The sequence below is a fragment of the Picrophilus oshimae DSM 9789 genome, assembly GCF_900176435.1.
Classification (GTDB): Archaea; Thermoplasmatota; Thermoplasmata; order Thermoplasmatales; family Thermoplasmataceae; genus Picrophilus; species Picrophilus oshimae.
Genome location: NZ_FWYE01000001.1, coordinates 173015 through 288357, shown reverse-complemented (window position 1 = coordinate 288357; position 115343 = coordinate 173015). Strand labels below are relative to the sequence as shown.

The window sequence follows — 115343 nt, the reverse complement described above, 5'->3', positions numbered from 1 at the left end:
TTTATAAGACCCTCGCTGTATGGTATTCCCGTGGCCTTTGAAAAGCCAAGCGCCTGGGCCCTTCCAGAGTCCGGAACAGGAACAACGACATCGGCATCAACAGGCGATTCAACGGCAAGCCTCATGCCCATCCTGACCCTGGCCTGAAAGACCTCTATATTGTCTATTATGCTGTCAGGTCTGGCAAAGTAAACGTATTCAAACATGCAGTGTGAGACGTCACCATCTAATTTAAAAATGGTTTTGTAAGAATTGTTAAAAACCTCTATAACCTCACCGGGTTCAACATTTTTTATTGTCTCTCCAGATAATGCATCAATGGCACAGGTCTCTGATGCTATTATATAACCATTAAATGTTCTGCCAAGGACCAGGGGCCTAAAACCAAACTTATCCCTTATGGCATAAAGCCTGTCATTTATCATTAATACTGCAGCATATGCGCCCTTTAAACGCTCCATGCCCCTTTTAATACCCTCATTGATTCCATATCTTGATATCTCCTTGACAAATTCTATTAACATTACCTCTGTATCACTGGAGCTTGTGAAGATGTATCCATCATGCTTTAATTCCTCCCTTAGTTCATGCTCATTTGTTATCTCACCATTATGTGTTATGCCTATGTATCCAAGGGAGCATGATATAACAAAAGGACCTGCATTTTCTATGCCCTTTGATCCCGAGGTTGAATACCTGTTATGGCCTATACCAACAATTCCAGGCATTGGATCGGCATTTTTAAAAACCTCACTGACAAGACCCATGCCCTTTTTAACGTGGATCTTTCCATCGTATGTTATTATTCCAGAGCTCTCCTGGCCGCGATGCTGCAATGACCTGAGACCGGCTATAATACTTGAATATACGCCGTCGCCGGAAAAGCCGATGACGGCACAATCCTCATTTACTTTTTGCCCAGTTGTAATGTCTGATTCTTGGGGCTGGGAATCCACAGTATGAGCACCTCTTTTCCCTTACATGGTATGAGTTATGCCCGCACCTCCTGCATCTTATGTGTACCTTTTTATTGTTCATTTTTCCCATTGATGGTGTTCCTGTCGTCATTTTTAATCACTCCTTGAAGGTGAAACAAATATTATATTATCTCCTCTTACAAGCATCTTCTCAAAAACACCCTTGTTCTCGCCATTTATCGTCTCTGAAACGTTTGAAAGAACAACATTCATGTATATATCATAGCCCTCAAGTGTTCCAGAGTACGTTCTGTTTCCCTTTACATCGACCATGATATTTTTCTCCAGTGAATTCTTCAACACGTCCATGGGTTTTGAAACATAAGCTGTTTTATTAGCCATAATATCCAGGCTCTCATTATAAGATTATATATAACCTTTACTGAGAGTATTGACATTTTACAGATCATTTTAAATGAGGCTGACCGGCCTGGATCCATGGTTAATTATCTTTTTATTTCCATGGATAAATAATTACGTGGTCAAATACAAATCAGAAATTGACAGGTTATTGCCGCAAATAATTTAATTACAATAATTTTTCTTTTTATTATTAATTTTCCAATAAACATTTACGAACATCTGTTCGAAAAATATTTATCCAATCCGGTCATAATTATCCATGGACGTCCTAATTGTAATAGATATGCTAAACGATTTTATCCACGGTGCACTTAAAACAGATGAGGCATTGAAAACCGTTGGGCCAGCATCAAGGGTTGTAGAGATCTTTCATAATAAAAATCTTCCTGTGATATACGCATGTGATTCACATAATAAATACGATTTTGAGATGAAATTATGGGGAGAGCATGCCATGAAGAATAGCTGGGGATCAAAAATAATAGATGAATTAAAGTTAAATCCAGGTGATTTTATAATAGAAAAGCATTTTTACAGTGCCTTCCATGATACAAACCTTGATGCAATATTAAATTATTTAAATGCGGGGCGCCTCTTTTTAATAGGCCTTGATGCAGATATATGCGTGAGGCACACAACAGCAGATGCATTCTACCTTGGTTATGAAACGATAATTATTAAAGATGCTGTTGCAGCAAGGATAGATAAAAACTGGGAGGATTACTACAAAAGGGTTTACGGCTCTAAAATAATAACATTGAATGACCTTGAGGAATCAATAAAAAACTAGAAGTCCCGGCTTCCGGATTCGAACCAGAGACCTACGGATATCTGCGTTTGCAGAGACATCTCTACAGTCCGTCGCTCTACCAACTGAGCTAAGCCGGGACAAATACCAGATTTAAACATAGAATATAAATTTTAACATTCTTAAAATAAGGAAAGATTAATAAATAATATGTTATATATAAATATGGATTTCTCGGATGTTGCATCATACTTCTCAAGGATGGAGGAAACAACAAAACGTTTGGAATTAACATCAATACTTGCTGAGCTTTTTAAAAGATCAGGTGATGATTTAAAAAAGCTTGTCTATCTTGTACAGGGCAAGCTAATGCCGGATTACTTGGGCATAGAGCTTGGGCTTTCAGACAAATTGATAATAAAATCGCTTTCAAAGGCGTCGGGCAGATCAGAAGAGGATATAAACAGGATCTTCTCGAGGCTTGGCGATCTTGGCTCCACAGCAGAGGAAATAAGCTCATCTGGAATTCAAAGGCCACTTCTAAAGGAAAGTTTAACAGTCGATTATGTTTACAACCAGCTTATTAAGATCTCAGGTTATACAGGTCACGGAAGCATAAAGACAAAGATGGATGCATACATAGATCTTTTAATAAACTCGGGACCCATGGAGATAAAATACATAACAAGGATAATAACTGGAAAATTAAGGCTTGGCGTTGCAGATTCAACAATACTTGATGGCTTAATAGAGGCATTTTCAGAGAAAAAATACGCAGATGATATAGAAACAGCGTATAATTTTCACCCGGATCTTGGCTACATTGCAGAGAACCTAATGATGGGAAATATAAATGAACTTTTAAATGCCGGTCCGGTTCCATTAATACCATTTAAGGTCATGCTGGCAGAGAGGCTTCAATCAATTTCTGATATAAGAAATAAGATGGGGCACAATGCATCATATGAATATAAATACGATGGCCTCAGGACACAGCTGCACTTCCTTAAAGGCGGGATAAAGATATTTTCCAGGGGTCTTGAGGAAACGACATCAAGCTTTCCTGACATTGTTCAAAATTTTAAGTCATATTATTCATTTGATTCGTGTATAATAGATGGTGAATCAGTGCCATACAATCCGGAAACAGGTGAATTATATCCATTTCAAATGGTTTCAAAGCGTCGTGGGAGAAAATATGAACTAACAGAAAAAACCAGGGAGGTGCCAATTGTCATGTTTATATTTGATATATTATATTTAAACGGTAAATCCCTTGTTAATCTGCCATATCCTGAAAGGAGATCAATACTGGAGAAGAATTTTAAGGAAAACGAGTACTTTAAGCTTGCAAAAAGAATAGTTTCAGATGATGAACACGATATAATGAAATTCTTTGAAAGATCAATAGAGGAGGGCTGTGAGGGTATAGTTGCAAAGAGTAACGGCATAGATTCAATATACAGGGCAGGTGCCAGGGGCTGGTTATGGATAAAGTTTAAGAGGGACTACCAGAGTGAGCTTTCTGACTCCCTGGATCTGGTTGTTGTTGGTGCATTCGACGGCCATGGACGTAGAAAGGGAACATTTGGGGCTCTTTTGCTGGCATGCTATAACAGCAAAGATGACACATTTGAAACGGTATGCAAGCTTGGCTCGGGCTTTACAGACGAAATGCTATCTGAAATGCCAAGGCTCCTTGGGGACAAAATCGTTGAAAAGAAGCCTGCAAGGGTGAACTCATCAATGGAACCGGATCACTGGATATATCCATCACTTGTTCTTGAGATACGCGGTGCTGAAATAACAGTTAGCCCTGTTCATACCTGTGCAATGAACATCATAGAAAAGGGCTCTGGCCTTGCATTAAGGTTTCCAAGGTTAATAAAGCCAAGGGATGATAAAAAGCCAGAGGATGCAACAACAACAAATGAGATTATAGAAATGTATAAGGCACAGAAAAAGGTTATTGAGAAGAGTTAAATTTACTCTTCATCATCATATTTTCTAAAATTCCTGTTTCTGTAATTGTTATTTTTCCTGTAATTATTGTTTCTGTAATTGTACTGGTTTTCGTACTCCTTCTCACTCATGTCAAGATCTTCATTTGCCTCTATTTCATCATCTGTCTGAGAAAGGGAACCGTATTTTCCAACGTTTAATCTCATGTGACCTCTTAGTAATGAAACGTAACCGTTGTCTATTCTCAATGCCACAGCATCCTTTACATTATCTGCCTGTTCATTCCAGAGCGTTAATGTAATCTTTCCTGTGTCATCTGCTATAACAACCTCTGTTACCGCCTTGTCCTCTCCAAATCTTGTCTTAATCTCCTTTGGCTCACTCACTGACACTACCTTCCCAACAACGTTTACACGCCTTGAAGAAGGGTTTAGATCCTTTATCTTGGTTATTTCTTCCATTCTCTTACTTCCTTTAAAAGCAAGTAGATATTTTTATTTAGTATTTAAAGGTATCTGGTATGAATTCTTAACTTCAAAATTGGTATTGTTAAAACAATCATCGATGTCAATGATATAAATATAAACGGTATATAAAATGAATGATAAATTGAATATAAAAAACCTATAATGATTGGCGATATTGTTCCGCCAACCTGGGAGCTGAAGTTTATTATTCCGCTTGATGATGCTATGTTTTTATCACCGCCACTGAAATCAGAGGCCATTCCCATGGATGGTCCTGCATAGATGCCGTACATAATTCCGGTGAAAAATGATAGCAAAAATATGTATTTTTTTAGATAATTCAAAAACATTATAATAAAATCCATAATAATAACTGGTATTATCGATAAAATTGATTTATTGATACCGAGTCTTGACGATATAATACCGCCTATGGGTGATGTTATTAGGCCCCCTGAGGCGGGAATCCATGCATATATGTATGCATTTTTATAATTTACAATACCAGTGTATACTATAAACGTTGTAAAGATTGCTGCAAAGCCAATATATGAAAAACCTGCTGAAAATCTTATCAATGCAACGTATACTATATTTCTATCTATCCTGCCCGGCGGTCTTTTAAAATCTTTATAATTCATAAAAAGTATGTTTAATATTAATGCAATGATTAACAGGATCATTATAAAATAGAAGGAAAAATCAAAGCTTATATCAAAGGTTCTTAATACAAGGTATTCACCCAGTGAGGCGCCTATAAAGAATCCCGTCTGATATATTCCCACGCTTTCCGCTCTTTTCTTTAATTCACTTGCTGCCTGAACAATTGCGGTATCAGACACATAAACCATGGCCGATGCGGCCCCAATAAATACCTGTATCAAAAAATAGCATAAATACGATCTAAAAAAGTAAAATCCGGTGAATAATAAAACCATTGCAAAAAATGATAATCTTGCGGATAATGAAATTCCAATTCTGTCTGCAATTATGCCTGATGGTATCTGCATAAATGTATATCCTATCCAGTATGCCGTTACAAGAAGCGATCCAAGGTATACATTTATATTAAGATTTGATATAATAAATGGTAGAAGAACAGGCACAAAGAAGCGGAGCGTGGAATTCATTATAAATGAAACAAGTGCAGTTCCTATGATATTAATCTTCATACAGGGCTGCCGCCATGCTTGAATAAACACCAATATCGCTTCCAAACCTTGATGGTAGTATTTTCATATCGTTTATTGAGAACTTTCTGAATTTTTTATATAGTAATGGATAAAACTCATTGTACCTGTATGTAAAGACACCGCCTATAACCGCCATTTCAAATGCAAAGGTGTTTGCAAGGAATGCAAGCAGATACCCAAGATGCTCCATGGATTTTCTTACAGCGTATTTCTCACCGTATATTTTTGCCATGTCGTTTAAACCGCTGCCGCTGCATATGTAATCATAGTTTAGCCCTGATTTAATGGATAATTTATTATAGCCTATCTCAAGGCTTTTATCATTTATGTAAGGTCTTCCATTTATTATAAAACCTGCCCCAAAACCGGTGCCAAAGGTCATAAATGTCATGTTCCTTGAATTAATGCCATTACCCCATCTCCACTCTGCTATTGTTGAAGATAATGCATCATGCATGATGTTTACAGGTACATTAAACCTTTTTTCAAGTATACTCTTTAAATTAACATGCCAGAATCCAGGCAGGTGTGGTGGTTCAAGTATGATTCCATTTTTATAATCAAGCGGGCCTCCTATGCTGACGCCGATTCTATCTATATTATAATTTAAAATCCAGGAATCTATTATATCTGAGGCCGCGTTTATTTCATCCTTGTAACTATTGGCATAGCTCCTGAACTTATTTACAGAAATAATCTTTATATTATCATTGTATTCCACAAGTACAAGTGATGTGTTTGTTCCACCTATGTCAAATCCTATAAAATACATTGATAAAAAATGCCAATGATTATTATAAGCTTTTTACATTAATAAAAGTATTTAAATAATTCGTGTATTTATTTCCATGGATATAAATTCTTACATAGAAGATGATATAAACATGCTTAAATCGATTGATATTAAAGCAATAACAAGAATTGCAGATTTAATAATAAAAACCATTGAAAACAATGGCAAAATAATATCATTTGGAAACGGCGGCTCATCTGCAGATGCCGATCATTTAACAGCGGAGCTCAATGGGCATTTTTTAAGATCACGGTCGGCCCTACCTGCAATATCCCTGTCCAATGGATCAGTAATAACGGCCATATCAAATGATTACGGCTATGAAAATGTATTTTCAAGGCAGATCGAGGCCTTATGCAACGAAAATGACTGTGTAATAGGAATAACAACGTCAGGAAGATCAATAAATGTAATAAATGCATTGAAAAAGGCCAGGGATAAAAATGCAATCACAATTGCAATGACAGGTTCAAACCATGAGCTTTTAAAAAACATATGCAATGAAGTAATATATGTAAATTCAGACAAAACGCCAAACATCCAGGATATTCATACAGCGATTATACATATTATATCATATATTATAGATGAGCATTTTTATTAATTTATAATCTTTTTATTGACTTGTATACATTATCCGCCCAGGGTATTACCTCCCTGAAAAACGATGGTCCATGATGTGCAAAGAAGTCGAGCTTGCCCGGGGTTATGAAAACGTTTCCATTTCTGACTGCACTTATATTATGCCAGTCCCTGTCATTTATAATTTTTTCCATATCCTTTTCATTGAAATCACGGTACATCTTATGTTCATATATTATAACGTCTGGATCCATGGTTTTAACAAATTCAAAATCGGGATAAAGCCATTCAGCATCGTATTTCATGTATATGGTTTCAAAGCCAAGAAAATAAAGTGCATCCGTAATATAGCTCATGGAGCCAAAGGTTACCGGGCCCCCAAGATCCATTTCAAAGTATGTTTTTATCTTTCCATCATTTATTTTTATATTTTTACTTAATGAGGAAACGAGATCCCTTGCCTCCTTTTTTCTGTTAACAACTATGCCTATCCTGTTGATCATATCAAGTATGCCAAACATTGAAGATGGTAGTTCAAACATATAGGTTTTGAACTTATCATTTAATTTATTGTAAAGTATTTCCTGGTAACCGCCAATTGTTAATATAATATCTGGTTTCAATTCCTCAAGGACATCAATTCTTGTCGTTGAATAACTTGCAAGCTTCCTCTTGTTTTTTGCACCCTCTGGTCTTGCACAGAATGCGGAATCAGCTATGATGTTATCGCCAAGGCCAAGGTCGAAAAGCGTTTCGGTAACAGCAGGGCTGAATGAAACAATTCTTTTTAAATCATCATTTAAAATTATCTCGGAGCCGTTTTCCATCTTTAATTTTCTCATTAAAAAATGATGTTATCCTTGTTTAAAAAGTATTCTTAAACCTTTCAACGAAGTATGGCAGGGAAAACTCGTACCTCTTGCTGTTGCCAAAGTGCCCGCCATTGAACTCCAGGTAGCAGTGTTCTATGTTATTCTTTAAAAGCTTGCTGTGCATTGTTCTAAGCCCTATGAATAAATTGTACTCATCCTTTAGGCCAACGTCCATGTATATTGAAAGCCTTCTAAGCTCATTTAGATATTTTTCTATATTCTTTGCCGGATCGTAATAAATCCATCTGTTCCAGACATCGTTTTTAAAAGATCCGTTCTCATTATCAAATGGAAGATCAAAACCATGATCATTGTAAGAATAAAATGCGGACATGCCTATTATGTTTAATGTTCTTATTTCATCATCGCTTATATCAGATTTGCCTGATGTTTCAGATATAAAATCATCTATTGATTTATCCCTTAGATATTTATAGGCAACCGGTATATCTGGTATGTAAACGTACTCAAAGCAGCTATCACCAAAATGATCTGCAAAACCGTTTATTATATCACTGTGCCTAACGGCAAGGTTGTATGCACCGAAGCCGCCGGAGGATTTCCCGAATAAAACGGTCTTATCTGTATGAAACATTTCAGATACCTCTGGTATTATCTCATTGATTATGAAATCCTCGTAGTTACCAACCTCAGGAGAATTCATGTACTGGTTAACATGAAATCTTGTTGAGAAATCTGGATTTATAATTACCGAATTCTCAATTTTCCCATTTTTGTAAAGCTTTGTTATTATCTCTGAAAACCTGTTGTTTAATTTAGGCGTTCCGTTAAGGCCTGCAAGCTCTATAAAAAGTATTCCATGATCAACATGATCCGGGTAAAAAACCAGTATATCCCTCTCATCGCTATCATTTAATTTATTACCTTTTAATGCCCTGCTTTTTATTCTTATCATTTTTTTATTTAACATTTTAATGGTAAATTGCAAAATTGGATATACAATTTATCATTAAATACCCATTATTTCTATTATTTTATCTATTTCTTCCGGATATTTTATTCCATCCATGAATTCCCTGTTTGTGGTATTTATAATGAAATCATATCCGTACTTTTTATATTCGGCATCTCCAAGCAGTAGAAATCTTGTTGAATCCCTGTAATCCCTGAAACCCTCAATAAAAACAATGTCGCCATCGTTTATGATATTTTTTATATCATATCTTTTTCTTTCCATCCTGTATGTTCTTGTTGGAGTCAGTCCATAGGTTATGTATGCGCCTGCACTTTCCATCCTCCATGTATCTTTGCCATTAAAATCCAATGATATGTTGTCATGTATATTTTTTATATATACTATTTTATATTTGTCTGAAAATCTTGAGATTAAATCATATATCAACGTTGTTTTTCCGGAGCCAGAAGATCCAAAAAATGAGTAAACCTTCATGGAGAAAAATAGCATCATTAAATAAAAATTTAGAGACTTTTGTAATAATTATAAATTTTAAATTAAAATTTTTTAGAGGCATATAAATTTAAACAATTAATACTATTTATTAAATATTAATTATTAAATAAAAAATGATGCTTATATATAAAACATTAATTATATGCCAATGCTTGCCCATGCTATAAAGGTCGAAAAACATGATATAAAGACGCTTAAGAGAATAGAGAGATCAGGCATTGTAAACAGGGATCTGGTTTATGATCACGATGAAGATTACATCTATGTTCCAGTTATAAAAAATATAGATGGTTCAATAAGTCATGATTTCAAGGAGAAGAACAGCATAAAAACCATGTTAAAAAATGAGATGGAACGAAATGGAATAAAGAATTATCCTGAAAAATGGGTGAGAATAGGCTCATCAATAATAATAAAAAATACCAGGCATGAGAAAATTATTGGAAGCATACTTGCAGAAATACTTAATGTTTCCTCAGTTTACATGGAAACAGGCAGGATCCATGGCGATCTTAGAAAACCATCGTTAAAGTTGATATATGGCAGTGGTGGTGAGACATTACATCTTGAAAATGGCGTTAAATATCTATTAGATCCTGAGAAGGTGATGTTCTCACCTGGAAATATAAATGAAAGATCAAATATATACGAAGACCTGAATGGCAAGGTTTTTATGGATATGTTTGCCGGCATAGGATATTTTTCCATTCCAGCATTAAAATATAAAAGGCCTTCAGGCGCAATACTATGCGATATAAATCCTGAGGCCATAAAATTTTTAAAGAGAAATATTGAAATTAACAATATAAAAACCAGAGTAGAGATATTCAACTGCGATTCCAGGTTAATATCATCGAAAATAAAGGCAGATTATATAATGATGGGTAATTTTAAATCAATAGAATTTCTTCCGCATGCGCTATCTCATATAAAAAACAATGGTAAAATATCAATGCATTACCTAACAGATAAGAATTATATTAAAAATTCGTATGAACCAATAATTAAAAAGGCAAGAAGTTATGGATATAATCTCACTTTGTATGATTATCACAGGGTAAAATCTGTATCCCCATTTTTTTATCACGTTAACGCAAGGTTTAATATATCAAAGATATAAAAAGTCTGCATGATACTACTCCAATAAAAAAAATTAATATACCATATTTTATATAGTTAATATATATGAATACGTACCTTATCATAAGGAAGATAATACAGGATATATCATTAGTTCTGTTCGTCCTGGTGGTTCTTTACGTGCTATTCAGGGCCATTGGTAACCCTGCATTAATACTTCTGCATGGATTAAAGCATCCATCACCAGGTGAGTTAAAAATTATTGAGGCGGAGTTAGGTCCACTGGCCGGTCCTATCAATTTCCATGATTTTTTGATATATCTTGGCGATATGTTAACATTTCACTTTGGCAAATCTGTTTACAGCCAGGAATCAGTTGCACTTGAGGTTGAATCTGCACTTCCATACACATTATTACTGTTCGGTATAGCAGCAGTTATATCATTTATCATAGGCATACCTGCCGGCATAGCAACATCCTTCTTAAGGGGCAAAAAATCAGAGACGGGCCTAATAACAACAGCAACGATCCTTAACTCAATACCGTTCTTTGTTCTTGCAATACTGGTCTTTGTTTACTTTGCAGGTTATTATCACATCTTTCCATTAAGGGCGGTTTTCCCGATAACAGATATAACGCATCCAACACTTGCAGGTCTTAGCAATGCCTTTTATCATCTTGTTATGCCTATTACCGTGCTTGCGGTAATAGAGATCATGGGCCATTTATTAACGACAAGGGCTGCCATGGTTTCTGTTCTTGGAGAGGATTTCATAACAACGGCCCGCGCCAAGGGCGTCAAGGAAGGAGATATAATGTTCCATCATGCTGCAAGAAATGCCATGGTACCAATATCAACCAGAATGGCCCTTGAATTTGCGTTTCTTATGAGCGGTGCAGTCATAGTTGAGGTTATATTTACGCTGCCTGGGATGGGCACATTGCTCTATGATGCGGCAATAAAGGATAATATAACCGTGGCCCAGGGAGCATTATTTGTTATAACATTAGTTGTTATACTTGCCTACTCTCTTGTTGATTTTATACATGCATGGATAGATCCAAGAATAAAGGTGTAATTATGGCCGAGGAAAGTTACAGAAAAAAGAGGTTAAAGTTCAGGATTGCGCAGTTTAAAAAACAGTGGAATATTTTTTATAAATCTGTATACGGCAGGGTTGGATTTTATATACTTGTTGGATTCATAGTTATAACTGTACTATCTCCATTGATAATACAGCATAGCGACCCTGTTACATACATAGCTCCTCCTGAGGATTTTTATGTTGCGTCAAATCAGTTAACATCGCATCTCTCTTTTAATCCGGAGGTATCAGGCTCATTGATGAAATTAACAGCAACATCATCAACACCAGAGGGCAGCTATCTGGTTTTTGGTGCTGGCCATACCGGAACATCGTATGCTCTATACGGCCTCTCGGTTAACAATGGCAGGGAATACAAACTTTTTAACATCTCATCGGCGCCGCTGGGCCTAAGGGCATTCACCGTTGGGGATTATAATAAATATGCAATAGCCGGTGTTCTATCATTAAATACATATTTACTTGTTTATACAAACAATGATGTTTACATAGCAAAGATAAACTGGTCAGGATCAAGCTACGGCTCAGGAACACCAAGCGCATCGGTTTCAACAATACACGAAAAGAATATAATATACTCAACAACAAGCGCAATGTCATATCACGAGAGCTATTCAGGAATTCCAAATTTCAATGAAATATGCAATCCTGCATATATATTTACAGTAAACAATAATGGAACATATCATTTAAATGAGTACACGCTAACAGGTTCAATGGTATGGTCAAAACCAATTAATAACCTAAATAATCCACATTTCATATACTATGGCTCACTTCTTGGCAATTCAAATGCATACAATGATGGTGGTATTATAATATCATCAGGTAACAGAATCATGTTTTACAGTGTTAACGGCACGGAAATCTATAATAAAACAGTTCCTGTTAATGTTTCAGGAATGTACATCCCTTTAGCCTACAATGAAGGCCTTAATAAATATAATTCATTATTCTTCTATGGCAATAACAGCGTTTACTCATTAAATCTTGTGAATTTCACATTAGGCAGTGTATTTAAGGGCAATTCTAAAATCACGGGAGTTTCATCAACGGCCGGAGAATCAGGATTTCCATCGACCTTTGTGGTCACAACATCAAAGAACATATATCTTCTATCAGGTCCTGGAAGAATTCAAAGAACCGTGGCATCACCATTTTATATAAGTGGAATAGTTCCTGATTATGGTTCAAGCACATTTCTATTATATGATAACTCAACCGGTGACTTTGTTTACATGGAGTATTTATCAAGCAAGGATCCATTTGGCTGGGGCCTTGATCTAAAGGAAAAGATATCCAATCCTGAGTTCCTGCTTAATTCAAAGACAGCAGGTGAATCAATAGCCTTTGTATCATCATCGAATTTCTATTTATATTCAACTGCAGGTAAGGATATAAATCCATTACCGCCAACATTTCATACTTTATCAGGCAATTCATTCCCGCTGGGAACAAACTCAGAGGGCAATGATGTCTGGTCATTATTCATCGGAAGCTTTCCAATAGATCTTGAGGTTGGCTTCGTTGTTGGCATAGCAATATTAATAATAGCCGCAATAATATCAATGTTTATAGGCTATTTCTCAGGAATGGTGAGTGCGGTCATAGAAACAATAACACTTGCAATATACCTTATACCAGGGCTGCCATTTCTTATAGTAATGGCAAAGATTCTTGGCCCAAGCATTCCAAACATTATATTAATACTTACATTCCTTGGATGGGAATTTGCAACTTTTACATTGATAGGTGTTGTCCGTGGTATAAAATCAAGGACGTTTGTTGATGCAGCAAAGGTTTCAGGTGCAAGCACAATGCAGATATTAAGAAGGCATATGTTTCCCAACATGGGTCCGCTGCTCGTTTATATAACAGCAATAAACATCGGCGGTGCTGTTGGCTCAGTTTCAACACTGGAGATCCTTGGACTTGCACCTTTAACGGTTCCAACATGGGGTGGAATGCTAAGCGGTTTCTACTCAGATTTCTTTGATCTTGCCATAGCGCCATGGTGGTTTATACCACCAATAGTTGCAATTACGCTTTTTATAATGGCATTTATATTTATAGCCAGGGGTCTTGATGAGGTTGTTAATCCCAGGGTCGGTGGTAGAAGATGATCGAAATAGAAAAAGAAAAGCAAAATGGGGAATCAATACTAAGCATTAAAAACTTCTCTGTTAATTTTGATACCTATGACGGCACGGTTCATGCACTTGATGATATAAACATAGAGCTTGTTGAGGGTGAGAGCCTTGGCATACTTGGTGAATCCGGCTCAGGTAAGAGCACCCTGGCAACTGCCATAATGGGCTTATTACCATCAAATGCACATGTTAGTGGTAGCATATCATTTAGGGGCAATGAGTACATAAATTCTACAACTGTAAACCCACCAAGGAAAAAACTATCAAGATCGCAGATAAAAATGCTTAGTATAAACCTAAGAAACATGCGCTGGAAGAATATATCAATGGTCTTCCAGGGCGCAATGAACTCTTTCAATCCTGTTTATACAATAGAAAAGCAGATCAAGGAGGTTTACAAAATACATACAGATCTTAGCGATGATGAGATAGATAAAAGAGTTGTTGAGACAATAAAATATGCAGGTTTAAATCCTGCTGTTCTGAAGGCATATCCACATGAATTATCAGGTGGAATGAAGCAGCGTGCGGTTATAGCCATGGCACTTGCATTGAACCCAGATATAGTGATAGCCGATGAGCCAACAACAGGTCTTGACGTTATAACACAGGCAGAAATTATAAGCCAGTTAAAAAAACTAAAGAGCGAGGGAAAAATAAAAAATTTAATAATAATATCACATGATATTGGTGTTATATCCCAGCTTGCAGACCACGTTGCCGTTCTTTATGCAGGAAAAATAATGGAGTACGGTACCGCACGTGATATATACATAAATTCGAGGAATCCATATTCAATAGAGCTTTTGAGGAGCTACCCAAGCATTAAAAATGCAAGGAAAACGGTTCATGGAATACCCGGAAGCCTTCCGGATCCAATCAATGTTCCGAAGGGCTGCCGCTTCTATGAACGCTGCCCATACAGCAGTGATGTGTGCGGTCAATCAGAGCCACCCATTGTAACAATTGATGATGTGCATTACAGCAGGTGTTTCTTTGCAAACGAATTGAAAAAGCACGAATCAAATATAAATGAAGATTATGAAAACAATATTAAATTCGGGGAAGACGTATTAAATGTAAATGACCTTGTTACATACTTCTCATTGAAAAAATCATTATCAGGCAAGCTGTTCTCAAGAAATGATCTATTTGTCAGGGCGGTTGATCATGTCTCTATAAATATAAGACAGGGCGAAATTCTTGGAATAGTTGGTGAATCCGGCTCAGGGAAAACAACGTTTGCAAGGACAATAATAGATTTAATAAAACCAACAGCCGGTGATATAGTATATATCTTCGATAATAAAAAGATAGATATAACAAAGATTGAAAATAAAGATGATTATTCATTATTTAGAAGAAGTACCCAGATGATCTTCCAGGACCCATACGATTCATTAAATCCAAAGATGACCGTTTTTGATATTATATCAGAACCAATAATAGCGCACAGGATAACAAAGGATCCAGATGAAATGGTCAAAATGGTGAAAAATATATTGAAAACGGTATCACTGACGCCACCGGAAAATTACCTTGAAAGGTATCCTCATGAACTATCAGGCGGTGAAAGGCAGAGGGTTGCAACGGCACGCGCACTGGTTCTTGGCGGGGTTAAATTCCTTGTTGCAGATGAGCCAACATCAATGCTGGATGTCTCGTTAAGGGCAGGATTCATGAATCTTTTAAAGGAGATAAGGAACAAAACAAATCTGTCAGTGCTTTACATTTCACACGACATTGCATCTGTTTATTATCTATCGGATTACATAATGGTTATGTACCTTGGTGTTGCCGTTGAATATGGAAAGGCCAGTGATATAATAAACAATCCGGAGCATCCATACACAAGGGCACTTATAAGGGCAGTTCCTGTACCAACACCAGACTGGAATCCAGGAAACATCGGCATCATGGGTGAGATAGGCAATGCAATCAATGTTCCGAAGGGCTGCCGCTTCTATGAAAGATGTTTGTACCGTGAGGTGAAATGCAAATATGAAAAACCAGAATACCAGAGGATAGGCGATCACTGGTATCTGTGCCATTTCTCGCCGGAGGAGCTTGATTCAAAGATTAACTGGAGCCAGAGAGATCTAAAAATGATAATATCACCAATGATAAGATGAACGAAATAAACAAAACAAGGCTGAAATACGCTGCAATACCTCTATTTATATTATTATTTTTAATCCTTATACCGCTGCCATTTTACTTTTTTTATCATTTTGAATACTTCAGTTACATGCCCGTAATCCTTTTTATAGCGGGCATAACAGTAATCTTTGGCGGCGCCTGGTCAAGCTTTGGTGCAAAATCATATATAAAGGACGTTTTTAGAACAGGTCTGCCATTTAATGAAGGTGATCTTAACTATATTTATAAACAGCAATTAATAATGACACTTATATATATAGGTATTGGACTAATATATATAATTTTTGCATTTCTAATTAGTTTTTTATAATTACTATAGTAGATTCCTTTTAAATTTATATGAAAAGTATATATGTATTAGAAAAAGATTTAAATATTGTTTTTTTAATTAACATATAATGTCAGAAAGTGACTATCGAAAAAAGTTTAAAAAGTATATGTTAATAGCAGCGGTTCTGATAGTCTCCCTGATATTTGTTGCAGAGGGTTTTGGAGCAGCAATTCCAGGGCAGACATCAGCGCCAGCCGTGGCAAAGAATGCAGGTCCAGCACCATATACATATCCGACCACAACAATGCAGGAACCTGGATATACAAATGGTACATATAAGATAGGAGAGATTGGAAACATAAACTATATAAACATCTGGGACGCAAGCACGGTTTGTGATTTCATGCTTCTTGATGAGATATATGATTCGGCCACAAACTTCCTGCCAAATGAATCAATATCACCATGGCTTGCAACATCATGGTCAGAATCAAAGGCACCTGCAAACATGACGGCATTCTCACCATTTACACTTCAGAATGAGCCTGTTAAATACATATGGACTGTCCATATAAGACCTGGTGTACAGTGGCAGGACTGGACACCACAGAATGCAAATGACACATACTGCTTCTCAAACCACACATACTATTATAATCCAGAAACAGGTCAGAAGGTATATCATAACTACACATTATTCAAATCGATGAAAATGAAGACATACTATGTTCAGGCTGCAGACTTTATACTTTCATGGGAAATATTAAATGAATCACAGGATTACTCCGGAGAGTACTATGATGTTGTAAATATAATACCTGTTAATAACCTAACAGTTGAATTCTTAATGTCTGGACAGAGCAGTATATTTGTACTCGATACACTTGAAACACCGATATTGCCATATCATATATGGGTAAAGCATGATTATGCATCAACACCAGGTCTCTGGAACTACACACCGAATCTTCCCGCTTCGGAATCATATAATGCCTGGAATCTTGGATGGAATCCGACAACCGGCTATGCACCGGGACTTGTTGGATCCGGGCCATTCATGATGTATGCCGGATATGGAATGCCACACGGTGTCTGGCTTCCAAGTGATTACTGGCAATTATATGTAAATCCACATTACTTTGTACAGTACAACTCATCATTAAAGCAGTACACACCTAAGATATACTCAATAAAGGATATCTACTTTGCATCATATTCTCCGGCTGTATCTGCAATGGCGAAGGGTGAGATCTATTCAATAATGTTACCACCACCACCAACGTTTTTGCCAACGTTAAAGACAATACCAAATACATATATATATGAAAAGCCAGGTACCGGTTACGGCTACATGCAGATAAACTCGTACAAGGCTGATGCACCTTATAATATAACACAGTTCAGGCAGGCATTAAACTATGCAGTAAACAAACAGTACATAGCAAGCGTTATAGATGAGGGTTACGCAACACCCGGAGCATCAATTGTGCCAACATCAGATGCACTTTACCATGATTCAAATGTGCCAACATATCCATATAACCCAACACTGGCATATAACATGATATCAAAGATACCTGGATTTAGCAAGGATAGCGCAGGTAACTGGCTTTATCATGGAAAGCCTGTAACGGCAACAATACAGATAACCGTTGCAAGTGAGGATCCACTTGGTGTTGAAGGCGCAGAGGTCATAGCAAAATCATGGGATTCAATAGGAATACCGACAACCGTCAAGCAGGAATCATTCACAACGCTGGTATCAAACCTTGTTGGTTTAACACCAAGCACGCCGAATACATTTAATGTTATATCACTTGGTATATCAGGAATAGTTTCAAATCCTGTTGGCTTCTTTGAGGATACATACGATACAACTGGCATAGGAACCGGTTTCTATTTGGGTCCGTTTACATCAATGTATTACAATGGATCATTGAGAAACACAACTTACATGACAAACCTGATGAATAACCTTGTAACAAAAATGCTTTCAACTGTTAGTGTGGCCCAGTCAGTAAAAATAGGCGATACAATACAGTTCATAGGTGCAAACGAATCAACATTGATAAACCTTGGATACGGCGTTGATTTAATACCAATAAACAATGCAACATACACAGGCATAGTTAAGGATACACTTGGTATAGGTGGCTTCTGGTACTGGAACTTCTTCTCACTGCATAAGAGGGTTGTTGTTCCGGTCGTAAAGGTTCCAAAGAAGGTTGAGCAGCAGCTTGAGGTCTCTGTATTTAATACACACAGAATATTCTTGAATGGCCAGTATGGAAACATAACGATACAGGTAAGAAACCAGTTTGGCCAGCCAGTATCAGGCGCAAATGTTGTTATAGGATACAACCCGCAGGGTGCATTATTAAATATAACATCGTACAGTGGAACAACAAACTCACTTGGACAGTACAGGTTTGAATTCAAGGTTCTTCCACAGAATGATCTTATATACACAAATGACTATTTATCAACCATAAACGTATCTGCATCGGCAACAATGTCCAATGCTGTAAGCGGTATAGGTTACACTGATATAGATGTGCTGCCATATGCAATAGCATACAAGACATCGAATTTACCCGAGTTAATAAATGGCACTGGCTACAGGATGTTTAATATAACAATAGTAAATCCAATGACGGATAAACCGGTATCGGGATATGCATACACTGTACAGGTCCTAAATGCCTCAATAATGGCAAAGGCCTACGGCAATGAAATAGTAAAGAACGTGACATCTATATGGCCATACGGTGTAATAGTCGGCCTTAACAGCACAGGTGCGCCAATAATGTCAACGAATCTAACAGAGATATCAGGAGTGACAAACAGCACCGGAAACATAACATTGATGCTTAAGGTAAATCCAGACTTTAACTTCAAATTAAACGGAGAATACTCTGAAGAATACATATTCATAGGAGATTACGCCGCAGGAGCACCATTATCAGGCGAGGCACCTTACGATGTTCTCGGAGAGGTAACATCGTCATTTAATCCAAGCGGCTTTGGTGTTGTCCAGCCATTCGAGATGCCAGTAATGGTAACAAACCAGACAAATCATTACAACATAAAGGTAAATGTAATGAACCAGGTTACTTCGTACAACGGAGTTTCAACAATAATGGTAACAGTAATGAACGGCTCAAAGCCTGTACCAGGATACAAGGTAACATTAACGGCACAGAATGCACTTGGTGCAAACCGTGGATACTTCATAGGTGGACTCGGCAACGGATTCAATCCAAACCAGTACTTCGGATCAACATCAATGCCTGAGATAACATTAACAACGAATGCCAGCGGAGTTGCAATGGCAAATCTATCTACCGGATTATACAAGCCGGTTATGGTAAATGGCTCCGTGGCCTCATTTGAGGGCATGTCATACACGTCAAAGTATATAATACCATTCGATGAATTCGAAATAGGTGTCTGGGGAGCAAACTATGTAAATCAGACATACGTATGGGCAGATGAATTCCATTACAATTCAACGTTACATCCACTGAACCACCCGGTGGTAAATGCATACATACAGGGCTCAACAATATACAACGGTGTTCAGATCTTACCGGCAAACAACACATACACAATGTTCGTAAATTCAACATATGACTCAATGGCAGGTCCATATGCATCCGATGTACCATTCAATGTTAGCGTTAACATAGGAAAAGTATCGATAACATCGGCCAGCACAGGATCATCTGGATCATACTCATTAACATACAATGCGCCAAACGTTTCAATAGTAACAGAGGTAACATTAACAATAACGTACAAAAATGGAACGGATCCAACAACAGTAGAGCACTTCTATCTGGTTCCATCCTACGTTGTAACGCATACAGTAACAAAGAAGGTAACAGTTACACAGAAGGTTACAAAGGATGTTACACCAGTAATAGACTATGCAATAATGGGCATACTGGCAGTTATAGCAGTGATCTTCATAGCATTATTTGCAGTGGAACGCGGTAAAAAGGGTAAATAAATTTTATAAATTTTGATTTTTTAACTTTTTAAGAAAAAATTTAATAATCTTTTATGATTTAGGTATTGCAAGCGATTTTTGTTTTATAAAAATCACAGGAAGTGTTAGTATGGAGGTATTAAAAACAGGTACAACAACGGTTGGTATTACAGCCGGGGATTACGTTATCATGGGAACTGACAGCAGGGCAACAATGGAAAATTTCATATCAAATAAAAACGCTCAGAAGCTTTATCAGATAGATAATTACGCTGCAATGACCATAGCAGGCCTTGTCGGTGATGCACAGGTACTGGTAAGGTATATGAAGGCAGAAATGGAACTGTATCGCGTTCAGAGAAAGGTCAGCATGCCAATTGATGCGGCTGCAACGTTGCTATCAAACATGCTAAACCAGACAAAGTTCTATCCTTACATGGTTCAGCTCCTTGTTGGGGGCTATGATACAAAGCCACATATATTCTCGATAGACGCAGCCGGTGGCTCAGTTGAGGACATATATGCAAGCACCGGATCAGGATCTCCATTTGTCTACGGTGTCCTTGAGGCAGAATACCAGAAAAACATGTCATTAGATGATGGCATAAACCTTGTGATAAAGGCAATAAGTGCCGCAAAGCAGCGTGATTCCGCCTCTGGAAACATGCTTCAGCTTGGCGTTGTAGATCCAAAAAAGGGCTTTTATTATCTATCCGAGGATGAGATACTCTCAAGGTTAAAGAAATTAAAGCTTCAATTATAAAATTTTTAGAAATTTTTTAGGGTGCAGAAATGTCTTTTCGTGATTACTTATCTGAAGCCAAGGCTATATTTGACAGGCTTTATCCGGATAACAAGATCAGCGAGGTCGATTACGAGGGGCCAACAATAGTTGTATACACAAAGGATGAGGAGCTGTTCTCAAAGAGGGATGATATAGCAAGGCAGATAGCGCAGGAACTTAGAAGGAGGATAGCTGTAAGACCGGATCCAAGCATAATGCTTGACGAGGATACTGCGGAAAAGCTTATAAAGGAAATAATACCTGACGAGGCCGGATTAAAGGATATATATTTTGAGCCCGACACTGGCGAGGCCGTAATAGAACTTGATGAACCATCAATAGTTACAAGAAACCAGGAGGTCATGGTCAACATAAAATCAAGGACAAAGTGGTCTCCAAGGATTGTAAGGGCACCTCCAATGTACTCAAGAACGGTAAAGGAGATGCGCGAATTTTTAAGGAGCGTCAAAAAGGAAAGGAAGGAATTCCTTCACAATCTTGGAATAAAATTAACAACCCCGGTTATGCCAGGCGAGACATGGATAAGGATAACAGCACTTGGCGGCCACCGTGAGGTTGGCAGGAGTGCAACGTTAATATCAACAAACAATTCAAAGATACTTGTTGACTGCGGAATGATAAACGTCAATGATCCTGATCATCCATGGGAGGAGGCGCCATATCTTTACGTTCCTGAAATACAGCCGTTTTCTTCACTTGATGCCGTAATTTTAACGCATGCCCACCTTGATCATTCAGGCCTTGTTCCGCTTCTCTATAAATATGGCTATGATGGGCCATTATACACAACAGCGCCAACAAGGGATCTTGCTGCTTTGCTTCAAAATGACTACATAAAGGTTGCGCATTCAGAGGGTCATAAAATATCATACGAATCAAAGCATATAAGGGAAATGTTAAAGCATACAATAGCATTAAAATACAATGAAACAACGGATATAACACCGGATGTCAGACTTACATTATACAATGCCGGGCATATACTTGGATCCGCCTCAGTACATTTGCACATAGGCGATGGTCTTTACAACATTGTTTTGAGCGGCGATCAAAAGTTTGAAAAGACATGGCTTTTCAATCCTGCCGTTAACAGATTTCCAAGGGTCGAAACCTTTATGATAGAGTCCACGTATGCCGGCAGGGATGATTACACATATACAAGGTCAAGGGCCGGGGAGATACTCACAGATGTAATAAACAGAACTTTTGAGAGGGGCGGCTCTGTTTTAATTCCTGTATTTGCAGTCGGCAGGAGCCAGGAGGTCATGCTTGTAATCGAGGATGCGGTAAAAAGGAACATAATACCAAGGACAAACGTTTACCTTGAGGGCATGATCATGGAGGCAACCGCAATACATGCCGCATATCCAGAGTATTTAAACAAGGATCTAAGGGAGCAGATAATGGTAAAAAGGGACAATCCATTTTTAAGCGATATATTTAAGCAGGTTGAAACAAAGAAGCAGCGTGAGGAGATAATGGATTCAAGCGAGTCAAAGATCATACTTGCAACAGCCGGCATGATGAACGGTGGACCCGTTTTAGATTACTTTAAATCAATGGCGCCTTTAAGGGAACACAGCCTTGTTTTTGTTGGATACCAGGCGGATGGCACACTTGGAAGGTACATACAGTCCGGTGCAAAAAATGTAACATTGACGGATAATGGAAAGCCTGTTAAAATAGATATAAACATGTCAGTAGAAACTGCAGAGGGTTTTTCAGGCCATTCAAACAAGGCACAGCTTTTGAACTACATAGCAACGATGCAGCCAAAGCCACAGAGAATACTTGTTAACCACGGCGATGGTGATAAATGCTATGAATTCTCAAGGCTTATAAGATCAAAATTTGGAATAGATGCAATATCATTGAAAAATCTTGAAACGGTAAGAGTTTATTAGATAATATTATATATTAAAATTTTATTAATGCAGCATGAACAAAAAGTTCATATCAATTATACTTGTATCATTGTTTTTAATAGGCATGCTCGCATCAGCATCAAATGCAATGCCATATAAAAATGGATATAATTATACCAAGGAATCATATGGTGCATTAAATGTATCCTACAATGGTTCTATAATAATAGATAAGATCGTTGCCCATGGCAGCTCAGGGCCTTTTGTGTCATCAGGGAACCTATCAATAATAAAGAGCGGCAGAATACTATCATTTGAAACATTTGGTAATTCATCGTCAATAATAATATACTTTAACAAAGATGTAAACGTTACATACTCACAATCATTAAATTCAACTGTTAATATCCTTGGCATCTCTGTTTACGAGCACGAATCAATTTATTTAATAGAATACAAATCACTTTACTTTACAATGTATATAAATGGAAACAAGACATCACTATCAAACAATACATTATACATATCAGAGCCCACTGGTGTTAAGGTCAGGAATGTAAAATTGTACTCAATAGACGTTGATCTTATCGAGGGCGAGAAACCGGTCCAGAACTTTTTAAATGGCTATTTCGAGCACAGGCATGCCTATTTAAAAATACAGTACTCCAACGGGAATGTTTCAGGCAGATACATAAAGATGTATTATAAAAACGGCGTTTTCTACAACCTTACAAATAATATAACAGGAAATGTAATATTTAATAAGATGTACTCAAAATCATTGATATCAAATGTAAGTGTATCACCAAATATAATAACGCGCGGCGATATAATGTTATATACAAACCTAACAGGTTTGTACATGTTTCATAACAATCCAACACTGGAGACAAACATATTAATAAAGGATTCAGAGCTTAAGATATACCTTCCATCCACGGCAAGGATATATAATTATACAATGCCAATGCCGGTAGGTGTGAATATATCAGCGATGAACCAGTCCATGGAATTCAGTTTATTATTAAACGCAAAATTGCAGCCCGCAGACCATATAATATATGTTAACAACAATAACAATGTAACCGTCTTCTTTATCTATGGAAACTACACAGTTAAAAACAATGTTATAACTGTAATGTCCAGCAACACATCATTTATAAAATTTGTATCACCGCCAGGATACATAAAGGGCAATGTAATGTCACATCTTTTAAGCAGCGGAAGGCTTGCCGTTCAGGATATAATAGATAACGTAAACTCATCTATATACACATCACCGGTTTATTACAACTCATCTGTAAATTTATCATTTTATAAGCATTCATCAAATGCCCTTTACTTTAAAATATCATCAAGGCTTCATAAAGGAACAATAGTATCATTCTTTGTATCCTCAAGCGTCCTTAAATCGAATAAATTCTATGTTTACTTTGATGGAAGCCTGGCATCCAATGTATCGCTTTCAAAGATAGCAAATGAAACTGGAAGTGCCTATTATGCATACACAGAGACATCATCAGGTGCATACATTTATCTATACATACCACACTTCTCGAACCATACAATAGAAATAACAAGTGAAAAACCGGTTACCAGCATTGCAAGGCCAATACCATTAACAGATTATGGAATCATAGCAGCCGTTATAATAATAATTGTTGCAATAGTTGCCGTTGTTTTATATAAAAGGAAATAATTTTTAAAATATTTTTTTAAATTGGGAATGAACCGTCTGGAGATACCTTTTTCCAGTCGCTTAAAAATTTTGATAGCCCCTCATCTGTTTTGGGATGCATTGCAAGCTTTTTTATTACATCATAAGGCATTGTTATCACATCAGCACCGATGATCATGGATCTCAGGACATGCACTGGATTTCTAACGGAGGCTACTAATATCTTTGTCTTAAATGAATAATTATTATATATTGTTCTTATCTGGTTTATGATCTCCATACCATCCTCGCCTATATCGTCAAGCCTGCCAACGAATGGTGATACATATTCCGCACCGTTTCTGGCCGCAAGGGTTGCCTGTATTGCATTGAAAACAAGTGTGCAGTTTACAGGTATGTGCTTCTCCGAGAGTGTCTTCATTGCCCTGAGGCCGGCAAGCGTCATTGGTATCTTTATAACGGCGTTTGGACCAAGGTTGTGTATCTTTGTTGCCTGGTCAATCATTCCCTGGTAATCTGTTGCCACCACCTCTATGCTTACGGGTCCATCCACGGTTTTTAATATATCCTTAACGATATCAGAAAAACCACGGCCCTCCTTTTGCTCCCTTGAAATAAGTGTTGGGTTCGTTGTTACGCCATCTATGAGCCCGTATTCTATTGCATCCTTTATTTCATCTATATTTGCAGTATCAAGAAATATCTTCATCTTTTATCACCATTTACCATGTTCATTGCCGTATTAAAAAGATCCTTATATCCTATGTGGAAGTAATCAAAGAGCTCCATACCCTTTCCGCTCTTTCCAAAGGTATCATTCATGCCAAAGCGCTTAAGCCTTGCGTACTGATTCTCGGCGATGATCTCTGCAACCCGGCTTCCAAGGCCATTGTAAATTGAATGCTCCTCTGCTGTAATTATTCTTCCTGTTTCCCTGGCGGCCTTTATTATAACATCGCGGTCTATTGGTTTTATCGATGACATGTTTATGACCCTTGCAGATATGTTATTCTCCTTAAGAAGATCTGCTGCCCTTAATGCAAATGATACCATGATGCCATATGCAATTATTGTTATATCATTACCATCATTTAATGTCGATGCCTTACCCTCAATGAATTCATAATCATTGCTGTATATAACCGGAAACTTCTCCCTTGTTAATCTGACATAATGTGGTGAATCTCCATAATCGGCAAGGTAGTCTATAACCTTCCTCGTCTCAACAGAATCTGCAGGCACTATAACATGCATGTTTGGCAGTCCGGACATTATTCCAACATCCTCAAGCATCTGGTGTGTTGGGCCATCCTCACCAACCGATATTCCTGAATGTGTAACAACAAAGTTCACCGGTGCATTGTTATAGCATATTGACTGCCTGAGCTGCTCGTATGTTCTTGAAAGGAAGACAGCAAAGGTTGATGCAAAGACCTTTTTGCCTGAGAGTGCAAGACCGGCCGCAGTGGTTACCATTGACTGCTCTGATATGCCCATATTAAAGAAACGATCCGGAAAGCTCTTCCAGAAAATCTCGGTTTTTGTGGATGATGAAAGATCGGCATCGAGAACAACTATGTTCCTGTTTTTCGATCCAAGCCTTGCAAGCTCATCGCCGTATGCCTCCCTTAAACTTTCAAGAATCTCGGCCTGCAATTTACATCGCCTCTATATCATCGATGGCCCTTTTAAATTCATCATCGTTCTTTGGCGGTGCACCATGGTACTTTGGATTGTTTTCCATGTAGCTGACGCCCCTGCCCTTTACTGTATGTGCAACAATAAAGCTTGGGGCATCATTATTCTGCTTTGCATCCTCTATTGCGGCCTCAATCTCATTGAAATCATGGCCATCTATATCATAGACGTGCCAGCCAAATGATCTTACCTTCTTGCCTATATCATTCAATGGCATGATATCCTCTGTGAAACCATCCAGCTGTATTCTATTTCTGTCAAGTATTGCTATCAAATTATTCAATCCAAACTTGTATGCTGCCATTACTGATTCCCAGGTGCTGCCCTCCTCCATCTCACCATCGCCAAGTATTGCATAAACATGGTTTTTTATCCTGTCCATCTTTGATGCAATGGCAAAGCCGACGGCAACACCAAGGCCCTGGCCAAGTGAGCCTGTGGATGTCTCAACACCTGGTATGCCACGGTGAACGTGACCTTCAAGATCGGAATTGATACTTCTAAAACCAGATAATAATGATTCATCGAAGAAACCCCTCATTGCCAGGATTCCATAAAGCGCCGGTGATGCATGGCCCTTGCTCATGACAAGAATGTCCCTATCCTTTTTATATGGATTCCTTGGGTCTATATTCATCTCCTTAAAGTAAAGCACGGTTAAAACATCTGCTATGCTGAGTGATCCACCAGGATGACCGCTTTTTGCGGTGTAAACCATTTCAATGATCTTCTTTCTTAGCTCCTTTGAAACCGCCTTTAAATCACCAATAGCATATTCTTCCATTGTGTTATGCATTAATAATATATTTAAAAAGGTTTTTATACATATATAGTGAAAATAAAAATATATATTATCGCTTAAAAACATTTTTTTATATTAAACTATTAACTCCTTATGGTAAAAATAGGCAGGAATGTATTTATTGCGGATACGGCTGTTATAATTGGCGATGTTACCATAGGCGACAACGTAACAATAATGGATTCATGTGTAATACGTGGCGATCAGAACAGTATAATCATAGGCGATAATACAAATATACAGGATAACGCAACAGTTCATACATCATTAAGGGACAAAACCATAATTGGCAGGAATGTTTCTATAGGCCACAATGCAATAGTGCATGGAAGCACTGTTGATGATCTTGTTCTTGTGGGTATGGGTGCAATACTCATGAACGGCTCGCATATAAGATCGGGCTCAGTTATAGCAGCTGGTGCCGTTGTAACCGAGGGTTTTGAATCGCCTGAGAATGCACTGGTGGCAGGCCTTCCGGCAAGGGTAATAAAAACGGATGAAAAGTACAGAAAGATGGCAGAGGAAAATTCAAGGGAATATTTAATATTAAATAAAAGGCATTTAAACCATGAATTTGACGTTGTCAAGGGAAAAACATGCAGGGATTAAAATCGGCAATATCTTTTTTCACAATCATACCTGTTAAAGCTGATCTTAATAAAAATATTGTATTCTTTTTCACAATTACAGGTGCAATAACAGGTCTGATGGCGGCATCCATATTCTATCTAACAAGCTTTATAAACCAGTTGCTTGCATCCGTTGCCTCGGTCTCATTCCTTATAATAATATACGGATTCAATCATGCTGATGCTGTTCTGGACCTTGGCGATACATTCATGGTTCACGATCCCGAGAAAAAGAAGATAATTATAAAGGATGTTTATCATGGAACAGGTTCTGTTGTTACATTTTTTATAATTTATATCATAACAATATCCCTGTTATCATCTTTTAACAGTATCCAGGGCTCAATTGCATTGATATTATCCGAGACGATCTCAAGGTTTTCCATGTTAATGTCAATGTACAAAAGTAATTCATTCTCCGGTGGAATCTCTGAAATTTTTATATCATATTTTGATAAACCGTTTAAAATAACATTTTTCAATTTTCTTGTTATTATTTTAATATTTTTAATATTCTATAAATATATAATATTTACCATGTTTTCATTAATATCAATTGTTATATCATATTATTTTAAAAGTCATGAACAAAAAATCTTTAATGGCATCAATGGAGATATAATTGGCTTTACAGGAGAACTCTCAAGGCTGATATCACTTTTACTAATTTTAATATCGTTTAAATTAATATAAAATTAAGATCTCTCTTCCGTTATTTTTATTAAAACCATCCTGTCGTATTCTATGTTAAAATGTATCTTCTTTGACTTTATGCAGGCTGCAACCTCCTCTGTAACATCCTCGATCTCATCTGATGGCGTTCCATGGAATATCGTTATCTCATTTTTATTCTGTGGTATTATCATCTTAAATTTTGCATTCTCCCTTCTGTATCCAAATGGTCTTCTGTCCTTTAGTATTTCCTCCATGTTTAGCTCGAGCATAACATCATCGAACTGCTTTTCCTCCTGGTTAACCTTGGTCTTTTCCTCGACGGCGTAGTACATGTCCGGAAAGTATTTCTCCAGATCCTTCCAGTGGAATGATTCATTAAAAACTATATGGCCGCTCCAGTTCTTCACAATTCTATATATTTATTTACTACATTAATCTTTTTTAAATTTAAAGAAAAACAGGAACATTATAAAAGTTCAGAAATAATTATATCCGATATAACAATTGTGAATAAAATGGCAAGCAGAATTAAGGTTGTTAATGACGTTGGAGAACTTGTTACAATATTCCATGCGGCTGATACTGATGTAAAGAGAAAATTATTGCTTGATCTTTCAACTGGCTGGATAACCATGCAGCAGATAGAGGAAAAATACGGTGCCGATGGTAAAAAAGCACTTTTATATCTTGACAAGATAAAGTTAATAGAAACGCAGTGGACCACTGGCAGCAGCGGCCCGGAGAAGGCGTATCATACATACTATTCAAGCGTCCAGATTAATTTAATAGGCTCAATGTCCGATCTCTCTGATATTATATATGCGACCACCATGAGCTATGATGAATTAACAAACTATGAAAACAGGATCATCTCAATGATGGAGAACAACAGCATCTTTATCGGTGATGTTATAGACAGGCTTGGCATTTCACAGACGTTTCTAAAGGGCATTATAAACAGATCTTCAATATTGCAAATAAAGGGATATAAAATAGAAAAGGTGGCTGACATTTAAATGATAACCGTACTTAGGATAGGACACAGGCCATTCCGTGATAAAAGGATAACAACGCACGTGGCGCTTGTTGCCAGGGCCTTTGGCGCATCGTCTATTTATATAGATACCAGGGACGATGAGCTTGAAAACACTGTAAAAAAGGTTGTTGACAACTTCGGTGGCTCCTTCGAAGTAAAAACCGGCATAGAATGGAAAAGCTTCATGAAAAAATTCCATGGCACAAAGGTGAATCTAACAATGTATGGTGAGCCCATCGAAAAGAGGATCGATGAGATAAAATCAGGGGATGACATACTTGTTTTGGTGGGTGCCGAGAAGGTTCCAATAGATGCATATCTCATTGCCGATTATAATATATCGGTAACAAACCAGCCACACAGCGAGGTTGCTGCCCTGGCAATCTTCCTTGACCGGTATTTTGATGGTAAGGAGCTGGAAAAATCATATGAGGGCAAAATAAATGTTGTACCTATGAATCATGGGAAGCTTGTCAAGTACATACCGGATGAGGATCAGTGTCTAATGATATTAAAATCAGAGAATGCTGACGATTTAATAATAAGGCATGTTGAAACTGTTTACAAGGTTGCGATGCGCATGGCAGATTGTATACCATGTGATAGAAGGCTTGTGGCTGCCGGTGCCCTTCTTCACGACATAGGCAGGACAAAAACAAATAATATAGATCATGCAATAGCAGGCGCAGAGATATTAAAGAAAAAGAATATTGATGATAGAATAGTAAGAATCGTCGAGAGGCATACCGGTGCAGGAATAACAAGTGAGGAGGCCCAGAAGCTTGGATTGCCGGTTAAGGACTATGTCCCGGAAACCATTGAGGAAAAGATCGTTGCACATGCCGATAACCTTGTATCAATGGATAGAATAATAAATTTAAAACAGCTCATGGATAAATACGAAAATAAAAATCTTCACGATGCAGCATTAAGAATAAAAAAACTTCATGAGGAACTATCAAAAATGTGCGGCAGGGATCTCGATGATATTACAAAAGACCTTTAAATCTTTCATATTCGGTTATTACCTCCATGCCCACTGACCATATCGTAAGCTCCTCGTTGAATATTGAATATGATTTATATTTTTTATAGACATCAGTTATGTAATCGCCCTCAGAGAATCCGCCTATGAGAAAGCAAACATCATCTGAAATAATATTGTTCAATCTATTCTTTTCGCCATGCGGTGATAGAACTATAACGTTATTGAATCTTGATAGCAGGCTTAAAAGATCCATGTCATACATATCTAAAAGTGTGTTTCCATTGTATACAATCCTGTTCTTTCTAAACAGATCCTCAATGAGCCCCTGGAATCTATTATATGATTTTGGAAGCCTTACCTCAGGATTTATCTCTATGACCTTATTTCTCTTTGTATGTATAAATATTCTTAGATTACCTGACTTGTTCAGGATTGATTCCAGTGCAACCTCAAGGAATATGTATATTATATCAGGCCTGCCAAACCTGTTTGATTTTCCAGGGTAGTACCTTTCAATAATGCTGTGCATGTAATTTGAATCCAGAAGCATATAATTTATATCCTTCTTATTTTTATTTGCCATCCTTCTAAGCACTGGGTCATTCCTCATTTCATCTGGTATTGTTTCAAGCTCGGCATCACCTATAACGATATTGAGCATGCACTTCAATTATATCTTATATTATTAAATTTATGAGCTTCTTGATCTGTTTATTATTGATATCCTCCTGTCTATTGACGGATGATCAAGGTATATATCGCTTATTCTCCTGCTAAATATTTCAAGGTTTTCTATCTTATGAAGCGCACTTATTAAATAATCCGGATTAACATATTTTATGGCTGTAAGATCAGCGTTTATTTCGTTCCTTCTTTTTATATAATTCAATAAAAATGTTGTAAAAAACATGTATATTATTATTGATATAACAGGAAGCATGATACCGGCAAATGAATCCAGTGTTAGGCCATAGAGTGCTATATTTATTAAAAATAATATTACTGCAAAGTTTATTATTGATGTCTTTAAATTATGCCTTAGCTTTATATGTGCAAACTCATGAGCCATAACAGCTGTTACCTCATCAACATCAAGTATGTTCATTAAAAGCCTGGTTATAAAAACGTATGATTCCTTCCTGCTGACTGTAAAGGCATTTGCTATTCTATTCCTTGTATCAAGTATGTAAAGATCAGGAACATTTATATTCATTGCATTTGCAAGCTCCATGGCCCTGTAAAGAAACGGCTCGTAAAGCGGATCCGATCTTGATATTAGCATGCCTATTATCGGGCCATTTAATGAAACAATCCATGTTGTTATTACGAATGCGTTTACTATCAATATAAATGAATAGAATCTTATGAATGGAAATGGATACTCAAGAAAGATAAAGATCGTTAACAGAACAGATAAAGAGAGAACATAGCGCCATGAATTATCCTCCAGTATGTATCCCTGGATATCGATGTTTTTATGATACCTGGCATGTATTTTATACCTCATGTAAAAATATATTGAAAAATTTAATAGCGAGACAATTAACATTATTGAAAGCAAATAAAAGCTGAACCTGATCGATGAAATTACAATATATGATATTATTAAAAGCGCAAGCGAAATATATGATACCTCCCTGGACTCCCTTAAATAATTTTTTCTCTCAGATTTTTCCATATGACCATAAATAAACATAAGAGACTTTATAAGCCTAATGGTCAATAAATAAAAAAATTAATAAAGAGCCCTTGAGTATAGGCATAAAATGGTAAAGACGTTTGATGTTAACAGCCTTAGTGAGAGAAAACGCTTTGAATTAAAGCTTCAAATAGCACTTTTAAACAATGCATTAAAGATCCAGTCAATGTCGCCACATCCAGAAAAGTATGACGAATACATAAATGAGAGGCATACAATTATAAGGTCAATACTAAACACAACTGCGGATTTTATTGTTAAGGATGGTGATAATATACTTTATAAATCATTTAATGAAATCATGGATAAAAATCGTAAATAATTAAATGTTTCTATAATCGATAATAGAAAAATATATATCTGGCGCCTTAATTATGAATTACTTTTATCGAAGTGTTATCATGACCGACCTTCTGGAAGAATTTGAAAGTAAGCGAGAAAGCTTAAGAGCCGAGGTAGAAGAGCATATAAAGAGGCGCGATGCAGCAAACGAAGAGGCGCAGAAGTTTGCGAAGAAACGCGACGAATTGAATGCAAGGACGCACGAGCTCAGGGAAGAGGCAAAGAAAAAGATAGCCGAAAAGAACGATCTAATAGAGAAGATCAAGAAGCTGCGAGAGGAAAAGGAGGCACATTACAGGGAGCTCTCCAGGCTTAGGGAGGAATACAAAAAACTAAAGGCCAGCGCCGTGCAGAAAATAAACACAAAGGATATAAAATCAAAGGAACGTGAACTGCAGTACCTTGAAAAGAAGCAGCAGACAACGGAATTATCAAAGGAGGACGAAAACAAGATTATAACCGAGATCAGAAGGCTTACAAATGAAATAAAGAGAATGAAGGCAGAGCGCGATGACGAGCTTCTAAAAAACACCGATATAAAGGAGATTACACAGAAAATAAACGAGGAGAGAAAAGCCGGCGAGGATTACAAAAAGCAAATAGAGGAGATATCAAACAGGATATCCGAGCTGAGCGAGCAGATAACATCTGAGCTGCAGGTTCTTGACAACGTAAGAAAAGAGGCAGATGAAAACCACGAACAGTTCGTTAAATACAATCAGGAGGCAGAAAAAGAACATCAGGCATTTATAAAGGCCAAGAACGATCTAAGGGACCTTGAAAAGGCAATATCCGCCCTGAGAAATAAAAACAGGAGCACCAGAAAGAAGGAAAAGGAAAATGAACTCCAGCAGAAGGCATCCGAGCTCTTCGAAAGGTTCAAGAATGGTGAGCAGCTCACAACCGAGGATCTGCTCATACTTCAAAAAGCTGGTTTTCTTTGAATACAAAAGGAAATATATTAAAATTTATTTATTTTAGATATGAACTACATTAAGGCAGGACTTGCTTTAATATTCTCTGGCTTTCTGTTGTTTATAATCCTTGCCATTTTTGGTCTTGTAAAGCTTGGATTATTTCTCGTCTTCCCATTTGCAATAAGCACCAGCGTGCTTTCAATAATACCATTTTTGTTAATCTTTATAGGCTTTATAATGATCTTTTTTTATCCCTTTGTTAACGATTACAGATATAATGATTATAAATACTATGAATACCAGGATGAATATGACCATGAAGACAGCAAAAATGAATATAATAAAGACGATTATAAAGAAAGCAGCAAAAAATATTCTGGATTTCTATTGATAGGGCCTGTGCCAATAATATTCGGCAACGATAGGAGGCTTGTCTACATCTCAATAATCATAGCTGTATTAATAATAATCTTTTATTTTATACTCATACTTGCTCATCTGTTATAATCTTTGATGCAAGTGAAACATTATAAACCCTGGATTTTCCATGCAGATCAAGATCCGGTGATATGACGCTTTCAATGATTTCAGAATCCTCTCCTATTACGCAGTTCCTCATTATAACCGATTTTTTTATCACGGTATTGTCCATGATCCTGCTTGCATCCATTATTATTGAATCCTCTATGTGAACATTGTTGCCCAAAACAACACCGTTGTATATTGCAGAACCTTTTATAACGGTATTTTTGCCTATCTGCAGGTTTGTGCCTATATACGATGAATCAATAATATCATCTGACAGATCTGATGTGGTTTTTATTATATTTTTACCGGTGATGTTTTTCGAATCGTATTTAAAACCGTATTTGTTAACCATGATCTGGTTTCCCTTTATAAGATCATTTGGCCTTCCTGTATCAAGCCATGTACCGTTTCCAAGATACCCATAGATCGGCGTTCCATGGCGCATCAATCTTGGAAAGAGCTCCTTTGCAAAATCAAATGGGATTTTATCTATGTATTTTAATACCTCAGGTTCTATAACGTATATTCCAGCATTTACTATATTTGAAAATGCCTCACCTGCGGCCGGTTTTTCAAGGAATCTGGTTATTACATCATCCTTTAGGTCAACGATTCCAAACTGGCTTGGGTCATCGACCCTTGTAAGAACTATTGTGACGCTGGCATTCTTTTTTTTATGGAAATCTATTATACTCTTTATATCAAAATCGTATAATATATCACCGCTGCCAACAACTATTGTGTCATCAATAAAATTTGATATGAGCTTTACACTGCCTGCGGTGCCGGCCGGCTCCCTCTCAACTGAAAATAATACGTTCTGATCTGGTTTTTTTGCCTCTATTATACCGTTTATCAGTGATTCAAACTTGTAGCCAGTCGTTACTATTGCATCCTTTATACCTGCATCATAAAATGAATCCATTAAATAGCTAACACATGGTTTTCCAGCTATTGGCACAAGTGGCTTTGGTATTGAATATGTTATTGGTCTTAGCCTTGTGCCCTTGCCGCCAGCCATAACAACAGCCTTTAAACTCATGTTAGTAATAAGCAATACTTAATTATATTATTTTCCCCTGTTATAGAAAATAATATATAAATAAGTGACATGCGATATCATGAATGATTATTCAATATTCAAAGAGGTAAAGGACGATATAGACACGCTTAGAAGGCACATACTAATAATAAGGACACTTTTAATGGAGCAGCCACAGGGCATTATTAAGATGTCCCAGGAGACAGGCATACCGGAGCATAAGATAAGACACTCATTGCGCATTCTGGAACGCGAGGGTATTATCGAGGCCTCAAGGGAGGGTGCAATACTAACATCATCGTTTATGGAAAATAAACGCAAGGTTATTGAATCAGGAAAGAAGGCACTGGATGAATTCAATGATCTATACAAGGAGCTTAAGAACCTTCTTGAAAACCAATGATTTTTATGATATGGAAGAGGCATTTAGAATCAAAGGACTATATAATACGCGAGGCAAATCCAAGGGACGCAAGGCAGATAATTGACTGCATGCAGAGTGTTATGGATGAAAAGATTTACCTTGTTGGCGAGTACTATCTGCTGACGGAGCGAGGCGAGCAGGAGCGTTTAAAAAATCCAGATGAGCTGACACTTGTATGCGAAATAAACAATAAAATCGTCGGTGTTCTGACGCTTCAAAGGGGTTTTTATAAAAAGAACAGGCATACTGCAAATCTTGGCATAGCGATAATGTCAGGATACCGCGGCATTGGCATAGGTACAAGGATGATAAGGCAGGCACTGGAATGGGCCATGGATCACGGCATAGAAAAGGTAAACCTGGAGGTTTTTTCATCGAACAAAAATGCAATAAGCCTTTATAAGCACCTTGGCTTTGAAATCGAGGGTATAAGGAAAAACCAGTTCATAATAAATGGCTCATATGTGGATGACATACTGATGACAATTTACACCTCGGAGTCCATGAAAAACTGAAAATTTAAATAATTACTTTATGATTCAAGTTTGTAAATGAAGCTTTCAAAAATTGCATTAAAATACATTTATACGTTTTTATTCACAACAGCAGTTTTATTTATATTTATCAGGTCAAATTCAAACATTTACATTGAAAAAAGCTTTTCATTGAATTATAATTATTCCATAAAAAGCCTTGGTTTAAAATATCCTGTTCCAATACAGTACTTTTATTATCTAAAGGATATAATAACAGGCAACCTGGGCTATGTAAATAATCCATACTATAATGGAAGCTTTATCTCGGCAATACATGTGTTTCTTCCAAACACATTATTTATAATTATAACATCATTTATTGTTTCATTAATTCTTGGATATTATATCGGCATTAAAATATCCATGTCCGGGTTTAAATTTAATATATCCATGATCCTAATGCCCTTTTTTTATGTCTTAACAGGGCTTTCCATTCTTTTAATCTTTGGCTCGATCCTTGGCGTGCTGCCCGTCAAGGGTACGGTATCACCACTGGCCTTTGGGCCAAAAAATCACTGGGTCATTCCATACAATAATAATATAATAGTTACATATCCAACCGGATCAATAATAATAGATTCAATCATTCACCTCTCAGGACCGGTTTTTTTAAGCTCAATACTCTATTTTATTATGCCGTTTGTTACTATTGTAATTCCAACAATGGTTTATACTGCATCATATGTATCCATGGCAGTTTACAATGAAATAAAAAGGGATTATGGCATGTCGCTTATTATATATTCAAACAGTTATAAGGACATGATATCAAAGCTTAGAAACAATATAAGAAGTAAAATTATTTCAGGCATAAAAAGATCATTCCTGCTTGTTGTTATAGGCTCAATTATATCTGGAATAATCTTTTCATATCAGGGCATGTGGTCATTACTTTTTTATTCTTCAAGGTATAACTACAATGCGTTTTCAGTTTCATCAAGCGTGCTAATTTTCTTCATTATTATAATAATATTCTATTTTATAGTTGATGCATACGGTGGTGTTTATGAGATATAACCATGTATACATATTCTATTTTATATTAATTCTTTACATAACAGGCTTCATGATAGATTTAATTGATCCCAGGATAATCGGGGTTTCATCAGCGTCAAATTTAATACTTTTTGCGGGGCACAGCAGCGTTCCGGAGCCACCAAGATTGAGCTTCCAGATGTTGATGGGAACAGGTCCCCTTGGCATATACATATTTCCTGCACTGATAGGCTCATTAATAACCGATATACCAATGGCACTTCTATCAACAGCGATATCATTAATAATGCTCTATATATTTGTGCATCAGTATAAAAATAAAATAGTAAAGAACATTATTGACGCTGCATCAACCTCATTTCTATTTCTAAATATAATGATTGCTGTTCTAATAATATACTTTGCCGGCCCATCGACAATAAGCATTTCAACAGGTGTTGGATTATCAATATGGCCATTGTATTTAAGAAGGTACAAAACACCGGCATCATTAAGATACCTACTTGCCATGATCTTCTCTGGAATAGGAAATTCACTTGCAATAATAGCATTCATATTCTTTTCAGGCATTTACACATCGTATTTAAATAACGTCGGCAATATCATGTACATGGATTCATTATCGATAAGGTACGCCGCCCTTGGATACTGGTGGGTTATACTATTTCCGTTAATCTTTTATTCACTGTTTGTTATCTCAACAAATATTGTATCAAATCATATGGTGAATTTAAATGATCCTAGAGGCCAGTAATATAAAAATAAATAACAATGGCATGATAAAAAGTTGCGATGATTTTAGACTCTCCAGCGGCGATATTATAAAAATAAATGGAGATGACGATATAGCAAAGGCACTTGCATGCATATATGATGGCGAGGTTTCCGGCTCGTTCCTAATTGATGGTAAAAACCTGCTTGATATCTATAAAATAAGGAACCTAAGGAGAAGGCAGGAATTTTTAAACTCAATTGTAAATTATGGCCTGTTCTTTGTACCGGCCAATCCGGCAAAGGTAATGAACAGGAACAGCAGACTGATTGACGAGATATATTTAATGATAGGCAGAAGGGCAATTGTGAACATTTTAAATACAATAATAAGGAGGGAGATGTTCACATACAATGATATAGAAAATTTAATTAAATATTATAAAGAGAATAAAAGCTTTCTTGATTACTGGTGCATACTTTATGGCGTCTACGATTATATAAGAGATATAGAATCATATATAAATTCAGGTGATACAGAGTCAATATTTAAAATATTAATAATGAAGAAGCGCGGCATAGATGTGGGCGAGGCTGTAATATTAAGAAACATCTATAAATCAGATCTTGTAAAAAATAATTCAAGGAGGATAACAGGCATTGAAAGATTGAGATACAGCTTTTTATTCTATTTTAATAGAAGGATCTTCTATTATATACGTGATGAGATATCAAATGAATTGAAAGGCTATATAAGAAGATCAGGTTTAAATGTCGATTTAAATTCCATGGTTTACGAAAATTCCATTGAAAACCTAAGGTCATTAATGTTCAGCCTCTCCATAATAAAATCACCAAGCATAATCATTGTAAAGGACCATGATGAAATACTTGAAAAATATCTTGATATATATAAAAATATTGGTGTTTCCATAATAATTGTATCATGATACATAGTTGAAATATATTATGTAACCATTGCAGGCATCATTTAAGCTGTAATGCGGATTGTATATTATATTACTCCTGTAGCTCTTTGAAATAATGAATAAATTATATTGATATGACATATTTTTTATTAAAGGATAATTATTAATATTTTTCATGTAATCCCTGCTTATATTATATATCATTTTAATTTCTGTACTGTTTAGATTCATTGATTTTAGATGGTTTATTACCATGCCTGTAATGTCTTCCGTTGTATTGTAAATCGAAATATCATATAACGGCATGTAGCTATTATTTGAATATATATATGATGATGGAACGGGAATTATTGGGAACGAACCGCCCTTAATGATATCTGAAAGGTAACCACTTATGTATGTAAGTTCCGTATCAGGCTGTGAATAACCTGAAAATACTGGTATTACAATCTTTTTTCCATTGTAAAGATAAATGCCTGAAGCATATGTTATATTTTTATCCAATTTTACAATGTAAGACCAGTCGTTTTTAGATTCATTCAGGTATGATTTATCATGTGTAACCGTGTATAAATATATTGAGTATATCATGTTCCTTGCATAGTAGTTTGAAAATATATTCAATGGAAAATTATAGTATGAATACCTTGAAAGCAACGTTCCATTTACATTATCCGAAAATGAGATTATGTTAACAAAGCTTCCTGCAGATATGTTGTACATTGTGCCTGTATAATAGCTGGTCTCTATTATCTGCGTCTCGTTGCTTCTTATTGACTGATAAAGATCAGACTCGGAATCCTCGTAGACAATCCTTACAATGTATGGGGCATTCTCATTGATCTTGCTACCTATGTAATATGGATTTTTTATTAGGACAATCTTGTAATCCGGTATTGAATAGTATACCTCATAAGGGCCGTCTGAAAAGACGCTTTTTATTGTTTTATTATAATATTTTGAGTAGTTGCTAAATCCTGAAGGGGACCATGCAAAGGATGCGTTTATTGATTTTAACCATTGAGGATCAATTATAAAAGTTCCGGGAGATGAGAATATCATGAAGGCCCTTTCCGGGCTTATGGGCTGTTTGAAATGAAATGTCACCTCATCTGTTAAATTGTTTATTGTAATAGCACCAGTTATATTATAGAAATTATGGTCATTGTAATTTCCAAGAAGATAATCTGCCACGATCCATCCAGGTGAACCCGTTCTGTTTGATAATAAAATATCCCTTGCAATTGAGTACATAACATCCCACGGCGTCACCCTTGAGCCATTCTGGAACTGGGCATCCGGTCTTATTTTAAACGTGTAATTTGTGTAATTGCCAGAGATGCCATGGCCCGGAGCAGGCAGATACTCTGCAAGATCCGGTACATAGGTTCCATTTATATCTGAAACAAGAGTGCTGTACGTATTGTAAAGTATCTCCAGGTCAGCAGGTGATGATGCAAGCTGTGGGTCCAGGTTATTATATGGTGATACAGCACCATAGGTTATTGAATATCCCATGTAATTGCTTGATATAGAGCTGTTTCCAACAAAGAAGTCCAGGTAATAGCCTGTTTTTGTCTCATTCTTGTATCCGGATATCTTATAATAATATTTATAAACGTATTTTACCGCATGGCTTTTATTATAATTTATATATGAGCTGTTCATATATGTTATATTGTCATTGTTGAATGATACCATTGTATTATTAAGAATCTTAAATTTATCGCCATTAAAAAGGAAGATATTTCCAGATAATTTTCCTGAAAGATCTTTTATAACGGCAAGTGTGCCTGAATCGAATTTAATTTTATTATTCGTTGAGAAGTTTCCCGTTATGGTCCTGTTTGATATTCTTGTGGAACCTATAATATCCATTGATAGATTTCCATTTATCGTTGTGCCGTTGTATATATAAACTATGTCATTTTTTATATCAATGCCACCGGAATAGTAAAATGATCCATTACCGGCCATGCGGGCGCAGGTGTTATTTTTATAAACTGCCGTGCCATTTATGTAATATAACGAAGAAATGTTACTTGCATTGTTATAAACAAGGCCGTTTAGTCTTGTATTGACCGCATAAATTTTATAATAATTAACGCTCTTGATGATCTCTCCGGACGTTGTGGATAGATATGCGTTATAATAGCCATTTTTAAGATCAAGGTATAATGTATTGTTTAAAGGCGTGTAATAGCCCAATGATTCATTGTAAACGTATGTTAAATTGTATTTATTAAGGTAGGACCCATTTTTAAACAATGTTATTGATTGATAAATAACTGAATAGTTTTTATTAACAGGGTTTCCCGTGGTTGTGGCAGATAATTCGACATGATTGTTCCTGTTATATATAATTGAAAGTATGCCCTGTGCGCTTATATTTGATGTGTTTTTAAACGGTATGTAAACCGGAATCAAACTTTTATTACCATTATAAAATCCATTTGTGAAGTTTCCTGTATAATATATATAATACTCACCGGGATATTTATAGATATGCGATATTTTAAATACATCAGATCCTGAATAATAAATCGTGTTGTATGTACCATCACCCCAGAATACTGTTATATTTTTAAATGGCGAGCTCGTTTTTACCGTTATTGTGTATGGCAGGCCAATGGATGCATCCCTGGAATAGCTTGCACTGATATATGGCCTTGGAAATGCAGGGTGATCAAGTGATATTATACCAAAAGCTGAAATTATAACTATAATGACAACGATCATGGCATACCATTTGGCTGCTTTCGATCTGGGCCTTTCAGGGCCAACCTCCGGTTCTGGTATGTCATACATGGCATAGGATTGAAATTTATTTATTTAAATTTTCTAATTTTTTGTATCCAGAACATCTGATATATACTTTAATATCTCCCTTTCAAGTATTGTTCCAACAAATTTTTCGTTGCTGTCAACCACAGCCACTATTGGCGGGTCCTTATCCCTGAATATCCTTATAAGATCTGTTGCAGGCGCACTGCAGTGTACTCTTATAACTGGAACTATGCCCGCCTCATAAACCCTTAGTGTTTGCAATTTCCCCTCGCCCAGAGAGATCATATCGCTCAATGTTATCTGGCCAAGGACATAGTTATTATTATCTATCACAACAACGGCCCTGGCATTTAGATCCATGCACATCTTAAATGCAAAGCTTAATGGATTCCTTTTATTCACAGAGACTGTTTAAAGCGTTTTTGCTATATCGCATGCCTTCAGGTTTTTAAACTGCTGCTCAACAATGTTCCATACATACCTTGAGTTGTTTGATGGTATCACCGGATTTTCAATATTAAATAGCAATGGCACTGCAAGCGTTAGCAATGATATTGCAAACATTATTATAGAATATTGATACCTTGTTACTATGGAAATTGAAAGTGCAACAACAAGCAGTGCCGCGTCAACACCGCCGTTTACAGAGGTGCCAAGGCCATTTCTTAGGGCCTTTATTCCAATGAATCTTGAGAATATTATTCCTGCAATTGGTTTTATAAGAAGACCAAGCACAAATATGATTATCCCAAGGATTATCAATGACAGGCTTACTTTTACAAAGTAAAGGCCGAGACCTATGAAAAATAGTGGCTCGAAGAATCCATATGTTACGGTTGACACCTTTTCTGCTATTAATGGCCTGTCATTTATGAAATCCCTTAGAATTATACCAAGAAACAGTGCAACTATTGCAGAGTTAAATCCATAGTACTGGCCAACGAACCCAAGTATAAGTATAAATGATATGATTATCGCTATTATTGTTTCATGCGCCTTTGAACTTATATCCATTTTTTCCAAAAAACCCTTTAAAATGTACTTTCCAAATAGTATTATAAGCAATATTGATACAAAAAGCTCGGCTGCTATTATTAATATATGAATCAATGTTATCTTTTCCCTGTAAACATCTGACAGGAACGAGAACAAAACAACAGCACTTATCTCTATTGCAACAACCTGCCTGAATATTGAATTCCCGTCCTGCGTTCTATTTAATCCTGTATCGCTTAAAAGTCTTGTTAGCGGCCCTGCACTGGACATTCCAGTTACTATACCTGTAACCATTGATACAATAATATTATGAAATATGTAATAAACAATGAAAGATATTAAAGAAAACGGTATTATAAATTCCAGAATGCCTATAATAATATTCTTTACTTTTAAAAGCTCCTTTGTATTTATATCCTTAAATTCGAGTGAACCACCAGCAAAAAGCAGGAAGTTTATCCCAAGTGATATAAAGAGCGTTATGTTTGGCAGTATCTTTATAAGGCCAAGAACACCAGGGCCAATAACTATTCCAATGAAAACCGCGGCAACGTATGGCACAAGCTTAAATCTTTCGAAGAGTTCCTCACCCATTTTTGCAAGGAATAATAAGGCACCTATAAAGATCAATGCAAGCAGTGAATCAGAGATACCGTACATTTATTTTATATACTGTAATTCTATATAATCTTTAATTATTGTTTTCCGTTAAAATCATTTTATTTTTAATAATATGCCATCTCCAAGCTTTAATATATTATAATTAACGGATGCCTCAAAACCATTGAAAACTGGCATTCCGGATAAGATCATACCCGGATTAATATAGATATAAAATTCATCATAGAGTTTATTTAAAAAGAACTGTGATATAACATTGGCCCCGCCCTCAACAAGTATGCTTTTTATGCCGTGTTCATAAAGAACGTTCAATATATTTTTCATGTCAAGGTCATTTAATTTTATTACAATGACATTTTTTAATGAAACATCAACACCTGTTATGATGTATGTAGGTACACCACCATCAAAGACCTTATAATTATCATTTAATTTATAATTTCCGTCGAGTATTATCCTTGATCTGGCGTGTTTTAATTCCGGATTATCGACCATGACCGTTCCGGCACCTATTAAAACCGCATCCACGCTTTTTCTGAGGTCAATGGTTCTGTTCCAGTCATAATCATCGGATATTTTAATGGAGCCATTTATAGACGAGATCCTTCCGTTTAGAGACATGGCAACGTTGATTATTACATAAGGCCTCATAATGGTTAATTTAAATCTAATATAACAATTTTGGGATATTACTTATAATTAAGTTACTTATCTATAAGTAATAACTAAAATTTATATAATTATATTGTAAATCTGAAATAAATTATTATATTTTATATTTTAAATAAATACAGTACCATGATCATTTCAGGAAATATATACTTTAAAGGTTCCATGATAAAAGGGAACTTTGATACCAGCTCCATGGAATTAACTGAAAAAACCGGTATTAAAGGAACATTGATACCAATGCCTGTAAATGCACATACACATATCGGTGACTCATTTATAATGGACGAGCCTGCAGGCACGCTGCCTGAAATAGTTGGCCCTGGTGGCTTAAAGCACAGGGCGCTGGAATCTGCAGATGAATATAAAGTAAAGGAATACATGGAAAAATCAGAAAGGTACATGGAAAATACAGGAACACTGGCATTTTTTGATTTTCGTGAGAACGGTATAAATGGCATAAACCTATTAAAGAATACAAGAAGGAAATACATAGTACCATTGATATTTGGAAGGCCATATAAAAATGACGATCCTAATGACATTATTAAAATATCAGATGGTATTGGTTTAAGTTCTGTATCTGATATTGATTACGATGCCGCACTGAACATATCTGAACTGGCACACAAAAATAAAAAGATCATGGCATTGCACTTCAGCGAGAACACCCGGGAGGATATAAACATGGTTCTTGGTTTAAAACCGGATCTTCTTATACATGGCATAGAGGCCAGCGACGATGATCTGGATAAAATATCAGGCAGGAACATATATTTATCAATAACGCCAAGGTCAAACATCTTCTATGGAAAAAGGCCTGATTATTCAAAATTTTTAAGGCATAAAATAAAGCTTATGCTTGGCACTGATAATGTCTTTACATCAATACCTGACATTTTCATGGAGATGGATTTCTTATACAGATACCAGAGATTTAATGGATACATATCACCAGAGGATATACTAAGGATGGTTATAGACAATCCAAGGGAATTCATGCTTAAAAAAGGAATAAAAATAGCTGAAAAATACATATTTTTTAGGAATGAGCTGTTGAATCCATATCAGATAGTGACAAAGAGGCACTACCATGAGGCAATATTACTTAATAATGAGTAGATACCAATATATTAAATAATATAATGCAATAATCCATCATGATCCAGGAAGCTGTTAAATCCCTTAGATCAGGGATGCCAGTCCTAATCTTTGATTCAGACGACAGGGAAGGAGAAACCGATATGGTCTATGCATCGCAGTTTATCAGGCCGGAATCTATAAGATCGATGAGAAAGGATGGCGGTGGTTTAATATGCACAACAATAAAAATGGAGGATGCCTTATTAACAAGGCTTCCTTACATTGAGGATCTGTATAAAACACTTGATATACCAAATATAACAAATGCGGACGATTTAAAATATGATAAAAACAGCACGTTCTCAATAACGGTAAATTCCAGGGAGACATTTACAGGAATACCTGATATAGACCGTGCAAAAACGGTCAAAGACATATCATTTTACATTGATAACCTTAGAAGAAAAAAGATGGACTATAATGATTTTGGAAGGATCTTCAGATCACCAGGGCATATACATTTATTAATAGCCAGTGATGGCTACTTCAAAAAAAGAAGGGGCCATACAGAATTAAGCACATACCTTGTTGAAATATCCGGTCTGATACCATCGGCAACAATCGTTGAGATGTTATCAGATACCGGAAGATCAATGACAATGGAGGAGGCCATGGCATATGCAAGGAATCACAATTATACCTTTATCACAGGCGATGAAATAATTTCACACTGGAGTGGTTCCAATTGAAGGTTATTGGTATTGTTGATACAACATTTGCAAGATATGATATGGCCTCTGCAGCCATGGATGAACTTGAGAAAACCGGTACGGGTTTTATTTTCCAGAGATACACGGTTCCAGGAATAAAGGATATACCTGTTGCTGCAAAGATACTCTTTGAGGATTACAACTGCGATATTGTAATGGCATTTGGCATGCCAGGGCCCATGCCCGTTGACAAAATTTCAGCCCAGATAGCATCAACAGGCATAATGGAGGTTCAGCTTCAGGAAAAGAAACACATCATTGAGGTCTTTGTACATGAGGATGAGGCCATGGATGACAATGAACTTTCATGGCTCTGCGACAGGCGTGCCAGGGAGCATGCCCTGAACGTCTATTATTTATTGTTCGACAAGGAAAAGTTAACAGAAAACGCAGGCATGGGATTAAGACAGGGATTCCCTGATAAGGGGCCTGCTGGATCCGGCCATAAACATTAGGTGTTTATCATGATAAGAATAGGAATGGTTGTTGCAGAATTCAATTATGATATAACAATGATGATGCTTGAAAGGGCAAGATCGTATGCTGAATTTCTTGGTGTTGAGGTGCATAAAATACTAAGGGTTCCGGGCTCATTTGATATGCCACTAGCAATTAAAAAGCTGCTTATGGATAATGATATCGATGGCGTTGTAACAATAGGCGCGGTTATAAAAGGTGAAACGGATCATCATAAAATCATAATGGACAACGTTTCAAGAAAGATAACAGATCTAAGTCTGGAGTATAATAAGCCTGTGGCCCTTGGTATTTCAGGTCCTGGAGAATCAAGGCTCCAGGCAGAGGCAAGGATAGATATGGCAAAGGAGGCTGTTGAGAGCTGCGTTAAGATGATTAAATTACTAAAATCAAATTAATAAGAAATTTTTATTATAAATAAAAGTCATTTTTATAATTGTTATGTCATGGACCATTGCATCTTAACAAATACATAACATCATTTTCAGGCTTAATAAATATAAATTCAATAAAACATGAAATAAAAATTGAATAATAATTAACTGTTAATTGCACTGAAAATATTAATAGATATATTTGATTTTTAATTCAAACATGCATCATTTCATTGTTGCTTTATTGCCTTAACATGCTCAATACCATGGTATAAAAGATAATTACCAGTTATCACAAATCTACATAGCTGCAACGCTTATAAAAAAGGAATAAATAAATTAAAAAATATTTTATACATGTAAGAATTTTAGAATGGATAATAATGGTAACAAAACCAGCAAGAATGTATACAAGAATCACCGGCCCGGCATACACAAGAAAGGAGTTTATGGGCGGTGTACCATATCCAAAAATCACAACGTTTATTCAGGGCAATCAAAAGAAGGACTTTGAAATTGAAATGATGCTTGTTGCCGAGGAGGCGTGCCAGATAAGGCATACCGCCCTAGAGGCCGCAAGGGTATCGGTAAACAGAAAGCTTCTTGATGCTGCGGGATCGGATAATTATTTCCTGCAGATAAGGCCGTACCCGCACCAGGTGATAAGGGAGCATAAAATGGCAACCGGCGCCGGTGCAGACAGAATATCAAGCGGTATGAGGGCAGCCTTTGGCAGGCCTGTTGGCACGGCTGCAAGGGTTTATCCAGGCCAGATCATAATGGTCGGAAGGGTTGACAGAAACAATGCAAAGCTTTTAAAGGATGCCCTGCACAAGGCATCAATAAAACTGCCAACACCGTGCAAGGTTGTTGTCACAAAGGGCAGCAAGATCACTGAAAGCCTTGGTATTTAAAAATATATTTTATTTATTTTTCCCTGCTTGCTATAAAATCCTGTATCATCTTTGCCGCAAGCATTGATGTGTTTCCATTATCATATAATGGCGTCATCTCAACGATGTCAAATCCTATGCTTTTCTTTGAAAATCTCCTTATTATTGATCTTACATCAGTGTCTCTTAGGCCATATGGCTCAGGTGTACCAACGCCGGGTGCATAGGCCGGGTCTATACCATCCATATCTATTGAGAAATATATCCTGGAATCACCGATAAATTCATCAAGCTCATCCAAAACGCTTTTTATTCCATTTTCTAGCACATATTCAGATGATACAAAACGGACATTTCTGTACTCCGGCGATTCGTACTCCTCAAGGGATGTTGACCTTGTGCCAACGGAAACTATACTATCCCTTCCCAGAATGTCAAGGCACCTTCTTGTAACGCATGCATGATTATAAATATTGTCCATGTAAGAATCCCTGAAGTCCGAGTGTGCATCGATTATCAGCATCTTTACGTTCCTGAGGTTTCTCACAGCACCAATTGTTATTGAATGCTCCCCACCAAGCATTATTGGCACCTTTTTATCATTGAATATTGTTCTTGTTACAGTTTCCACCTCGCTAAGAACGTACTCAACATCCTCGTAAACAGGCAGATCTCCAAGATCACATATGCCGGCGTCAGGTATATTGTACTTGTAATTTATCTCGAAGGATTCTAGATTATTGTATGCGTATCTTATATAATTTGGTGATAGCCTTGAACCCCTTCTATAGCTTGATGTATTGTCAAAAGGTACGCCGAAGAGAACGTACCTTGCATTTTTATAATCAGATAATGCATCAGGTAATTTAAGATACGAAAAGTGCTGCATCAGTTCTGAAGCATTATCTTTCTCTGACCCATTGCCTCCCAATAGGGCACCTCCATTCCTGGTTTAATCTTCTCAAGGTCTGCAGGATCAACCGGTATAACAAAGGTTTCAAATGTCTCAGAGTCCATTAACTGAACCTCATTGTTTGCTATTGATAGAACCTGGGCATTCTTCTTTGTAATTACCGGAACCTTAACCTTATGCTTTACAGGATAAACCACACTGTGCTTTTGATTATCAAAGACCCCTATTGCAACTATTCTTCCCTTTGCCTCACCGTGCTTCCCTGGCTTTGACATTGTAATGTCAACGATCCTGCATGGTGAATCGTCAATTAATATGTATCTTCCAACCTTTAATTCTCTTACCTCTGCTTCAGTCCAGCTCATTCTAACACCCTGTGGTTAATATTTTCAGTCTTTATATATTTTTATATTTAAGTTTAAAAGTTTAAGAATACAAAAGGGCCGGGACCGGGAATTGAACCCGGGTCCGGGGATCCACAGTCCCCAAGGATGTGCCACTACCCCACCCCGGCCATTAATGGTTAATTGCAATTCAATATAATTATTTTTTCAATTTTTTACATAAAAAATTACTGAGTCTATTTTATATCTATCATGCCTATGATGTTTGTATATCCTTGGGATCTCAATTGACATAAAGCTCTCATCCATGATCTCGGCATTTTCCGTGTAAAATTTCCTTATAAAATCGTATGCCCTGGCATTATGTATTGAATATATATTTTTTGATATTTCCAGAGCCTTTTCGAGGAATTTCATATCACTGCCCCTTATAACAGAGCCAAATGGTGGATTCATTATAACTGTATCGAACGTTTCATCTATTTTAGAAACATCCATATTAAAAAATCTTGCACTGGCACCTGCAATCTCATTATTTTTAACTGAGAGTTTTATCATTTCCTGGTCTATGTCAAAGCCCTTTGATTCCAGAGCTCCCATTAGCGAGGCACCAATGGCGAATACACCATAACCACAGCCAAGATCGGCCACCCTTTTGTTTAAAATATCACCATTTAAATATGCGCTTATAATAATTGAAGATGCCGAGGAAGCATCCGTCGGATACTGCTCGAGATTTATATCGTAATTCTCCGGCAGCATCAATCCCTGAAGCCTTATCTCAAGCTGCCTTTTATTAATCTTATTCCTGTATATTGCCAACCGCCATCTCCACTATGTTTCTTGCCATCTTTTTTGCATTCTCCCTGTTCTCTCCCCTTGTTATTAATATCTGCTCTATCTTTCTTATAGCCCTCTGCTTCTTCCAGGTTCCGCTCTCATGGGCAGCAAGGACAATGTATTCTGCTATCTCCCTGTCAACGTTTATTCCAAATCTCTCCTTTATCTTTATCTGCCAAACCGGAACAAGGACAGTTGGTATGTCTTTTAATGGATTTTTGTTCCTGTATGATTCTATAATCTTGTTAATATCGTTTCCGGCCATATGGTTTCATCTATAACTAAGATATAAACTTTTCACAAATTTGTTAGCCAAAAATTATACGTGTTAATTTATATAGTTATAATTAATGTCGATATTACCATTTTTAAAATATTTAAGGATTTTATGAAAAAATATTTAAAAAGAATTAATTATGAATAAAGCATACATGTATATGAATAAATTAAGGGCCTATTTCATCTATTCAAAGCCACAGGTATGGTGGCTTTTAGTCTTTATAGGATTAATAGGTTCAATACTTGCGATAAACTCATTTAAATCATATTTAATAATACTATTACTTGTCGCCCTTGTTGCAAACATGACCGGTTCAATGGGTGCCGAGGGTCTTACAAATTACATAGACCGGGATATGGATTCAATAATGGAGAGAACAAGAAACAGGCCATTGCCATCAGGCGAAATCAGCGAAAAGGGTGCCTTTTTGTTTGGAATCATACTATCGCTCTTCTCTATTTTTATATTATTAATATTTAAAAGATACCTTGCAGCACTATTTATGTTCCTTGGCCTGTTCGATAACGTTTTTATTTACAGCTACCTTTTAAAAAGGAGAACCCCGTACAGCATAATCCTTGGTGGGTTCTCAGGTGCATTTCCGGTACTTATAGGCTGGTATACAGTCACTGATAGATTTTCATGGATACCTTTTATATTATTCTTCCTTGTAATGTTCTGGATCCCGGTTCATGTCTGGAGCCTTGCATACAAGTACCGTGATGATTATTACAGGGCCGGGGTTCCAATGCTTCCAGTTGTTTACTCGGATAGGAAAACAGCAGTTTCAATATCATTATCATCAATGCTTCTTATACTGTTTTCTGTAATACCATATTTTCTTGGTTTTTTTAATTATCTTTACCTTCTGGTTATATTAATATTATCAGTACCAATTGTAATATATTCAGTAAATTTCATAAAAAAGCCCACAAAGAAAGCCTCCATGAGGCTATTTATCTACACGGCTCCATATCTGACCTTTGTCTTTTTCATTGTTATGATTATACACATTATAGAAATAATAAAATAAAAATTATTTTGGGGCAATTCTTACAACGTTGCTGCCCCTTATAACAACAGTTCCAAGCTTTCTCTGGGTCTCACCGCTCTCCTCGGCATCATCAAGCGTCATGTTCATGTACTCATCATAGCCTGCAAGGGTGCCTTCAAGAACCCTGTTGTCCTTTAAAAGCAGTGATACCTTCTTATTTAAACTCTCCTCAAGCATCTTCATTGGTAATAGCGCCATAAAACCACCTCAATTATATTCATCACCATCATCATATTCTTCCCTGCTCATCATTATCTCAAGGAGGCCCCTAACAACTTCCTTCATGCTGTCAAGCTCCTTTCTCATGTCATTTACCTCCCTGGATAACTCCTGAACATCCTTTACTTTACCTTCCTTCATTATTATCACCTATATTTATATTGCCATAATCATCCGAGATCTTTCTCCTCTCTATTCTTTTACAGTTTGTACAGTAAAGCACATTATTTTTTATCACCATCTCCCTGCGGCAAACGGTGCATCTTGTTCTGAGAACGCCCAGATGCGTGGAGAATATTGTTATGTAAAGTGGTTTTGTCGTTAACACCTTTCCCCTTAACATGTCCCCAAGTGAAACCATCTGGGTATAATTCCTGTTCAGTATTGGCAGTCTCAGCTTTGCGTCCTTTTCCACAGGGATTAACCTATTATCCTCAACAGCGTAGATATGTACCGTTGCCTCATTGTTTGTTACCTTGAGAACCATCCCGTAAACAATATCGCCTACCTTTAATGCCCTTTCATGCTTCATTGGCCTGACAGATATAACAAGGTTCCTGTCATCCTTTACGACCTCACCATAGCATAGAGATATTATATTCCCAGCATCCTCAATGGTGTTTTTGCCTGGTAGGTACTCCTCCTCACTTGCTATGACGTCACCCGGGTATGATATACTTCCATGCATTCATATAGAAATTATTTATACATTATTAAGTTTTTTATACACACAAACTGTAAAAATATATCTATGCTTTAGCCATTAGCTTTTATGGAAAAAAAGGATAACGTCTTCACATTTGGCAACGCATTAAGTCTTTACTATAAGGATTACGAAACACCTCTTATCATAAATACTGATGATATAAACCAGTTTAAGAGATCAGATAAATTTTATGTTCTTGGCAATGAATTCAATGCAGAGATAAAATATCCATATTTTATGTCCTCCCTTTATTGCATTGAATCCGGTGATATAGTAATGGTTTACAATGCCGTTGAGCTAATACAGAGGCCAAGGCTTATAATAAAGGCATTAATGGCTTTAAGAAAAAAATACGGTTTTTCAAAATTAATATACCTTCCTGGCATAGGTGATCCATACATTATACCTGTTCTTGTTTATGCCGGTGCTGACCTCTTTGATGATATATACATAAAAGAGGAGAGCATTAATAATATAAAATACACAATGATGGGCAAAACAAAATCATCTGATAATAATATAAATGATAACCTTAAGTTCGCCAACGATATTATATCATTATTAAGATCCGCAATAAAAACAGGTACACTAAGGGAATTCGTTGAGAAGTTCCAGTATTCAAGCAGGGCAATTGAGATGCTAAGAATAATTGATAATGATTATTTTTCAGATTATTCAATGGTATTTCCGGTATATACACCATATATAAAGGCAAACACCATAGAATCATTAAACAGGCCTGACATAGTATCTTACAGGAACTACATAAAAAATGATTATTCAAAACCTGACGTTGAAAATCTTTTAATACTCCCATGCTCAGCAAAAAAACCATATTCAAAATCAAAGAGCCATAAAAAGATACTTTCCAGGATAGAAAAATACAGAAAATACATACACGAGTTAATAGTAACCTCGCCTGTTGGTCTGGTTCCGAGGGAGCTTGAATCCATGTACCCTGCGGCCTTCTATGATATCCCGGTCATAGGCCTCTGGTACGAGGATGAAAAGAAGATGATAAACGATCTCTTAAAATCCTATTTATTAAAAAATAGATATAAAAACATAGTAGCATACATAGATGAGGATTTAAACTTTATAAAAAGCTCTGGAAACATCATTTTAATTGAGGGTAATATACTATCAGAGGAAAAACTTTCCGAGCTTGAATCAACACTTAGGGATTTAACGATAAACTCTCCAAAAATGGATCATTTATTCAATTATAAAAGCATGCTATCATACCAGTTTGGAACATGGATAAAAGATTATCTAGATGATATAAAAATAAGCAGGAGCTATAACATGGATATGGTAACAAGGAATGGCAGGGCCCTCTTTGTATTCAATGAAAAACTTGGCAGGTTCACGATAAATAGAAACGGTGCATGTATATTTTTAAATGCAGGTAAAAAGATTGTTTACATTGATGATTTTAAGCCAACATCCTATGTCTTCAATGCCGGTATAAAAGATGCAACAGACGATATAAAACCCGGGGATGAGGTTATAATAGTTCACAACAATGAGATCCGCGGTGTTGGCACTGCACTGATATCTTACAGGGCAATGATTGATCTCGATCATGGTGCCGGTGTTAAGGTAAGATAAAAAATTAATAATTAAAAAAGATACAAAATAATGTCAATTTTAATAAAAAATGCAATGATTTTAAGGGATTTAAAATTCATAAAATCAGATGTATTAATAGATGGTAATATAATAAAAAAAACAGGTGAGATAAAAGATTACGCAGATTATATTATAGACGCAAAATGCAATCTTTTAATACCAGGGTTTGTGAATACCCATGCCCATGTTGCAATGACAGGTTTCAAGGGTCTTTTGGACGATACTGTTTTAAGTGATTTTCTGGAAAAATCCGGTGATCTTGATTCTTCAAGAACAGATAACGGTATATATAACTCGTCACTTCTTGGCATGTATGAAATGATAAATTCAGGAATAACAACATTTGTTGATTTATATTATTCAGAGGATATAATACAAAGGGCTGCAGAGAAAACAGGTATACGCGCATACCTTGCCTGGGCCGTTCTTGACGATGAGTACACAACACAGAAGGGCAGCCCTGTAAAGAATGCCGAACATTTTATAACAATGGACCACCCTGAAAATGTAACACCAATGATCGGTGTTCAAGGTATATATGTATCATCTGATGAAACATACATGAAGGTTCTTGATCTATCAAAAAAATACAATGTTATGATGCACACACATTTATCGGAAACCAGGAAGGAAGTCTATGATACGGTAAAACGCTACGGTGAGAGGCCTGTTGAGCATTTAAATAAAATAAACTTCCTTTCAGATAAATTGATTGCGGCACACTGCGTCTGGGTAACAATCAATGAGATAAAGATGCTCTCAAAAAACAATGTAAAGGTTTCATGGAACTCTGTAAGCAATGCGAAGCTTGCATCAGGGGGCAACGCACCCATACCGGAAATGCTTAATAATAACATAAATGTATCAATTGGAACGGACAGCTCCGGAAGCAACAACTCACTTGATATGTTCCAGGAAATGAAGTTCTCATTGCTATCAATAAACAATGAGCGCTGGGACCCGTCAATAATAAAATCCGGTGACATTTTTAGAATGGCAACATTGAATGGCTACAGTGCATTAAATCTAAACGGTGGAATAATTGAGCCCGGCAGCATTGCCGATTTAATAATAATTGACAGACGGGCTGTTAACATGATTCCGGGCAATGATTTTATAAAGAACATCGTTTTCTCCGGAAATCCATCAAATGTACTTTATGTAATTGTAAACGGAAAAATATTAAAGGAAAATGGCAGGCTAAATAACTTTAATCCTGATGAATTTATTGATGCAGAATTCCTTTGAAATCATATTTTTCGAAATAATATAGATATATCATTATCATCATCAAATTTTATAATCCTCAGGTTGTACATTAAACATAATTTCTCAAAAACCTCCCTTTTATATGGAAATTTCTCCCTTGATAAATAAAGCATCACATCATCATCAATATCAATGCTCCATGATTTTAAAAGTGATTTAAGATATGTTAATGAATCACCACCGCATGATATATAACGTCTATCATCTATTATCATATATAATTTATTTATAAAATAGATATAAACTTAATTTAGCAATTAAAATAAGGAAATTTTAAAAATAATGATATTAATATTTTTTAATATTAAAATATATCTATTGGTGCAATTGCACCTTTGATAACTGTATTATATTTTTTACGGATCACATACTGGTGATAGAATGCCTGTGTATCTTGGTAAAAGGGCCCCGGATTTTACGGCAAACACAACGCGTGGTGTAATATCGCTATCAGATTACAAAAACAAATGGGTGCTTTTGTTCTCACACCCTGCAGATTTTACGCCAATATGCACAACAGAATTTATTGAGTTTTCAAGGAGATACAACGATTTTAAGGAATTAAACGTCGAGTTGATAGGTCTGAGCGTTGACAGCCTGCAAAGCCATATCGAATGGCTTAAGGACATCTATGAAAAATTTGGTATAGAGATACAGTTTCCTGTTATAGCTGATATAAATAAGGAGATAGCAAGGGAATACAATCTAATCGACGAGAACGCCGGAAATACCGTTCGCGGAGTATTTATAATAGATCCAAACCAGACCGTAAGATGGATGATATACTATCCTGCAGAAACTGGCAGAAACATAGATGAGATATTAAGGTCAGTAAAGGCGCTGCAGGCCAACTGGTCAAGGAAAATAGCAACACCGGTGAACTGGAGGCCTGGAGATAAGGGAATACTGCCACCGCCATCAACATTAGAGGATGCACTTCAGAGAATAAGGGAGGGCAATAAAACCTGGTATATAAAAACAGAATAAATTTTTGAAAAGTATTTTATTTACATTTATATTATAAATTTATGGAATTTTATCTTGGGAAGACCGGTGAAAGGATTTCATCAATAGGAATTGGCACATGGCAGATGAAAAGCAACGATCAAAGCATAATGGCAATACGTGCAGGTCTGGACGCCGGCTCAAACTTTGTGGACACTGCCGAGGCATACAGAAACGAGGCCATGGTTGGAAGGGCCATAGAATCCAGGGAAGTTTTTATAGCCACAAAGGTATTTCCGAATCATTTTAAATATGATAGCTTAATAAGAGCCTGTGAAAACAGCCTTAAAAGGTTAAATGTAAAAACAATAGATCTTTACCAGTTACACTGGCCAAACAGGCACGTCGATATAAAGGAAACAATGAAAGCCATGGAGCACCTTGTAGATACCGGTATGATAAGATACATAGGTGTCAGCAATTTTAATGTAAACGAATTAAAAAGCGCAATGTCCGCAATGTCAAAATATGAAATTGTGTCAAACCAGGTTGAATACAATCCACTGGTTAGATACATAGAACCTGAGATATCTGAATTCTGCAGGAAAAACAGCATTTCAATTATAGCATACAGCCCGTTAATGCATGGCCATGATATTGATGCCATTTCAAAGGATGAAAGCCCGTTTAATATAATAGCAAATAAAAGAAATGCAACTGTAAGACAGGTAATCCTTGCATGGATCTTATCAAAGAACTTCTTTGCGATACCAAAAAGTAATGTTCCTGAACATGTAATAGAAAATGTAAAGTCCATGAACATTAATTTAAGCAGCGAGGAAACATCAATGATAGATCATTACGTTTCAAGGTTTAACAAAAAATCATTAAAGGAAAGGTACGGGAATATTATATCTTTTGTATCAAGGTTCTGAATGTAAATTATTATATAATAACAAGGCATTTCATCTAAATTTATGATTGAGCTAATAAATTTAAGCAAAACCTATCCTGATGGAAAGGTTGCTGTTGATCATTTAAATTATAAGATTGATAGCGGTATTGTTTCGATAATAGGCCGGAATGGCGCCGGAAAGACGACGTTGCTAAGAATGCTGTCGACGCAGCTCAGGCCAAGCTCAGGCGATGCCTTAATAGACGGAATAAGCATAGTAAGGGAGCCTGAAAAGGTAAGAAAAAAGATTGTCAGCATACCACAGGAGGCCTCGCCCATAGGCATATTAACGGCTTACGAGCAGGTAAATATGTTCCTTGCCGCCAGGGGCTTTTCATTCCATGAGGCAAAAAATGCGGCAATAAAGGCCTTAAAGGACGTCGGTCTTGATGCCATGCACAAGCCTACAGATACATTATCCGGTGGAATGAAGAGGAAGATGTTCGTTGCCATAGCCCTGGCTGCAAACGCAGATACTGTTTTCCTGGATGAGCCTACAACAGGTCTTGACCCGCTATCAAGGTTCGAGGTCTGGTCAGCAATAAAAAAATTAAATGGCAATGTTATATTAACAACGCATTACATGGAGGAGGCCGAGGAGCTATCAAAAAAGATATACATGATGGAATCCGGGAAAATTATAAAGTCCGGCTCAGTCGATGAGCTAATATCAAATATGAGGAACCTTGTTAGAATAGAATCATACAAACCAATGGAGAATTCATATACAATAGGCTCGCTTTACATTAAGTACGTTGATAAATCCGAGGCCTACAGGTACATAAAAATGGATTATAATGTAAAGCCAGTTTCAATAGAGGATCTTTTTATAATGAGGGGTGTAACTCTTGAATCTTAGATTCATACTTTTAATGGCATGGTACTACGGAATAAAGGCAATAAAGCGCGGTCCATCATATTTGATAGCATCACTTGCAACACCATTGACACTGCTATTTCTGGTCTTTGTGCTTAGTCATGGAACACTTGTAAAATACGCAATTGTTGGTGGATTAATAGCCTTTGTTGGATCAGTCGGTCTCTCCAGTGCAGGCGATGCAGCGTTCATGAGGCTGCAGCTCAGGGTTCAGGACATGTACGTTGCAAGCAATATAAAACCATTTGATTACATGATGGCCTTTACACTGAGTTATCTTGTTTTTTCCGTTCCAGGGATAATTTTATACATTGCACTTGGCATGCATTACCATCTTTTTAATCTTTATAACTCAATTTACATGTTGTTAATAATGATATCATTAATACTGACAACGACATCGATATCGTTTATAATAGCAGGCTCAATAAATCATCTAAGGAACATCTGGGGCATAACAGGAATACTATCGATATTAACAAGTATACTGCCACCGACATTTTATCCGTACTACTATGTTCCAAGGCCATTTTTATATCTCTTATCGCTGTCACCAACAACGCCTGCGGCCGTTCTTGTTCAGGGTGTTTTTCATCTGGCACCGCTTTTTAAAAACATGATATATATTATAATCATAGAAACAGTTTTTTATACAGTTCTTGGCAGGTTTGCAATACGCTGGCGTGAAAATTAAAATTCCAGAATATATTATAAAATATCAAAATAAAGATATCTGGAAGAATAGATAAGTTTATAAGCCTCAATGATGTATGTCTGACAATGTCTCATTTCAGGATGTTTTTTGGAATTCCCGCATCAATAACAATAATAGCTGTTGATTTCCTTGATTTTAAAAACAATGAGACAATATCATTCATAATGCTTTTCTTAGGCATAGTAATATTTACTTATTCAGTATCAGAGTCAAAAAGGGATTAGGATAATAATTTATATATTATTCCTTTTTCTGAATATATTCTGTTCTCGGCCTCATCAAAAACAACGCTGTGTATGCCGTCTATTACGCCTGCAGTTACCTCAAGCCCACGGTGCGCCGGCAGGCAGTGCATGAATATATAGTCCCTGTTCGCATTTTCTGTTAGATCCTCATTTACCTGGTATGGCATGAATATCCTTTCCTTGTTAGCCCTTTCATTCTCCTCACCCATGGATACCCAGACGTCCGTGTATATTATATCAGAAGCCTCAACAGCTATCCTTGGATCATCCGTGATCTCTATTTTATTTCCGGTTTTAAGTGATATCTCCCTGGCCTGCCTCAATATCTCCTTATTTGGCTCAAATCCCTTTGGGCAGGCTATTGATATATCAACCCCAAGAATTGATGAACCAAGCAGAAGTGAGTTTGCCATGTTATTTCCGTCGCCTATGTATGCCAGTTTAAGACCTTTTAACCTATGCTTTTTCTCGTAAACAGTCATGAAATCTGCAACGATCTGCATTGGATGCTCAAGATTATCAAGGGCGTTCAATACAGGAACTGTTGCATGCCTTGCAAGCTCAACAACATCATCATGGTTAAATGCGCGGTAGGATATTATATCAACAAATCTTGAAAGAACCCTGGCGGTATCTGCTATGGTCTCCCCACGGCCGATCTGCATATCATTTGGGTTTAAATATATTGCATGGCCGTTGAGCTGCTCCATTGCAACCTCAAGCGAGTTCCTTGTTCTGGTGCTGGGCTTCTCAAAGATCATTGCAAGAATCTTTTTTTCAGAGAATTTTATTGTCCTGTCCTTTTTTAATTTTATTGAAAGCTCTATAATATCCTCAAGATCATCCTTCATATCATAAACTGATATTATATCTCTCTTCATGCATGGATATAATTAATATCATTAAAAGTTTTGTTTTCTTAATATAATTAATGGAATAATGGAAAGCATGTTTACAACGCCTATAAAGATTAAAAAGTATGATACCGAGTTATAAATGTTTAAACGCTCATTTAAAATGAAGAGATTTCCAAGGGAGATATCTATCCCGGAATAAAAAAATATAAACAGCGGTATCAATGATATTGATAATAATAATGATGTGTTTCTTATTATAAAAAGCAGGCTGCTTGCATCTGTTCTTGCATCGCTATATGAATCCGCCAGGGCCGTTGTTGATGGTGGCCAGTATATTGATCCACCGGCACCAGAGATAAACAGCATCTCAGGTATGTAAAACATAAACCTACCTATAAATATTATCGGTAGGGATTCGGCCAGGGCACCAATGCCCATTATTAAATATGGTTTTTTTATATAATCTGATATATATCCTCCAACCGGATTAAATATCAAAGAAGAAACAGGATACCATATTATTAACAACGATGCATAAATGGGATTATAGCCAAGATCAGCCTCAAAGTATAATGATAAAATATAGATGACCGCAAAAAAGGCAAAAGCCTCAAAGAAGATCGATAATCCAAGCAAAAAAATTCTTAAATTCAACAGCTTCCTTGATATAAAAGGATGCCTTCTGTATATTATCAATGCCGGTATTATTAATATTATGCCAGCTATTATAAAATATTTATTTATAAAGGTTATGCCAACAATCAAAGGTATCATCATTGCGGCTGCTATTATAGAATATGAATCAGGGTTTTCCATGCTTCTTACAGATGGTATATACCTGTATGCAAATGGTATCGCAATAATGCCTATTGGTACATTTATAAGGAAGATCAGACGCCAGTCTATTGATGATAGGTAACCACCTATTAAAGGGCCTGCAATTGTTCCTATACCCCATGATATTGAGTTTATGCCTATTGCCGTTGATTTATTATCATCAAAGGCATCAAGTATGACAGGTATATCTGTAATTGAAAGTATACCGGCGCCAAGCCCCTCAATGAACCTAAGTATTATTGACAATATAATATATGGTGATACTGTTATGCCCAGGGAGGATAATGAAAATAAAAGGAAGCCATAGATGTAAGATAGCCTTCTGCCAATCCTTGCTGTTATCTTTATACCGGGTATTAATATTATCGTTGATGATATAATATATGAAACAAGGAGCCAGGTTAATTCAGATATGCTTCCATGAAGATCCCTTCCAATGAACGGAAGTGCAAGGTATATTATCGTTGAATCTATTGCGGCCATTACCGTGCTTAGGGTCGTTACAAAAAGTACCTTGTATTTATTTTTCATTAAAATCGTAAAAATTTATTTATGCATATTATCAGTGTACATTGTTATTGCGGCCCGGCATCCGTCACCAACGGCCGTTGCAATCTGCTCCTCACTGCCCTTTACAACATCACCGGCGGCATATATTCCGGGAACAGAGGTCCTCATCTTGTCATCAACGATTATGAAGCCGCGATCGTCCATCTTAACGCCGGAACCCTTAAGAAATTCAGTCTGTGGTACTATTCCGACGTATACAAATATTCCATCAACCTCTATCTCATTTTCCTTGCCTGTTTTCTTATCAGTGTATTTAAGACCGGTGACCTTTTTGCCATCTCCTATGATCTCCGTTGTCTCAGCATTTAATATAAATGGTATGTTCTTTTCCTTTATTGTCTCGACATATGCATCCTCGCATTTGTATCTATCAGAATGTGATATTATCCTTGTATCACTGGCTATACCATTTAAATATATTGCAGATATTGCACCGGAATTGCCACCGCCGATCACGGCAACCCTCTTATCCTTAAAAAGGTATCCATCGCATGTGGAGCAGTATGAAACGCCCTTGCCATAGTACTCGTTCTCACCAGGGACGCCTATCTTTCTATGTGTTGTACCGGTTGTTATTATAATGTATCTTGATGTAAAATCCTCACGGTTTGTTTTTATTTTAAACCCGTCGCTTGTTTTTTCAATGGATCTTGCCTCGATCTCTGTAATTATCTTTGCATACTCCCTGGCGTGTTTTTCGAATTCCCTTGCAAGATCGGCTCCCTCAATGGCCTTGAAGCCAAGGTAATTCTCAACAAGTGGCGATACTGCTGTATTACCACCGCCAACGGCCTCGCGTTCCAGTATTGCAACATTTAAACCGGATCTTTTTGCATATATTGCCGCTGAATAGCCTGCAGCACCAGCACCGATAATTATAACATCATAATCTGTTTCATAATTTCTCTCGTTTCCACGAATGTTGAAATTCATCATAATTATCACTTAATTATCGATATATAATATAAAAAATATTTGAGCAAAAGAAAAAATTTAATATGGTGGCATTCCGCCGCCCATACCACCCATGCCGCCCTGTGGCTGCTGGTTGTTTGATGGGGCCGACTTCTTGCTTGCTATCACATCATCTATTCTTAGTATCATTGATGCAACCTCAACGGCGCTTTCCAGTGCGTGCTGCTTAACGCGGTATGTGTCAAAGACACCAAGCTTTACCATGTCATCTATCTTGTTCTCATTGAGGTTTATTCCATAGTTCCTGTTTGATTTCTCGTGCTCTGCCTTTAATTTTATTAATGTGTTTATTGGATCCATGCCTGCATTCTCTGCAAGGGTTCTTGGTATTATTTCAAGGGCCTTTGCAAATGCCTCTATTGCGAGCTGCTCCCTGCCGCCAACGCTGTTTGCGTAGTCCCTTATCTTCATTGAAAGCTCTGCCTCTATTGCACCACCGCCTGGCAGGTACTTTCCATCCTCCTTTGTTATTGCAACAACCCTTATTGCATCGTGAAGCGCCCTTTCAATTTCATCGACAACGTGTTCTGTGCCTCCCCTTATCAATATGCTTACTGCCTTTGGATTCTTTGCGCCTGTTATGAATGTCATCCTGTCGTCGCCTATCTTTCTTTCCTCGACCTTCTCTGCTGTTCCCAGTGAATCCGGTGTCAGATCATCAAGATCCGTAACGATCTTTGCTCCAGTGGCCTTTGCAAGTTTTTCCATGTCGCTCTGTTTTACCCTTCTAACAGCGTATATGCCCTCCTTTGCAAGGTAGTACTGTGCAGTATCATCTATGCCCTTCTGGCATAATAAAACATTTGCGCCGGATTTTTTAACCTTCTCAACCATCTCCTTGAATGTGTCAGTTTCCTGATCCAAAAACTCCTGTATCTTTGATGGATCATTTATCTGAACCTTTGCCTCGATCTCGGTCTTCTTTATCTCAAGTGCTGAGTTTATTAATGCTATCTTTGCATTCTTTACTACAGATGGCATCTTTGAATGAACCTTCTCCTTGTCTATTATTAAACCTGATATGAACTGTGTGTCTGTGGCGCTTCCGCCGTTTTTCTTGTCAACCTTTATGTTTGCAGTGTCGACTATAACCTTTCCGTCGCGCTCCTCTGCAACGGCGTTAACAGCCTTTATAACAAGGTCTGCAAGAAACTCTGGTGCAACACTTGTGTTCTTTCCTGATAATGCTGTGATTGCTATCCTCTTTAGTGTTTCTTCATCATCAGCCTTTATTGCAAGGCTGTCAAGCTGCCTCTTTGCCTCTGTTACAGCTAGATGGTATCCTGATGCTATAACTGTTGAATGGACACCCTGTTCAAGCAATGATTCTGCCTGCTTGAGCAGCTCACCGGCAAGGACAACGACCGTTGTTGTACCGTCTCCAACAGCGGTATCCTGTGACTTTGATGCCTCAACAAGCATCTTTGCCGTTGGGTGGTCTATATCCATCTCCTTTAAAATTGTTGCACCGTCATTTGTTATTACAATATCACCAATGGAATCCACAAGCATCTTGTCCATGCCCTTTGGACCAAGCGTCGTTCTTACTGCATCGGCTATTGCCTTTGCGGCCTCAATGTTGTTCTTCTGGGCATTTTTGCCCTGCTGCCTTTCTGTACCTTCCTTTAATATTAATATAGGCGTCTGACCCGTTATCATAGTTACACCAAGATAGTAAATATGTTCTTCAATATAAATATTTCTATTGTCATCTTACATCATTTCTTTTTATTTCCTTTTTAAATTCAGACGGCAGCCTGCCAAGATGGTAATCATTAACATCAACGAATTTTATCAGCCTTGACAATCTTGGATGTACCCTTTTTAACTCATTGTACATCTTTATTGATATTCTTCTTAGATCAGGATGGGCCTGCGGTGTGGTTCTAAGCTCTATCATGTAAGCCAGCTCATTGAGATTGGCTGAGAAAACAACAGGATATTTGTACGCAAATGGCACAACGTACTGCGCAATTAAATAACCGTTTGATTCCAGTATTTTATTATATACATCCCTTGCCTCATCCATTAATGATATGTAATCCTTTTTTATGCTTTCTACCTCGGATATGTTCTCTGGTATATCATAATTGTAATAAACAGACAGCGGTTTTCTTATTATTGATAAAAACCTGTGCCTTTGCAGCTCCCTGAAGGCACCGTAGTTTGTGTTTACCTCAAATAGATAGTTTATGGATTCAAAGGCCCTGCCAAGCTTGTCCCTTCTATTCTTTCTTTTAATGTAAAGATCATCAATTAAATCATTATATTCTATGGAATCATATGAACCCGAGGAATTGTACATCATAAGCCTGGAGGCCTTTTTTATCTCCTCATCCTCGCTGTTATATGATATCAGTGAAACCTCATTTAAATCGCTGTACCTTTTGTATAAATCCACTGGATACCTGCATTTTTTATATTCAATGGATTCATAGCCATGTTTTGAAAATGCATCGTCTATAAGGCCTGGCATCTCTGGCCTCAGCTCATTGTATATGCTTTCTGCAAGCCCCTTTGTTTCCTGTAAATTGTATCTGTAAAGTCTCTGTATCATTGATATAAACGCACGGCCGTTTCCAGAGATTCCGAGGTTTGTCAGCGTTGAGGCTGGCAGCACGTACCTTATCTCATCAAGAACCGCGGCCCTTAATGCTGATTTATATGATTTGTTTATAATATTATCATCAAGATTATTTATATCAGAATATTTATAATATGAATCTCCTATTTCAAAGGTAAATGATTCAACAGGGTATTTTTCCTTAAAGTAATCGAGCATTTCATTATAAATTGATGAGTAGAAATCAAAAAGGCTGTTGCAGATGTTCTCATATTCATTGCTTTTATATCCTATGCCGGCCCTATCTGGCTTTAGGTATAAATAACCGTCAGATGTCTTTTTATCGTATCGTACATACCTTGAGGATTTTTCAAGGTATGATAAACCTATTCTCTGCTCCTCTATTATCTTTGATGCTATGTTCGATATGTTCTGTATTCCCATCTGCGCTGTTACAAGCTCTGATATTGATTCGTCACCGTACTCTATAAAGATTCGTCTATAGAAATCGCCTGCCCTTTCAGGGTCATTGAACTCCTTTTTATATAAATCACGTATATCAAGGGATGCTGTTCTGCTGTATCTTGACATCAGCGCACCACGGTCTATCATCTTGTCTGTTTTTATTAGAAAGACATCCCTGTCATAATTTGAAAAATCCATAATGGATTAGCATAAAAGTATATAAAAATATAATGATCAATTTTAACGTTATATTTTTATAAACATTGAATATAATGTTTTATGAAGATCATAGTTATGGGTGGCTCAGGATTCGTCGGCAGGAACATATTAACAGGCCTTGATGCCGATGAAAAGGCCTATTTCTCAAGAAAAAACTCAAAGTTTCTTGATGAAAAAGATATAAAGTACATTCCTGGTGATATAAGGAAGCCGGAGGACGTTGAAAACGCAATAAAGAATTATGATGTTATAGTCCATGCAATTGATGTTTTAAATGAAAACGAGGAAAAACACGAGGATGTTGCCGTAAACGGTGTAAAAAACATTGTAAACGCAATAAAAAAGAACTCATCCGGGCAGAAATTAATCTATTTCTCGGCGATAAATGCTGAAAAGGGTGACACATCATATTTTAGGTCAAAGAGGCTTGCAGAGGTTAACGCCGAGCTTCTAAAGAACTCGCTTATAGTAAGACCATCGATTATCTTTGGCCCCGGGGATGCATTTACAAGAATGCTCATCTCGGCTGCAAGGATGAATCCACCATTCCTCCCAAGGAGCGGTAACATGAATCCGGTTTACATAGGCGATCTTATAACAGTTTTAAAAAACATGCTGGATTTCAGTGGAACAATTAATATATGCTCAAGGGAAAATATGCATTTTGCTGATATGTTTAATATAATAAGACAAAAGCTTGGCATGAAGCCTGTAAGGGAGATATCCCCAAGGTTCTTCTCTCTGGCCATAGGCCGTCTTGAGAAGCGTGGTATAATGACAAGGGATCAGCTTGAAATGCTAAAGCTTGATTACTACAGGGAGAACACATCGCTTTACAGGTTTGTAAGGGAGCCTGTTAAATACCGTGATTTTATAGAAAATTCTGATCTTGAAAATTTTTAATTTATGTTAAAACCTCTGAAATACCTGTGTTTTTTATTCTAAGAACAAGCTTTAGCATGTAGTTTATTGTATAATCATCGATAAAATCCTTAAATCTTTCATCGTTTTCCATGTCAGTTATATAATTTATTGCAAGTCTGAGATGGGCTGCAGCTGCAAACATGTATGCCGTTGTTTTGTTACCATTTTCCATCTTTTCAGTTATGTCAAGCCAGCTCTCATCCTCATGGTTCAGTGATTTTCTCACACTGTCCTTTAAAACGACGTTTTTATCATACAAATGCTGTGTTAATACATCAAGTATATCTATGCATTCCTTTATTTCAGGGACCTTTGAACCCTCTGATACCGCAAGGCCAAGAAAGGCCATGGTCAGGTTTATCTCCTCTCTGTATGCAAAGTACGGGCTCCTTATATCTATATAATCATCAATAATATCGCAGTATTCGTCCATGAATGCTAATACAAATTAATATTAGGAATTTTTTGTATTTTTTAAAAACGCAAACTTTTAGTAATAATTAATGATATTTAAATATGTACAGACCATTAAAATTCTATTCGAATGAATTTATTAAGAATATAAATGATAGGGCGCAGGAGATAATAAGCTTTTTATACCCTCCAATGACGATGTACCAGGAAAATGGCTATATATACATAGATCTTGACATGCCGGGATTTAAAAAGGATAACATCTCTGTTACACTGGAGAAATCATACGTTGTTATAAATGCAAGCAGGGAGATAAACAAAGGCGGAACAGTCTTTGAGAACCAGAGGCCATCAAAGGTCTTTAAGAGGATACAGCTGCCTGGAGAGCCAGATAAAAACGCTGATGTCTCTGCAAAATATGAGGACGGCGTTCTGCATCTATCAATACCTGCAAAGGATGTAAAATCCATAAAGGTTGAATAAATTAATGCATTTTTCTTATATAATAAAAAGATAGTATTAAATCAAGCGCCATTATTATATAGGATATCAATGGATGCCTTGCAGAGAAGACCGCCATTGCTATGAAGATTGAGCCTGCAAGGATTATTAAAGGTGTTTTATCCCTTTTTGTATTTTCCTCCTCAAGGCGGCGCTTCATCAATGGAAGAACATCAAGGCCCTTCTCTATTGATGCAACAGCCCTTTTAATAAATTCTGACAGCTCTCTATTATATAAATAATCAAGCATGCCCTCATCGTATAATATAGTTCTTAAAACACGAACGAACTTAAAGTTTGGATCAAGGGTTTTACAGATACCCTCTAAAAGTGATGACATTCTTATATATAAGACAAGCTCCCTGGGCAGATGAAATGGAAACTCGAAGATAACGTTGTTTGCAACCTCAAGTAATTCTCTTATATCGATCTCGTTCACATCCCTGCCTGAGAAGTTTGCAATTGATATCTCTATTGCTTTTCTTATTATTCCACGGTTGGCAGCAGGAGAGAGTGCATTCAACGATAAAAGCGAATCTATTATTGCATCAGGATCCTTGTTTACAAGGCCATCATATAATTTTAAGAGCTCGAACCTTGTATCGTCATCAAGCTTTCCAACCATGCCAAAATCGTATAATATTATATTTCCATCATCAGAAACCGCTATGTTCCCTGGATGCGGATCTGCATGGAATATATCATCCCGGAGAAGCATCCTTAAGAATATTAAATCGATTCTGTATGCAAGATCCTTTAAATCTATGTTTTTTTCCTTTAGCCTTTTTACATCGGTTACCTTTATTCCCGGTCTGTATTCAAGTATCATTACCTCCTTTGTTACATAAAGAACCTCAGGTATTATTATATCATTCCTGTATGATAGATTGTTTTTTATCCTTTCAAGATTATTTGCCTCTATTTCATAGTTTGCCTCCTCGTATATCCTTGTTGAAAAGTCCTCTATAACGTTGTATATGCTTATATACAAAAAATTATCCATGAAGTGCCTTGCTATTCTAAGCAATCTCTTTATTATTATAATATCGCGTTTTAAAATATAGTTTATATTATATCTATTAACCTTTATTATTGCATCCCTGCCATGGTATTTAAGCCTGTAAACCTGGCCAAGGGAGGCGCCAGAGATCGCATTTTTATTAAGGTCATTTAACTCATTAACATCTATATTCCTTTTTATTATTTCATAGGCCTTTTCAAATGGATCTGGCGGGACATTATCCTGGAGCATCTCAAAGGCCTTTAGATACTCCTTTGGCAGAAGATCCGGTCTTGCGGAAAGCACCTGGCCAAGCTTTATAAACGTCGGGCCAAGCCTTATAAATGTATTAACAGCCCTTAATCCATGCCTTTCTATATCGTAATTATAATCGTTGCTCCTTGATCTCTTTCTATCCTTAATGTATCTCCTGAATACAGGATATAACTCGAAAACGTATTTTATTTCAAGTTTTCTTATATCTTTTATCTCATCGCTCAATTTATATCTGATTTTTAACTTGTATAAATGTATTTTTCATAATAAAAATTTAAAAAAATATTAATAATTATTTTTCACCATCAGTTATTCCGGATTCCGTTATTGTTATGACCGTTTCACCCTCGGGAAGATACGGTGAATCTATTAATCTTGCTATTCTCTTACCTGCCTTGGCCTTTCTTAAATATATTCTAAATGTTGCCGTGTGTCCAACTATGTTACCGCCTATAGGGTTCATTGGATCGCCAAAAAATACTGCAGGATTTGCAGAGACCTGGTTTGTAACGGCTATGACCGCATTGTATATTGTTCCAAACTTTAGAAGATCGTGCATGTGCCTGTTCAGCAGCTGCTGCCTCTCGGCCAGGGAACCACGGCCAACGTATTCTGATCTGAAATGCGAGGTTAATGAATCAACTATTAGCAATCTTATCCTATATTCCCTGGCCATGTCAGCGGCCTTCTCGGCAAGCAGTATCTGGTGATGTGAGTTATAGGCCCTTGCCACATGTATCCTTTCAAGCGTTTGATCAGGATCAAGATCCTTTGCCCTGGCCATTTGAATAATCCTTTCCGGCCTGAAGGTATTCTCTGTATCTATAATAAGAACATCAGAATCAAAGCCATTCTTTTCCACGGGCATTGTTGCGTTCACGGCAAGCTGGTGCATGATCTGGGTTTTTCCCGAGCCGAACTCACCAAAAAACTCCGTTATTGACTGTGTTTCAAGACCGCCACCAAGCAGATTGTCAAGGTTACTGCTTCCAGTCGTCAGCTTTTTTATCTCCTTTCTTTTATTAAGTATCTCCTCACCGGTCTCAAAGTTTCCAACATCAGCGTACTTCCTGGCGGCGTTTATTATCTTTATTGCAGCACCCTCGGCTATGCCGCTTATCTCGGCAAGATCCTTTGGAGATGCAACTGCTATGGTCATTATGTCATCGTATCCGCTCTCCCTGAGCTTTTCTGCGGTTGCATCACCAACGCCGGGAAGATCCTCAATTGTTAATTCCCTCTTTTCTTTATCATTCTTTTCCATAAAATATGCCTCCGGATATCATTAAACTTTTATCAGTTTTTTCTATTGATTCGTTTTTATCTATGCCAGACAATGATCTTATGGCATCTATATTCTCTGGTATGACATCGCTTTCCTGATGAACAGCCTGAACGTAATAAAGCCTTTTATCGATCACCTTTACACTATCACGCCATATGGCTATCTCGTATAAATCACCACGATCCCTTCTAAGCTCCCTTGCCATGTCCATTATCTGTGCAGTCGATTTGAAATTATCCTTACCTTCTATTAAAAGTATTCTATTGTATTTAAGCCAGGATTCCATAATATCGTCAATTTTTGCATCATCTTTCAATAAAACCTCTATTGAATGAACATGCATCAATGTTGTTGGTGCCTTTAATGCAACTGTATAAACATTATTTAAATTTAAAACAGTTTTTAAATCATCAGCATGGTGCGATGGAAAGGACATTGAAGGCTCTATTGCGTTTATTGGTCCCTTCTTATTATCATTTGGATCCGTTGCCCTTCTTATTAATGTAACATTCAAATTCTCTATACCATAATCGTTTAAAATGGGATATAAGGTCCTTGCAAGTGCTGTTGTATTGCATGAAACAACCCTTGTGTATTCCCTTTTAAATGATTCATTGTAATTTGAATATGCATTGAAACTTGCATCACCAATGTTTGATTTTTCACCACCCTGGAATATGGCCTTGACCCCCTTCTTTTTGTAAATTTTTATATTTTCCATGCCCATACCCTCGGGGGTTGCATCAACAATAATGTCTGAAGATTCCATTAAATCGTTTAATGTTCCCTTTACCTTTATGCCATGATCCTCAAATTCCTTTATTTTATCATCATCGGGCACGTATATATTAAATGACCTTGATGCAAGGTAAGCCATGTAATCAGGTGTATTTTTTACAATGCCAGATACATGGATATCATCCTGCATTGAAGCTGCGTATGCAACCCTTTTACCTATGGTACCGTAACCGTTGATGCCTACTTTAATCATCGTTTTTATATGTTTAATCATATTATAAATATATCTATTACCGCCATATGATAATCTTTATAAATATTAATAAGATTAATATCAAATGGCCATAAATTTTTTCGGCTATGTTAGGAAATTCGAGCCCAGGGACATAGATAGGGTAATGGAAATAATAAAATCATCGCTTTCAGAATACTATACAAAGGGTCTAATACTGGATTTATACCGTGCATGGCCTGATGCATTTCTTGTATATGATAATTTTACAACGGTTCTTGGATTTATCATTGGTTCAAGGTACTCAGGCACCGAGGGAAGAATACTACTATTTGCCGTGGATGAAAGGTACAGGTCATCCGGTATAGGAACATACCTTTTAAATGAGATAACAAAGGTTATGCTATCAGATGGTTTATCAACAATGAGGCTTGAGGTAAGGACAGATAATGAATCTGCAATAAGATTCTACAAAAAGAATGGCTTTTCAATAACATCAACACTCAAAAATTATTACAGTGATCTATCTGATGCATATCTGATGTGGAAAATAATATAAAATTAGAAAACATCAAGTTTTCCATCGACAAACATATTTGTTAAATCAGATATATGTGCTATTCTATCGTCTGCTATTGCCGTTATATTATTTTTGTGCTTTGATGGGTCAACGTTATCCTCATAGATGACCTGTATGCTTGCAACATGGGGCTCATCAACAGGCCTGCCTATCTGTGAAACTATCCTTACAAGAACCTCCTTTATGTCGCCGCCCTCCTCCTTTACTATATCGTTTGCTATTATGTTTGATAATACATTGTATAATTTTCCAACATGTGTTACAGGGTTCTTTCCTGCAGCGGCCTCCATGCTCATTGGCCTGTACGGTGTTATTAAACCATTGACACGGTTTCCCCTGCCAACAGAGCCGTCATCGCCGTTCTCCATGGATAATCCTGTTACAGTTAGGTAATAAACCTTGTCATCCTTTATATCACCGGTGTTTACAAAGACCTGTACATCATTGTTTGTGTATTTTAATGCATTATCTGTTATTTTATTTACAAGCTCCTCCTTTACTGAATAATATTCATCTGGATCCTTTACATATTTATCAACGTATGCAGCTGCAACTGTTAAGTTTATTGTCCTGTTCTTTCTGAATCCCATAACCTTTATATCGTATCCTATCTGTGGCAGTGACTTCTTTAAATCACCATTGATATACTTCTCTGTTGCCTTAACTATTGTTTCCGTATCTGTAAATGGTGCAAAGCCGACACCAAAGGATGTATCATTGGCCTTGAACTTCCTTGTGTCATAGAGGCCCCTAAGATCTATTGATCCGTTGCCTATCCTTGAATCTATCATAACATCGCTGTCTATCTCCAGATCCCTGAAATGCTCTCTTAAATAGTCCTTTGCTGCCTTTATTGCAATGGATTTTACAGGTATTCTCTCACCGTTTACCGTTGATGTCGCCCTTCCGCTTATTAATATATATGAAGGCTCAAGAACGACGCCACCACCAAATCTTGGGTCTGACTGGCCGCCAACGACCTCCACCTGGTCTGTATTATGATGCAAAATCCTTCCGTAGTTTTTAATATAATATTTACTAAGTGATCTGCTGACGGCCTCTGCAATACCATCAGCAACACTGTCAGGATGTCCTATGCCCTTCCTCTCAACAATTTCAACTTCCCTGCTTGCCGTCGGGCTCTGTTTTATTGCCTCTACCTGTATGTTTCTTGTTTTTAAGGTTTCCATGCAGCCATTATATACATATATTTTTAAAGTTTTTGTAAACAGGCTCATTAAATTACTGATTGAATTTTAAAATTACTGTTAGTAATTTACCGCAAACTTTTTAGCATGTTTTTTATGATGCATTATGAATATACTTGTTAGTGTATCTGACACATCCGGACTTACAGATCTTTTAAGGCATTTAAATGGAGATGTATATGCAACGCCAGGCACGTTTAAATTTTTATCTGATTCAGGAATAAAGGCAAAAAGAATCTCTGATATAACAGGCTTCGATGACCTTTTAAATGGCCGTGTAAAGACACTGCATCCTGCCGTTTTTTCAGGCATTCTATCAAGGAGGGACGAGCAGAGCGAGGCCGATTTAAAAAGATACAATTATTTTGATTTTGACATTGTTATATGCAATTTATACAACTTTGAATCATATATAGATAAATCCATAGAAGATATGATAGAAAATATTGATATCGGCGGGCTATCACTAATCAGGGCTGCTGCCAAGAACTATCAGCATGTTACCGTTGCATCAAGTCCTGAGGATTATAACATTATAATAAAGGATCTAAGGGATGGTGAAATATCATTAAGGACAAGGGAAACCCTGGCATTAAGGGCATTCGCCAGGGCGGCGTACTATGATATGATAATATACAAAAGCCTTTATAAGAGGTTGAATAACGATGAGCCAGAGGAGCTTTTTATCCATGGTTACGACAGAACAAAGTTAAGATACGGCGAGAATCCAGATCAGGCAGGCTTCCTGTACAGAACAGATGATGAATATGGAATACCAAATGCTGTTCAGCTAAACGGAAAGGAATTATCATATAATAATATAATAGATGCAGATTCGGCCCTTGAAACGGTCCTTGAATTCGATGAGCCTACCGCTGTTATAGTAAAGCACAGGACGCCCTCAGGCGTTTCATCAGCAGATAATATCAGGGATGCATTTATAAATGCATATTCATCTGACGAGGAATCGGCATACGGTTTTGTTCTTGCATTAAACAGAAAAGTTGATGAGGAAACGGCCATGGAGCTATCAAAGCATTATATAGAGGTTTTAATAGCACCTGACTATGATGAGCCGGCACTGAACATATTAAAGAAGAAAAAGAACCTTAGAATATTAAAGGCTGTTTTCAGAAGAAATAACAGTTACGTTTTTCAATCGATACCTGGTGGCTTATTAATGCAGAGCCCGCTAAGATCAGATTTTACCGAGATGAAATGCATGACCATCGAGGCAGATGAAAGAACAAAGAAGGATCTTTTATTTGCCTGGAGGGTCTCTGCGCACTGCAAAAGCAATGCAATAGTGCTTGCAAAAAACCTCACAACAACAGGTATAGGTGCTGGACAGACATCAAGAATAGAGTCATTGAGAATAGCCGTTCAGAGATCAAATGGAAATGCAAAGGGCTCTGTTATGGCATCTGATGGCTTTATACCGTTTAATGATTCCATAATAGAGGCAAATAAAAACGGAATAAAGGCAATCATTGAGCCCGGTGGCTCAATACGCGATAATGATGTAATACAAAAGGCCATTGAATATAAAATACCGCTTTACTTTACCGGTAAAAGGGTATTTTTACATTAATTTTTTAAATGAAAGATATTAAAAGCGATAATAAAAAGCCTGCTATTACACCTGTGTTTATGTATGGCAATCCTGGTGCTGGCTTTCCATTGTTAAAGAAGAAGAGCACTATTAATGCCATTATCGCACCGGCAAGCGGCAATATAATAAATATTAATCTCTGGTCAAAGATATAGGATGAAACTATTAGTATCTCGGGTATTGCCATATCACCAAAGCCGAGCATTAAAACGTTGTTTTCACCGCGGTTGTCAAATGTTAAATTCTGAAGCTTTAATCCTGATCTGGATGGCATGACGAACAGCAATGGATATGAATTATCAACTGCCGCCCTGGCAAGTGTCACCATGTGCTTTGTTTTATAGACAGATACATAATCATAGATTGCAAAGGCAATTAAAAGCACCATGGCATAGTATGGATTTAAAAACGTTCCAAAAACGGCTGCAGCACCTGAAACCATTAAAAATCCCGCCGCATCCATAATGTACCATTCATTGTGGAATATTAATAAATATGCAAACAATCCTGTTATAAATAATATTATTGAAAAGTACTCTATTAAAGACGTTGAAACAATGCCTGCTATTATTGCAGACACAAAGAAGATCATGTATATAATTAATAAAACAAAGATGTATTTTATTGCCTTTGCATATCTTTTTATCAAAAACAGTATTAAAACTGTGAATGCAATGACCGCTATTAAATAATATATTATATAAACCGGGGCCATGGCATCGCCGCTGCCCTTTAATGATGGATTTGAAACAATTAAGTTAGATGAGATGTAAAGTGAGAATAAAGATGATAATATAAACATTATTATTATTGAGATCTCAGACCTTATTCTTCTCAATTTTACCACCCCTGTTGAACTCGCAGTCTATTTTCGGGCAGAACTCAAAATGGCGCCTCCCGTTTATTAAAACAATGATTGGCGCACCACAGTACTGACATTTTTTATCCGTTTTCTTTAAAATCCCCTTCTGCGGCAACGGGTATGTAACCGTGCATTTTGGATAGTTTGAGCATCCCAGGAAGCGTTTTCCGTATCTGGACTGCCTTAAAACCAGGTTTCCACCATCAGCCGGGCATGTTCCATATATGTCCTTTTCTTTATTGTAATCACAGGCAGGATCAATGCATTTAACCTCTGGAGACTGCCCTTTTCTTATTATCTTTATCATTGGCAGGGAGCATACAGGGCATTTTGAATCATTTAATTGTATCCTGCCGTTTGAATATATATTAAAATCTATCCTGCAGTTTTCGTCCCCGCATTTTATTTTATAATGATCACGGTATTTTATTAAAAATAATTCATTGCCATCCAGTGGGCACCTTCCAAGGCTCTCGCCGGTGTTTAAATAATCATTTATCGTTTTATTTATCTCGCTGGTCCTGCCCTGGAAATCGTTTAAAACTGAATGCAGCATCCTTCTGGATTCGTTTACAACGTCGTCCTTTGTTTTCGTTCCAGATGCTATTTTATCCATATCCATTTCAAGCTCCGCTGTCATCTCCGGCTCACTGATCCTTGGATTGGTATCAATAATTGATTTTATAAATCCTTCGCCTAGCGGCGTTATTTTAACAGGGTTTCCTGTAACAAAATTCCTGCTGTAGAGCTTGTCTATTATATCGTGCCTGGTGCTTTTCGTTCCAAGGTTCAATGATTCCATTGCCTTTAAAAGTGATGATACATCGTACCTCCTTGGCGGCTCTGTTTCCTTTTCCTGCAGCTCATAGTCCCTGCCGTTTAAAACCTCGTTTTTTTCGAGATCAGGAACAAAGTATTCCCTGTAGCTTTTATATTTGTATATGTCATACCAGCCGTTTTCCTTTATTATGTTACCTTCAGATATAAAATCATGGCCGTTTACATCTATTAATGCAGTAGATCTTACTGCAACGGCATTTTTATAAAGTGTTGCCAGGAAGCGCCTTACAATTAATTCATAGATCTTTTTGTAATCGCCTGTTAACTCCTTTGATGGAACAGATACAGGATATATTGGCGGATGATCAGTGGCCTCGGTCTTACCCCTGGATGGCAATATTTTTTCCTGTGATAAAACAAGATCAGCCTCCATTGAAAACTCTGATTTCTTTAATTTTTCAACTATTGATTTTAGATTTATCGATTTATTATAAACGGTGTTATCTGTTCTTGGATAGCTTATTAATCCCTGCATGTAAAGCTTTTCGGCTATGTTCATGGCCCTTGCAGGTGATATACCAAGATATGAAGCCTCCCTGAGAAATTCATTTGTATTAAAAGGTGCCGGCCTGTATATGTAATATTCCTCCTTATCAAAAGATTTTACCCTTCCCGGCATATTTTTTACCTCAGAAAATATTTTTTCTGCTGTTTTCCTATCCTTTAGTTCATTATTATAATATGCATCAAAATCCCTATTTTTATTGAATGTTATCTTTATTTTATAATACTTCTCAGGAACGAAGGATCTTATCTCCATCTCACGCTTATAAATGAGGCCGAGCGTTGGCGTTTGAACCCTGCCAACAGATATAAAATCCTTCCATAACCTGTTGCTTGCTATTGAAAAGAACCTTGTAAGAACCGCGCCCCAGATTAAATCAATCTCCTCCCTGGCCTGGGCGGAATCTGCAAGATTGTAATCAACGTTTATTGTGTTTGAAAATGCATCATTTATCTCCTTCTCTGTTAACGCACTGAACTTTGCCCTTTTAATATTTTTCGCATTTAGAAATTTTAGAACCTCTGTGCCTATTAATTCACCCTCGCGGTCATAGTCGGTTGCTATTATTATATTATCCGCATCCTTGAAATTCTTTAATGTGTTTATTGCACGCTGGTTTTTAACATTATAAACTATTCTTGAATCTATTAATAGATTTAAATCCGATTTTAACCAGTCTTTAAAATCTGAAGGGAAATCTGCCTCAAGTACATGCCCGCTTAATGGCACAAGGACGTTTCTCTCATTGTTTGATTCAAATTCAATGTAAAATGAACCCTTTGACCTCTTCTGTTTTGATGTCTTTTTTGATAATATATAGGCTATTCTTCTGCCCGCATCCATCTTTTCAGCTATTATCAAATTTAACGTCATTTGTATGTGTATAACCTTTTATGAATAAACATTTTTTGGTTTTATTAAATTATGGCCGTCATTATTTTTATTTTTTTATTTTTTAATTATCCGTTTTTCAATAAAAAAAGTTTTTATAAAAAAACTTTATATATCTATGTTGTATTGTTTAATTATGGCAGAGGTAATTGTAGTACACACATGGAATGATGACCAGAAGGATAAGGTTATGGAGTTTGCAAAAAAGGTAACGGATATGGCAAAGTCAAAGAAACTTCCGGCAGGTCTTAAATTGCTCAGCATGGATCTTGCAGAGAACAAAAACGAGGCCGTGTGCAAGTGGGAGGTCGATTCAATAAACCATCTCCTTGAAACGGCAAAAACACTTGGACCAACATGGAATATAGATGCCTTTGAGGTAAAGGAAACATTCAAAAAGGGTCTATTTTAAATTTAATTTTTTTGGTTTTATACCTATTTTTGATGCGAATTTTTCCATTTCTGATATCTGTTCCCTATGAAATCCAAGGAATATGCCCTTTCCCTTGCCGCCAACATACAAATTACCATTTAAATGTATAATTTCTGCAAGCCTTTCTGAAACTATGACTATTTCATGACCATTAACATCAATTGATGTTGATAATGACCAGTTTACCTCCGGATACGAGCTGTGCCTTGGCCTTATAACGGATTTTAACGCTCTGGATTCAATGTCTATGTGTGTTACACGGGCCCTGGAATACCCCTTTACATGTATGTATATTAATGCATCCTCAAGCTCATTACCATCGAGAAATACCGTTCCAGGGATCTTTATCTTTCCGGGCACGTTACAACATTGTGATAAAGAATATATACATATTTATAATTATGGGCTAAAGGGCTCGTAGTCTAGTGGTATGATGCCGCCCTTACAAGGCGGTGGTCGCTGGTTCAAATCCGGCCGGGCCCATTTCTATAAGCAATCTTTTATCTTGAAAATAGAAATGGGCAATCAATTTTAAATATTTAGGAAGGATGATTCCTTAAATACCTTTCAACATAAATGTAAATTGGAATGAGCAAAAGAATGACAACAATTCCAGTGCAAAAGATAATTATCATAGGATTAAAAAATGTTCCCAATGCGCTATATACAAATGTTAGCAGAGGTGCACTAGAGGCTATCATCGTATAGTAGAGTGCATTCACCCTGCCAATCATTTCCCCTGGAGTATTTATGGTAATATACGCTGTTATTTTAATATTAATAAATGCACTTATTATGCCAAGTAAAACAGCCGCAATCACTATTTCAAAGGCATAAGCTGAAATGGATATGAACAAAAGTAAAAATGCAAAGGGTAACATTAACAAAACAAAAAACCTGCTAATATTTTTCCTATGGCTTGCAATATAAAAGCCAGCGATAATGCTACCAAATGGAAATGCCACTATAAATAAAGTATACCATAATATACCAGACTTCAAATAGGTAGAAATAATATAAGCACTGTATACGTCTAATGCTGAAGAACTTCCCGCTAATATAAAACTTAATACCATAACCGGTAAGACTGCCAGAATATATGGGAAGGCATCCCGATATTTCGTTTTTTTATGTTTTGGTGCAGGTTTTACATCTTTTAACCCTGTATTATAAAGCATAATTATTGACAAAATTGCCATTATAATAAAAAAAACAAAAAAAGTTCTTTGAAAAAATATTAGAAAAGCCCCGGCCAACAGATCTCCCAATATATATGAGAGCCCTCTTCCTATTTGAGAAATTGATATACCATTTGACATTTCGTTTTTATCTAAAATGTCTTTGGTAATAGCTCTAAAAGAATCAACTGATATAGCAGTTATTGCCTGAGATAAAAATGAAACACTGTACAACCACATTAAAGACCTTTCAAAGGCAAGTGCAGAATAAATAAAAAGTAGAAGGACATTGAATATTAAAAATAATTTTTTCCTATTAAATCTATCAATAAGGTAACCCTCAAGGTATAAAGATGACAATACCCAAGGAAAAAAAAGGAATCATACCTGTTAAGAAGACCGACATAGTATGCTGGTATACAAACCAGATAAAGTATACATTAAAGAATGCTACATTAATTCTTACAAAATTATGAGAAAGCCAAAATTTGTAAAATAATCTCCAATCAGAATTCAAGTGCAACCTTAACACCGAAGTTATTTAATTCTTTTTATGAATTGATTCCCCTCTGTAGGAACAAGAGAAATAATTTTAGGATTTTTTATTAATTAAAATGGTTTATAAATCACTGCCCCATTGCAGCCATAAGCCTTTTTCTATCATTTTCAGGTAGCCTTTCCATTGCCTTTTCAATCATTTCCATATCCCTTGATTTATAACTGTCATTAAGTTCTGAGTTTGCCTTCATCCTTATTTTTATAAATGATTTTAGTGACCGGTCATCCATTGAAAGCACAATTGACATGTTTGTCAGGCACAGGTTAATATATTCGTTTTCATTTGCATCCCTGCACATCTCTGTTATAAGATCCTTCATTGAAGACAACATTTCTGCATCATTCTTTGACATTAGATTTTTAAAAAGATCCATCATTTCACTTTTTCTTTCATTTTCAGGCATTCTTGCTATTTCAACAATATTCATGATTATCATTTCAATAAATAGATAACAGTAAAAGAATTTTTCGTTTATCATACAAAAAAATTTTATCTTCAGGATAATATTAAATTCAAAAATTTTTCAATGATATAAAATTAGATATATAAAAAACAATTGTATTATTATTGGAATACAACAATTTATATAAACAATAGATGTTTATGCCTCATGGTAAATTATGAAATTGTTGGCGGCGATGTCCAGTACCTTAAAAGCATCCTAAATGAGGGTGAATCAATGTACGTTGAGCCCGGCCATCTCATATACAAAAGCCCATCTGCCAGACTTGATGTGCGTGCTGGTGGCCTCAGGGGTGCATTTTCACACATGCTTGCAGGCTCTGACGTCTTTCTTTTAAAGGTTGATGGCCCAGGTGAGGTTGCAAGTGCGGGCTTTTTGCCAGGCAAGGTCTTTAAAATAGAATTAAATAATAATTCGATAATTGCAGAGTTCAACGCCTTTTTATGCATGGATTCCACCGTGAATTATTCAACCAAATTTGCAGGTCTCTGGCAGGGTGTCTTTGGCGGCGAGGGTTTATTCCTTGAGAAATTCAGCGGCACCGGATCTGTAATGATGCACGGCCACGGTCAGGTTATTGAACGGGAATTAAAACCGGGTGAGGAAATACAGGTAGAGCTCAGCCATGTTCTTGCCTTTGAGGAAACCGTTGGTTATAACGTGGTAAGAATAGGCGGCTTAAAGACAATGATTCTTGGCGGTCTTGAGGGCGAGGGCTTATTCTTTGCAAATATGACCGGTCCTGGAAAGGTCTGGCTTCACAGCATATCATTGTTTGAGCTTTCTGCAAAGCTTGCAAGAAGATAATATTTTAAATGTTTATTCTATTAAACATTTTAATACATGATTCCAAAGTCCAGCGGCATCCTTTCCTCGTCTATGAATCCAAAACCGGATTTTGTTAGTTCTCCAATGCCGGTATTTAGAATATTGTTTATTATTTTATTATCAGACATTATTGTAAACTTTATCATTGATGCCTTTATATCCTCATTATTTATCCTTAAATTTAAGGTCTTAAAATGTATGATCTTTATGAAATCTATATATCCATTTAAACCCGTGAAACTGTATTTTTTTATTATATCATTTTTAATGGCATCGACAAAATTCCTGTTATTGGCATCTATGTACTCACCGTTGTATTTAATTATCACAGGAGATCTTGATATCATATTGGCCGTATCAAAAAAACAATTGTTATTTTCCATTTTAACTGAATTTATCCTCATCAATCTATGTTTTACATTACCGGATTTTATTGCATCCATTATATCATCTATTATTTTGTAATAACCGCTTGAAATGTATATTCTGTATTTACCATAGGAAATCGTATTGTTACTGATTCTTCCCTTATACGGTAATGGATGGCTGCCGCAGTAGTATGAAAAATCATCAATCATGGCACTTTTTATCAATGGTTTTGATCTGCCTATTTCAAAGATAATATTTTCAAAGATTGAATATATATCACTGTATGAGATGGTTTTTTGATTCTGTGTAAGCTCAATAACAAGCTTCATAAAAATCTATTTTTTAATATTAAATAAAGACAATGTTATTGCATTTTGTTGCCTTTTTATTTATACATTGCAAAAATTTAAATAAAAATTGCAATATTGCGTATATAAATGGATAAGTATGCAATATCATTGCTGGGTTTTGATAAAAAGATCGTTTTAATGCCCTTAATGGAGTATAGATTATCATTAATAGATTATTATGTGCTATTAACAACAGAAGATGAGAAATCAAGGTCATTGATAGATGAAATCTCATCCAGTCTCTTAAGTTTTAATATAAATGTTATGCCTGCATGGATCAACGATATCTATGACTTTTACGATATCTATGTTACAATAATGAGTGTTGTAAATAAAATTGGATACATGCCATCATGGATAAACTGCTCTGCCGGAACCGGTGTCGGTGTTTCCGCCATGGTCGTCTTTGCAATACAGAACGGCATAAAACTGGTATCATATTCAAAGGGAAGCAATAAAACAAGGATAATAAAGGTTGAGGTTATTGACAAGTTTTTAAAATATGCAAGCAATGAGAAATCAATATTTCATAGCATGGAAAACGGGAATAAAACAATAAATGATATATCAAGGGATCTTAACATGGATAAATCAACGGTATCAAGAAAACTTAAGAGGCTTAAGAATTTAAATCTTATAGATGTAAAAAGGGATGGCAAAAAATATATTTTTAATACAAATGAAACCTGGGAAAAGATTATAAATGGAAGGTATTAATCTATTTTTATCTCCCTTAGATGTGAATCATCATTAAATGACCTCTTTAATTTTATATCATTGAACACAGTTATTCTTAATTCCATAAGTGGATCTGCAATACCTGAAATAAAATGGCCGCCGTATATTCTATGATCGTTTTTTGCGCCTGCCATGTGTATATGATATTTTATCTCATCATCGGCAATGCTTCCATGAAATGAAACAAGTTCAATTCTTTCATCTATAAAGGTTTCATCGTAATGATCAATGTTCCAGTAGGCAAACCTTGCATTCTTCATCATGCCTATTGCAAAGTCTATGCTCGCTGACCTTATTTTATAAAATGATACAAGACCATCAAGATCATTTATTATATCCTCACCTGACTCAAACTTTGCAAATATTACGTTGTTCTCAATCTTATGCTGCATGTTTTATTATATAAAATGCCTTAAAATAATTTATGTACCTATTTTAATAATTTTTATAATTTATTTATATATATTATTATGATCATATCATTTAACAGGAGCCTTCTGGAAGTTTCCAGCACCGGGGCGTATATAAAATCTTTGGTTCTTGATGGTGAAAAAATAATAAATGATAGCCATGATGGAAATGATACACATGGCGGTTCTGCAGTGCTCTTTCCATTTGGAAATAGAATAAGAAACGCGGAATATAAATATAATAATATAAATTATAAATTACCTAAAAACAATGGTGAAAACAGCATACACGGCCTTGTAAGGGACAAAATCTTTAATGTTATTGTATTATGTAATAAAATCGAATTTTTTATGGACTTTAATGATGAATCATATCCGGGAAATGCATTTATAAATGTTTCATACATATTAAATGAAAGATCGTTTAGAACAGATTTTACGGTTACATCAAAGAATGAGAAAATACCGGTTGAAATCGGTTTTCATCCATATTTCTATTTTCCGGATAAATGCATCTTTAGATCCGGAAAGATCATGATGCTTAATTATTTAGATGAATATTTTCCGGATGGAACATTATCTGATACAAGCATAAATGGATCTGATATATCAAAATTATCAATTGATAACTGCTTTTATGTTCATGGCCCTGTAATATTAGAAGGCAATAAAAAAATAAGAATCGATAGGGAAAACATGGATTATCTGGTTATATATACCGGGCTGTATGAAAAAACAAAATCAATTGCTGTTGAACCAATGACGGGTGCGCCTGATGTTTATAACAATAAAATAGGTCTCATAGAATTAAATAAAGGGGAATCGTTTCACTGTTCATACACAATAAATCTAATTTAATCAAATTTTATTACGATTCTGCCCATGGCCTGGCCATTTCTTATTATCTCAAGGTCATTGTTTATATTTTTTAATTCATCAAATCTGTCTATTACAATTTTTATCCTGTTCTCGTTAAATAATCTTACAGCTTCTTCCAGCTCGTATCTTGTATTGCCAACGCATGATATTATTTTTATTTCATTTATTATCAGATCCAGCGGATTTATATTTACATTACTGCCGTCATAGCCTATTAATACCAGTTTACCAGCCTTATTTAACATTTCTATATCATTCTTTATTGTTTCATTTGAACCAACAAGATCGTATATAATATCAACACCGCCCATGCTTTTTACTTTATTTACTATATTCTCATTGTATGTATTTATATTATAATCAGAGCCGAGCTTCTTTGCAATGTCCAGTTTTTTATCATTTCTTGATGCAGAAAAAACCCTGCAGCCCCTTAATTTATTAAGCTGTATCAATCCAAAGCCAACGCCTCCAACACCGTAAACAAGAACCCTGTCATTCAATTCCGGTTTGGCCATGTTTAATGCGTGTATTCCGGTGCTTATGCTGCATGCTATTGGGGCAATTGAATATATATCGATATCATCGTTGAGCTTTACAAGGTCAGTCTCCCTGGCCTTTATATATTCTGAAAAGCCGCCGTCATTTATAAATCCATACTCCATTTCCGGATTTGTGCATAGGTTCTCCTGGCCATTAATGCAGAAATCACATTTACCGCAGCCACGGTAATAATATAAAAGCACCTTATCATTTAAATCAAGACTCTTCACATTTTTACCTTTTTTGTATACTATTCCGGCAACCTCATGCCCTGGTATAATCGGATATTTACCGGCATTTAAAACATTATCAATGAAATGTAACTCTGTATGGCATATCCCTGCAGCCTTTACCTTGATTAGAACCTCATCGTCGTTTATCTCTGGAACAGGAACATCCTCTATTCTCAGTTTTTTCTCATTTTTATATAATAATGCAGCCTTCATTGTAAACAAATTATTTTTGTTTATAAAAATATATTTAATATATTATAAATATTATACATAATTTTTAATTAATTCTAGTAATAAATAATTAACATTGAAATAAAAGAAAAATTTATAAATAATACCGAACTTCTGTTCGTATATGGAAAGCGTTTCCTTTGACGAGATACCGGCCAGCAGAAAATTGTTAAAGATAACGCTGTTATCATCAGCCGGTGTTATAATGGATGGCTATGTTTTAAGCATATATGCAGTAGCCTTATTGTATTTAAAAAACTATTTTATGCCATTGCCGTATCAAATATCATTAATGGCATCTTCCGCGCTTCTTGGAATGTTCTTTGGATCACTAACGTTTGGTTATTTATCTGACAGATTTGGGCGGAAAAAAATATATGAATACGACCTTTTAATAACATCGGTATTTTTATTCTTAACAGGGTTATCAAGGAACGTTATTGAATTCATAATCTTTGAGGTACTTGCAGGAATAGGCATAGGCGCGGATTATCCTATAAGCTCATCGATACAGGCAGAGTTCTCACCGAGAAACGTCAGGGGTAAATATCTTATATACAATATATTCAACTGGAATATTGGCTTTATAGCCTTTTACATCGTTTCAATATTCTTTGTGCTTTATACAGGATTAAATGCCTGGAGGTACATGTACATAAGTGCTGCGGCAATACCGTTGATCGTTGTGCTTTTAAGGAGATCAATGCCAGAGTCACCATACTATTTAATAAAATCAGGCCATTATGAATCTGCAATTAAAGTAGAAAATGAATTTTATAAAAACGTAAAAAATCCATATGTAAACGGTGGCAGAACGGAAATAAGGGAATTGTTCAGCAAAAAGTATCTAAAATACACAATCTTTGTTTCAATTGCATGGTTCTCATACGACGTTGCAAGCTATGGAATATGGACTTATACACCATCTCTGTTTTCTGACACATCATCATATATAATCAGCGTTCTTGGTTCTCTTCTTGAGGAGGTTCCTGTCATACTCGGTTTCATCGTTCTATGGTATTTGATAGAGCGTGCCGGCAGAAGAAGAATGGAGATCATTGGTTTTCTTCTGCCTTTAATACCAATGCTATTACTTTATTTCACCGGCAACATGGGCTTTTTAATACTATTTTTTATGTTCGGATTTATGCATTTTTCACATAATCTTGGTCCTGGAGAATTAACATTTACATACCCTGTTGAGATCTTTCCAACAAGAATAAGGTCAACTGCCATGGGCTTTGCAACACTATCATCAAGAATAGGTGCAATTCTTGGTGTTGTTGCATTTCCAATAATAATGTACAGCTTTGGTTTTAAATACTCAATGCTCTTCTTTGCAGTTTTTGAGATTATTGGTCTTATTGTTACAGTAAGATATGCACCAGAAACCAAGAAGAAACCTCTTGATGCCATATGAAGGGAATAATAGTAATAGATCCACAAAAGGGATTCGAGAACCCGGGCACATTAAAAACATTTTATAGAATCTTTGACATTTTAAGGAACGGCTATTCAAAATATTTAAAGGTATACATATTTCTATTTTTAAATGACGAAAAATCTCCATTTAGAAGGAACATGGAATGGTGGAATGCCTTTCATGGATCGCCAGATACAGATGTAATTCAAAACATTGACATAAATGGATATAAAACATATTACCATAACAGATACTCAATAATCAACGATGATTTTCTAAACGAAATAGAAAAATACAATATAAACGAATTTTTAATAACAGGCGTTGAAACAGATGCATCTGTACTTCTTGCAGCCATGGAATTATTTGATCTTGGAATACATGTTTTAATATGCCCGGATCTTGTTTACTCAATATACGGTGATAAGGGCCAGGATGCCGGACTTTTTATTATAAGAAAGGTTCTTGGTGATTCAGGTTTTATAGGCTATGGCGATGTCTTTAAATGGCTCTATGAAAAATAGATTTATAAAAAACAAAAAGGATAATAACCTTTAAAAATTATATTATTTGATAAAATGGAAATGATAAACATTGATGATAATATTTATGCGTACATAAATGAGCCTGGCACATGGTTCCGCGGCAACAGTGGCTTTATAAAAGGCAATAAAATGAACATCGTTATAGACTCACTTGCAACCGAGGACATGGCAAAAAATTACATAAATGAGATATCAAGGATATCAAATGTGCCTGTAAGAATCATAGTAAATACGCATGCCCATGGGGATCATGCATGGACAAATTACATGTTTGAGAACGCAATAAATATAGCACAATCAAATTACCTGGAATCTATAAATGACCCAACGGAAAAGCTTTATTCAAAATACTTTCCAGATTTTGATTTTTCAAGGTCAAGGTACAGTGTTCCTGATATAACCGTGAGCCATGGCATCTCATTATACATCGATGAAAAGGAGATAAAGGTCATGCATTTGCCAAATGCGCATACATCCGGGGATTTAATAGCATACATACCTGATAATAAGATAGTTTTTACCGGCGACATTCTATTTTCAAAACCATGCACACCCTTCGCAATGACAGGCAGCATCCGCGGAAGCATCATGGCCCTGGAGTTTTTAAAGAGTCTAAGGGCAAGAGTATATGTTCCAGGACACGGTCCTGTTTCATACGGAACAGAAAAAATCGATGCAGCGTTAAAATATTTTAAATTCGTTCAATCAGAGGCATCAAAAATTTTAAACTCCAGTGATGATGTCATTGCTGCTGCAAGGTCAATTGATCTTGGCGAGTACAAATCATGGCTGAACCCTGAAAGGATCATAGGAAACATATCAAGGGCCTGCATGGAACTGAACAATAATGAAACAATGATAAACGAGGATAAAATAATCTCTGCAATGATGGATTACAAAGAACTGCTTGAAAGATCATAATTTTTAAAATAAAATATAAATCATGTTTTTAAATATAAGAATATGAACAACTCAGATTTTCTTGTTAATAAATCTGATTTTAAAAGGGCCTTAAACACTGAATTTTCAAGATTATTTATTGAAAACAGAATCACTGAAAGGTCATTAATCGATTATTTTGAACAGGATTATTTCTTTGTTCTTGAGGATTTAAAGGTTTTAAAAAAACTTATTGAATTATCTGAAGATAAAAATATGTTTTCATGGTTCATGTCATTAATAAACAACGATGAACTGAACTTCTTTAATAGATTCTTTTATGAAAATAATATAGATATAAAAAAAATAGAGATATCAAAAACAACCAGGAAATACATAGATTACATGGAAAGCATCATTGAAAAGGATGATTTTATATTAATTTTATCCATGCTGCTTGCAGGCGAATGGATCTATCTTGAAACCTTTTCAGGAAAAAATTCAAAAAATATTTACATAGGTGAATGGGAAAAGATTCAAACGATCTTAAAAGATTTGTTGATTTCATGAGGAATATTATTGATAATTCTGTGATAAACGATGATGTCATTAATGTATTTGGCAATACTGTAAATCTTGAAATTGAGTTCTTCTGCCAGTTTCTATAAATTAGTCCCTATAAATTAATTTCAAAAAATTAAAATATCTCCATGATTTATAATGTCATGGCAAACAGGATTATAATAATTATATTGATTTTAATCCTTGCATTTTCAATAATGCCATTGCATAATAACATTAAGAGAACAAACGTTGAAAGAAATGGAGTGGATTCATCAAACTGGGCCGGCTACGTTGTCGCAACAGGTTTTGGCAGCCCAAAGCCAGAGGTTACAGGTGTCAGCGGTTCCTGGATTGTACAGAATGTTAATACATCATGTTCATGCACATACTCGGCGCAGTGGGTTGGTATTGGTGGCTTCTTTAATGGTGATTCATCATTAATACAGGCAGGAACAACATCACAGTATGACTGTGGCGCCTCATTTTCAGCCTGGTATGAAATACTCCCTGCCGCTGAAACACCAATAAACATGACTGTATATCCAGGAAACATTATAAATGTTCATATATTCCTTGCAAAATCGCCGGATCTCTGGTATATATATCTAAATGATACTTCAGAAAATGAAAGATTCTTCAAAGAGGTTTACTATAATTCATCAATGCTCTCCGCAGAATGGATTGAGGAAAGGCCTGAGATAAACGGTCAGCTCAGCTGCCTTTCGGATTTTGGCACGGCCTACTATGGTGGATATTATACAGGATTATCAATGAGTGATTATGCAACTGTAAATGGCCAGACCGCCCCAATATCGTCGTTTCAATATGAAAACATAACAATGGTCTCAAATTCTGGTATAATTGCAGAGCCTGGAAATATAATAAACAACGGCAGCTTCAAGGTCTATTATACGGGAGATGGCTGTTACTGCTGTTTCTTTTAGGTTTATAAAATATTTTTATTATTTATAATAAAAAATGTATAATCCAAAAGCTTTATCAATTCATTCATGATTTTTTATATATTATGCCAGTGATAAATCTTAAAAATGATATCTATGTTAACCTGCCACGGGGTTACAGATTAATTAATAAATACGATGTAAACAAAAGATTTCAATCAAATGATAAAAACATGCGTGATTATAAATTAAAATACTTCTATGAATGGGGCCTTGAAAAAAACAATGTTGTTTTAATAAAGGAATCAAGGGGAAACATAGATGGCATTATAATGTTCAGATTTGAGCCGGATATAAAAGATCCTGATAGAATTGTAATAGAGATGCTTGCCAGGAACTTTGCAGCAAATAATCCAGGATCCGGTTACCTTTTATTAAGGGCCGTTGAATCCATAGCGTCTCAGCTCGGGATAAAAAAGATAGAGATAGAGGCAATTAAAGAGCTTGAGGATTACTATGAATCCCTGGGATACAGGAGCACCGGTAAAAATTATTATGATTCATCATGGAAGGATATAATAATAATGGAAAAATCATTGAATTAAATCCTTTTTCTATAATCAGGCATTTTTTCAATAATATTCCTCATAAATGCTCCTGGATTTTTTATCATCATATCCGGCGTTCCGGATTCGACTAATGATCCATTGTTTAAAACGTAGATGAAATCAGACAGGAAAAGGCATCTGTTAATATCATTGTCAAAATATATGTAAAGTATATTATTTTTTGTTCTTTTTAATACCTCGAAGACCCTTCTAAGGTTTAATGTGTCAAGGTATGAAAAGGCCTCATCAAGGACAATAACATCAGGCTTTTGAAGATATGCCATGGCAAAGGCCAGAAGCTGCCTCTCACCACCTGATAGGGATTCGACGCTCCGGTACTCGTATAAATCTTTGTCCAGACCTGTTGAATTAAAAATATACCAGGCATAATTTAAATCTATATTATTTAATCCTGCTGATGTCTCTATATGCCATTTAACATCCTTTGTTATGTTTAAAGATATATAAGGATCCTGGAATACATATCTTATCTTAATACCGTTCTTGTATAAAACCGAGCCTTTATCAGGTTTTTTATATCCTGATATTATATTTGCCAGTGTTGTCTTTCCGGAACCAGACTTTCCAAAAATGGAGTATATCTTACCAGGATAAAATGAAATGTTAACATCCTTCAATGCGTAGAATACATCCCTTTTTAGAATTCCCTTTTTTATATAATATTTATCAACGTTCTTTATCTCTATCATTGTACCAGTCCGGATATCTTATGCATCTGTATCCATGGTCATTATCATATCTATATAAAATTTCAGATTTGCACGATTCATTCATGAACCTGCATCTTTTTATGTAAACACAGCCATTGTTTACCATATTATTTGTAAAGGTAAATTCTCTATTCCTGTTTTCAAATGAAGGTATCGCATTTATAATATCGTAAACGTATGGGTGGTGTGGTTTATAAAGAATTTCAGACCATTTTCCATCCTCAAGGATCATTCCATTCCTCATTGCATAGATCCTGTCGCATATTCTAAATAATGGTACAACATCGCTGCTCACAATTATTATTGATGTGTAATCCTTAATCTCCTTTAAAAGTTTTAGGAGTCCGGTGATTGCATCAATATCAAGACCGGTGAACGGCTCATCCAGTAAAAGTATCTCGGGCCTGATCATTAAAGACATGGCGATTACAACTCTATGCCTTGTACCGTCACTCAGCCTTGAAGGAATATTATTTAAAGTTTCCATGGGCAGGTCAAGATAATCAAAGATCCTTTTTACATAATTTAAATCGTATTTGCCATGGCCAAAAAGCTTTTTTATCTGAAAATCAACAGAATAACCCGGTTTTAATATATTTAATGAGTCCTGCCTTGCATAGATAACCTTTTCCCTGTAGCGTTTATAAACCTCCCTTGAGAATATGCTCTCTCCATTGTATAGAATATCACCACTGTCTATGTATAAATCTCCCCTTATGGCCCTTAAAAGTGTTGTTTTTCCTGAGCCTATCTCTCCAATTATACCAACTATTTCATTTTTGTTTAAATAAAAATTTATATCATTTAATATTTTAATGTACCCATCAGTGGTTTTATAGCCAGAGCCCAGGTTTTTAACCGTTAACATTAATGCTCCTCGTCCACAAGGTTAACTGATTTTCCGGCCCTTGCCATTAATTCTGGTTTTTTATACTTCATTCTTAATGCGTAGTAAATTGAAAATGAGGTGTAAAGTGCAATGACAATTAAGGCCTCTGTTATTGGGAAAACCGGTGGAACAACAGATTCATAAAGAACGAATGCAAATATGATTGTTGCTATTATTGGAAATACATAATGTGATATTCCATGTACAACAAAGTCCGTTATACTGGTGTGCCTTTCCTTTAATCTTCTAAACAGTGTCATAACACTTGTGTTAAGCAGTATATGCGTTATTATTAAACCACCAAGGGCCATTGTTGTTAAGAAATCGAATGAGTTTTCAAGTGTTTGTACAACAGCAGGATTCGTGGCCCTGTCAAAGATCAAATCATTTATGCTTACATTTGAGGCCATGCCTATTATAAAGGTTACGGCTATTGATATAATCGAGGACATTATTGCAACGAACCAGAGTGCATTTGACGGTGTTGCATACTTTTTATTGATCCTTCCAAAGAATTCCGGAAGTATTCCATCACGGCCCATTGCAAAATAGACCCTGCCTGCATTTGCCTGCATGGCAACGGCATCTGAAAAAGCAGAATTAAATGCTATTAAGGTGAACATAACACCGCCTATAACACCGGTATAAATTACAGCAACTATGACTCCTGGTATTGACTGGTTTAAAAAGCTCTTTATTAATGGTACCGATGTTCCCCAGCCCACGATCTGGGCATATGCAACCTCCGTTAGCACAAGGCCCACCATTAGCAATCCAACTGAAAGTGACCTGGTAATTGCCCTTGGATGGTTTACCTCCTCTCCAAGAGGTGCCGAACCACCATAGCCTATGAAGCTGGTTAAGCCAAAGACCATGCCAAGGCCCAGGCCTGCAAAGACACCTCCATGCTCGTTAAACATTAAATTGAACTGTGGCCATGCAAATGGATTAAAGACATTTAGTGTGTTGTCAGGTGCCCTTATTATCTCTATTGCAGATAGAACCACAAGGAAGATTAATTCAAAGAATGAAGCGTATTTTATGTATTTCATCTGCGGCCTTATGCCAACTATTGCTATTACTATCGGAACTATTATAACTATTAATATAAAAGGAATCCAGATCCATGCAGGCATTGCATATCCAGTGAAATATTTAACAACACCTGGCAGGAACACGCCAGCAACAAAGACCGGTATTGCAGCAGTGCTTACTATTTGATACATTGGGTACATCAAACCTGCGGTAACCGCAGGTACAGGTCCATAGGCATTTGCTATATATCCATAATAGCCACCTGCACTTGCATGCCTCTTTGATAAATGATATAAAGTATTTACCTCAAGGAACATTGTTAATGTTGCAACTATAAATGCAAGAGGCGTTAATATTAATGCAAATGCGGCGGATGATACGACAAAGGCTATGGAATCGCATGCAGGTGCCATGGCAGCAATCTCCTCCGCAATGGCACCCCATGTGCTTACCTCGCCCCTTTTTAGCTTGTATAAACCATCAATCTTCTCTTTATTAGCAATATCCATATGAAATGAGTATTATACTAAAATATATAAAAGTTTTCGTTTGAAAAATCATTTAATGTTCTATCATTTAACATTTTTAAGTTATTAAAAACAAATAAATGTTGTTATAATCGATTCAAAGACATCTTTATGAATTTCATTATTAATGATAAATGTTTCCTGTATGAATAAATTTTTTAAATATAACTATTTTAGATCTTTAAATTATATCCAGATTTTTATTATTTATACATTTAAATATGAATTAAATATTTTATTCTTTATAAATATGACTCGTTTCATGATATAAAAATAATGATGAAATCAAAAACTAATAGCCGGAATTAAATACAAGGGCTCCAGCATAATCCATGTCTTGGCCCACAGGTGATATATTTATAAACATAATTTCCAACATACTTTAAATAAATTTCATTGAAAATAAGTCTTCTCATGCATGGTTAACGGATATACCAAAAGGTCTTAGAACAAAACCTCATAGTCTTTTTGTGAGTTGAAAGGTATGAATGAAAAAAGCCAAAAATGGAAAAACATACATATATACTTAATGGGGCTGGCCGGGTTTGAACCGACGACCACCTGGTTATGAGCCAGGCGCTCTACCTAGCTGAGCTACAACCCCCTTGCACCTAATTATTTCTTTCTTTTTAAATTTTTTCAATGAGCGCCGCCAGTCGGGTTTGAACCGACGACCGCTCGGTTAACAGCCGAGTGCTCTACCTACTGAGCTATAGCGGCACTGTTATTAGTAATTGCATTCTTATTTTTAAATTTTTTCTATTTTCCGCCTTTTTATAGTAATTTTTAATTAATCCATGTATATAATATACTTTTAAAAATATTATTAAAATTAATATTAAAACTTACGTCCATTTTATGAGGGCTTTTCAGCTCTCTATAAAGGTGAATTATGATATATATTATAATCCATACATATTCCTATTAATTAATAATAAAAGGTCGGACAATATGCTTATTTTTAAGGACAAAAATAAAAATTAATTCCTGTAAAGAACGTTATTTAAGATATAAAAAATATTTGGTTAAATGGACCGAGGGGGATTTGAACCCCCGCCCTCTTCCATGCCAAGGAAGCGATCTACCTCTGATCTATCGGCCCTAATACACGTATTAATCTATAACGTATAAATTTTACTTTTTACGCTTTTATATTATAATATAACAAACCATTTATATATAATAATTACCTTTGTTTTTTCATGGGAGTATTTAAAAAGGAAATAGAAATAACAACATCCAAGGATCTACAGACTGTTACATCAAGCTTTGAGAACTTTTTAAAGGAAAATGGATGGAAAACACAGAGCAAGGTTGAGGGCAATAAGGCAATAGTCCAGGCACAGAAGGCCGGCATACTTAGAGACATAGTCGCAGCGGAGCGCGCATTGACATTTACAATGGAGGACGACAATGGAAAATTAAAGGTAAACGTTGGTGTCTCAAAATGGCTTATGGATCTTGGAGTTACGGCACTTGAGGTAATATTCCTTTCTGAGCTTTTTATATTCGTTGATGTACCTGAAATGGTATGGAACGAGCACGTTGAAAAGGAATTAATGCAGCAGCTTGAGGCCATTGCACAGTAGAACTTATATAATTTATTTTTATACAGTAAAATTTTATTTATTTCAATAAATTTAAATATTAAGCCATCAATTAGAATATAGAAAACATTTCTATACATTAATTGTTGCCTTAAAGGATATATTTCTAAACATGTGATTTATCAATTACAATTGTGGTTATTATGTTAATTCCAAAAAGATGAGCCCGGCATTAAAATCCATAATTATTATAAAGCTTATTATTCTTAAAATGAAAAATAATTCAGCATCGATAATAATATATAAATCAGGCAATGTTTAAATATTAATAATGTAATTTAAACCATGCAAGAAGAATTAAAAAGATTTACAAAGGAAGAGGCTCTTTCTGATTTATACAAACTTGTTAAAATAATCACTGAAACCCATCCTGATCCATTCATGAATCTTGGGTCCCAAATAAAATTTTATATGATGATTGATGAAATTATTGGCAAAATAAATGAAAATATTGATATTATTGAATTATACAATATCACAAGAAAAATCACGGCATTAATAGGTGATTCACACACGTTTATGCAAAATCCAGGATTTGATAATAGCAGAATCTGGATTGAATTTGAGATCATAGATGAAAAAATTATAGTTCTTGGTGTCTATGAAAAAAATTTGAATGACATTATCGGTCATGAGCTGATTGCCGTTAATGGCATAAATGTTAAAGAATTATTATCCAAAATGCATGAAATAAGAGCCTCAAACAGCATTTATGATGCTCTTGCCCATCTTATTAATGCCTTTTACGATAAATACACAATGTCATACATAACAGGCCAGGATGGTATTAATTATGTAAATCTTACATTAATGTCCATTGAAGATAATTCATTAAAAGATGTTAAATTATCATTTAGCATTGATCCACCTGGTGCTTTAATAGAAAATAACACAGTTTTTAATGTTAAATCAAAATTGGATATTTCATACGGTATAATTAATAATACAGGTTATTTAAGAATAGATTCAATGACAAGATACAGGGAGGCCTATGAATCAATATTAAACTTCGGTGCTGATGAATCATTTATAAGAGAAATGCTTGCGGCCAATGGATTTGAATCTTCTGGGGATATTGATAAAATAATATCAAAAATACCATCTGCTTCTGAATCGATAATAGAACTGCTTAGCACAATGAATAAAAACAATATAAATGATATAATTATAGATCTGCGCAATAACCGTGGCGGTAATTCATATCTTGCCTATATACTAACATATTTTTTGTATGGAAATAAAATATATGAAATGGAATCGGGATATGACATAGAAAGATATTCATCATGGTATAAAAATCAATACAGCAAGGTTAATGATATATGGTTTTTAGGTGGTTACAATTTTCAGGAAATGCATGAATGGCTATCCGGAAATAGAAAAATAGATCATGATGACTGGGTGGAAACTGTTAACATATCAAAAACGTTCAGTGCTTATTATAAAAAATATCACGTTCAAGATAACATCAATGTTTATGCACTATGCTCTGCAAGGACCTTCAGCGCTGGTTTCGATCTTCTGGACATGCTAAAAAGGTGTGGTGCCATTGTTATCGGGATTGAGCCATCCCAGGCAGCAAATGCATTTATAAATACCATAGCATTTTCACTTGATAATTCCGGGCTTAAAGGAAATGTATCATCAAAACTGATGTTAAAATATCCTGATAAGCCCATGTTTTATACCATTAGGCCGGATATTCCAATAAATATAAAGGATTTTATAAATCATAACTGGGATGCGAATACAATATTAATTGAGTCAATAAATATAATAAAACAGAATAAAAACATTTAATGGCCATTTTGTTATGTTTGAAATTTTTACAATTTCTTAATTGATTTACTTTAAACATTATTTATAGAAGATCTTATAATGTATGGCAGTTAATTATAATTCTGTGATTTATATTATTATAAATATGTAATATAATTATATGTATAATAATTATATTTATTAAATATTGCGCTCAAATTTTTTAAATTTACTAATAAATTAATCTAAATCTATAAAATATATTTTATCAAATACGAATATTTATATAATATAATATAATAATATTTATATACGAAAATATTTATATATATTGATATTATGTAATTTTATGGAGCTAATAATGTTATTTAAATTTAAAAGAATGCCAACGAAGAAAGAACTTGAGGAAGCCAATAAGATTGTGGATGAAAGTGTTAAAAAGGGTTTAAAAATAGAGGTTCACCATACATATGGTATCTATGATACAATAACATATCTTAGGGGAGATGATGATTCAGAGGAAGCATATTTAACATATTTACAGCTCATAAAGCCATGGGCAGATGTATATACACTGCATGTTATAAACGAGGATCTTTATCAGAAGGTAACGAAAAAATCAATTAAGGATTGAACCTAATATAATCAAAATTACCATAATAAGAATTTATCATTCATTATAATAGAATTTTAAAATATAAAAATATATTTACAAATTTTAAAAACAATTATAATTAATAAAAATATTTTTGCTTATAAATTAAACCTATGCGTTTTCACCAAGCTCCATTCTCTCGTCCTCGGCATCGATGCTTTTGTAATCAGGTGATTTCATAATTATAAGCATTATCATTAGAGCCATCATTGGTATAAATATTGTAATCTCACCGGATTTGAAATAGCTATGTGTTAAACCAAGAACCGTTCCAAATAATGGCCCGCCAAGCAGTGCACCTATATTAAATATGCCAAGCAAAAACCCGGTTGCAGATCCGGTCCATGAAACCTCAACAAATTCCTGCACTATTGCAGAGATATTCACGCCATAGATTCCGTAGCCAAGGCCAAAGATCAGGGTTGCAATTATCGCCTCAATGTAGGTCATGTGCGTTAAAAACATTAGACCCGTGGATAGAACATATAAAAATGCTGCAAGTAAAAGTGCATACTTCCTTGAGATCTTATCACCAATGAATGCACCCGGTATGGCACTGATTATTAAACCTATGCCAAAGAGAGAGAAAACCAATGTATCTTGTGTTGCACTTAATCCAATGCTGACAAGGAATGATGAGTAGTAACTATTATATGCAAAATAACCAATGCCCCAGGCAAACATTGATAGCACCGCAAGCATTAAATCCATCTTAAGATACCTGTAAAAGCCCTTTCTTGGCCTCTGTTTTGCCATATAATATTTTGGCATTACAGAGAATGTAAGTATTATTAAAATCATGCCAAGTATGCCGGATATTATAAATGGCACATCAAAGGTTGTCTTGGAACTGAATATATTGAAAACGTATGGTGCGACAAAGAGCCCAAGCCCGAATAGCACCGCAGGCATTGCAAGAAATCTCCCCCTGGATGATGGTATTAAATCCCCCATGAATGTATATATCAATGGCTGCACCATGCCGACGCCGAAACCGGTTATGAACCTGAATGCCACTAGCTCGTATTCGTTTGTAACAAAGCCTGTTAATGCGGAAAATATGGAAAATAATATTAATGCTGTTATTAATCCGTATTTAACTGACATCTTGTCAAAGACGTAGCCTCCTATAAAGCTGAAAACCGCTATTCCACCAGCGAAGCCAGTTGCTGCAACACCAAGTAAGAATCCATTTATGTGTATGATTTTTAATATAAAGGTTCCGCCGAAAAAGAATAGATCAGCATCAAAGCCATCAAGGAACATGCCAAAGACAACAATTCCGGCCAATAGTATCAGCCTTGCCCTGCTCCGCCTTATGTTAGCTATGACAGTGTTTTCCATGAAAGTAATTAACATGCAAATACTTAAATTTTATGATCAAAATTGGAAAAAAAATTACCAAAATTATGGATTTTTTAAAAGAATATTTCTTGCAGATTCCTTTAATATCAATGCACCATTGTAAAGCACAGACTCATCTATGTTAAACAATGGTGAATGATTTCCTATATGTTTTCCTGGAAATGCGCCGCCAAGAACATAGTATGCCCCTGGAACCTTTTCAAGATAATAGGCAAAATCCTCGCCTCCCATGTTTGGTTTTGGATGCACTATATTTTCATTTCCAAGGATGCTTGATGCTGTTTCCTCGATTATTTTTGATATATTTTCATTGTTTACAAGAACAGGATAACCATATTCATAGTCATATTCGTAATTTATATTATATATCATTTTTAATCCTTCAAGTATCTCACCAATCCTTTTTTTAATCTTTTCCTGAACATCCCTGCTAAACGTCCTCACCGTACCTGATAGTTCTGAATGCGCTGCTATTACATTGTATCTGTAACCTGCATTGATCTTTCCAACGGTTAAAACTGCTGGCTCCTGTGGATCTATCTCCCTTGATATTATATTATTTAACATGTTTATTAAATGTGATGATATGTAAATTGTATCTATTGCCTCATGCGGTGCCGATCCATGGCCGCCTTTTCCATGTATTTTTATGTTAAACTGATCGGCATTTGCCATCATTTCATGGTAATATATTCCTATCTTTCCTGCATCAAGGGAGCCCCATATGTGCTGGCCTATTATATAATCAACGTTTTCCAGCGCACCGTTCTTTATCATTTCAATGGCACCCCCAGGCGGTGATTCCTCTGCAGGCTGGAATATTAACCTTACATTACCATTGAAATTTTTTAAATCATTTATTATCATTTTGGCGGCCCCAAGAAGCATTGTTATATGTGTGTCATGGCCGCAGGCATGCATAATTCCATCATTTAATGATCTATAATCAACGTCGTTTTCCTCGGTTACGGGCAGCGCATCGATATCGGCCCTTATTGCAACAGTCTTCTTGTTTTTATCATTTATTATGTCTGCTATAATTCCAGTTTCTGTTATCCTTTCAGGCCTTAAACCCATGCTTTTTAATTCCTCCTCTATTTTACCTGCGGTTTTGTATTCCTTAAAGCTGAGCTCAGGATTTCTATGGAAATATCTCCTTGTTTCTATTAAATAATCGTTTATATCCATGCCATGTTATCATTTAACAAATATTAAATTTTTATTCAAAAATCAAAAAGATATTTATATAATAATATTATAAAATTCCATGATACTCTATTTATTAATGCCAATTACAATAATATCAATATCAATTATTATAGCGGTGCTTCACATGGTTGCACCTGACCACTGGAAGCCAATACTATCATACTCGCTTCAAAAAAGAATCAAAAAAGAGAGGGTTGCAGGCATCTCATTTTCACTGGGTATGCTTCATGGTATATTCTCATCGTTATTATCCTTTGGTATAGCAGTTCTTGGCTTTTACATATTCCCTGAAAGGTATGTAAAAATCCTTGCCGCGGTCATACTAATCCTTGTTATTTTTTATATAATTATAAATGCGCATTATGAATCAGAAAAAACAGGTATCAATGATTCGATACTGCTTGTAAGCGTAATACCTGATCCTGCATTTGTGCCGATAATATTAATAGCATTGATATACGGTATAAACTTTGTTTACTTTGCAATGATTGTTTTTATTCTTGCATCAGCACTTGCACTTCTTGCAGTAACAGTATCATTAAGCAGGATTATATCAAAATACATTAATAAACTAAAGCCACAGCACATAGATTATATTGTTTCAATAATACTTGGCATAACAGTTCTGTTTCTATTTATTTAAATTCATTATATAAGATATTATATTAAAAATAATAATGTAATTATAAAGATCAGGGGCATTATCCGGAATAAAGATCAATATTATATTTATATTGCCTCCATTTACATTGACATGGCCCATGGCAGGAAATGCTATATAGTTTTTAGAAGTTATATTATAATTATAAACGCCGTTTGCAAGCTTTACCGTTATTTTATTGCCGGTTGATGTGAATATATAATTGCTGCAGGAAAGTTTAAAATCAACGTGCCATGTATAATTCCTGGCAAGTCCTATTTCAATGAATGTAACATTATATTTTATAAGATTAAAAAATATATTTACGGTTGCATTTGAACCGTTAACAGTAAAATTGCCGTTTTCATTGACCGGCCTGTAATTTTTGCCAGCCCATGAAACATGATAGCTGTAGCTACCGTTTTTTACGTACAAAAAGCTAATGGAACTGCATGATGTTGGAAAGGTCATTCCAAAAGAACCGGAGACGTACCATTTATCCCATGGTGGCAGTCCATGCTCACTAAAAGTTACGCTGTAGCCATAATTGAAAGTTATGTTCTCCGTTATATTTTTTGTTGCAAAATATGAACCGCCTGATGATATGTATCTTGAATCTTCAGCGTATGCGTTGTAATAATTCAGGCTGCCATTCAGACTATAATAAATTATTGTGCTGTTAATGCTGTAAATCGTAAAATTTTTTATTGATACATTTCCAGAATCATAAACAAAACATGTAATATTTACATACCATTCTGTTCCCTCTGGCAGACCATGCTCAATAAAGGTTGTCCTGTAATCATCTGGGCCATTATTTTTATAAATATTACCTGTATAAATTAACGATGATATTATAATTAATGTTAAGATTAAAGTTAAGAATTTCATAATTAAAATATTAAGATATAAAAATTATTTAGGATTTACTATATACATATGTATCAATATATATACTTATATATATTATTTGGATTAACTCTATAAATATTGCGAATATAATCATCTTGATGTCAGATATATACAGGGATCTTGATGAAAAAAGATTTGGGTGGTTTCACCTCAAATCAATGATAACGACCGGCATGGGTGTCTTCACTGATGGCTATGATCTTTCATCGATTGGCCTTGTGCTTTTGCTTGTGCTTTCATTTTACGGTATAGGAAAGAGCTCACCTGATTATACAATTGTTACAAGCCTTCTTGCAGGCTCTGCACTTATTGGTGCTGCAGTTGGTGCAATAGTCTTTGGCGAGCTTGCCAGGCGCGGAAGAAAGAGGTTCTACGGTATTGATGTTGCAATACTTGGAATCGGTGCTTTATTACAGGCACTTTCACCAAACATAACATTTTTAATAGTAATAAGGTTCATTCTTGGTCTCGGTGTTGGTGCAGATTATGTTCTATCACCAATGATAATGGCAGAGCATTCCAATTCAAGGGATCGCGGAAAGACAATAGCATTCGGCTTTGGTTTAATGTGGGGCTTCGGTGCAACACTGGCAGCCGTTGTTTATCTATTAATTGCACCTTTGGTATCACCAGACCTTCTATGGAGAATTGTTCTATCAGCCGGTGCAATGCCAGCACTTGCCGTTGTTTATTTAAGAAGGAGGATGCCTGAGACACCAAGGTTCATAGCAAGGATCGTTGGCGATAAGGACAAATTCATTAACGAGGTAAAGTACATAGCAAACAGGGAAATAAAAATAAACGGCGAGATAAAAGATAATAATACATTCATGCACTACTTTAAAAGATATGCCGGATTTTACATAACGGCCATGATACTCTGGTTTTTATACGACCAGATAGCATATTCAAGCATACTTTTTGGCCCAAGTTTAATAGCATCAGGTCTTGGAATACCATCAGATATCTTTCAGTTTGTAATGGAGCTTGCATTTACAATACCAGGCGGCATAGTTGCAGTATCATTGATAGACCGTGTTGGAAGAAAGCCATTGCAGGTTTCAGGCTTTATATTAATGGGCGTATTCCTGTTATCATTTGGAATACTAAAGGACTTTTCACTGCTTCCGGCATTCCTTGGATTAATGCTATACGGCATGCAGAACTTTGCAAACCAGTATGGTCCAGGATCAATAAGCGCCTCGGGTATGCTTGGTGTTGAGCTGGCACCCACAAAGATAAGATCACAGATACAGTCATATACAGTTGCAGCTGGAAGAACAGGTGCATCATTGTCATCTTTTGTTTTCCCGTACATGTTCATAGCCTTTGGGGAAAGCTTTGCATTTTACTATTTAACAGCACTTGCAATAATAGCCGGGATACTAACATGGGTAATAATACCTGAAACAAAAGGTTCTCTTGAAAAGACGTCCGGAGAGCTAAATGAAATGAGAAATATAGAGGTAATAGAATGATAAAATTAATAGCATTTGATATGGACGGGGTTCTTTTAAAACACAGGAACTCCTGGGAAAGGGTTTTTTCAAACCTTTTTGATTTCAAGGAGTACACATTTCAGGGGCTTTCAAAAAAACGTATAAAAATTCCAGAGGAAATAAACATAAGAAGACATATATCAAAAAGCTTCGATGTGAATGACATAAACAACGATCTTTATAAATTATATGATTTCAGGGAGAGAACAAACATAAAGATGGTTATAATATCAGCCGGAGTGCATTCATTCGCGGAGAAGATAGCAAACATATACGGCTTTGATGATTACATAGGAAACGATATAATAATTAAAAATGGATATATAAATTTCATAAAAAATGTCGATCCATCGAAAAAGAATCTAAACCTTGACAGGTTCCTGAGGCTCTATAAAATAAAAAAGGATGAGGCATTATCAGTTGGCGACACAGTATTCGACGCATCAATGAAAAAATCATCAAAATACTTCGTGGCATTTAATCCATTTGATTATAATGTTATAAAAAACGCTGATTTTACCGTATATAAATTCGATGAACTAATAAATATTGTAAAAGCCATAAACTATGGTATAAATATAGAAATTTAATATCTGTTCAAACGTTTTAAATTATCGCTGTATCTTATATTATATATTCCATGCGCATCCTTATCAATTTTGTAATGGCATCTCAGGCATTCCAGGCTCATATCATCATTAATTTTAAAATCAACACCATTGCATTCAGGGCATGAGCTCCTTATCCATAATGTATCTGGATCCGGCATTTTTGCATTAAAGCTTCTCTGGTAATTATTTACCTCGTTATAATTATTATTCATATCATTTATATTATCATCATTTTTTTCACTTTTTTCCTTTTTATTCTTAGATCTCTCAATATAGTATGCGGTTATGGCATAAAGGCCGGCAAAGGCCCATAAGAATAAATATATTGAAAGAACAGGATAGATAAAAACATTGTGCTGGAAAAGCACTGCCACAAAATCCATCTCCGAGAGTGTAAAATTTATTAAAAGTGCCCTTAGAAAGCCGAATGAAAAGAAGATATATGAAATGAAAAGTATATCTATGTAAAGCATTAATGTGTTGTAAAAACCATAATTTGTTAATAGAACCGAAATACCGGCTATTATAACAGAGTAGACCCAGCGCAGGCTCTTTATTGAATTCTCCGGATTTAAAATATTACTCAATGTAAGCTCCCTTTTTGCAAGAAGCGTTATAAATATTAATATGAATCCGGGTACAAGGACAAGTAAAAGCATCTGAAACACTGAATTTGCAGAATATATTATATTTTCAACGGCCGGTCTGAAATGAAAGACGCTCTGTAATACTATTTCAGGATCAATTGTATCCAATATAACAGAGGCAAAGATTATTATTGCCGTGTAAAGTGAGAAAAATGTGTAAAATGAATTCTTTGGTTTAAAGCTCATTATCTTATTATTTTTATAAAACACTGATGATAATCCAAGAATCACAAATATCAATGTGATTGCGGCAATTATTAATATATCAGTTGAACCAGGTCTTGAACCTATATAAATATATGAACTTAATGGAATGTTTTCTAGCACATAATAATACTTTGAAATAAACGGCAAATAATAAAAGAATGAAACCATGGCTATAAATATGCCAACAAATGACATGAATTTACTAAATGACTCTATTATACTTTTCTCACTCATAAATTAATTATTTTAAAACTTTTACTTTAACTTTACTGTAAGGCGTCTCTCCATTTTGCCCTTTGCCATCGTTGTTGTTATCTCGAAATCACCGATCTCCCTTGTGTTCTTTACATGAACGCCGTTGTCTGGCTGCATTGGTAACCCTGATATATTTATTATTCTTATATTATCGCCCTCTGGCATTTTATCCTTTGATAGATTCATAAGCTGGCTGTTCTTTGTAAACTCATCCCTTGATATGTATGATGCATTAATGTCAATTCCAGATTCTATGATCTTTTTCATCTCTGTTTTTATCTTTTCAAGCTTTTCCTCGTTCATCTCGTCAACGTAAACATCTATCCATGCATTATCCTCATAGGTCTGGTTCATGCGGCACCTTGCATTGTAAAATTTATATGCTATTCCTGATATTAAAAACAGTGCTGATCTGTACCTCATATGATTATATCTTACATCCCAGTCTATTTTTTGATGAACTGTTTGACCTGCTATGTCCTGTGGATAGGTATCAAGAGAGATCAAATGGATGTTTTCACCGTCCTCCCAGACATCAACGATTACGTAGTCCTTACCATTTATTGTTACAGTACCCTTGTCATTTGGCTCCCCTGCTCTTGTTGGAAAGAAAACGCTCTGGTCAACGGTCATATCTGTAAACTCAACCATTGTAACCTTTGAGTCACATTCCTTCATGTACTGGTCATCAAGAAATAATTCCCTTGTCTTCATTAATGCTTAAACACATTTCGATATTTAATTCTTTATTACTTTTTTCATTTATTTGCTTTTTATTTATTAGTAAAGGTTATTTAATTATATTACATACATGGCAATGGATTACAGGGCAAGGGCTGCAGGTATACATGCCGCCAGGGCCATATATGCCTTAAACTGGATGGATATGGCCCCAGCTCTTAGTTATATAAAATCCTATTTAAATATAAACATTGTATACATTGGATTCCTTGTATCTGCATTCTATCTTGGCATCTCTGTTTTTCAGATCCTTGGTGGATACCTGTCATCAAGAATTGGTGATAAGAACATAAGCTTTATCGGGCTTTTCCTTGTAGGTTTCTTTGCAATAGCATCAGGCCTGTCATCAAATTTTCCGGAATTAATCTTATCAAGGTTCTTTGCCGGATTCTCTGCAGCGCTGTTTTTCTCGCCTGCGCTCAGTGTCCTTGCATCAATAGTCCCGGAGGACAGGTACACATTTCATATTGGAGCATACAATGGCTCCTTTAATCTAGGCGCCGGCATAGGCGTTATAGGCTGGGGCTATCTTGATATGTATTTAAATTACAGGACGGCGTTTATCATAGCCGGAATAATAACCTTTGTTATACTGTTTTTCAATGTTTTTATAAACAGGGAAACGGAGAATATAAAAAGCAACAGATCCATGATATTAAAAGATATGACGCATGTTATTCTATCACCATTAATATTTATAATAGCACTGGCAAGCATAGCAAGCATGGTCTCTGAAACAATCATGGGGCAGTTCTTTGTTTATTACCTTGAATCCAGGGGAATACCACCGATAAATGCAAGCTCAATATCATCAATTTACCTTTTTATAGGTTTTGTCGGCGGCATTCTTGGCGGCCTCCACTTTTCAAGGACGTCAAAAAAATTTATGACGTTTGCCCTGGTCAATATGATAACAGGATTCCTTTTAATTTTAATATCCTTCGTTTATAACTATTTATTATTGACTTTTATAATAATCATACTTGGCATGCTCACTGTCTACGGCTTTTCAATTTCATATACATTTGGAAGGTATATATCAAGAAGGGATATGGTTTCAGTTACACTCTCAATTATAAATCTTTTCCAGCTGCTCATAGCATTTATATTACCTGTTATATTCTCTGGTATCGTTCATTTCTATAATTATGAATATGCATGGACGTCCATGGGCATAATTTCAATCGTATTTATACCACTTATATATATGGTAAAGCATGGCCTCTCAAAGAGAAATGCATCTGCTTATTAAATACGGCTATGATGGTACAAAGTTTGAGGGCTTTGACCGTTCAAACTCAAAAAATAGCGTTGAATCTGTTATAATAAATGTTCTTTCTGAATATAATATAACAAAAAACATTGAATCTGCAGCAAGAACAGATAAAAACGTTTCGGCCGCCGGAAATGTATTTTATATAAAAACAGAGGAAAGGCCTGAAAAAATCCTTGGCATATTAAATGGAAACATAAAAAACATGTTCTTTCATTCATATTATTTATCAAACAGTTATATAAATCCAAGGTATAATTCAATGAAGATATATAAATATATAATACCATACAGAATAGATTCCAGATTAAAGAATAATATAGCAAGGTTTCTTGGGACACACGATTTTACAAACTTCTCAAAAAATGATTACAGAAATCCTGTAAGGACAATAAACAAAATAGAATTTGAGGAATATAATGATTTTACCGTTGTAAACTTCTACGGAAAAAGCTTTGTATGGCATCAGCTGAGGAGCATAATGGGCTTTGCAATGCACTCCGATGAGGATCCATTTTCAATAAAATACCATAACAGGTTCCTTGCTGAACCAGAGCCATTAATTTTATACGACATAATTTATGATAATATTTCATTTATAAAATACCGTTTTGATAACAGATATATAAAAAATAAATATAATTCATTATTTATAGAATCAATCATTTACAGAGTTTTTTTAAGATCAATCGATGTATAAATCAAAAGGTTTATATTTCAATAATCTTATTATCAAAAAAACTGGTGTATTATGTCATTATCTTATAGGATAACAATAAGGATATCCTCCGATGTGATGGAAAAACTTGAGAAACTGGTGAAAAAATATCATTATAATGGGGTCTCTGAGGTTATAAGACGTGCAATAGAGGAGTTCATAGCAAAGAACGAAACAAGCAATGTAAGCGATCTGGATTTAAAAATACCGGGAAAGGTATACAAGGAGCTTGAGGAAAAAGTATCCTCGGGAGAGGCAGTATCCATTGAGGAGCTAATACGTGAAATACTAAAGGAATACGTTAAGGAAAAGGCAAAGAGCATACAAAACAAACGTTAAATAAGATATACAATTACGCATCTATGGTTGTAATCAGGGCTGATAGATCATATCTTAGGACCTCATTTGGTGAATCCTTTATTGATTATTTAAATAAATTTTCTGATATTATAGGATTCTCTATAGAATGCGATGATGATATAAAGGTGGAGCTGAATCCAGACAGGCCCGATCTTTTTTCATTTTATGCAATAAACAATGCAATAAAAACATATTATCACAACAATTTTATTGTAAAAAGCCCGTTTGATAGATCAAATGTAAAATTCACATCAAAATTAAATGATAGATACATAATGGGATTTACAGCCAGCGGACACAGGCTTGGCAATCTCTTTAAACATATAATAGAATACCAGGAAAGGCTTCATGAAACAATAGGCAAAAACAGAAAGAAGATGGCAATAGGCATTCATGACCTTGATAAGATAAAACCGCCGTTTTTATTAAAATACGCTGATGATATTTCATTTGAAACCTATGATGGATTTAAAGGCAGCGTGAATGAAATTATATCAGGTCACCCAAAGGGTATTGAATACGGAAGCCTTGTTAAGAGGCCAATCGTTATTATCGATGATGAAAATGATGTTTTATCCATGCCTCCTGTTATAAACGGCAAAAAGTCCATTGTTACGGAGGATACAAAAAATCTCTTCTTTGATATAACAGGCAGTGATTTCAATGCTGTTAGAAGCGCACTGATGCTTTTTATGTACGAGATGCATTACCTTAACTATAAGGTTTCATACGCCAATTTTCCAGGATTAAAAGGTGTTTTAAAATACGATTTCAGACCATTGAAATTAAATGATAATATTATAAAAAGGTACCTTGGTATAAGCATTGGCAGGGAGAATACAATAGAATCATTAAGAAGGATGGGGTACCGTGCCGAGGTATCATCATATGGCTATAATGTACTTGTACCAGGGAACAGGATCGATGTCATGGGCGATGTCGATATAATAGAGGATATTGCAAAGGCCTATGGATATAACAACATAGATGAGAACGTTCCTGAAACATCCGGCATTGCAAGGCATTATAAAATCAACGATTTTAAGAATATAATTAGGGACATTATGATATCATCAGGCTTTCAGGAGATCATGACCTTTGTTTTATCATCGAATTATTATAATAATATAAAATACGATGGCGGTTTTAAAATTGAAAACCCAAAGAGCATTGACTTCTCTGTAATAAGGGATAGACTCTATCTTAACTTTTTAAATTTTCTTAATATAAATAAAAGAAATCCACTACCGCAGAAGATCTTTGAGATAGGTAATGTAATTTCCAAAACCGAGGAGAAAACACATCTCTGTGCAATGATATGCGATTCTGAAACCGATTACACATCAATATATAAAATACTAAGATATCTATCATTAAGATTATCAATTGATTTTCACGTTGAGCCAATGGATATAGAAACATTAATACCGGGAAGATCCGGGGTAATAAAAATAAACGGGGTCGATGCCGGTATAATAGGTGAGATGGACCCTGAGATATACACAAAATTCGATATATACAATCCAATTGCATTCCTTGAGATAGATGTTGAATCACTTATTTAAATAAAATACGTTCTTTATCTTGTTTTTATCCATTAATATACCTGTTTTTTCAATAATTCCATATACTGTTTCCATTGATATATCTGTCTTGAAATCATAGTTTTTTAATGATTCCTTTATATTTTTAATGCCTATACCGGTTATTTTATAGAACATTTTTAATATGTCATTATTGTAATCCCCATTTTTTATCCTTAAAACCCCAGGATTCCTTGCTATGAAATCAGGATTCGAGGCAACCATGCAGCATGGCATGCTGTCAAGGTAATCCTCATAGGATGATACCTTTTTATATCCATTATTTATTAAAAATGTTGAATATGGCTCCCATATTGATATATATCCTGAATTCTTAAATTCCTTTACTGCCCTTAAAGGATTCTTAAAGAACTCAATTTCAAGATTTTTACCCCTGGCAAACTCCCTGCTCATGATCATCATTGATGAAAGCGCAGATGATAAAAGCCTTTTGTTATCATTGCTGTTTTTAATAATACTCGAACCACCTGAGGCAACCGCGCCTATGATCTTTATATTATCAGAGGTCATTGCATACATTATTTGGGATAGTGAAGGTGCCATCGCAAATTCGAGGGCCTCGTACTTCAATGCATCCATCAATGAAACCGTGTCATCAAATGGTATTATCTTAATATTATAATCATTGAACATTGAGTATATCCCGGATATTAATGGTATGTACTCACTGGATCTTAGTATGCCTATCCTTATAAATTTATCTATATGGCCCGGGTAATAATCACGCAGCCATACCCTCTTTATTAATCTTCCATCACCGGTTCTTATAATAATGTTTTCAGATTCCATTGATGATAAAACCTCTGATATATGTGACCTTGAGAAGTTGTATAATATCTCTATTTCGTACTGTGCCATGCCGGTATATTTCCTCGATCTAAGCGCCCTTAATATTATTGATTTTAGATCCATGGCTTAAAATATTTAATATGGATTTATTCTTTTTCAATGATTTTACAAAATATATTTATATTTTTATTAAATGGGCTTTACATGATCAGGCTCTCCCAGTCTGTAATGCAGTCATTCACATCAATAGGCCCGATGCTGGACTTCGTTGCATTATTCTCAATTATTGCATCATACTCTGGAACCATGCTTCCATTTGTTGTTTTATTCTCATTTATACTTTCATACTCAACATTATACACCGTTTATCAATTTTCAAGGAGATTTACAACAAATGGTGGCTATTACTCATATGTTGGAAACACCATGGGCAAATCGCTTGGGCTTTTTGTGATGCTTTTTTATATTATGTATTCAATATTAACTGTGCCAAACCTATCAATCTTTGTTTCATCCTTTATTTATAATATATTAATAATTTTTGGAATAGATTATAAGGCCATTGAATATGTAATATTGATAATTTTTATAATACTTGTTTATTCTGTTATAGCCTCAGGTTCAAGGATATCAATAAAATACACATTAATTGCCGGATTAATGGAGATGTCCTTTATAATAATAATGAGCATTCTATTCCTTGGTTACAGGCATTATCCAATTGAATATAAATACAGCTTCAATGCATTCTTCCTTGGTGTAATATTTGGAATACTGGCATTCTCTGGTGGCGGTTCAAGCATCTTTCTATCCGAGAACACAAGGAGCTCAAAGAGGACGACACCAAGGGCGCTCCTGATATCATATACATTATCAGGCTCAATAATGGTGTTCTCGGCATTTGCACTTTTATTCTTCGTTGGTGTAAATGGCATTTATTCATATTCAATAGATCCCTACTATATTGTTTCATACATTTCAGACAGATTCGGGATATATTTCATGATGGTCTTTGCATTCTTTGCAATTCTAAGCGCCTTCAATCTCAGTGTTTCATATTTAAATGCCTTTGTTCACATGATGCCAAGGATGCTAAACGATCTTAAAATAAAAAATCGTGGTAATTATATCATCTTACTGTTTTTAATTTCAATTTTAATATCATTTTTATCAATAAGCCTCCTTGGATTTTTTAATGCCTTTGTCTTCATTGCAGGTCTAATAAGCTTTCTATACATCGTTGTTCATATTATAACAAACATATCATTGATCAGGATAAATAGATCCTTTGTACCTGTGCTTTCAGGAATTTTCCTTATAATAAGCATGATACTGTCATTTTCTGGAAACATGGCCTTAATACCATCGATAAACTATGCATTTATTATTTATCTAATAATATCAATAATAATTGTTTTAATAATAAGGTCATCGGATTATTACAAATCAATAAATTTTTACATCAATTAAAATTAAATTCCATGAATATAATTATCAATTAGATTTTTATATAAAGATTGAATTACACTTCCTTAGCTATGTCATTGACGGCTTCAATTAAAGAAAAAATTAAGAGGTATCCAGAGGTACCAGGACTTGCTGCGCTCGTGATCATCTACCTATTCTTATCGAACTTCTTTGCATGGAATCTTGCATTTGCAAAGGACTATTTAAACTTCTCAGGAGGTAGTGATCCGTATTTTAATTATGAGATTATACAGTATATATTACAGTACAAGGCGCAGCTGGTTCACACAAATATGTTAGATTATCCTATAGGCACGTTCAATTACAGGCCGCCATTCTTCCACTGGGTGATAGTATTCTCGGCGTATGTTTTATCACCGATATTCGGGCTTCACCTTGCAGGATACTATTCATTCATGGAGTTTGACGCCGTATTCGGTGCCATGTTAATAATTCCAGTTTATTTAATAACAAAGGAGATATTTGGCAAAAAGGCTGCATTGTTTGCCGCACTGCTGTACACATTAATGCCAAGCAATTTAACGGCAGGAATAATAACAGACGGCAGAATGCACACGCCAGAGCTTTTGTTCGTCTTCTTAACAGTTTACTTCTTTGAGATGGCAATCTCAAAGGCAAGGAAAACACAGATAATATCAAATTTCTATGATTTCAGGTCATATTTAGGCTCAATAAAAGCATACTTCAATGAGAACCGTGTTGCCACAATTTATGGAATATTATCCGGGGTATCACTTGGCGCCCTGATAGTTGCATGGCAGGGATATCCTTACATAGAGGCAATAGTTTTAATTTACGTTGTTGTACAGCTTTTGTATAATCTCTTCATGAAGAGGCCAACAGGTTACCTAACATACTTCACAACATTAATGATATTATTCTCATTCCCGATTGGATATTATTACTACGATATTACAAAGATGTTAATGCCATGGTACTATCCGCCATTGCTGATGGGTGTCTTAATAATAGGCTTTGGAATATTAATAAATCTAATAGCAAAGAAACCATGGATAATAACAATACCAATAATGGCAGTGATCGTCGCCGTTGCCATTATAGCACTAGATAAGATAGACCCGAGCATTCTAAGGGAAATTGTATCCGGAGATGGCTATTTTATAAAGACCAGGGTCTATAGCACAATAGCAGAGGCGGCAGCACCTCCACTTGGATTTTACATAGCAGGTTTTGGCCCGGGTGCATTCCTCCTTGGAATAGCCGGCGTTCCATATATAATATACAGATTCCTTAAAAACAGAAGGGATCTATTCTTATTGGTAACGGTATTTTCATTGGTATCTATATACATGAGTTTTGAGGCTGCAAGGTTCAATATAACAGCAGCGCCTGCATATGCAATACTTGGCGGCGGCCTAATAATGTACTTTGCAGATTTAATAAAGACATCAGATATAAAGAAGAGGATATCATACAACTCATTAAAGCGCAATCTTAAGGGAAATATTAAATGGACACACGTTGCCTTTGCGGTTATAATAGTTATAGCAATTATAGTTCCTTCAGGCATGGGTGCAATATCAGCAGCAGTGCCTGTTAACAATGCAAGTGCCGTTAACAACCAGTTAATATCATCAATACCGACTCCATTGAGGCCAAATGACACATCAATACTTGGTGATTATGATTTTGCAATAGATAATTCATCACAGCCTCTGGCAGAGTCATTCGCATGGCTTGCAACACAGAATACAAATGTGCCTCCGCAGGACAGGCCTGCATACGTTTCATGGTGGGATTACGGCTTCCAGGAGGCAGAGGAGGGGAAGCATCCAACCGTGGCAGATGACTTCCAGCAGGGATACGTCACTGCAGGTGATGTTCTGCTGGCACAGAATGAGAGCCAGATCCTTGGGGTATTCATATCAAGGGTCTTCCAGGCTCCTGGTGTTGTTGTAAATGGGCATTTCAATAATAAGGTAACGTTAATACTTGATAAATACCTAGGTGCAAATGAAACATTACTCCTTGAGAAGATGTACAATGATCCTGAGAAATATAAAAATCTTGTTCTAAATGAGCCAAGCATCTATGGAAACCATTCAAAGGCAATATTAAACAATGTTTACAGTGCAAAGAGCTCTGTTTACCATGCATTGATAATGGGACAGCTATCAACGAAGTACTCACTGCCAACATTGATAAACCTTTACTCAGCCCTGGAAAATGCAACAGGTGTGAACATAGCATACATAGGCGTTGATCATGGCCTGTTCCCATTCTCAGGATCTGATCCTGGAATATTCTATGCACCGGCCTATCTTACATACACACCAAGCTATACTGCATTTGGTGAGGTGGTTCCAACCGAGTACTATGACATATTTGCAGAAACAAGCAATGGTTCAATATATCCATTAAATGAAACACCAGCAACGGCAACAATAACAGGCTATCAGATAGTTTACACATCGCAGTTCTATAACACAACAATATACAGAACAGTAGTTGGATATCCACCAGAGGCTGTAAATGAAACAAATGGTGTTCCAGGCATATCATATGGAACGGACTACACACCAATGCCAGCATTCAACATGAGCAACTTTGAACTTGTTTATTACGGTTCATTATGGAATCCATACAAGGATTACTCCGCACATCCAAGTGCCTGGAGGATAATACCGATACAGCAGGCATACACCTATGAACAGGAGAATAAGGGAACAACAGTACTATTACCACCAAGCAGCGAGGTTCTCCAGGATGAGGATCCAATAATAGAGTACTTCCCGGGGGCAAACATAACCGGAAGATTAACGCTTCCTAACGGCCAGCCGGTTGCCGGTGCCTATGTAACAATATATGATCAGTATGGAATACCCCATGAATACACAAGAACAAACAGTGATGGCTATTACAATCTAACAGGACTTCCTGGAAATGACACAATAGTATTCAGCACAGGCAAATTTAACAATCTTTTGCTCGGTGGCACAAACGAGCTCGGTTCAAAGAACATAACAATATCATATGACCAGGCAGAGAGATTACCAATGTACAACGCAACAACAGGAAGGCCGATATATGATATAACGGTTAATTACACATTAAATAAAAGCCATGTAAGCGGAACGATCTCGCTTGAGAATCATACAGTGCCATATGGAACGATATATTTCTATAACAGCACATACAATGCATTGTTCAAGGCAAGGATCATTGACGGAGAATACATATTAAATGATCTGCCACCGTACCTATACAATGTCAGCGTAAATTACAATGGATACAGCTATTACAATGTAACACAGGTAAACATAACAGACGGCTACAATGGTGTTAACAATATAAATATCGTATATGATACATTAAATGTAACTGTTAATAGAAACGGTCCTTTAAGCGGCTACAATGTTATGGTAAGTTCCGGATCATACTTTAAATCAAAGACAACATCATACAATGGGACTGTATCATTTGAATTAATACCAGGAAAATACAATATAAAAGCTGTAAAGGGCCCATCAATAATCAATGAAACATTAACAATAAATGCATGGAACGAATCAAGATCAGTTACATTAAGCCCGGGGCTGGAATACTATATATCTGGTTCAGCACCAAAAAATGCAAGCATAGAAATATTAAAGGACGGCTCATTTGATCACGTTATAAATGTAACATCAAATAGGACATATAATGTTTCACTGCCACCCGCAGTCTATACAATATATTATAACAATTCCGGCCAGGCATTTGCAAAAACTGTTAACCTAACATCAAATATGAATGTAAACATAGTGCCTGTGGCCGCATATAAATTAAATATATCATCAAAGATAGAAAACCATGATAACTATACAGGTTACTATTCAATAATTGGAAATGACATATATATAAAGAATAATTACTCAAATTCATCTAAATACAATATAAGCCTTCCGGCAGGGGAATACTATATATCAGGCATAGGCAAATATGTTGGTGCAGCGATGTTCAACTATTCAAGGATAGACCTGACATCAAATATGAGCATTAAACTGAATTTAACCTACAAATATAACAGCACGCTGCTGTTAACATCAAATAATGATGTTAATCAGGAGGTTGAGTACGGAATAGCAGTGGTGTACTACAATGGAAACCCGGTAACATTCAACGACGTTTCATCAAGCAGGACATATTTAGGCTATCCTGGAAACAATTCATACGTAAAGGTAATGGCTCCATACCTCTCAGGAAGGATGGTTCTATTAAATAATACAAGTATTGTATATTCAATGAAGCAGATAACATTCCCGCTGAATGTTTATATATACAACGGCACCATGCCAGTTCACGGGGATGTTATATTAACATCATCAAATAATACGTACAATGTAACATTAAAGAATGGCTCCGCATCATTTAACGTTGCAGCTGGCGTTTACCATGTTGGTGTTTACAGCAATGAATCCTATGTTAGTCTATTAAACACATCACTTGTAATACCATACGATAACAGCTTCACAAGCAACTCTGAGCTACACTTTGCAATAAAATCTAATGTTACATTAAATGCATTCAAAAACGGCTCAAGGGTAAACATAGATTACCTGGCACCAGGAACATACACATTATATGCCCAGAAGAACAATGAAAGCTACATGTCAAGCGTTTATGTAAATTCAAACCTGACAATAAAACCGGTCTTTGTAAAATCATATAAATTATCATTAAACAATACATTGAACACAACGTTAACATATTATATATCAAGAAACAACGAAACAATAAGCACATCAAAATCTCTTTATCTTCCGGAGGGCAACTACACGGTAAGCATTAACAATGATAAATACGTAAACTCAACAGGTGCATATATTACAATGGGTATCTTAAAAGTCGATCTTAACAATAATAAAAATATAACAATGCCTGTAAAAACCATTGAGGTAAAGAGTGTGCTATCAGGTGTTGATTATTACAACACGACCAGGATAGCAAAGTCCATAGTTTACATATATAAGGACGGAAAGCTTGTTGGAACAGAGATAGCAAACTCGAACGGTAGCTTCAAATTTGCAGGAGCGCCTGGCAACTATACAATATACATATTGTCACCATCGATGAAGTACGCATACATGTCAACATTTGAATTGAATCCATTTAAAAACACAAGCTACAGTGCATACCTTGTTAACGCATACGATCTCTATGTATTTACATACCTCGATAATAAAACAATATATAACAATGTAAACATCACAGAGAACAATGCA

118 protein-coding genes and 6 tRNA genes (2 of these 124 running past the window's edge) are annotated in these 115343 nt (G+C 35.8%); 64 read left to right on the top strand and 60 right to left on the bottom strand.

Annotated features, from left to right (window positions below):
- The 3 genes in view from purF to B8780_RS01550 are tightly spaced (at most 2 nt apart) and all read right to left on the bottom strand, a layout consistent with a single transcriptional unit that may run on beyond the window.
- On the bottom strand, positions 1 to 956 hold the 5' portion of the coding sequence (gene purF, locus B8780_RS01560) for an amidophosphoribosyltransferase (RefSeq protein WP_084272416.1). 427 nt of this gene lie to the left of the window's left edge; only the first 956 of its 1383 coding nucleotides appear in the window; its start codon is at positions 954 to 956; its stop codon lies off the left edge, out of view.
- The gene (locus B8780_RS01555; RefSeq protein WP_048059459.1) at positions 904 to 1068 is read right to left on the bottom strand and encodes a 50S ribosomal protein L37e; all 165 of its coding nucleotides are present in this window, start codon (positions 1066 to 1068) and stop codon (positions 904 to 906) included. Before B8780_RS01555 ends, purF begins: the two co-directional genes overlap by 53 nt.
- Before the next feature lie 2 nt (positions 1069 to 1070).
- Entirely contained in the window at positions 1071 to 1319 is a 249-nt protein-coding gene (locus B8780_RS01550; RefSeq protein WP_011177471.1) for an LSM domain-containing protein, read from the bottom strand.
- A 280-nt stretch (positions 1320 to 1599) separates the two neighbouring features.
- Here B8780_RS01550 and B8780_RS01545 point away from each other — a divergent pair, with 280 nt between their 5' ends.
- Positions 1600 to 2130 carry a cysteine hydrolase family protein gene (locus tag B8780_RS01545; protein WP_011177472.1) on the top strand — a complete coding sequence of 177 codons (531 nt, stop codon included), beginning with the start codon at positions 1600 to 1602 and terminating at the stop codon, positions 2128 to 2130.
- A 3-nt stretch (positions 2131 to 2133) separates the two neighbouring features.
- On the opposite strand, the gene B8780_RS01540 is transcribed toward B8780_RS01545, so the two are convergent.
- Positions 2134 to 2228 (bottom strand) — tRNA-Tyr (locus B8780_RS01540).
- 85 nt (positions 2229 to 2313) lie between these two features.
- On the opposite strand from B8780_RS01540, the gene B8780_RS01535 reads away from it, so the two are divergent.
- Positions 2314 to 4071, top strand: a complete 1758-nt coding sequence (locus B8780_RS01535; RefSeq protein WP_048059460.1) for an ATP-dependent DNA ligase — start codon at positions 2314 to 2316, stop codon at positions 4069 to 4071.
- A gap of 2 nt (positions 4072 to 4073) precedes the next feature.
- On the opposite strand, the gene B8780_RS01530 is transcribed toward B8780_RS01535, so the two are convergent.
- Genes B8780_RS01530 through B8780_RS01520 form a run of 3 tightly spaced genes read right to left on the bottom strand, consistent with a single transcriptional unit; the run spans position 4074 to position 6482 of the window.
- Positions 4074 to 4511, bottom strand: a complete 438-nt coding sequence (locus tag B8780_RS01530) for a single stranded DNA-binding domain-containing protein (RefSeq protein WP_011177474.1) — start codon at positions 4509 to 4511, stop codon at positions 4074 to 4076.
- Between the two features lie 44 nt (positions 4512 to 4555).
- Positions 4556 to 5689 (bottom strand): MFS transporter, encoded by a 1134-nt coding sequence (locus B8780_RS01525; protein WP_011177475.1) that lies wholly within the window; start codon positions 5687 to 5689, stop codon positions 4556 to 4558.
- A complete protein-coding gene (locus B8780_RS01520) occupies positions 5679 to 6482 on the bottom strand; it encodes an ROK family protein (RefSeq protein WP_084272415.1) in 804 nt (267 codons plus the stop codon). Before B8780_RS01520 ends, B8780_RS01525 begins: the two co-directional genes overlap by 11 nt.
- A 76-nt stretch (positions 6483 to 6558) precedes the next feature.
- Between B8780_RS01520 and B8780_RS01515 the strand changes: the two genes are divergently transcribed.
- Positions 6559 to 7107 carry a D-sedoheptulose-7-phosphate isomerase gene (locus B8780_RS01515; RefSeq protein ID WP_084272414.1) on the top strand — a complete coding sequence of 183 codons (549 nt, stop codon included), beginning with the start codon at positions 6559 to 6561 and terminating at the stop codon, positions 7105 to 7107.
- Position 7108: 1 nt separating this feature from the next.
- On the opposite strand, the gene B8780_RS01510 is transcribed toward B8780_RS01515, so the two are convergent.
- The 3 genes from B8780_RS01510 to B8780_RS01500 are packed head-to-tail and all read right to left on the bottom strand — an operon-like array spanning position 7109 to position 9368.
- A complete protein-coding gene (locus B8780_RS01510; protein WP_084272413.1) occupies positions 7109 to 7927 on the bottom strand; it encodes an ABC transporter substrate-binding protein in 819 nt (272 codons plus the stop codon).
- A gap of 22 nt (positions 7928 to 7949) precedes the next feature.
- Positions 7950 to 8873, bottom strand: a complete 924-nt coding sequence (locus B8780_RS01505; protein ID WP_236719346.1) for an alpha/beta hydrolase-fold protein — start codon at positions 8871 to 8873, stop codon at positions 7950 to 7952.
- 54 nt (positions 8874 to 8927) lie between these two features.
- Positions 8928 to 9368 carry a molybdopterin-guanine dinucleotide biosynthesis protein B gene (locus B8780_RS01500; RefSeq protein WP_236719345.1) on the bottom strand — a complete coding sequence of 147 codons (441 nt, stop codon included), beginning with the start codon at positions 9366 to 9368 and terminating at the stop codon, positions 8928 to 8930.
- A 169-nt stretch (positions 9369 to 9537) separates the two neighbouring features.
- On the opposite strand from B8780_RS01500, the gene B8780_RS01495 reads away from it, so the two are divergent.
- The 9 genes from B8780_RS01495 (at position 9538) to B8780_RS01455 (ending at position 24517) form a co-directional block, all read left to right on the top strand.
- Complete coding sequence (locus B8780_RS01495) at positions 9538 to 10509, top strand: class I SAM-dependent methyltransferase (protein ID WP_161939665.1); 972 nt, start codon at positions 9538 to 9540, stop codon at positions 10507 to 10509.
- 65 nt (positions 10510 to 10574) lie between these two features.
- A complete protein-coding gene (locus B8780_RS01490) occupies positions 10575 to 11549 on the top strand; it encodes an ABC transporter permease (RefSeq protein ID WP_084272409.1) in 975 nt (324 codons plus the stop codon).
- A 2-nt stretch (positions 11550 to 11551) separates the two neighbouring features.
- Positions 11552 to 13699, top strand: a complete 2148-nt coding sequence (locus B8780_RS01485) for an ABC transporter permease (protein ID WP_161939664.1) — start codon at positions 11552 to 11554, stop codon at positions 13697 to 13699.
- The gene (locus B8780_RS01480; RefSeq protein ID WP_084272407.1) at positions 13696 to 15858 is read left to right on the top strand and encodes an ABC transporter ATP-binding protein; all 2163 of its coding nucleotides are present in this window, start codon (positions 13696 to 13698) and stop codon (positions 15856 to 15858) included. The genes B8780_RS01485 and B8780_RS01480 overlap by 4 nt, the downstream gene beginning before the upstream one ends.
- A complete protein-coding gene (locus B8780_RS01475; protein WP_084272406.1) occupies positions 15855 to 16196 on the top strand; it encodes a hypothetical protein in 342 nt (113 codons plus the stop codon). Before B8780_RS01480 ends, B8780_RS01475 begins: the two co-directional genes overlap by 4 nt.
- An 88-nt stretch (positions 16197 to 16284) precedes the next feature.
- The gene (locus B8780_RS01470; protein ID WP_084272405.1) at positions 16285 to 20169 is read left to right on the top strand and encodes an ABC transporter substrate-binding protein; all 3885 of its coding nucleotides are present in this window, start codon (positions 16285 to 16287) and stop codon (positions 20167 to 20169) included.
- Positions 20170 to 20278: 109 nt separating this feature from the next.
- Positions 20279 to 20911, top strand: a complete 633-nt coding sequence (psmB, locus tag B8780_RS01465; protein WP_011177487.1) for an archaeal proteasome endopeptidase complex subunit beta — start codon at positions 20279 to 20281, stop codon at positions 20909 to 20911.
- A gap of 29 nt (positions 20912 to 20940) precedes the next feature.
- Positions 20941 to 22857 (top strand): beta-CASP ribonuclease aCPSF1, encoded by a 1917-nt coding sequence (locus B8780_RS01460; protein WP_011177488.1) that lies wholly within the window; start codon positions 20941 to 20943, stop codon positions 22855 to 22857.
- 34 nt (positions 22858 to 22891) lie between these two features.
- Entirely contained in the window at positions 22892 to 24517 is a 1626-nt protein-coding gene (locus B8780_RS01455) for a hypothetical protein (protein ID WP_084272404.1), read from the top strand.
- Positions 24518 to 24533: 16 nt separating this feature from the next.
- Here the strand turns inward: B8780_RS01455 and fsa are convergent, their stop codons facing one another.
- Genes fsa through B8780_RS01440 form a run of 3 tightly spaced genes read right to left on the bottom strand, consistent with a single transcriptional unit; the run spans position 24534 to position 26978 of the window.
- Positions 24534 to 25205, bottom strand: coding sequence for a fructose-6-phosphate aldolase (fsa, locus tag B8780_RS01450; RefSeq protein ID WP_011177490.1), 672 nt, complete (start codon positions 25203 to 25205; stop codon positions 24534 to 24536).
- Positions 25202 to 26152 carry a transketolase family protein gene (locus B8780_RS01445; RefSeq protein WP_011177491.1) on the bottom strand — a complete coding sequence of 317 codons (951 nt, stop codon included), beginning with the start codon at positions 26150 to 26152 and terminating at the stop codon, positions 25202 to 25204. The genes fsa and B8780_RS01445 overlap by 4 nt, the downstream gene beginning before the upstream one ends.
- A gap of 1 nt (position 26153) precedes the next feature.
- On the bottom strand, positions 26154 to 26978 hold the full coding sequence (locus B8780_RS01440) for a transketolase (protein ID WP_048059593.1): 825 nt from the start codon (positions 26976 to 26978) through the stop codon (positions 26154 to 26156).
- A gap of 111 nt (positions 26979 to 27089) precedes the next feature.
- Here B8780_RS01440 and B8780_RS01435 point away from each other — a divergent pair, with 111 nt between their 5' ends.
- Positions 27090 to 27605, top strand: a complete 516-nt coding sequence (locus B8780_RS01435) for a gamma carbonic anhydrase family protein (RefSeq protein ID WP_011177493.1) — start codon at positions 27090 to 27092, stop codon at positions 27603 to 27605.
- Positions 27593 to 28318, top strand: coding sequence for an adenosylcobinamide-GDP ribazoletransferase (gene cobS, locus B8780_RS01430; RefSeq protein ID WP_011177494.1), 726 nt, complete (start codon positions 27593 to 27595; stop codon positions 28316 to 28318). Before B8780_RS01435 ends, cobS begins: the two co-directional genes overlap by 13 nt.
- Positions 28319 to 28320: 2 nt before the next feature.
- Here cobS and B8780_RS01425 read toward each other — a convergent pair whose 3' ends face one another.
- Positions 28321 to 28707 carry a hypothetical protein gene (locus B8780_RS01425; RefSeq protein WP_011177495.1) on the bottom strand — a complete coding sequence of 129 codons (387 nt, stop codon included), beginning with the start codon at positions 28705 to 28707 and terminating at the stop codon, positions 28321 to 28323.
- 108 nt (positions 28708 to 28815) lie between these two features.
- Here B8780_RS01425 and B8780_RS01420 point away from each other — a divergent pair, with 108 nt between their 5' ends.
- Positions 28816 to 29316, top strand: coding sequence for an ArsR family transcriptional regulator (locus B8780_RS01420; RefSeq protein WP_011177496.1), 501 nt, complete (start codon positions 28816 to 28818; stop codon positions 29314 to 29316).
- Positions 29317 to 30342: a tRNA (cytidine(56)-2'-O)-methyltransferase gene (locus B8780_RS01415; RefSeq protein ID WP_084272403.1), complete on the top strand. Its 1026-nt coding sequence runs from the start codon at positions 29317 to 29319 to the stop codon at positions 30340 to 30342.
- Here B8780_RS01415 and B8780_RS01410 read toward each other — a convergent pair.
- Together B8780_RS01410 and B8780_RS01405 are read right to left on the bottom strand one after the other, a co-directional pair.
- The gene (locus B8780_RS01410; RefSeq protein ID WP_011177498.1) at positions 30326 to 30985 is read right to left on the bottom strand and encodes a 16S rRNA (pseudouridine(914)-N(1))-methyltransferase Nep1; all 660 of its coding nucleotides are present in this window, start codon (positions 30983 to 30985) and stop codon (positions 30326 to 30328) included. The genes B8780_RS01415 and B8780_RS01410 overlap by 17 nt on opposite strands.
- A gap of 30 nt (positions 30986 to 31015) precedes the next feature.
- Positions 31016 to 32002 (bottom strand): M48 family metallopeptidase, encoded by a 987-nt coding sequence (locus B8780_RS01405; RefSeq protein ID WP_161939663.1) that lies wholly within the window; start codon positions 32000 to 32002, stop codon positions 31016 to 31018.
- Between the two features lie 88 nt (positions 32003 to 32090).
- Between B8780_RS01405 and B8780_RS01400 the strand changes: the two genes are divergently transcribed.
- The 3 genes from B8780_RS01400 to B8780_RS01390 all read left to right on the top strand — a co-directional run bounded on the left by B8780_RS01400 (position 32091) and on the right by B8780_RS01390 (position 33789).
- Positions 32091 to 32345 (top strand): hypothetical protein, encoded by a 255-nt coding sequence (locus B8780_RS01400; RefSeq protein ID WP_084272402.1) that lies wholly within the window; start codon positions 32091 to 32093, stop codon positions 32343 to 32345.
- 79 nt (positions 32346 to 32424) lie between these two features.
- Positions 32425 to 33309 carry a coiled-coil protein gene (locus B8780_RS01395; protein WP_084272401.1) on the top strand — a complete coding sequence of 295 codons (885 nt, stop codon included), beginning with the start codon at positions 32425 to 32427 and terminating at the stop codon, positions 33307 to 33309.
- A gap of 39 nt (positions 33310 to 33348) precedes the next feature.
- A complete protein-coding gene (locus B8780_RS01390; RefSeq protein WP_084272400.1) occupies positions 33349 to 33789 on the top strand; it encodes a TIGR00304 family membrane protein in 441 nt (146 codons plus the stop codon).
- Here B8780_RS01390 and B8780_RS01385 read toward each other — a convergent pair.
- On the bottom strand, positions 33767 to 34852 hold the full coding sequence (locus B8780_RS01385; protein WP_011177503.1) for a nucleotidyltransferase family protein: 1086 nt from the start codon (positions 34850 to 34852) through the stop codon (positions 33767 to 33769). The two genes, B8780_RS01390 and B8780_RS01385, sit on opposite strands and share 23 nt — an antisense overlap.
- 79 nt (positions 34853 to 34931) lie before the next feature.
- On the opposite strand from B8780_RS01385, the gene B8780_RS01380 reads away from it, so the two are divergent.
- Genes B8780_RS01380 through B8780_RS01360 form a run of 5 tightly spaced genes read left to right on the top strand, consistent with a single transcriptional unit; the run spans position 34932 to position 38469 of the window.
- Positions 34932 to 35255, top strand: coding sequence for a transcriptional regulator (locus tag B8780_RS01380; RefSeq protein ID WP_084272399.1), 324 nt, complete (start codon positions 34932 to 34934; stop codon positions 35253 to 35255).
- A 5-nt stretch (positions 35256 to 35260) separates the two neighbouring features.
- Positions 35261 to 35791, top strand: a complete 531-nt coding sequence (locus tag B8780_RS01375; RefSeq protein WP_236719344.1) for a GNAT family N-acetyltransferase — start codon at positions 35261 to 35263, stop codon at positions 35789 to 35791.
- A 36-nt stretch (positions 35792 to 35827) separates the two neighbouring features.
- On the top strand, positions 35828 to 36829 hold the full coding sequence (locus tag B8780_RS01370; RefSeq protein WP_084272397.1) for an ABC transporter permease family protein: 1002 nt from the start codon (positions 35828 to 35830) through the stop codon (positions 36827 to 36829).
- The gene (locus tag B8780_RS01365) at positions 36819 to 37562 is read left to right on the top strand and encodes a hypothetical protein (protein ID WP_084272396.1); all 744 of its coding nucleotides are present in this window, start codon (positions 36819 to 36821) and stop codon (positions 37560 to 37562) included. The genes B8780_RS01370 and B8780_RS01365 overlap by 11 nt, the downstream gene beginning before the upstream one ends.
- Positions 37543 to 38469: a hypothetical protein gene (locus tag B8780_RS01360; RefSeq protein WP_084272395.1), complete on the top strand. Its 927-nt coding sequence runs from the start codon at positions 37543 to 37545 to the stop codon at positions 38467 to 38469. Before B8780_RS01365 ends, B8780_RS01360 begins: the two co-directional genes overlap by 20 nt.
- Here the strand turns inward: B8780_RS01360 and B8780_RS01355 are convergent.
- Genes B8780_RS01355 through B8780_RS01345 form a run of 4 tightly spaced genes read right to left on the bottom strand, consistent with a single transcriptional unit; the run spans position 38464 to position 43503 of the window.
- Positions 38464 to 41256, bottom strand: coding sequence for an ABC transporter substrate-binding protein (locus B8780_RS01355; protein ID WP_084272394.1), 2793 nt, complete (start codon positions 41254 to 41256; stop codon positions 38464 to 38466). The genes B8780_RS01360 and B8780_RS01355 overlap by 6 nt on opposite strands.
- 33 nt (positions 41257 to 41289) lie before the next feature.
- Positions 41290 to 41637, bottom strand: a complete 348-nt coding sequence (locus B8780_RS08250; protein WP_236719343.1) for a CBS domain-containing protein — start codon at positions 41635 to 41637, stop codon at positions 41290 to 41292.
- A 9-nt stretch (positions 41638 to 41646) separates the two neighbouring features.
- Positions 41647 to 42891, bottom strand: coding sequence for a cation:proton antiporter (locus tag B8780_RS01350; protein ID WP_236719342.1), 1245 nt, complete (start codon positions 42889 to 42891; stop codon positions 41647 to 41649).
- A 54-nt stretch (positions 42892 to 42945) separates the two neighbouring features.
- Positions 42946 to 43503 (bottom strand): RibD family protein, encoded by a 558-nt coding sequence (locus tag B8780_RS01345; RefSeq protein WP_084272393.1) that lies wholly within the window; start codon positions 43501 to 43503, stop codon positions 42946 to 42948.
- A 147-nt stretch (positions 43504 to 43650) separates the two neighbouring features.
- On the opposite strand from B8780_RS01345, the gene B8780_RS01340 reads away from it, so the two are divergent.
- The 5 genes from B8780_RS01340 to B8780_RS01320 all read left to right on the top strand — a co-directional run bounded on the left by B8780_RS01340 (position 43651) and on the right by B8780_RS01320 (position 47139).
- On the top strand, positions 43651 to 44643 hold the full coding sequence (locus tag B8780_RS01340; RefSeq protein ID WP_084272392.1) for an amidohydrolase family protein: 993 nt from the start codon (positions 43651 to 43653) through the stop codon (positions 44641 to 44643).
- 38 nt (positions 44644 to 44681) lie between these two features.
- Positions 44682 to 45353, top strand: a complete 672-nt coding sequence (gene ribB, locus B8780_RS01335) for a 3,4-dihydroxy-2-butanone-4-phosphate synthase (RefSeq protein ID WP_011177513.1) — start codon at positions 44682 to 44684, stop codon at positions 45351 to 45353.
- Positions 45350 to 45829, top strand: coding sequence for a riboflavin synthase (ribC, locus tag B8780_RS01330; protein WP_084272391.1), 480 nt, complete (start codon positions 45350 to 45352; stop codon positions 45827 to 45829). The genes ribB and ribC overlap by 4 nt, the downstream gene beginning before the upstream one ends.
- Before the next feature lie 9 nt (positions 45830 to 45838).
- A complete protein-coding gene (ribH, locus tag B8780_RS01325; RefSeq protein ID WP_011177515.1) occupies positions 45839 to 46249 on the top strand; it encodes a 6,7-dimethyl-8-ribityllumazine synthase in 411 nt (136 codons plus the stop codon).
- 359 nt (positions 46250 to 46608) lie between these two features.
- Positions 46609 to 47139, top strand: a complete 531-nt coding sequence (locus B8780_RS01320; protein WP_011177516.1) for a 50S ribosomal protein L16 — start codon at positions 46609 to 46611, stop codon at positions 47137 to 47139.
- A 13-nt stretch (positions 47140 to 47152) separates the two neighbouring features.
- Here B8780_RS01320 and speB read toward each other — a convergent pair whose 3' ends face one another.
- From speB to B8780_RS01295, 5 genes are all read right to left on the bottom strand, one after another.
- Positions 47153 to 48049: an agmatinase gene (gene speB, locus B8780_RS01315; protein ID WP_153274114.1), complete on the bottom strand. Its 897-nt coding sequence runs from the start codon at positions 48047 to 48049 to the stop codon at positions 47153 to 47155.
- The gene (locus B8780_RS01310; RefSeq protein WP_011177518.1) at positions 48007 to 48396 is read right to left on the bottom strand and encodes a translation initiation factor IF-5A; all 390 of its coding nucleotides are present in this window, start codon (positions 48394 to 48396) and stop codon (positions 48007 to 48009) included. The genes speB and B8780_RS01310 overlap by 43 nt, the downstream gene beginning before the upstream one ends.
- A gap of 76 nt (positions 48397 to 48472) precedes the next feature.
- Positions 48473 to 48545 (bottom strand) — tRNA-His (locus tag B8780_RS01305).
- A 37-nt stretch (positions 48546 to 48582) separates the two neighbouring features.
- Positions 48583 to 49197 carry an METTL5 family protein gene (locus B8780_RS01300; RefSeq protein ID WP_084272390.1) on the bottom strand — a complete coding sequence of 205 codons (615 nt, stop codon included), beginning with the start codon at positions 49195 to 49197 and terminating at the stop codon, positions 48583 to 48585.
- Positions 49178 to 49480 carry a hypothetical protein gene (locus tag B8780_RS01295; RefSeq protein ID WP_011177520.1) on the bottom strand — a complete coding sequence of 101 codons (303 nt, stop codon included), beginning with the start codon at positions 49478 to 49480 and terminating at the stop codon, positions 49178 to 49180. The genes B8780_RS01300 and B8780_RS01295 overlap by 20 nt, the downstream gene beginning before the upstream one ends.
- Positions 49481 to 49631: 151 nt before the next feature.
- Between B8780_RS01295 and B8780_RS01290 the strand changes: the two genes are divergently transcribed.
- Complete coding sequence (locus B8780_RS01290) at positions 49632 to 50528, top strand: heme o synthase (protein ID WP_011177521.1); 897 nt, start codon at positions 49632 to 49634, stop codon at positions 50526 to 50528.
- Positions 50529 to 50531: 3 nt separating this feature from the next.
- Here B8780_RS01290 and B8780_RS01285 read toward each other — a convergent pair whose 3' ends face one another.
- From B8780_RS01285 to B8780_RS01280, 3 genes are read right to left on the bottom strand one after another with little or no spacing between them, the layout of a single operon-like run.
- Positions 50532 to 50747 (bottom strand): LSM domain-containing protein, encoded by a 216-nt coding sequence (locus B8780_RS01285; protein ID WP_011177522.1) that lies wholly within the window; start codon positions 50745 to 50747, stop codon positions 50532 to 50534.
- A gap of 9 nt (positions 50748 to 50756) precedes the next feature.
- Positions 50757 to 50909: a hypothetical protein gene (locus B8780_RS08195; protein WP_011177523.1), complete on the bottom strand. Its 153-nt coding sequence runs from the start codon at positions 50907 to 50909 to the stop codon at positions 50757 to 50759.
- The gene (locus B8780_RS01280) at positions 50896 to 51456 is read right to left on the bottom strand and encodes an exosome complex RNA-binding protein Csl4 (RefSeq protein WP_011177524.1); all 561 of its coding nucleotides are present in this window, start codon (positions 51454 to 51456) and stop codon (positions 50896 to 50898) included. Before B8780_RS01280 ends, B8780_RS08195 begins: the two co-directional genes overlap by 14 nt.
- An 84-nt stretch (positions 51457 to 51540) precedes the next feature.
- On the opposite strand from B8780_RS01280, the gene B8780_RS01275 reads away from it, so the two are divergent.
- Positions 51541 to 53085, top strand: coding sequence for an archaeosine synthase subunit alpha (locus B8780_RS01275; RefSeq protein WP_084272389.1), 1545 nt, complete (start codon positions 51541 to 51543; stop codon positions 53083 to 53085).
- 30 nt (positions 53086 to 53115) lie between these two features.
- Entirely contained in the window at positions 53116 to 54354 is a 1239-nt protein-coding gene (locus B8780_RS01270; RefSeq protein ID WP_084272388.1) for an amidohydrolase family protein, read from the top strand.
- A 2-nt stretch (positions 54355 to 54356) separates the two neighbouring features.
- On the opposite strand, the gene B8780_RS01265 is transcribed toward B8780_RS01270, so the two are convergent.
- On the bottom strand, positions 54357 to 54590 hold the full coding sequence (locus B8780_RS01265) for a hypothetical protein (protein ID WP_011177527.1): 234 nt from the start codon (positions 54588 to 54590) through the stop codon (positions 54357 to 54359).
- A gap of 166 nt (positions 54591 to 54756) precedes the next feature.
- Here B8780_RS01265 and B8780_RS01260 point away from each other — a divergent pair, with 166 nt between their 5' ends.
- The 5 genes from B8780_RS01260 (at position 54757) to B8780_RS08060 (ending at position 58091) form a co-directional block, all read left to right on the top strand.
- Complete coding sequence (locus B8780_RS01260; protein ID WP_011177528.1) at positions 54757 to 55362, top strand: peroxiredoxin; 606 nt, start codon at positions 54757 to 54759, stop codon at positions 55360 to 55362.
- A 41-nt stretch (positions 55363 to 55403) separates the two neighbouring features.
- Positions 55404 to 56255, top strand: coding sequence for an aldo/keto reductase (locus tag B8780_RS01255; RefSeq protein ID WP_084272387.1), 852 nt, complete (start codon positions 55404 to 55406; stop codon positions 56253 to 56255).
- 42 nt (positions 56256 to 56297) lie between these two features.
- The gene (locus tag B8780_RS01250) at positions 56298 to 57134 is read left to right on the top strand and encodes an ABC transporter ATP-binding protein (RefSeq protein WP_084272386.1); all 837 of its coding nucleotides are present in this window, start codon (positions 56298 to 56300) and stop codon (positions 57132 to 57134) included.
- Positions 57124 to 57846 (top strand): ABC transporter permease, encoded by a 723-nt coding sequence (locus tag B8780_RS01245; RefSeq protein WP_011177531.1) that lies wholly within the window; start codon positions 57124 to 57126, stop codon positions 57844 to 57846. The genes B8780_RS01250 and B8780_RS01245 overlap by 11 nt, the downstream gene beginning before the upstream one ends.
- Positions 57847 to 57932: 86 nt before the next feature.
- Positions 57933 to 58091, top strand: coding sequence for a hypothetical protein (locus B8780_RS08060; RefSeq protein ID WP_011177532.1), 159 nt, complete (start codon positions 57933 to 57935; stop codon positions 58089 to 58091).
- Here the strand turns inward: B8780_RS08060 and argF are convergent.
- Genes argF through B8780_RS01220 form a run of 5 tightly spaced genes read right to left on the bottom strand, consistent with a single transcriptional unit; the run spans position 58088 to position 64577 of the window.
- A complete protein-coding gene (gene argF, locus B8780_RS01240; RefSeq protein ID WP_084272385.1) occupies positions 58088 to 58993 on the bottom strand; it encodes an ornithine carbamoyltransferase in 906 nt (301 codons plus the stop codon). The two genes, B8780_RS08060 and argF, sit on opposite strands and share 4 nt — an antisense overlap.
- A gap of 21 nt (positions 58994 to 59014) precedes the next feature.
- The gene (locus tag B8780_RS01235; RefSeq protein ID WP_084272384.1) at positions 59015 to 60337 is read right to left on the bottom strand and encodes an MFS transporter; all 1323 of its coding nucleotides are present in this window, start codon (positions 60335 to 60337) and stop codon (positions 59015 to 59017) included.
- A gap of 15 nt (positions 60338 to 60352) precedes the next feature.
- Positions 60353 to 61312, bottom strand: a complete 960-nt coding sequence (locus B8780_RS01230) for an NAD(P)/FAD-dependent oxidoreductase (protein ID WP_084272383.1) — start codon at positions 61310 to 61312, stop codon at positions 60353 to 60355.
- Between the two features lie 57 nt (positions 61313 to 61369).
- On the bottom strand, positions 61370 to 63010 hold the full coding sequence (thsB, locus tag B8780_RS01225; RefSeq protein ID WP_084272382.1) for a thermosome subunit beta: 1641 nt from the start codon (positions 63008 to 63010) through the stop codon (positions 61370 to 61372).
- A 49-nt stretch (positions 63011 to 63059) separates the two neighbouring features.
- Entirely contained in the window at positions 63060 to 64577 is a 1518-nt protein-coding gene (locus tag B8780_RS01220) for an FAD-dependent thymidylate synthase (protein WP_084272381.1), read from the bottom strand.
- Between the two features lie 81 nt (positions 64578 to 64658).
- Here B8780_RS01220 and B8780_RS01215 point away from each other — a divergent pair, with 81 nt between their 5' ends.
- Positions 64659 to 65501: an NAD-dependent epimerase/dehydratase family protein gene (locus B8780_RS01215; RefSeq protein WP_011177538.1), complete on the top strand. Its 843-nt coding sequence runs from the start codon at positions 64659 to 64661 to the stop codon at positions 65499 to 65501.
- A 1-nt stretch (position 65502) separates the two neighbouring features.
- On the opposite strand, the gene B8780_RS01210 is transcribed toward B8780_RS01215, so the two are convergent.
- Positions 65503 to 65955 (bottom strand): DUF1940 domain-containing protein, encoded by a 453-nt coding sequence (locus B8780_RS01210; protein ID WP_011177539.1) that lies wholly within the window; start codon positions 65953 to 65955, stop codon positions 65503 to 65505.
- A gap of 83 nt (positions 65956 to 66038) precedes the next feature.
- Between B8780_RS01210 and hsp14 the strand changes: the two genes are divergently transcribed.
- On the top strand, positions 66039 to 66419 hold the full coding sequence (gene hsp14, locus B8780_RS01205; RefSeq protein ID WP_011177540.1) for an archaeal heat shock protein Hsp14: 381 nt from the start codon (positions 66039 to 66041) through the stop codon (positions 66417 to 66419).
- Position 66420: 1 nt separating this feature from the next.
- Here hsp14 and B8780_RS01200 read toward each other — a convergent pair whose 3' ends face one another.
- The 3 genes from B8780_RS01200 to B8780_RS01190 form a co-directional block, all read right to left on the bottom strand.
- Positions 66421 to 67938: an ABC1 kinase family protein gene (locus B8780_RS01200; RefSeq protein ID WP_084272380.1), complete on the bottom strand. Its 1518-nt coding sequence runs from the start codon at positions 67936 to 67938 to the stop codon at positions 66421 to 66423.
- 67 nt (positions 67939 to 68005) lie between these two features.
- Complete coding sequence (radA, locus tag B8780_RS01195) at positions 68006 to 68977, bottom strand: DNA repair and recombination protein RadA (RefSeq protein WP_084272379.1); 972 nt, start codon at positions 68975 to 68977, stop codon at positions 68006 to 68008.
- Entirely contained in the window at positions 68964 to 69989 is a 1026-nt protein-coding gene (locus B8780_RS01190; protein WP_084272378.1) for a type II glyceraldehyde-3-phosphate dehydrogenase, read from the bottom strand. Before B8780_RS01190 ends, radA begins: the two co-directional genes overlap by 14 nt.
- An 85-nt stretch (positions 69990 to 70074) precedes the next feature.
- Here B8780_RS01190 and rimI point away from each other — a divergent pair, with 85 nt between their 5' ends.
- Positions 70075 to 70527, top strand: coding sequence for a ribosomal protein S18-alanine N-acetyltransferase (rimI, locus tag B8780_RS01185; RefSeq protein ID WP_084272377.1), 453 nt, complete (start codon positions 70075 to 70077; stop codon positions 70525 to 70527).
- Positions 70528 to 70529: 2 nt separating this feature from the next.
- Here the strand turns inward: rimI and B8780_RS01180 are convergent, their stop codons facing one another.
- Positions 70530 to 71738, bottom strand: coding sequence for a methionine adenosyltransferase (locus B8780_RS01180; RefSeq protein ID WP_048059597.1), 1209 nt, complete (start codon positions 71736 to 71738; stop codon positions 70530 to 70532).
- Between the two features lie 124 nt (positions 71739 to 71862).
- On the opposite strand from B8780_RS01180, the gene purH reads away from it, so the two are divergent.
- The gene (gene purH / locus B8780_RS01175; protein WP_011177546.1) at positions 71863 to 73347 is read left to right on the top strand and encodes a bifunctional phosphoribosylaminoimidazolecarboxamide formyltransferase/IMP cyclohydrolase; all 1485 of its coding nucleotides are present in this window, start codon (positions 71863 to 71865) and stop codon (positions 73345 to 73347) included.
- Positions 73348 to 73351: 4 nt separating this feature from the next.
- Here purH and B8780_RS01170 read toward each other — a convergent pair whose 3' ends face one another.
- Both B8780_RS01170 and B8780_RS01165 read right to left on the bottom strand, forming a co-directional pair.
- On the bottom strand, positions 73352 to 74215 hold the full coding sequence (locus tag B8780_RS01170) for a presenilin family intramembrane aspartyl protease PSH (protein ID WP_084272376.1): 864 nt from the start codon (positions 74213 to 74215) through the stop codon (positions 73352 to 73354).
- On the bottom strand, positions 74187 to 76448 hold the full coding sequence (locus tag B8780_RS01165) for a DNA topoisomerase I (protein ID WP_011177548.1): 2262 nt from the start codon (positions 76446 to 76448) through the stop codon (positions 74187 to 74189). Before B8780_RS01165 ends, B8780_RS01170 begins: the two co-directional genes overlap by 29 nt.
- Positions 76449 to 76602: 154 nt before the next feature.
- On the opposite strand from B8780_RS01165, the gene B8780_RS01160 reads away from it, so the two are divergent.
- Complete coding sequence (locus B8780_RS01160; protein ID WP_048059465.1) at positions 76603 to 76878, top strand: hypothetical protein; 276 nt, start codon at positions 76603 to 76605, stop codon at positions 76876 to 76878.
- Here B8780_RS01160 and B8780_RS01155 read toward each other — a convergent pair.
- The gene (locus B8780_RS01155) at positions 76870 to 77259 is read right to left on the bottom strand and encodes a hypothetical protein (RefSeq protein WP_011177550.1); all 390 of its coding nucleotides are present in this window, start codon (positions 77257 to 77259) and stop codon (positions 76870 to 76872) included. The genes B8780_RS01160 and B8780_RS01155 overlap by 9 nt on opposite strands.
- A gap of 51 nt (positions 77260 to 77310) precedes the next feature.
- Here B8780_RS01155 and B8780_RS01150 point away from each other — a divergent pair.
- Positions 77311 to 77382: transfer RNA gene (locus B8780_RS01150), tRNA-Val, on the top strand.
- Positions 77383 to 77438: 56 nt separating this feature from the next.
- Here the strand turns inward: B8780_RS01150 and B8780_RS01145 are convergent.
- Positions 77439 to 78437 carry an MFS transporter gene (locus B8780_RS01145; RefSeq protein ID WP_084272375.1) on the bottom strand — a complete coding sequence of 333 codons (999 nt, stop codon included), beginning with the start codon at positions 78435 to 78437 and terminating at the stop codon, positions 77439 to 77441.
- A gap of 266 nt (positions 78438 to 78703) precedes the next feature.
- A complete protein-coding gene (locus B8780_RS01140; RefSeq protein WP_153274115.1) occupies positions 78704 to 79063 on the bottom strand; it encodes a dehydrogenase in 360 nt (119 codons plus the stop codon).
- Positions 79064 to 79246: 183 nt separating this feature from the next.
- On the opposite strand from B8780_RS01140, the gene B8780_RS01135 reads away from it, so the two are divergent.
- Complete coding sequence (locus B8780_RS01135) at positions 79247 to 79906, top strand: TIGR00266 family protein (RefSeq protein WP_084272373.1); 660 nt, start codon at positions 79247 to 79249, stop codon at positions 79904 to 79906.
- A 29-nt stretch (positions 79907 to 79935) separates the two neighbouring features.
- Here B8780_RS01135 and cas6 read toward each other — a convergent pair whose 3' ends face one another.
- On the bottom strand, positions 79936 to 80625 hold the full coding sequence (cas6, locus tag B8780_RS01130) for a CRISPR-associated endoribonuclease Cas6 (protein WP_084272372.1): 690 nt from the start codon (positions 80623 to 80625) through the stop codon (positions 79936 to 79938).
- 108 nt (positions 80626 to 80733) lie between these two features.
- Between cas6 and B8780_RS01125 the strand changes: the two genes are divergently transcribed.
- Positions 80734 to 81363 (top strand): ArsR family transcriptional regulator, encoded by a 630-nt coding sequence (locus tag B8780_RS01125; RefSeq protein WP_084272371.1) that lies wholly within the window; start codon positions 80734 to 80736, stop codon positions 81361 to 81363.
- On the opposite strand, the gene B8780_RS01120 is transcribed toward B8780_RS01125, so the two are convergent.
- Complete coding sequence (locus B8780_RS01120; protein WP_084272370.1) at positions 81360 to 81776, bottom strand: PPC domain-containing DNA-binding protein; 417 nt, start codon at positions 81774 to 81776, stop codon at positions 81360 to 81362. The two genes, B8780_RS01125 and B8780_RS01120, sit on opposite strands and share 4 nt — an antisense overlap.
- A gap of 78 nt (positions 81777 to 81854) precedes the next feature.
- Here B8780_RS01120 and B8780_RS01115 point away from each other — a divergent pair, with 78 nt between their 5' ends.
- Entirely contained in the window at positions 81855 to 82652 is a 798-nt protein-coding gene (locus B8780_RS01115; RefSeq protein WP_084272369.1) for an aldose 1-epimerase, read from the top strand.
- Here the strand turns inward: B8780_RS01115 and B8780_RS01110 are convergent.
- The gene (locus B8780_RS01110) at positions 82649 to 83659 is read right to left on the bottom strand and encodes an alcohol dehydrogenase catalytic domain-containing protein (RefSeq protein WP_084272368.1); all 1011 of its coding nucleotides are present in this window, start codon (positions 83657 to 83659) and stop codon (positions 82649 to 82651) included. The two genes, B8780_RS01115 and B8780_RS01110, sit on opposite strands and share 4 nt — an antisense overlap.
- Positions 83660 to 83801: 142 nt before the next feature.
- On the opposite strand from B8780_RS01110, the gene B8780_RS01105 reads away from it, so the two are divergent.
- From B8780_RS01105 to B8780_RS01080, 6 genes are all read left to right on the top strand, one after another.
- Complete coding sequence (locus tag B8780_RS01105; RefSeq protein WP_084272367.1) at positions 83802 to 85097, top strand: MFS transporter; 1296 nt, start codon at positions 83802 to 83804, stop codon at positions 85095 to 85097.
- The gene (locus tag B8780_RS01100; RefSeq protein ID WP_084272366.1) at positions 85094 to 85624 is read left to right on the top strand and encodes an isochorismatase family protein; all 531 of its coding nucleotides are present in this window, start codon (positions 85094 to 85096) and stop codon (positions 85622 to 85624) included. Before B8780_RS01105 ends, B8780_RS01100 begins: the two co-directional genes overlap by 4 nt.
- A gap of 60 nt (positions 85625 to 85684) precedes the next feature.
- Positions 85685 to 86566 carry an MBL fold metallo-hydrolase gene (locus B8780_RS01095; protein WP_161939662.1) on the top strand — a complete coding sequence of 294 codons (882 nt, stop codon included), beginning with the start codon at positions 85685 to 85687 and terminating at the stop codon, positions 86564 to 86566.
- A gap of 42 nt (positions 86567 to 86608) precedes the next feature.
- Positions 86609 to 87094 (top strand): TenA family protein, encoded by a 486-nt coding sequence (locus tag B8780_RS01090; protein WP_084272364.1) that lies wholly within the window; start codon positions 86609 to 86611, stop codon positions 87092 to 87094.
- Positions 87095 to 87249: 155 nt separating this feature from the next.
- The gene (locus B8780_RS01085; RefSeq protein WP_084272363.1) at positions 87250 to 88032 is read left to right on the top strand and encodes a G1 family glutamic endopeptidase; all 783 of its coding nucleotides are present in this window, start codon (positions 87250 to 87252) and stop codon (positions 88030 to 88032) included.
- Between the two features lie 83 nt (positions 88033 to 88115).
- Complete coding sequence (locus B8780_RS01080; protein WP_011177564.1) at positions 88116 to 88595, top strand: GNAT family N-acetyltransferase; 480 nt, start codon at positions 88116 to 88118, stop codon at positions 88593 to 88595.
- Here B8780_RS01080 and B8780_RS01075 read toward each other — a convergent pair.
- From B8780_RS01075 to B8780_RS01050, 6 genes are all read right to left on the bottom strand, one after another.
- The gene (locus B8780_RS01075; RefSeq protein WP_011177565.1) at positions 88592 to 89308 is read right to left on the bottom strand and encodes an ATP-binding cassette domain-containing protein; all 717 of its coding nucleotides are present in this window, start codon (positions 89306 to 89308) and stop codon (positions 88592 to 88594) included. The two genes, B8780_RS01080 and B8780_RS01075, sit on opposite strands and share 4 nt — an antisense overlap.
- Entirely contained in the window at positions 89286 to 90197 is a 912-nt protein-coding gene (locus tag B8780_RS01070) for an oligopeptide/dipeptide ABC transporter ATP-binding protein (protein ID WP_084272362.1), read from the bottom strand. The genes B8780_RS01075 and B8780_RS01070 overlap by 23 nt, the downstream gene beginning before the upstream one ends.
- A complete protein-coding gene (locus B8780_RS01065) occupies positions 90197 to 91762 on the bottom strand; it encodes an APC family permease (protein WP_084272361.1) in 1566 nt (521 codons plus the stop codon). The genes B8780_RS01070 and B8780_RS01065 overlap by 1 nt, the downstream gene beginning before the upstream one ends.
- Before the next feature lie 548 nt (positions 91763 to 92310).
- A tRNA-Ile gene (locus tag B8780_RS01060) sits at positions 92311 to 92384 on the bottom strand.
- A 43-nt stretch (positions 92385 to 92427) separates the two neighbouring features.
- Positions 92428 to 92500, bottom strand: a tRNA-Asn gene (locus tag B8780_RS01055).
- 310 nt (positions 92501 to 92810) lie between these two features.
- A tRNA-Ala gene (locus B8780_RS01050) sits at positions 92811 to 92882 on the bottom strand.
- 100 nt (positions 92883 to 92982) lie between these two features.
- On the opposite strand from B8780_RS01050, the gene B8780_RS01045 reads away from it, so the two are divergent.
- From B8780_RS01045 to B8780_RS01035, 3 genes are all read left to right on the top strand, one after another.
- Positions 92983 to 93369 carry a hypothetical protein gene (locus B8780_RS01045; RefSeq protein ID WP_011177569.1) on the top strand — a complete coding sequence of 129 codons (387 nt, stop codon included), beginning with the start codon at positions 92983 to 92985 and terminating at the stop codon, positions 93367 to 93369.
- Between the two features lie 303 nt (positions 93370 to 93672).
- Positions 93673 to 95187 carry a S41 family peptidase gene (locus tag B8780_RS01040; protein ID WP_084272360.1) on the top strand — a complete coding sequence of 505 codons (1515 nt, stop codon included), beginning with the start codon at positions 93673 to 93675 and terminating at the stop codon, positions 95185 to 95187.
- Between the two features lie 307 nt (positions 95188 to 95494).
- Positions 95495 to 95779 carry a hypothetical protein gene (locus tag B8780_RS01035; RefSeq protein WP_084272359.1) on the top strand — a complete coding sequence of 95 codons (285 nt, stop codon included), beginning with the start codon at positions 95495 to 95497 and terminating at the stop codon, positions 95777 to 95779.
- Positions 95780 to 95911: 132 nt separating this feature from the next.
- Here the strand turns inward: B8780_RS01035 and B8780_RS01030 are convergent, their stop codons facing one another.
- Both B8780_RS01030 and B8780_RS01025 read right to left on the bottom strand, forming a co-directional pair.
- On the bottom strand, positions 95912 to 97144 hold the full coding sequence (locus B8780_RS01030; protein WP_161939661.1) for an MFS transporter: 1233 nt from the start codon (positions 97142 to 97144) through the stop codon (positions 95912 to 95914).
- A gap of 63 nt (positions 97145 to 97207) precedes the next feature.
- Positions 97208 to 98353 (bottom strand): M20 metallopeptidase family protein, encoded by a 1146-nt coding sequence (locus B8780_RS01025; protein ID WP_011177573.1) that lies wholly within the window; start codon positions 98351 to 98353, stop codon positions 97208 to 97210.
- 79 nt (positions 98354 to 98432) lie between these two features.
- On the opposite strand from B8780_RS01025, the gene B8780_RS01020 reads away from it, so the two are divergent.
- Positions 98433 to 99017 (top strand): hypothetical protein, encoded by a 585-nt coding sequence (locus B8780_RS01020; protein WP_084272357.1) that lies wholly within the window; start codon positions 98433 to 98435, stop codon positions 99015 to 99017.
- Here the strand turns inward: B8780_RS01020 and B8780_RS01015 are convergent.
- The gene (locus B8780_RS01015) at positions 99006 to 99905 is read right to left on the bottom strand and encodes a hypothetical protein (protein WP_084272356.1); all 900 of its coding nucleotides are present in this window, start codon (positions 99903 to 99905) and stop codon (positions 99006 to 99008) included. The two genes, B8780_RS01020 and B8780_RS01015, sit on opposite strands and share 12 nt — an antisense overlap.
- Before the next feature lie 119 nt (positions 99906 to 100024).
- Here B8780_RS01015 and B8780_RS01010 point away from each other — a divergent pair, with 119 nt between their 5' ends.
- Together B8780_RS01010 and B8780_RS01005 are read left to right on the top strand one after the other, a co-directional pair.
- Complete coding sequence (locus tag B8780_RS01010) at positions 100025 to 101404, top strand: MFS transporter (protein WP_084272355.1); 1380 nt, start codon at positions 100025 to 100027, stop codon at positions 101402 to 101404.
- Complete coding sequence (locus tag B8780_RS01005) at positions 101401 to 102015, top strand: HAD family hydrolase (RefSeq protein WP_011177577.1); 615 nt, start codon at positions 101401 to 101403, stop codon at positions 102013 to 102015. The genes B8780_RS01010 and B8780_RS01005 overlap by 4 nt, the downstream gene beginning before the upstream one ends.
- Here the strand turns inward: B8780_RS01005 and B8780_RS01000 are convergent.
- Both B8780_RS01000 and B8780_RS00995 read right to left on the bottom strand, forming a co-directional pair.
- Positions 102012 to 103124: a hypothetical protein gene (locus B8780_RS01000; RefSeq protein WP_153274196.1), complete on the bottom strand. Its 1113-nt coding sequence runs from the start codon at positions 103122 to 103124 to the stop codon at positions 102012 to 102014. The two genes, B8780_RS01005 and B8780_RS01000, sit on opposite strands and share 4 nt — an antisense overlap.
- Before the next feature lie 21 nt (positions 103125 to 103145).
- On the bottom strand, positions 103146 to 103859 hold the full coding sequence (locus B8780_RS00995; RefSeq protein WP_011177579.1) for an alanyl-tRNA editing protein: 714 nt from the start codon (positions 103857 to 103859) through the stop codon (positions 103146 to 103148).
- A gap of 103 nt (positions 103860 to 103962) precedes the next feature.
- Here B8780_RS00995 and B8780_RS00990 point away from each other — a divergent pair, with 103 nt between their 5' ends.
- From B8780_RS00990 to pheT, 4 genes are read left to right on the top strand one after another with little or no spacing between them, the layout of a single operon-like run.
- Positions 103963 to 105138, top strand: coding sequence for an MFS transporter (locus B8780_RS00990; RefSeq protein WP_236719340.1), 1176 nt, complete (start codon positions 103963 to 103965; stop codon positions 105136 to 105138).
- On the top strand, positions 105104 to 105859 hold the full coding sequence (locus B8780_RS00985; protein WP_084272352.1) for a pseudouridine synthase family protein: 756 nt from the start codon (positions 105104 to 105106) through the stop codon (positions 105857 to 105859). Before B8780_RS00990 ends, B8780_RS00985 begins: the two co-directional genes overlap by 35 nt.
- 51 nt (positions 105860 to 105910) lie before the next feature.
- On the top strand, positions 105911 to 106216 hold the full coding sequence (locus B8780_RS00980) for a ribbon-helix-helix domain-containing protein (protein ID WP_011177582.1): 306 nt from the start codon (positions 105911 to 105913) through the stop codon (positions 106214 to 106216).
- A 23-nt stretch (positions 106217 to 106239) separates the two neighbouring features.
- Positions 106240 to 107802, top strand: coding sequence for a phenylalanine--tRNA ligase subunit beta (gene pheT / locus B8780_RS00975; protein WP_084272351.1), 1563 nt, complete (start codon positions 106240 to 106242; stop codon positions 107800 to 107802).
- On the opposite strand, the gene B8780_RS00970 is transcribed toward pheT, so the two are convergent.
- The gene (locus B8780_RS00970) at positions 107791 to 108753 is read right to left on the bottom strand and encodes a hypothetical protein (protein WP_084272350.1); all 963 of its coding nucleotides are present in this window, start codon (positions 108751 to 108753) and stop codon (positions 107791 to 107793) included. The genes pheT and B8780_RS00970 overlap by 12 nt on opposite strands.
- Positions 108754 to 108834: 81 nt before the next feature.
- Between B8780_RS00970 and B8780_RS00965 the strand changes: the two genes are divergently transcribed.
- On the top strand, positions 108835 to 110100 hold the full coding sequence (locus B8780_RS00965) for an APC family permease (protein WP_084272683.1): 1266 nt from the start codon (positions 108835 to 108837) through the stop codon (positions 110098 to 110100).
- A 68-nt stretch (positions 110101 to 110168) separates the two neighbouring features.
- On the top strand, positions 110169 to 115343 hold the 5' portion of the coding sequence (locus B8780_RS00960) for a carboxypeptidase regulatory-like domain-containing protein (RefSeq protein WP_084272349.1). It continues 999 nt past the right edge of the window; 5175 of the gene's 6174 nt are visible here — the first part of the coding sequence; the start codon lies at positions 110169 to 110171; the stop codon falls past the right edge of the window.

What these genes read in the sequence shown, in the direction of transcription:
- ribB (WP_011177513.1), top strand. Translation starts at nt 44,682, where the DNA reads ATGATCCAGGAAGCTGTTAAATCCCTTAGATCAGGGATGCCAGTCCTA.
- B8780_RS01140 (WP_153274115.1), bottom strand. Translation starts at nt 79,063, where the DNA reads ATGAATATTGTTGAAATAGCAAGAATGCCTGAAAATGAAAGAAAAAGT.
- B8780_RS08060 (WP_011177532.1), top strand. Translation starts at nt 57,933, where the DNA reads ATGTCTCATTTCAGGATGTTTTTTGGAATTCCCGCATCAATAACAATA.
- B8780_RS01070 (WP_084272362.1), bottom strand. Translation starts at nt 90,197, where the DNA reads ATGTTAACGGTTAAAAACCTGGGCTCTGGCTATAAAACCACTGATGGG.
- B8780_RS01355 (WP_084272394.1), bottom strand. Translation starts at nt 41,256, where the DNA reads ATGTATGACATACCAGAACCGGAGGTTGGCCCTGAAAGGCCCAGATCG.
- B8780_RS01210 (WP_011177539.1), bottom strand. Translation starts at nt 65,955, where the DNA reads ATGGACGAATACTGCGATATTATTGATGATTATATAGATATAAGGAGC.
- B8780_RS01370 (WP_084272397.1), top strand. Translation starts at nt 35,828, where the DNA reads ATGAAGCTTTCAAAAATTGCATTAAAATACATTTATACGTTTTTATTC.
- B8780_RS01390 (WP_084272400.1), top strand. Translation starts at nt 33,349, where the DNA reads ATGAACTACATTAAGGCAGGACTTGCTTTAATATTCTCTGGCTTTCTG.
- ribH (WP_011177515.1), top strand. Translation starts at nt 45,839, where the DNA reads ATGATAAGAATAGGAATGGTTGTTGCAGAATTCAATTATGATATAACA.
- B8780_RS01125 (WP_084272371.1), top strand. Translation starts at nt 80,734, where the DNA reads ATGGATAAGTATGCAATATCATTGCTGGGTTTTGATAAAAAGATCGTT.
- B8780_RS00995 (WP_011177579.1), bottom strand. Translation starts at nt 103,859, where the DNA reads ATGAAGACAAGGGAATTATTTCTTGATGACCAGTACATGAAGGAATGT.
- B8780_RS01030 (WP_161939661.1), bottom strand. Translation starts at nt 97,144, where the DNA reads ATGGAAAACACTGTCATAGCTAACATAAGGCGGAGCAGGGCAAGGCTG.
- B8780_RS01135 (WP_084272373.1), top strand. Translation starts at nt 79,247, where the DNA reads ATGGTAAATTATGAAATTGTTGGCGGCGATGTCCAGTACCTTAAAAGC.
- thsB (WP_084272382.1), bottom strand. Translation starts at nt 63,010, where the DNA reads ATGATAACGGGTCAGACGCCTATATTAATATTAAAGGAAGGTACAGAA.
- B8780_RS01470 (WP_084272405.1), top strand. Translation starts at nt 16,285, where the DNA reads ATGTCAGAAAGTGACTATCGAAAAAAGTTTAAAAAGTATATGTTAATA.
- B8780_RS01455 (WP_084272404.1), top strand. Translation starts at nt 22,892, where the DNA reads ATGAACAAAAAGTTCATATCAATTATACTTGTATCATTGTTTTTAATA.
- B8780_RS01230 (WP_084272383.1), bottom strand. Translation starts at nt 61,312, where the DNA reads ATGATGAATTTCAACATTCGTGGAAACGAGAGAAATTATGAAACAGAT.
- B8780_RS01380 (WP_084272399.1), top strand. Translation starts at nt 34,932, where the DNA reads ATGAATGATTATTCAATATTCAAAGAGGTAAAGGACGATATAGACACG.
- B8780_RS01320 (WP_011177516.1), top strand. Translation starts at nt 46,609, where the DNA reads ATGGTAACAAAACCAGCAAGAATGTATACAAGAATCACCGGCCCGGCA.
- B8780_RS01410 (WP_011177498.1), bottom strand. Translation starts at nt 30,985, where the DNA reads ATGCTCAATATCGTTATAGGTGATGCCGAGCTTGAAACAATACCAGAT.
- B8780_RS01420 (WP_011177496.1), top strand. Translation starts at nt 28,816, where the DNA reads ATGGCAAGCAGAATTAAGGTTGTTAATGACGTTGGAGAACTTGTTACA.
- B8780_RS01505 (WP_236719346.1), bottom strand. Translation starts at nt 8,873, where the DNA reads ATGATAAGAATAAAAAGCAGGGCATTAAAAGGTAATAAATTAAATGAT.
- B8780_RS01520 (WP_084272415.1), bottom strand. Translation starts at nt 6,482, where the DNA reads ATGTATTTTATAGGATTTGACATAGGTGGAACAAACACATCACTTGTA.
- B8780_RS01365 (WP_084272396.1), top strand. Translation starts at nt 36,819, where the DNA reads ATGAGATATAACCATGTATACATATTCTATTTTATATTAATTCTTTAC.
- B8780_RS01045 (WP_011177569.1), top strand. Translation starts at nt 92,983, where the DNA reads ATGGGAGTATTTAAAAAGGAAATAGAAATAACAACATCCAAGGATCTA.
- B8780_RS01090 (WP_084272364.1), top strand. Translation starts at nt 86,609, where the DNA reads ATGAACAACTCAGATTTTCTTGTTAATAAATCTGATTTTAAAAGGGCC.
- B8780_RS00980 (WP_011177582.1), top strand. Translation starts at nt 105,911, where the DNA reads ATGTCATTATCTTATAGGATAACAATAAGGATATCCTCCGATGTGATG.
- B8780_RS01275 (WP_084272389.1), top strand. Translation starts at nt 51,541, where the DNA reads ATGGAAAAAAAGGATAACGTCTTCACATTTGGCAACGCATTAAGTCTT.
- B8780_RS01535 (WP_048059460.1), top strand. Translation starts at nt 2,314, where the DNA reads ATGGATTTCTCGGATGTTGCATCATACTTCTCAAGGATGGAGGAAACA.
- B8780_RS01085 (WP_084272363.1), top strand. Translation starts at nt 87,250, where the DNA reads ATGGCAAACAGGATTATAATAATTATATTGATTTTAATCCTTGCATTT.
- B8780_RS01100 (WP_084272366.1), top strand. Translation starts at nt 85,094, where the DNA reads ATGAAGGGAATAATAGTAATAGATCCACAAAAGGGATTCGAGAACCCG.
- B8780_RS01165 (WP_011177548.1), bottom strand. Translation starts at nt 76,448, where the DNA reads ATGACGTTAAATTTGATAATAGCTGAAAAGATGGATGCGGGCAGAAGA.
- B8780_RS00985 (WP_084272352.1), top strand. Translation starts at nt 105,104, where the DNA reads ATGGCCTCTCAAAGAGAAATGCATCTGCTTATTAAATACGGCTATGAT.
- B8780_RS01525 (WP_011177475.1), bottom strand. Translation starts at nt 5,689, where the DNA reads ATGAAGATTAATATCATAGGAACTGCACTTGTTTCATTTATAATGAAT.
- B8780_RS01385 (WP_011177503.1), bottom strand. Translation starts at nt 34,852, where the DNA reads ATGAGTTTAAAGGCTGTTGTTATGGCTGGCGGCAAGGGCACAAGGCTA.
- B8780_RS01010 (WP_084272355.1), top strand. Translation starts at nt 100,025, where the DNA reads ATGTCAGATATATACAGGGATCTTGATGAAAAAAGATTTGGGTGGTTT.
- B8780_RS01105 (WP_084272367.1), top strand. Translation starts at nt 83,802, where the DNA reads ATGGAAAGCGTTTCCTTTGACGAGATACCGGCCAGCAGAAAATTGTTA.
- B8780_RS01290 (WP_011177521.1), top strand. Translation starts at nt 49,632, where the DNA reads ATGAATAAAGCATACATGTATATGAATAAATTAAGGGCCTATTTCATC.
- B8780_RS00970 (WP_084272350.1), bottom strand. Translation starts at nt 108,753, where the DNA reads ATGGATCTAAAATCAATAATATTAAGGGCGCTTAGATCGAGGAAATAT.
- B8780_RS01440 (WP_048059593.1), bottom strand. Translation starts at nt 26,978, where the DNA reads ATGGAAGAATATGCTATTGGTGATTTAAAGGCGGTTTCAAAGGAGCTA.
- B8780_RS01545 (WP_011177472.1), top strand. Translation starts at nt 1,600, where the DNA reads ATGGACGTCCTAATTGTAATAGATATGCTAAACGATTTTATCCACGGT.
- B8780_RS01160 (WP_048059465.1), top strand. Translation starts at nt 76,603, where the DNA reads ATGGCAGAGGTAATTGTAGTACACACATGGAATGATGACCAGAAGGAT.
- B8780_RS01065 (WP_084272361.1), bottom strand. Translation starts at nt 91,762, where the DNA reads ATGGATATTGCTAATAAAGAGAAGATTGATGGTTTATACAAGCTAAAA.
- B8780_RS01120 (WP_084272370.1), bottom strand. Translation starts at nt 81,776, where the DNA reads ATGCAGCATAAGATTGAGAACAACGTAATATTTGCAAAGTTTGAGTCA.
- B8780_RS01270 (WP_084272388.1), top strand. Translation starts at nt 53,116, where the DNA reads ATGTCAATTTTAATAAAAAATGCAATGATTTTAAGGGATTTAAAATTC.
- B8780_RS01075 (WP_011177565.1), bottom strand. Translation starts at nt 89,308, where the DNA reads ATGATAGAGATAAAGAACGTTGATAAATATTATATAAAAAAGGGAATT.
- B8780_RS01395 (WP_084272401.1), top strand. Translation starts at nt 32,425, where the DNA reads ATGACCGACCTTCTGGAAGAATTTGAAAGTAAGCGAGAAAGCTTAAGA.
- B8780_RS01490 (WP_084272409.1), top strand. Translation starts at nt 10,575, where the DNA reads ATGAATACGTACCTTATCATAAGGAAGATAATACAGGATATATCATTA.
- B8780_RS01495 (WP_161939665.1), top strand. Translation starts at nt 9,538, where the DNA reads ATGCTTGCCCATGCTATAAAGGTCGAAAAACATGATATAAAGACGCTT.
- B8780_RS01260 (WP_011177528.1), top strand. Translation starts at nt 54,757, where the DNA reads ATGCCTGTGTATCTTGGTAAAAGGGCCCCGGATTTTACGGCAAACACA.
- hsp14 (WP_011177540.1), top strand. Translation starts at nt 66,039, where the DNA reads ATGTACAGACCATTAAAATTCTATTCGAATGAATTTATTAAGAATATA.
- B8780_RS01025 (WP_011177573.1), bottom strand. Translation starts at nt 98,353, where the DNA reads ATGGATATAAACGATTATTTAATAGAAACAAGGAGATATTTCCATAGA.
- B8780_RS01215 (WP_011177538.1), top strand. Translation starts at nt 64,659, where the DNA reads ATGAAGATCATAGTTATGGGTGGCTCAGGATTCGTCGGCAGGAACATA.
- radA (WP_084272379.1), bottom strand. Translation starts at nt 68,977, where the DNA reads ATGGAAAAGAATGATAAAGAAAAGAGGGAATTAACAATTGAGGATCTT.
- B8780_RS01115 (WP_084272369.1), top strand. Translation starts at nt 81,855, where the DNA reads ATGATCATATCATTTAACAGGAGCCTTCTGGAAGTTTCCAGCACCGGG.
- B8780_RS01415 (WP_084272403.1), top strand. Translation starts at nt 29,317, where the DNA reads ATGATAACCGTACTTAGGATAGGACACAGGCCATTCCGTGATAAAAGG.
- B8780_RS01480 (WP_084272407.1), top strand. Translation starts at nt 13,696, where the DNA reads ATGATCGAAATAGAAAAAGAAAAGCAAAATGGGGAATCAATACTAAGC.
- B8780_RS01295 (WP_011177520.1), bottom strand. Translation starts at nt 49,480, where the DNA reads ATGGCCGGAAACGATATTAACAAGATTATAGAATCATACAGGAACAAA.
- B8780_RS08195 (WP_011177523.1), bottom strand. Translation starts at nt 50,909, where the DNA reads ATGAAGGAAGGTAAAGTAAAGGATGTTCAGGAGTTATCCAGGGAGGTA.
- B8780_RS00990 (WP_236719340.1), top strand. Translation starts at nt 103,963, where the DNA reads ATGGATTACAGGGCAAGGGCTGCAGGTATACATGCCGCCAGGGCCATA.
- B8780_RS01080 (WP_011177564.1), top strand. Translation starts at nt 88,116, where the DNA reads ATGCCAGTGATAAATCTTAAAAATGATATCTATGTTAACCTGCCACGG.
- B8780_RS01340 (WP_084272392.1), top strand. Translation starts at nt 43,651, where the DNA reads ATGATCATTTCAGGAAATATATACTTTAAAGGTTCCATGATAAAAGGG.
- B8780_RS01020 (WP_084272357.1), top strand. Translation starts at nt 98,433, where the DNA reads ATGATACTCTATTTATTAATGCCAATTACAATAATATCAATATCAATT.
- B8780_RS01220 (WP_084272381.1), bottom strand. Translation starts at nt 64,577, where the DNA reads ATGGATTTTTCAAATTATGACAGGGATGTCTTTCTAATAAAAACAGAC.
- B8780_RS01460 (WP_011177488.1), top strand. Translation starts at nt 20,941, where the DNA reads ATGTCTTTTCGTGATTACTTATCTGAAGCCAAGGCTATATTTGACAGG.
- B8780_RS01310 (WP_011177518.1), bottom strand. Translation starts at nt 48,396, where the DNA reads ATGAGCTGGACTGAAGCAGAGGTAAGAGAATTAAAGGTTGGAAGATAC.
- psmB (WP_011177487.1), top strand. Translation starts at nt 20,279, where the DNA reads ATGGAGGTATTAAAAACAGGTACAACAACGGTTGGTATTACAGCCGGG.
- B8780_RS01040 (WP_084272360.1), top strand. Translation starts at nt 93,673, where the DNA reads ATGCAAGAAGAATTAAAAAGATTTACAAAGGAAGAGGCTCTTTCTGAT.
- B8780_RS01255 (WP_084272387.1), top strand. Translation starts at nt 55,404, where the DNA reads ATGGAATTTTATCTTGGGAAGACCGGTGAAAGGATTTCATCAATAGGA.
- argF (WP_084272385.1), bottom strand. Translation starts at nt 58,993, where the DNA reads ATGAAGAGAGATATAATATCAGTTTATGATATGAAGGATGATCTTGAG.
- cobS (WP_011177494.1), top strand. Translation starts at nt 27,593, where the DNA reads ATGCAGGGATTAAAATCGGCAATATCTTTTTTCACAATCATACCTGTT.
- B8780_RS01475 (WP_084272406.1), top strand. Translation starts at nt 15,855, where the DNA reads ATGAACGAAATAAACAAAACAAGGCTGAAATACGCTGCAATACCTCTA.
- B8780_RS01435 (WP_011177493.1), top strand. Translation starts at nt 27,090, where the DNA reads ATGGTAAAAATAGGCAGGAATGTATTTATTGCGGATACGGCTGTTATA.
- B8780_RS01005 (WP_011177577.1), top strand. Translation starts at nt 101,401, where the DNA reads ATGATAAAATTAATAGCATTTGATATGGACGGGGTTCTTTTAAAACAC.
- B8780_RS01350 (WP_236719342.1), bottom strand. Translation starts at nt 42,891, where the DNA reads ATGTACGGTATCTCTGATTCACTGCTTGCATTGATCTTTATAGGTGCC.
- B8780_RS01485 (WP_161939664.1), top strand. Translation starts at nt 11,552, where the DNA reads ATGGCCGAGGAAAGTTACAGAAAAAAGAGGTTAAAGTTCAGGATTGCG.
- B8780_RS01000 (WP_153274196.1), bottom strand. Translation starts at nt 103,124, where the DNA reads ATGAGTGAGAAAAGTATAATAGAGTCATTTAGTAAATTCATGTCATTT.
- cas6 (WP_084272372.1), bottom strand. Translation starts at nt 80,625, where the DNA reads ATGAAGCTTGTTATTGAGCTTACACAGAATCAAAAAACCATCTCATAC.
- B8780_RS00965 (WP_084272683.1), top strand. Translation starts at nt 108,835, where the DNA reads ATGATCAGGCTCTCCCAGTCTGTAATGCAGTCATTCACATCAATAGGC.
- B8780_RS01515 (WP_084272414.1), top strand. Translation starts at nt 6,559, where the DNA reads ATGGATATAAATTCTTACATAGAAGATGATATAAACATGCTTAAATCG.
- B8780_RS01285 (WP_011177522.1), bottom strand. Translation starts at nt 50,747, where the DNA reads ATGGCGCTATTACCAATGAAGATGCTTGAGGAGAGTTTAAATAAGAAG.
- B8780_RS01280 (WP_011177524.1), bottom strand. Translation starts at nt 51,456, where the DNA reads ATGCATGGAAGTATATCATACCCGGGTGACGTCATAGCAAGTGAGGAG.
- B8780_RS01180 (WP_048059597.1), bottom strand. Translation starts at nt 71,738, where the DNA reads ATGGAAACCTTAAAAACAAGAAACATACAGGTAGAGGCAATAAAACAG.
- fsa (WP_011177490.1), bottom strand. Translation starts at nt 25,205, where the DNA reads ATGAAGATATTTCTTGATACTGCAAATATAGATGAAATAAAGGATGCA.
- B8780_RS01375 (WP_236719344.1), top strand. Translation starts at nt 35,261, where the DNA reads ATGATATGGAAGAGGCATTTAGAATCAAAGGACTATATAATACGCGAG.
- B8780_RS01235 (WP_084272384.1), bottom strand. Translation starts at nt 60,337, where the DNA reads ATGAAAAATAAATACAAGGTACTTTTTGTAACGACCCTAAGCACGGTA.
- B8780_RS01500 (WP_236719345.1), bottom strand. Translation starts at nt 9,368, where the DNA reads ATGAAGGTTTACTCATTTTTTGGATCTTCTGGCTCCGGAAAAACAACG.
- B8780_RS01405 (WP_161939663.1), bottom strand. Translation starts at nt 32,002, where the DNA reads ATGGAAAAATCTGAGAGAAAAAATTATTTAAGGGAGTCCAGGGAGGTA.
- B8780_RS01510 (WP_084272413.1), bottom strand. Translation starts at nt 7,927, where the DNA reads ATGAGAAAATTAAAGATGGAAAACGGCTCCGAGATAATTTTAAATGAT.
- B8780_RS01530 (WP_011177474.1), bottom strand. Translation starts at nt 4,511, where the DNA reads ATGGAAGAAATAACCAAGATAAAGGATCTAAACCCTTCTTCAAGGCGT.
- B8780_RS01555 (WP_048059459.1), bottom strand. Translation starts at nt 1,068, where the DNA reads ATGACGACAGGAACACCATCAATGGGAAAAATGAACAATAAAAAGGTA.
- B8780_RS01190 (WP_084272378.1), bottom strand. Translation starts at nt 69,989, where the DNA reads ATGATTAAAGTAGGCATCAACGGTTACGGTACCATAGGTAAAAGGGTT.
- B8780_RS01550 (WP_011177471.1), bottom strand. Translation starts at nt 1,319, where the DNA reads ATGGCTAATAAAACAGCTTATGTTTCAAAACCCATGGACGTGTTGAAG.
- B8780_RS01345 (WP_084272393.1), bottom strand. Translation starts at nt 43,503, where the DNA reads ATGAGGCCTTATGTAATAATCAACGTTGCCATGTCTCTAAACGGAAGG.
- B8780_RS01265 (WP_011177527.1), bottom strand. Translation starts at nt 54,590, where the DNA reads ATGATAATAGATGATAGACGTTATATATCATGCGGTGGTGATTCATTA.
- B8780_RS01400 (WP_084272402.1), top strand. Translation starts at nt 32,091, where the DNA reads ATGGTAAAGACGTTTGATGTTAACAGCCTTAGTGAGAGAAAACGCTTT.
- B8780_RS01360 (WP_084272395.1), top strand. Translation starts at nt 37,543, where the DNA reads ATGATCCTAGAGGCCAGTAATATAAAAATAAATAACAATGGCATGATA.
- purH (WP_011177546.1), top strand. Translation starts at nt 71,863, where the DNA reads ATGAATATACTTGTTAGTGTATCTGACACATCCGGACTTACAGATCTT.
- B8780_RS01095 (WP_161939662.1), top strand. Translation starts at nt 85,685, where the DNA reads ATGATAAACATTGATGATAATATTTATGCGTACATAAATGAGCCTGGC.
- B8780_RS01110 (WP_084272368.1), bottom strand. Translation starts at nt 83,659, where the DNA reads ATGAAGGCTGCATTATTATATAAAAATGAGAAAAAACTGAGAATAGAG.
- B8780_RS01250 (WP_084272386.1), top strand. Translation starts at nt 56,298, where the DNA reads ATGATTGAGCTAATAAATTTAAGCAAAACCTATCCTGATGGAAAGGTT.
- B8780_RS01035 (WP_084272359.1), top strand. Translation starts at nt 95,495, where the DNA reads ATGGAGCTAATAATGTTATTTAAATTTAAAAGAATGCCAACGAAGAAA.
- rimI (WP_084272377.1), top strand. Translation starts at nt 70,075, where the DNA reads ATGGCCATAAATTTTTTCGGCTATGTTAGGAAATTCGAGCCCAGGGAC.
- pheT (WP_084272351.1), top strand. Translation starts at nt 106,240, where the DNA reads ATGGTTGTAATCAGGGCTGATAGATCATATCTTAGGACCTCATTTGGT.
- B8780_RS01015 (WP_084272356.1), bottom strand. Translation starts at nt 99,905, where the DNA reads ATGAAATTCTTAACTTTAATCTTAACATTAATTATAATATCATCGTTA.